Genomic DNA, 115,343 nt, shown 5'->3' with positions numbered 1-115,343 from the left:
ACCGAGCAGGTCGAGTCGCAGGGCACGGAGACGGTCGAGACGGTCGCGACCATCATGGTCGAGGTGCGCGATACGGCCGGGGCCGGCGCCTCGCGCGGTGAGGTCGAGGAGATGTTGCGCGAGCGACTGAAGCGGGCCGGTGTCGAGCTACCCGAGTCGGAGATCGCCGGGCTCATGGAGCAGCTCGTCGAGGGCGACGAGCCGGCCGAGGGGTAGTCCCCGGGGACTGAAACCGTTCGCGACCCGTGCTCACATGAACGCGTCCGCGGTGTCGAACGCGGTGTCGAGCGTGCTCCCGGCGCTCTTCAAGAGAGCGGACGATACGCTGGCAGGATGAAACAGAAGCCGGGCCGCGCGTCGCGAGCATCTCGGTCCGACGAGCCGCGCGAGAGCGCGATCGCGAGCGGGTGGAGGGTCGAGGGATCGGCGGATCCCGCCGCGAGTGACGCCGCTGCCGTCGATCCCACCCTCGTGTCAGATGCTCCCGCGGTTGCCGCGGACGCAGCCGACGGAATCGTCGATGGTACTGGCCGCGAGGCGGATGAAACCACCGACGACGCCGCGACCGATCCGGCGGTCGAGCGTCAGCAGCTGTCGAACGGCGCGCTCGTCGCACTTGGCGTGTTCGGCGGACTCTACCTGCTCTACACCTGGGGCTGGTTCATCGTCGCGCAGGCGTACTCCTCCGTGAACTCAGTGACCGCCGCGGGCAGCGGCGCGATCGGCGGCGTGCTCCAGCAGATCATCTTCTGGGCGGCGCCGCTGGCCGCTCCGCTGTGGTTCTTCACAGCGCTCGCGTTCAGCAAGGGCGGCCGCACGAAGCGCTTGACGATCCTGCTCGCGGTGGGAGCGATCCTGCTCGTTCCGCTCCCCATGCTGATCGCGAGAGGAGCCTGAGCGATGGCGAAACGAATTCTCGCGTGGGCCGCGGGCCTGATTCTGGTGCTGCTGTACCTCTACGCCGTGGTCGCGGGCATCGGCAACTTCGTGGGCGTTGTCGGTCTGAGCGAGGCGCTCAGCACCGGCCTGAGCGCGTCGGGGCGCGTCTGGTTGATCGTGGGCGTCGCGATGCCGGCGGTCGTGCTGGTCGCCGCGCTGCTGTTCGGCCGGCGCCGCTCCGCGGGGGTGCGGATCCTGCTGCTCGCGGCCGGGGTCGCCCTCGTTGCGGCGTGGCAGATCGACCTCATGCACGTGATTCCCGAGTCGTCATATTTCGCATAGGAACGGCGCGGTGCCCGAGCGTCGGTAGACTGGTGCTCTGCGCCACCCGCGCGCAGTTTCCTCGCCACTGATCCGAAGGAACCGCTTGATGTCTGCGCCGGTCGTGCTGATCGCTGAACAACTTTCGCCCGCAACCATCGCCGCTCTCGGCCCCGACTTCGAGGTGGTGAACGTCGACGGCACCGACCGTGACGCGCTCCGCTCGGCGCTCGCCACCGCAGACGCGGTGCTCGTGCGCTCGGCGACCCAGATCGACGCCGAAGCGCTCTCATGGGCGCCGCAGCTGAAGGTCATCGCCCGCGCGGGCGTGGGCCTCGACAACGTCGACATCAAGGCCGCGACCCAGGCCGGCGTGATGGTCGTCAATGCGCCGACCTCGAACATCATCAGCGCGGCGGAGCTCACCGTCGCGCACATCCTGGGCCTCGCGCGCCATCTGCCGCGTGCCCACGCGTCGCTCTCGGCGGGGGAGTGGAAGCGCTCCTCCTTCACCGGCATCGAACTGTACGAGAAGACGGTCGGCATCATCGGCCTCGGTCGCATCGGTGCGCTGATCGCCGAGCGCCTGCGCGGCTTCGGCGTCGAGCTCATCGCGTACGACCCCTACGTGACGCCGGCCCGCGCGCAGCAGCTCGGTGTGCAGCTCGTGACGCTCGAGGAGCTCATCAGCCGCGTCGACTTCCTCACTATCCACATGCCACGCACGCCCGAGACGCTCGGCATGATCGGCGCGGAGCAGCTTCGCGCGATGAAGCCGACCGCCTACGTCGTGAACGTGGCTCGCGGTGGCCTGATCGACGAGGAGGCCCTTGCAGAGGCGCTGCAGAACGGCGAGATCGCGGGCGCGGCACTCGATGTGTTCATGAGCGAGCCGCCGGCCGACACCCGGCTGACGGGTCTCCCGAACGTGAACGTCACCCCGCACCTCGGCGCTTCGACCGATGAGGCGCAGGAGAAAGCCGGCGTTTCCGTCGCGAAGTCGGTGCGCCTCGCCCTCGCGGGCGACCTGGTGCCGGACGCCGTGAACGTCGCGGGCGGCGCGATCGACGAGTACGTGCGGCCGGGGCTTCCGCTCACCGAGAAGCTCGGACAGGTCTTCGCGGGCCTCGCGGGCGGCGCCATCGCCTCGCTCGACATCGAGGTGCACGGCGAGCTCGCCGAGCACAAGGTTGAGGCGCTGCGCCTCGCCGCGCTCAAGGGCGTGTTCTCGAAGATCGTCAGCGAGCCGGTCTCGTACGTGAACGCTCCGCTCCTCGCCGAGCAGCGCGACATCGAGGTGCGCTTCAGCGTCGATTCGGTCTCCGAGAGCTACCGCAACGTCATCACACTGCGCGGCGCGCTCTCCGACGGGTCCCAGATCTCGGTCTCGGGCACGCTGACGGGCCCGAAGCAGATCGAGAAGATCGTCGAGATCAACGGCTACGAGGTCGAGCTCCCGATCCCTGAGCACCTCATCGTCTTCAGCTACGTCGACCGCCCGGGTATCGTCGCGACGTTCGGCGGCGTGCTCGGCGACGCGGGCGTGAACATCGCGGGGTTGCAGATCGCGCGCGACGAGAAGCAGGGCACGGCGCTGTCGGTGCTCTCTGTCGATTCGCCGGTCGCGGACACGGTGATCAACTCGCTGCGCGAGGCGATCGGGGCGGATCAGCTGCACACGATCGACATCGACGCGCTCTGAGCGGCGACGCGCTCTAAGCGCGGGGCACGGCGCCCCTGGGCTCGGCGCTCCGCCGGTGCTCGACGCCCAACGGCGCGCCCGTATGAGAACGGCCCCTCCTCGGAGGGGTCGTTCTCGTTTTCGAGCCTTGCGGCGCTCGGCGCGACGAGCGGGGACCGCTCGTCGGATCCTGCGCCTTACTCAGTGCAATGTCGGGGGCGAATGCTACTCTGAGTGAGCGGGTGCATGCCCGTGACAATGAAGAACCGAGCACGTCGGCAGGCGGGCTGGTCTTCGGTGGTGGATCCCTCTGGCCCGTGTCGGCGCAGGGTGGTCGTCTACTGAACATCAGCTCCCGCGGTCGCCGCAGCACTGGCTCGTCTCACCCCGGGACTGTCGGCCGCGTGCTCTCGTCAGTAAGGAGAGCCCGTGGAGGGTCCTGAAATCAAGTTCGCCGAGGCCGTTCTCGACAACGGCAAGTTCGGTAAGCGCACCATCCGTTTCGAGGCCGGTCGCCTCGCGCAGCAGGCGCAGGGCGCCGTCGCTGCGTACCTCGACGAGGAGACCATGCTCCTCTCGGCGACCAGCGCGTCGAAGCACCCGAAGGATCACTTCGACTTCTTCCCGCTCACGGTCGACGTCGAAGAGCGCTCGTACGCTGCGGGCAAGATCCCCGGCTCGTTCTTCCGCCGCGAGGGGCGCCCCTCGACGGAGGCGATCCTCGTCTGCCGTCTGATCGACCGTCCGCTGCGTCCGTCGTTCGTCGACGGCCTGCGTAACGAGGTCCAGATCGTCGTCACCGTGCTGTCGATCGCACCGGGCGAGTTCTACGACGCGCTCGCGATCAACGCCGCATCGATGTCGACCCAGATTTCGGGTCTGCCGTTCTCCGGCCCGATCGCCGGCGTGCGTCTCGCGCTCATCGGCGACCAGTGGGTCGCGTTCCCGAATGAGGAGCAGCTCAAAGACGCCGTCTTCGATCTGATGGTCGCCGGCCGCGTGGTCACCAAGGCCGACGGTTCCGAAGACGTCGCGATCATGATGGTCGAGGCCGAGGCCACCGAGGGTTCGTGGAACCTCATCAAGGCCGGCGCGACGAAGCCCGACGAGGCTGTCGTCGCGCAGGGCCTCGAGGCGGCGAAGCCGTTCCTCACGCAGCTCGTGAAAGCGCAGGAGGCGCTCGCAGCGCAGTCGGCGAAGGAGGTGCAGGAGTACCCCGTGTTCCTGCCCTACACCGACGAGACCTACGCCGCTGTCGCCGAGCTCGCCGAGAGCGAGCTCTCGAGCATTTACCAGATCGCCGACAAGCAGGAGCGCCAGGACGCCGACGACGCGCTGAAGTCGCGCGTCAAGGAGGCCATCGCGGCGAAGGTCGCGGCTGGCGAGCTGCCGGCTGAGGCCGAGGGCCAGGTCTCGGGTGCGTACAAGTCGGTCACGAAGAAGATCGTGCGCGGCCGCATCCTCAGCGAGGGCGCCCGCATCGACGGCCGTGGTCTGCGCGACATCCGTGCGCTCGACGCCGAGGTCCAGGTGATCCCGCGCGTGCACGGTTCGGCGATCTTCCAGCGCGGAGAGACCCAGATCCTGGGCGTGTCCACGCTGAACATGCTGAAGATGGAGCAGCAGATCGATTCGCTGTCGCCCACGACATCGAAGCGCTACATGCACCACTACAACTTCCCGCCGTACTCGACCGGTGAGACCGGCCGCGTGGGCAGCCCGAAGCGCCGAGAGATCGGCCACGGCTTCCTCGCCGAGCGTGCGCTCGTGCCGGTGCTTCCGGCGCGAGAGGAGTTCCCGTACGCGATCCGCCAGGTGTCCGAGGCTCTCGGTTCCAACGGCTCCACCTCGATGGGCTCGGTGTGCGCCTCGACGCTGTCGCTGCTCAACGCGGGCGTGCCGCTGCGCGCTCCCGTCGCGGGCATCGCGATGGGCCTCGTGTCCGACGAGGTTGACGGCGAGACGCGCTACGCGACCCTCACCGACATCCTGGGCGCCGAGGACGCGCTCGGCGATATGGACTTCAAGGTCGCCGGTACCTCGGAGTTCGTGACCGCGCTGCAGCTCGACACCAAGCTCGATGGCATCCCCTCGGATGTGCTCGCGGGCGCGCTGTCGCAGGCGAAGGAGGCTCGCACCACGATCCTCGACGTGCTGTCGCAGGCGATCGACACGCCGGACGAGATGGCGCCGACCGCGCCTCGCGTCATCAGCGTGCAGATCCCGGTCGACAAGATCGGCGAGCTGATCGGGCCCAAGGGCAAGACGATCAACGGCATCCAGGACGAGACCGGCGCCGACATCTCGATCGACGACGACGGCACCGTGTACATCGGTGCGGTCGACGGCCCCTCGGCCGAGGCCGCTCGCGCGCAGGTCAACGCGATCGCGAACCCGCAGAACCCCGAGGTGGGCGAGCAGTACCTGGGCACGGTCGTGAAGAACGCCGCGTTCGGTGCATTCGTCTCGCTGCTCCCGGGTAAGGACGGCCTGCTGCACATCTCCGAGGTGCGCAAGCTCGCCGGCGGCAAGCGCATCGAGAGCGTCGACGACGTGCTGTCGATCGGTCAGAAGATCCTCGTGAAGATTACGAAGGTCGACGATCGCGGCAAGCTCTCGCTCGAGCCCGTGATCGAGGAGCAGGCGGGCGAGGCTGAGGCCGCAGCTCCCGCCGACGCGGAGTAATCCTCCCGTCCCACTCCAGCGCCCGTCGCCCCGCATCTGCGGGTCGGCGGGCGCTGTTGCGTGCGCGCGCCTGGGAGCCGCCCCACCCCCTGCGATCCGGGTAACTTGCGACGCGTGTCGCTCGCGGCGGAGGCGCGACACGCGTCGCAACTTACCCCGTTCGCACGTGGGCAGCGCGCAGCCGCCAGGCCCTAGGCTGGAGCGTATGCTCGAACCCATTCAGCTGCCCCTCGACCAAGCCGAACTCACGGCCGACATGAGCGGCGGCCTCGTACGCCGTACCGTGCACCCGAGCGGGCTCCGCGTGCTCACGGAGCGAATGCCCGGCTCCCGCAGCGCGTCGATCGGTTTCTGGGTGGGCGTGGGCTCGCGAGACGAGCAGGCCGAGCGCGGGGACGCGCCGGGAAGCCTCGGGTCGACGCACTTCCTCGAGCACCTCCTCTTCAAGGGCACCCCGACGCGCGACGCGTTCACTATCGCGACGGAGTTCGATCGCATCGGCGCCGAGCACAACGCGCTGACCGCCAAGGAGTACACCTGCTACTACGCGAAGGTGCGCGACGCCGACCTCGACATCGCCGTGACGATGCTCTCCGATATGGTGGCGAACTCGGTGATCGACCCGGGCGAGTTCGAGACCGAGCGCGGCGTGATCCTCGAGGAGCTCGCGATGGCGGCCGACGATCTCGCCGACGTCGCGAACGAGCGCTTCTTCGAGGCGGTGCTCGGCGAGCAGCACCCGCTCGGGCGTCCGATCGGCGGCTGGCCCGAAACGATCCGCGAGGCCCGACGCGACGATGTGGATCGCCACTACCGCGACCGCTACGACCCCTCGACGCTCGTCGTCACGGCGGCGGGCGCGGTGGATCACGATCGCCTGGTCGAGCAGATCGTCAAGGCGCTGAACGCGTCTCCGGAGGAGCGCTGGCACACGGATCGTTCCGGCACGCCCGTTCGTCGCGCGCAGGCGGCGAGTGCGTCCGAAGGCGCGGCGGCGTCTGCGGGTTCGGCCGGCTCCGCCCAGGCAGAGATCGCGGGCACGGCACGCTCCGGCGATCCGCAGCTGCACGTCACCGAGCGTCCCTCGGAGCAGCTCAATCTCATGATCGGTACGCCCGGCTTCAGCGCGAACGATCCGCGCCGTTTCGCGTTCGGCATCATGAACTCGGTGCTCGGCGGCGGCATGTCGAGCCGGCTCTTCCAGGAGATCCGGGAGAAGCGCGGCCTCGCCTACACGGCCTACTCGTTCGGCGCGAGCTACTCGGACGCGGGGCTCTTCGCGATGTACGCGGGCTGCGCGCCCGAGAAAGCGGCGGAGGTCATCGAGCTCAGCAAGCTGGAGCTCGCACGCCTGGCCGACGATGCCATCGGCTCGGACGAGCACGAGCGCGCGCTCGGCCAGATCGCGGGTTCGACGGCGCTCGCGCTCGAGGACTCGGACACGCGCATGAGCCGCCTCGCCCGCGCCGAGCTCGGCAGCGGCGAACTCTACGACCTCGACACCTCGCTCGAGCGGTTCTCCGCGGTCACGGCGGAGGACATCCGCGAGGTGGCATCGCTCTTGGCCGCGCGCCCGCTCACGGTGGTGGCGGTGGGCGACGCCTCGCGATCCGCCCTCGCCGCGCGAGTCTGAAGCCGCGTCGCCGGTAGCCTAAACGTATGACGCATCGTGTAGCCGTTTCTGGTTCGACGGGTCGCCTGGGGCGGCTGGTCTGCGAGGTCGTGGAGGCGCATCCGCGGTTCGAACTGTCCGCGCGCCTCCGCAGCACCTCGCTCCCCGAGGAGGGCGCTGACGCCGACGTGCTGATCGACGTCAGCCGCCCCGACGCGTCGCCCGAGATCGTCGAGCGCGCGATTCTGCGCGGTCAGCAGGTGATCGTGGGAACCAGCGGCTGGTCCGCAGACCGGCTCGGGGAGCTCGAGCAGCGGCTCGCCGACGCACCTGACCGCGGGGTGATCGTTGTCCCGAACTTCTCTCTGGGCTCCGTGCTCGGCACGGCGCTCGCTCGCATCGCGGCGCCCTACTTCGACGCGGTCGAGGTGATCGAGGCGCATCACCCGGCAAAGGTCGATTCGCCGAGCGGCACCGCCGTGCGCACGGCCGAGCTGATGGCGGAGGCACGGGCCGGGCGCCCGGTCGACGCGCCCTTCGCCGAGCAGCCGGCGCGAGGGGAGCTCATCGCGGGAATCCCGGTGCACAGCCTGCGCCTCGCCGGCGTCGTCGCGAAGCAGGAGGTGCGCTTCGGCGGCCCGGGCGAGGTGCTGACGGTGACGCACGACACGCACTCGAATGAGGCATACCGAGCTGGCGTTCAAGCCGCGCTCGATGCGATCGTCGAGGCACGCGGACTCACGGTCGGTCTCGATGCGCTGCTTGGGATCGGCACGGCGCCCACCTCTCCCGCGGCGTCGGGCAGCGCAGCGTGAGCCCGCGCACCCGCGCCATTCTCGGCGTCACCATCATGAGCGCCGTGCTGGTGCTCTACTTCGTGCTGGCAGGCATTCGCGCCGTCGCGCTGCTGAGCTCGGGCGAAGCGGTCGCGATCGTCATGGGCGTCGCGATGCTCGTGCTGCCGATCATCGGTTTCTGGGCGCTGGTGCGCGAGCTCCTGTTCGGGAGTCGCGCGACGCAGCTGGCGGATCGCCTGGAGTCGGAGGGGCAGCTCCCCGATGAGCCCGTGGCGACGCACCCTTCCGGGCGGCCGGATCGGGCGGACGCCGACGCCGCTTTTCCGCGGTATCGCGACGAGGTCGAGGCCGATCCGGAGTCGTGGCGCGCGTGGATGCGTCTCGGCATTGTGTACGACGCGGCGGGGGATCGAAAGCGCGCGAGAGGCGCAATCCGACAAGCAATCGCCCTCGAACGGCAGGATCTTCGGCGATAACGCAAACCGATTCGTGCAACCGCGGTCGGCTGCATAGAATCGTTGCCCGGGCCGCCACGTCCGGAGACTTTCAGACGCGTGCATTGTTTGCCCCGCAGTCTGGAAAGGTGACATGTCGAAATACGATCTGCAGGCGCCGGAGCCCGCGACACGGACGCTCGATTCTCTGAGTGGTATCAGCAAGAAGGGGCTTCCCTCCGGCACGGTCGGCGTGCTCGGTGCGCTGGTCATCGGCATCTCCACGTGCGCGCCCGCGTACACGCTCACGGCCGCCGTCGGCCCCGCCGCGAGCGAGGTGGGTTACCAGACGCCCGCGATCTTCCTCATGGGCTTCATCCCGATGCTGCTGGTCGCGCTCGGGTACCGCGCCCTGAACTCCGCGATGCCGGACTCCGGCACGTCGTTCACCTGGGCGACGCGCGCGTTCGGGCCCTGGATCGGCTGGATGGCGGGCTGGGGGCTCGTCGCCGCTACCGTGCTCGTGCTCTCGAACCTGGCGGGCATCGCCGTCGAGTTCCTGTTCCAATCGATCAGCATTATGGTCGACAACCCGTCGATCGCGGACATCGCCGACAACAAGTTCATCAACATCCTCGTCTGCCTCGCCTTCATGGCGCTCGCGACGCTCATCTCGTACCGCGGCATGACCTCGACGAAGGTCTTCCAGTACATCACTGTGGTCTTCCAGATGCTCGTCATGGCGTGGTTCATCATCGCCATGTTCGTGGGAGCCGGTGACCCGACGAACGCCGAGGGCCGCACGCCCGAGCTGTCATGGTTCAACCCGTTCGAGGTGACCAGCTTCAGTGCTTTCGCAGCGGGCATCGCAGTCTCGATCTTCGTTTACTGGGGCTGGGACACCGTGCTCACCATGGGCGAGGAGACGAAGCCGTCGAAGGGGCGCCTGTCGACCGAGAGCAAGGCGGCGATGATCCTCGTCGCGATTCTCGTCGTGCTGTACGTGGGCACCGCGACCGCCACGGTCGCCTTCGCTGGCATCGGTGACGGCCCGACGGGCCTCGGCAACTCGGCCATCGTCGAGAACGTCTTCGCCGCCCTCGCGCATCCGGTCATGGGACCCGCCGCGATCCTGCTGTCGCTCGCCATTCTCGTGAGCGCCATGGCCTCGATCAACTCGACCGCGATCTCGCCCGCCCGCACGCTCCTCGCGATGTCGCACTACCGCGCGCTGCCCGCCGCCATCAAGCGCGTGCACCCGAAGTTCCAGTCGCCGCACGTGGCGCTCCTGCTGTCGTCGATCGTCGCCTCGGTGTTCTACGCAGTTATGCGCTTCATCAGTGAGGACGTGCTGTGGGACACGATCACCGCGCTCGGCATGATGGTGTGCTTCTACTACGGCATCACGGCGCTCGCGAGCCCGTGGTACTTCCGCAAGACCGCGGTGCGCGAGGGGCCCGGCTCCGTGATCTCGAAGATCGTGCTCCCGGGCATCGGCGGGCTGCTGCTGCTCATCGTCTTCGTGAAGACCACGATCGACGCGATGGACCCGGCGGCCGGTTCGGGAAGCAATATTGGGGGCGTTGGGCTCGTCGGCATCATCGGTGTCGCGGTGCTCGGGATCGGCGTGGTGCTGATGCTCGTGCAGGCCAAGGCCTCACCCGAGTTCTTCCGCGGTGAGGTGCTCGCACGAGTCGACGCCTCCTCCGACACCTCCGCGATGCCCGTCTTCAACGACGGTCTCGACGGCTAACGCGGGGGCGCCGTCGCACTGAGTGGTGACGGCGCCGGCGCGTCGATCCGCCGCACCTGCATGCGGGCGATATCTCCGCGCGCGTTTCTGTCGATCGCGAGGCGTATGATCGATCTCTGGTAGGCGGGGTGGAGAGAAGTATGCGCGTATGGGTGCGTGCGATTTGGACGCGGCAGAATGACCGGTCGATCGCGACTTTGGCGTACCTCGCGGCGGGCGCGCTGTTCGCGCTGCTGAACGGGACACTGTTTCTGCGGCACGGGAGTCATCGCCCAGACCTCTTCGCGATGGCCATCATCTGCATTCTGCTACTGGTGGTCGTTGCGATCGCAGGCCGGCGTTTCTCGACCTTTGCGGCCGGCGCGCTCATGATCGCCGCGTTTCTCCTCGTCGTGCCCGCGGTGCTGCTCGCACCCGATCGCCTCCGCGCTCTGAACACGGCGATGCTGTTCCCGCCGTTCTTCCTCTACCTCGTGTGGTTCTTCCCCATGTGGTTCGCGCGCCTGCTCGGGTATGCGTGGATCGGGCTGACCGATCTCTTCATCCTGCTGCAGTACGGATGGCAGATGTCGTCCGTGCTCATGACGCTCACCGTGACCGGGCTGCTGCTCGGCGAGGTGATTGGGCGGTTCCAACGGCGGCTGCACCGCGCGACGCTCACCGACCCGCTCTGCGACATCTGGAATGCGCGAGGATTCAGCCGCTTGCTCACCCGCGAGGTCGCAGCGTCGCAGCGCACCGGTCGACCGCTCACGATGCTGTTCATCGACCTCGACGATTTCAAACTCATCAACGACCGTCACGGTCACGCCGAGGGTGACCGGGCGCTTCAGCTGTTCGTGAAGAGCATGCAGGAGCAGTCGCGGCCGCAGGACGTGTTCGCGCGCTTCGGTGGCGACGAGTTCGCTCTGCTGCTGCTCGATGCCGACGCGGAGATCGCGCGTGGTATCGCCGAGCGACTGCACGACAAGATCCGGGTGCCCGGGTGGTCGTACGGCATCGCCGAGTGGCGGGCGGGGGAGACCGCTGAGGCCTTCATCGCGCGGGCCGATCTGGGGATGCTCGCGGCGAAGCGCGCACGCAAGGCGGATCGGCGCCAGCGCCTCGAAAGCCCCCGGTCTTCGGAGGCGGACTCACGGTAGACTCGTCGCCGTGAGTGCCAACGCGATCCCGACCCCGTACGAAGATCTGCTGCGCGACGTATTCGAGAACGGTGCGCCGAAATCGGATCGCACGGGGACCGGCACGCGGAGCCTGTTCGGTCGACAGATTCGCTTCGATCTCGCCGATTCGTTCCCGCTGATCACCACGAAGCGAGTGCACTTCAAGTCGGTCGCCGCCGAGCTGCTGTGGTTCTTGCGCGGCGAGGGCAACACGGCGTTTCTGAAGGAGCACGGCGTCACCATCTGGGATGAGTGGGCCGATGAGAATGGCGACCTGGGGCCCGTGTACGGCGTGCAGTGGCGCTCGTGGCCGACGCCCTCGGGCGAGCACATCGATCAGATCGCGAACGTCATCGAGCAGCTGCGGAGCAACCCGGACTCGCGCCGCATCATCGTCTCGGCCTGGAACGTCGCAGACCTCGACCAGATGGCGCTCGCGCCGTGCCACGCGTTCTTCCAGTTCTACGTCGCCGACGGCAAGCTGTCGTGCCAGCTCTACCAGCGCTCCGCCGACATGTTTCTCGGGGTGCCCTTCAACATCGCGTCGTACGCACTGCTCACCCTGATGGTGGCGCAGCAGACGGGACTCGAGCCCGGGGAGTTCATCTGGACCGGCGGTGACTGCCACATCTACGACAACCACGTCGAGCAGGTCGAGCGGCAGCTCGCTCGCGACCCGTACGCGTACCCGCAGATCGAGATCCGCAAGGCCGCCTCGATCTTCGACTACACGCTCGACGACTTCGAGGTCGTGGGCTACGAGCACCACCCGGGCATCAAGGCGCCCGTCGCGGTCTGAGCGAGTGATCGATGACGCGCGCTGAGGAGCTGCGACCGGAACTGGTGTCCGGTGTCGGCGAGGGGATCGGGATGATCTGGGCCGAGGCGCGGGGCGGCGCGATCGGTCGCGACGGCACGATGCCGTGGCGCCTCCCGGAGGATCTCGCGCACTTCAAGTCGACCACGTGGGGTGCGCCCGTGATCATGGGGCGGCGCACCTGGGAGTCGTTGCCTGAGCGGTTCCGTCCGTTGCCCGGCCGTGAGAACGTCGTTGTGACGGGGTCAGAGGGGTACGCGGCCGAGGGCGCGACTGTGGTGACGACGCTCGAGGAGGCGCTCGAGCGCACCCGCGGGAGCGTGCGCGAGGAGTACGAGGAGCACCTTGTTCGGTTAGCCGAGGACTCGGGGGCGACCTGCCAGGATCCCGGGGCGTGGCCTGCTCGGGCGGTCTGGATCATCGGCGGCGGACAGCTGTATCGGGCCGCGATGCCGATCGCTGACGAGCTCGTCGTGACGCGGATCGACCTCGACGTACCCGACGCCGACACCTTCGCGCCCGAGATCGGGCCGGAGTGGAATCTCGTCGGCCCGGGAGCCCCGCAGACCTCCGCGACCGGCCTCGGCTACCGCTTCGAGCGCTGGCTGCGTCGCTGAGTCGCGCGCCGCGTCCGCACGTGCGCGTCCGCGCTGCGTCCGCGCACGTGCGCGTCCGCGCTGCGTCCGCGCACATGCGGTCCGCGGTCGCTGCGAGCTGACCAGCGGCAAAGTCCTCTTTGTGCAGGCGAAGGATCCGGAACCCCTCATCGCGAGCGCGTTCGAGCCGCAGCTCGTCCCTCAGGTACTGCGCGCGATCCGTGCGATGTTGCTCGCCGTCGTACTCGACGATTCTGCGCTTACGACGATCGAGGCCGTCGAAACGTCCGATGAACGTTCCGTCCCGATCGAAGAGTTCTGCCTGCAACTCGAGAACGTCGATGCCCCTCCGGGCGAGCTCGAAGTGGGTGAGCGTCTCCATGCGGGACTCCGCGCCCACGCGCGCGACCCCGAGAGCGGCACGCAACTTTCGTACTCCGGGTCCGCTGGTGGTCGCGGCGAGTGCAACGAGATCAGAGTGGCTCACCAGCGGGGACTCGTTACGAGGGTCGCGCCACTTGATCAAGTGATCGGTGGCGACGACGAGTTCGCGGAATGGGAGCAATGGCGCGGATTGCAGCAGCGCGAGCTGCGGCGAGACGCAGGGGAGGGCGAAGCGCGGCGATTGCACGAGCGCGGGAGTGGGCGGCAGCGAAACGGTGTGGCCACGCACGCGGCTGGACCGCGCCCTCCCCTGGGGTCGTGGGATCGATACGTGGACGCTCGCTTCGCGTAACCGTATTGGTGCCCCGTGCAGCATGAGGGCCGTCGTGTGGCTGAAGAGTTCACCTCGCGCGGCGCGAAGGAGCGGCAGATAGTCACCGGCCGCGTGCTCCATCGCCGCGGAAAAGAACGCGTCGGGAGGTGGCTCAGCTCGAGCCCTGCGTACGCCCCGGTGCGGGCTCACGAGTGACCGGTGCCGCATGCGACGTCGGCTGACACCCGCAGCGGCGCCGTCGCTCACGGAGAACGGGAGGTGCTCGATGGTTGGCGGAAGCGGCCGAAGCGGCTGGGGCATGCAGTAAGTGTGCCCCGGCCGCGGGGCGGCACGGGCGTTATCCACAGGGGAACGCAGCGATGCGCCGTTGCGGGTGCCCGTGCGTTTCTGTGCACAAGTTATCGGCATGCGGCGGCAGCGTCGACGCGACGCGTGTGGCCGTTTCGCGCGACGGAAGCGGCCACAAGCGTCCCATGGGCGAAGGTGCGGTGTGGGCGAGCAGACGAGTAGCGTGCGAGCGGGTGCGAGGTCGCAGGGTCGGGGATCGGGCGCGGGGGAGGCGGGGATCGCGGGCGGGGGAGGCGGGGATCGCGGGCAGGGGAGGCGGGGATCGCGGGCAGGGGAGGCGGGGCGGATCAGCCGCACGGCGGCAGCCCGCGCGCTTTCCCCCGGGGAACGTCCGGTAGCCTAGTCTCGTGACGCACCCAGAGAATCCGTTCGGTCAGGTCCTTGTCGCGCTCATCACCCCTTTCCAGGCTGATGGCGAGGTCGATTGGGCCGCGACCGAGAAGCACATCGACGACTGCATCTCGAACGGCGCCGACGGCATCGTGGTCACCGGCACGACCGGTGAGACCAGCACGCTGACGGACCCCGAGAAGCTCAAGCTCGTCGAGGTCGCCAAGTCGGTCTCGGGCGGGCGCGCGAAGATCATCACCGGCGGCGGCTCGAACGAGACGGCGCACGCGATCGAGCTGTACCGCGCGAGCGAGAAGGCCGGAGCCGACGGCGTCATGATCGTCACGCCGTACTACAACAAGCCCACGCAGGCGGGGCTCCTCACGCACTTCCGCATGGTCGCCGACGCGACCGACCTGCCGGTGATCCTGTACGACATTCCCGGCCGCACGGGCGTGCCGATTAAGTACGAGACGATCCTGCGTCTCGCGAAGCACCCGAACATCCTCGCCGTGAAGGACGCCAAGGGCGACTTCAGCGAGGTGAGCCGCGTGCTCAACCAGACCGACCTCATGTACTTCTGCGGCGACGACGCGAATGTGCTCCCGCACCTTTCCATCGGGGCGACCGGGCTTATCGGCGTCACGGCGAACATCGCCGCGGCCCCGTATCGCACCATCATCGACGCGGTGAACGCGGGCGACTTGAACACGGCGAAGGCCGTGCATCAGCGGCTCGAACCGCTCGTCCGCGCCGTCATGACGCACGTGCCGGGCACGGTCGCCGCCAAGTACATTCTCCACGGCCTTGGCCGTATCAACAGCCCGCGCGTGCGGCTGCCCCTCGTCGGCCCGGAAGAGTGGGAGGCGGCGCTCATCGAAGACGAGCTCGCCCTCATCAAGGATTTCCCGGGCGTCGACCTCTCGAACTTCAGGCCGGACCGCAACGCGGCTGCCGGCGGTGCCCTGCCACAGATTGCAGGCACCACCCGTTAACAAACAGGAGGCCCAGTGCCCAACCCCGTAATCACCCCGCCCGCGCTCGAGCCGGGCACACTCCGCATCACGCCGCTCGGCGGGCTCGGAGAAGTAGGCCGCAATATGACGGTCTACGAGATCGACGGCAAGCTGCTCGTCGTGGACTGCGGCGTGCTCTTCCCCGAGGAGCACCAGCCCGGCGTGGATCTGATCCTGCCGGACATCTCGCAGATCGAGGATCGTCTCGGTGACATCGTCGCGGTCGTGCTCACGCACGGCCACGAGGACCACATCGGCGGCGTGCCCTACCTGCTCAAGCGTCGCGAAAACATTCCGCTGATCGGCTCCAAGCTGACCCTCGCCTTCGTCGAGGCGAAGTTGAAGGAGCACCGGATCCGCCCGGAGACCCGCGTGGTCGCCGAGGGCGATCGTCTCACTACCGGGCCCTTCGACCTCGAGTTCATCGCGGTGAACCACTCGATCCCCGACGCGCTGGCGGTCGCGATCCGCACCGACGCCGGCCTCGTGATCGGCACCGGCGACTTCAAGATGGACCAGCTGCCGCTCGACGGCCGCATCACCGACCTCCGCGCCTTCGCGCGACTCGGCGAGGAGGGCGTGGACCTCTTCATGACCGACTCGACGAACGCCGAGGTGCCGGGCTTCACCCCGCTCGAGAAGGACATCGGGCCCGTGCTCGAGCGCGTGATCGAGAAGGCGACCGGCAAGGTCGTGGTCGCCAGCTTCTCGAGCCACGTGCACCGCGTGCAGCAGGTGCTCGACGCCGCTCAGAAGAACGGCCGCCGCGTCGTGCTGCTCGGGCGCTCGATGGTCCGCAACATGAAGATCGCGTCGGACCTCGGCTACCTCGAGGTGCCGGAGGGCGTGCTCGTCGACCTCAAGAAGAGCGGCGACATCCCAGACCACCGCATCGTATACATGTCCACGGGATCGCAGGGCGAGCCCATGGCGGTGCTGAGCCGTATGGCGAACCAGGAGCACCAGGTCGAGATCGGCGAGGGCGACACCGTCATCCTCGCGTCGAGCCTGATTCCCGGCAACGAGAACTCGGTCTACCGCGTGATCAACGGCCTCATGAAGCTCGGCGCCAACGTTGTGCACAAGGGCAACGCGAAGGTGCACGTCTCCGGCCACGCCTCTGCGGGCGAGCTCATGTACTGCTACAACATCGTGCGCCCGAAGAACGTGATGCCGATCCACGGCGAGTACCGCCACCTGATCGCTAACGCCGGCGTCGCGATCGAGACGGGCGTGCCGCAGAACCGCACCATCATCGGTGAGAACGGTACCGTCGTGGATCTCGCCGATGGCGTCGCGCGCAAGGTGGGCCAGCTCGAGATCGACTTCATCTACGTCGACGGCAAGAGCGTCGGCCGCGTCACCGACGATGATCTGAGGGATCGCCGCACGCTCGCGGAAGAGGGCTTCATCTCGGTGATCACCGTGGTCGAAACCAGCCTCGGTCAGATCGTCTCGGGCCCCGAGGTGCACGCCAAGGGCGTCGCGGAGGACGATCGGGTGTTCGACACGATCACGCCGCAGATCGCCGACGCGCTCGAGAAGGCGATGCGCGAGGGCGTCACCGATCAGCACGCGCTGCAGCAGGTGACGCGACGCACGGTCGGCCGCTGGGTCGGCACGAAGCTGCGTCGCAAGTCGATGATCGTCCCCGTCGTGGTGGTGGTGTAGCCCCGTGGTTCACGCTACGGGCGACGCCGTCGCTCGGCTCGCCACCCCCGACGAGCGCACTGACTGGAACGCGCGCGTCGCGGCGAACCCCGGTGGGGGAGAGGTGTGGCAGGGCGCCGAGTACCTCGAGGTGAAGCGCATCCAGAACGGGTACCGCGATCTCGCGGTGATCGTCGAGCGCCCCGGCCGCGCTCCGCTCGCGGTCGGCGTGCTCGCCAAGCGCGTGCCCCTGCTCGGCAGCTGGTGGCACGTGCCCGCGGGGCCCGCGGGCGAGAGCGAGGCCGACGTGCTTGCGGCGTCCGCGGCGATCGCGGCGCTCGCGCGATCCCGAGGCGCGTTCCTCCTGAAGGTCGAGCCGCGACTCGCTCCGACCGCGATTCCCGCGTTCCATGCGGCGGGGTATCGCGACACGGTGCGGATCATCCCGAACCCGTCCACGATTCTCGTAGACGTTTCGGGCAGCGAGGACGAGGTGTTCGCGAGGCTCGGCAAGAAGGCGCGCAATGCGGTCAATCGCGCCGGCCGCGAAGGGATCGTGGTGACGCGCGTCGATCCGACTGACGAGAACTGCACCGCGCTGTACCGGCTGCTCGAAGAAACCGCGGAGGGTCGCTTCGTGCTGCGCTCCGAGGCGTACTATCGCGACTTCTGGCAGCGCTTCGCTGACGCAGGATCGGGCCAGATGTTCTTCGCGCACCGCGATGGGGCCCTCGTCGCCGGAGCCTACGCCATGGCGCTGGGCGAGAAGACGACGTACAAGGATGGCGCTTCGGTGCGCGCGAAGACCGCGTACGGCGCCTCGCACGCGCTGCAGTGGGAGGTGATCCGCTGGGCGAACGAGCGCGGCGCGCGCCTCCATGACCTCTGCGGCGCGCCGCCCGCCGACCGCGCGGACGACCGCGAGCACCCGCTCTTCGGCGTGGGCCAGTTCAAGCGTTCCTTCGCGCCCGAGATCACGGACTACGCGGGCGCGTTCGACCTCCCGCTCCGACCGCTCGCGTACCGCGTGTGGACCGCGATCGGCGATCGCCTCGCCCGCCGCGCCTCGCTCGCGATCCGGAAGGACCCGTACTACTAATGGCTGCCGGTCTCATCCGCGCGAGCGCGATCATGGCGTCCGGCACGATGGTGTCGCGCGTGCTCGGGCTCGCCAAGGCGGTGCTGCTCGCATACGCGATCGGTTCGGTCGGTGCGCGATCCGCCGATGCGTTTGCGAATGGCAACCTCCTGCCGAACACGGTCTATATGATCCTGCTCGGCGGCGTGCTGAACGCGGTGCTCGTGCCGCAGATCGTGAAGGCCGCGCACGGCAGCGATGGCGGCGCCGGGTACATCAACAAGATCCTGACCCTCGTGACGACCGCGCTCGTCGCGATCACCGCGCTCGCGATGGCGGCCGCCCCGTGGATCGTGCGCGTCACGGTGCAGGACTGGGGCGAGTCGCAGCTCGCGCTCGCCACGGCGTTCGCCTACTGGTGCATGCCGCAGGTGATCTTCTACGGCATCTACACCGTGATGGGCGAGGTGCTCAACGCGCGCAACCACTTCGGGCCCTTCACCTGGGCGCCCGTGCTCAACAACGTGATCGCGATCGCGGGCATTCTCATCTTCATGGGCGTGTTCGGCGCGGATCCGGAGGGGCGCCTCTCAGTGACCGGCTGGTCGCCCGGCATGATCGCGCTCCTCGGGGGCAGTGCGACGCTCGGGATCGCGGCGCAGGCCCTGATCCTCTTCGTATCGTGGCGGAAAGCCGGGATCCGCTTCCGCCCCGATTTCGCGTGGCGCGGCGTCGGCCTCGGCCACACGGCGCGGCTCGCGCTGTGGACGCTCGCGATGGTGATCGTGATGCAGCTCGGTGGCATCGTCACGAACCGCGTCGTCGCGATCGGCTCGGGCGAGGGGCCGTCGACGAGCGCGATGCAGAACGTGTGGCTGATCTTCATGATGCCGCACTCCGTGATCGCAGTGTCGCTCGCGACGGCCTATTTCACGCGCCTCTCGGAGTGGGGGCAGAGCGGCCGCATGGCGGAGTTCCGCACCGATCTCTCGGCATCGCTCCGGCAGATCGCGCTCGTGATGGTCTACGCGGCGGTGGTGCTCGTTCCGACGGCTCCCTTCATCGCGCGCGTCATTAACTTCGGCGCCACGATCGAGCAGGTCGACATGTTCGCCGAGGCGCTCGTCGCATACGCGGTCAGCCTCGCGGCCTACAGCTTCCTGTTCGTGGTGCAGCGCGCCTTCTACGCGCTCTCCGACACCCGCACGCCGTTCATCTTCACGACGATTCAGATGGTCCTCGTGGTCGCGCTCTCCCTCGTGCTTCAGTTCACCGTCGAGCCCCGCTACATCGGCTTCGGTTTCGCCGTCATATGGTCGTTCGCGACCGTCGTCGAGGCGATCATCGCGACCTGGCTGCTGCGGCGCCGACTCGGGTCCATCGACGGGCGCAGGATCGGGGGAAGCCTCGCCAAGTATCTCGTCGCGGCCCTGCCCGCGCTCATCATCGGGGTGCTCGCGACGCTCGGCGTGCGCGCGCTGCTGCCGGACTTCTCGGCCTGGCAGGCGGTGCCCCTGGCCGCGGTCGAGGCGGTCCTCGTCGGTATTGTCTATGTCGTCGTGCTGCGCCTGCTCCGTTCCGCCGAAATCACCGAGGTGCTCGGCACCCTCACCCGCAGATTCGGAAGGACCTCCTCGTGACCTCCCTCACCGTAACCCCGTGCACTGATCGTGCCGTCTGGGACTCGACCGTCCGCGGAATGGGCGGCCACCCGCTGCAGCTCTGGGGCTGGGGCGAGCTGAAGGCGGCGCACCGCTGGAGCGCCGAGCGGGTGCTGGTGCGTGATGGTGTCGGGCCCGATGCTCCGGTCGTCGGTGCGGCGCAGTTGCTGACGCGTGCGCTGCCGCGCCCGCTCGGCGGCTTCGTCTACGTGCCCCGCGGCCCGGTGCTCGCGCGGCGTGCGGGCGATGCGGCGTCGCCGGCGGCGGATCCCGCGCCCGGTGCCGTGGCTGACGCCGTGGCGGACTACGTGCAGCGCACCCGCCGCGCCGTGGCCGTCTCGATCGAGCCTGATGAAGACGCAGGGGAGTTTCCCCTGGCTGCCCGGTGGCGCGAGGCTGAGACGCCGGTGCTGCCCGCGCGCACGCTCATTCTCGACCTGCGGAAGTCGGAAGACGAGCTGCTCGGCGACATGGCGAAGAAGCACCGTCAGTACATTCGCAAGTCGGGCCGCGAGGAGTCGCTGCAGATCCGCCCCGTTGAGACGATCGAGCAGCTCGACGTGTGCCTCGAGGTGTACCGGGAGACGAGCGAGCGCGCCGATTTCGGACTGCACGAGGATTCGTACTACCACGACGCCTTCACGATGCTCGGCGACGATTCGCCCGTCTGGGCGGCGTACGTCGATGAGCGGCCCGTCGCGTTTCTGTTCATGGCGAAGTCGGATCGCACGGCCTTCGAGCTCTACGGCGGCATGGACGAGACAGGGCAGCGGCTCCGCGCGAACTACGCGCTGAAGTGGCACGTGATCCGCCACATGAAGTCGCTCGGGATCGAGCGCTACGACTTCGGCGGGCTCATCAACGACGGCGTGACCACGTTCAAGACCGGCTTCGCTTCGCACGAGAACCTGCTGGCGGGAAGCTGGGACCGGCCGGGGGCGGGGTACGCGCTGTGGACCAAGGGGCTGCCGCTCGCGAAGCGGGTCGTGCGGGCGCTGCGGCGGCGCTGAGCGGAGCGCGGCGGCGGCGCCGTTGCGGTCGTTGCAGTGACCTGGACGCGGCCGGCCGGTGGTGCCGGTGGCGCGCCGGAATCCCGCGGCATCGGAGCGTCAGCTCGCCAATGTCGGTGGTCGAACGTACCCTCTAATCATGGCCAGTAAAGCTTCGTCGCGCCAGAATTCGGGCAAGACCTCGACCCGCGCTTCCCGCGGTTCGGGCACCCGGGCGACGGCGAAAACGAAGGTGCTCGCGGAGCCGGTGCCGACCGAGGGCCTCCTCGTGCGGGCTTGGAACGGGCTCGGGCACGCGGTGGGAGCGGCAGCGCGCGCGTTCCGCGTGGAGCCGCTCGCTCCTGAAGACCGTCGCGATGGGGTGCCGTTGCTGCTCGTGCTGCTGGCGGTCGTGGGCGCGGTCATCGAGTGGTTTTTCATCGGGCAGCCTTTCGCTGTCGCGATGGACGCATGGTCGTTCGGCGGTCTCTTCGGCCGGGTCGCGTTCGGCATGCCGATCCTCATGGTCGGTTTCGCGCTCTGGTTGTTCAACCACCCTTCGAGCGTGCATGACAACCGGAGGATTGCGACGGGGCTCACTCTCGCGGTGCTCGCCTCGGCGGGTCTGTGCCACATCTACGGTGGCGCACCGAACCCCTGGGAGAACCCCGAGCAGCTGAGCGCCGCGGGCGGCGTGTTCGGCTGGCTCGTCGGCGGTGCGCTCGCGTACCTGACGCTCTGGGTTGCGGTTCCCGTGCTCTCCATCGTGATCCTGCTGTCTGTGCTCATCGTCACGAAGACACCGCCGTCGCGCATCGCGCGGCGGCTACGGGAGGCCTACGGGTTCCTGTTCGGCGTGAGCGCCGAGATGGAGCAACGCGAGGGCGCCGAGGCAGACACGCCGAAGCGGGGGCGGAAGCGCCGCGACGAGCAGGCCGACGGCGGGGGCGAAGCGCAGACCCTGTTCGACCTGGAGGAGCAGGAGGGTGACCCCGACTCGATGCCGTGGTGGCGGCGCAACTCCTCGGGGCGCGAGGAAGACCCCGCGTACGCAGGGGATCGCGATGGCCTGGACGACGTGCTCGGCGGCGCCCGGGAGGCCGCGGACCACGACGGCGCGTTCGAGAAGGCCCTCGAGCCGGACCCCGCGACCGATGTGTTCCCCTCCGACCTCTTCGGAGAGTTGGAGCAGGCCGAGGCGGCGGTGCAGGCCGCGGCCGCCGCACCTGCTTCGGGCCTCGGTGACGACTCGTGGGATGACTTCGCGGCATCGCCGGCGACGGCCACGGCGGCTGCGGAAGCCGCACCCGAAGCGGGTGACGCCGCGACTGCGCAGTTCGTCGTGGCTCCGCCGCACGAGCCGGGGCAGCAGGCGGCCTACCAGCTGCCCGACCAGCACGCGCTCGCGGCCGGCGACGCTCCGAAGACGCACACCGAGGCGAACGACCAGATCATGGCGGCGCTTGCCCGCGTGTTCGAGGAGTTCAAGGTCGACGCGCGCGTTACGGGCTTCTCGCGCGGCCCGACAGTGACGCAGTACGAGGTCGAGCTCGGCCCGGGCGTCAAGGTGGAAAAGGTCACCGCGCTCTCGAAGAACCTCTCCTACGCCGTCGCGTCGAACGAGGTGCGCATCCTCTCGCCGATCCCGGGCAAGAGCGCGATCGGCATCGAGATCCCGAACCAGGATCGGGAGAACGTCGCGCTCGGCGACGTGCTGCGCTCGAACAAGGCGCAGCGCAGCACGCACCCGATGACCATCGGCGTGGGCAAGGACGTCAAGGGCGGCTTCGTCGTCGCGAACCTCGCGAAGATGCCGCACCTCCTCGTGGCCGGCGCCACCGGCTCCGGTAAGTCGAGCTTCATCAATTCGATGATCACGAGCCTGCTGATGCGAGCGACACCCGCAGAGGTGCGCATGGTGCTCGTCGACCCGAAGCGAGTCGAGCTCACGGTGTACCAGGGTGTGCCGCACCTCATCACGCCCATCATCACGAACCCGAAGAAGGCTGCCGAAGCGCTGCAGTGGGTCGTGAAAGAGATGGACATGCGGTACGACGATCTCGCGAGCTTCGGTTTCCGTCACATCGATGACTTCAACGAAGCCGTGCGCTCGGGCGGAATCGTGCTCCCCGAGGGTAGCCAGCGCGTGCTGAAGCCCTACCCGTACCTGCTGGTGGTCGTGGACGAGCTCGCCGACCTCATGCTCGTCGCCCCGCGCGACGTCGAGGACTCGATCCAGCGCATCACGCAGCTCGCCCGTGCGGCCGGCATCCACCTCGTGCTCGCGACGCAGCGCCCCTCGGTCAACGTCGTCACCGGCGTCATCAAATCGAACGTGCCGAGCCGCTACGCCTTCGCCGTCGCGTCAGGCACCGACTCCCGAGTCATCCTCGACGAGGTCGGCGCCGAGCGCCTCATCGGCCAGGGCGACGGCCTGCTGCTGCTGAACGGCGAATCCACCCCGATGCGCGTGCAGGGCGCTTGGGTGGGGGAGGCCGAGATCGCGCAGGTCGTGGCTCACGTCAAGGCTCAGGCCCAGCCCGAATACCGAGCCGATGTCGCCCAGGTCGCTGAGAAGAAGGAGATCGACGAAGACATCGGTGACGATCTCGAGGTGCTGCTCGCGGCCATCGAGCTGGTGGTCTCGTCGCAATTCGGCTCGACCTCGATGCTGCAGCGCAAGCTCCGCGTGGGCTTCGCCAAGGCCGGTCGGCTCATGGACCTGATGGAGTCCCGCGACATCGTCGGCCCCTCCGAGGGTTCGAAGGCGCGAGACGTGCTCGTGAGCCCCGAGCAGCTCGGCGAGGTGATCGCTCGCATCAAGGGCGGCGGGTCGCAGACGCCCGCCTTTGAGGCGCCGCGGCAAGCTGCACCCGAGGGGAGCGCTCCGGTCGGTGGCGGCGCCGCAGTTGGCGCTGCAGCGATGGGCGCGGTCACTGGCGGTGGCGCTCCCGCACCGAGCGGGCACGGCGGCGGCTTTGAGGCCGAAGCCGAGACCGACGTGATCGATCCGCTCTCTGCAGACCTCGGTTACGGAGATTCTCGCTATGACGACCCTATTGCCCAGCACCAGGCCTCACTCGAAGAGGTCGAGGGCGATACTGACGAAGACGCCTGGCAACTCACCGGGCGAGACTAGGGAGCGCGCGGCCGTCTCCACGGCCCTCGTCTCCCCACAGACCGCCGAGGAGGCACTATGACTGACACGACCCAGGGCCGCGACCGCGGCTTGTCTCCCCGGTGGATGTGGAGCGTCACGGGTCTTATCGCGGTCCTCGTGCTCGGTGGTGCCGCGGCGGTAGTCGCCGTCGATGCGAACGTCAACGATCGCGGCGCGGTGCGGGACGTTGCGAAGCAGTACATCGCCGCCGTCGCCGAGGGCGACGCGGAAGCCGCGGAATTGCACTTCGCCGGCGCGAGCTCACTCGGTGAGGAGGGCGAGTCGATGCCCGGCGGTGGCGCGACCACGAAATTCACGGCTGACGCGCTCGCATCTGCCTCTCGAATCGAGGATGCGGAGTTCCGTTCGCTCGACATTGATTTCGAGGGTGGTCGTGCCGCCGGCGAAGTGAGTTACGAGCTGAACGGCGAGCGCTACTGGGAAGAGCTCAAGCTGCGCCAGGACGCGAACGAGCAGTGGAAGGTTGTCTCGGGGCTGCGGTACGCGGTGCCGCTCGTCGAAAGCGCGAACGGCGGGCTCGGGCTGCGAGGCATGGATGGTCCGTTCCCCGATGAATCCACAAGCATCGTGTTGTACACCGGCGCCTATACCTTCGTTTCGCACAACGAACTCTTCAGGACGGTCGACGACGCTGAATTTGTGCTCACAACGCCGTACGACTCGATCATCGCCTCAGACTGGTTGCTGCCGGGTCCGGGCTTCGCAGAGGCGGTGCAAGACCAAATTGCCCGGTCGTTTTCATCCTGCGCGGAAGAGCGGCTCGTGGCCGAGCTGTGGGAGTGCGGCATCGACGCGCCCCCACCGAGCGATCGATTCGCGACGTCGGCGGTCGTCGCCGCAGATGTGGAGATGATCCGCGCGCCCGAAGCGTATCTGGATGAGTACAGCCCGACTTGGGCCCCCCTCGATGAACTCGGCGAGTTCGTCATCACCTACACGGGCAAGGACTCCACAGGGAAGAAAGTCCAGGAAGTGCAGCGAGCGACAGCCCGCGCGGGAGACATCGCGATCCGCGCGACCGATGACGGCATCGAGGTGGAGATCACGAACTACTAGGCTGCTCGTATGACCGGCACCGAGCCGCCCGCTGTGGCGCCCAGCAATTGGAACGCTCCCAACATCATCACCGCGGCGCGAATCATCGCGACGCCGTTCTTTCTCTGGATGCTGCTCGCCGACGGCGGCGCGGATGGCCCATGGCGCTGGGCCTCCGCCGCGTTCTTCGTGCTCGCGATCGCGACCGACGCGTGGGACGGCTACCTCGCGCGATCCCGCGGCCTGATCACCGATCTCGGCAAGTTGCTCGATCCGATCGCCGACAAGTTCCTGACCGGCGCAGCGCTCATCGGTCTGTCGATTCTGCTCGAGCTGCCCTGGTGGGTCACGGTGCTCATTCTGGTGCGAGAGGTCGGGATCACGATCCACCGCCTCGTCGTTGTGAACAACGTGGTGCTCGCTGCCGCCTGGACGGGCAAGCTCAAGACGGTGGCGCAGTCCGTCGCGATCACGCTTGCGCTGCTGCCGCTCGCGCATGCGTTTCCCGCGGCCGCTCCCGTGTTCGAGTGGATCAACATCATCACGATGTCGATCGCGTTCGTGCTGACGATGGTCAGCGGGATCGACTACGTGGTCGCCTACATGCGCTCGCAGCGTCCGCGGAGCACGCCTGGAGTGCGTTCATGACGGCTGATGTCGTTGCTGCCGCCGTGATCGAGCGGGCGGCGCGGCTCGGGGTGCGGATCGCTGCCGCGGAATCGCTGACCGGCGGGCTCGTGGCGGATGCTCTGGTCTCGGTTCCGGGAGCATCGCGTGTCTTCTCGGGCGGTGTCGTCGCGTACGACACGGCGCTGAAACACTCGGTGCTCGGCGTGGACGCCGAGCTGCTGCAGGCAAAGGGGCCGGTCGACGCGCAGGTCGCCGAGCAGATGGCTGCCGGTGTGCGGGCCGTGTGCGCGGTGCCGCGCGGCGACCGCGATCCTGCCCCCGCTGAAATAGGCATTGCGACGACGGGCGTCGCCGGCCCGGACCCCGATCCGCAGACGGGGCAGCCCGCCGGAACCGTATGGATCGCCGCGAGCTGGCCGGGAGGGTCGCGGAGCGAGCGCCTGGCGTTGGTGGGGGATCGCGCTGCCATTCGTGAGGGCACGGTGGCTGCCCTGCTTGCGTTGCTCTCTGAGGTGCTCGATGTCATGGAGCGCGGCGGACCGGTGTAGGGCGGGCCGACACGGGGTGCCATAGGGCTTCTGTACGCACCCGGGCTGTTCCGTCTGTGTATTTGCTGAACCTGAGCCGGACCGACTCAGGTTTTGGAAGTTTCCAGGAATACGGCCGCTATGCTCGTGGTTGTTCACAGTACGCCGATGAATTCAGACGGCGTTCTCGCAGCGACAAGCCCGTCGTGCAGCGGGTATGGTGGAGGCACGACTCGGGTTGTGCACGTGAAGGAGGGTTCACATGGTGCTGATGCGTCAAGAGATCGGCGATGTGCTGCGTGACTTCCGTCAGCAAAAGGGTCGCACGCTTCGGCAGGTCGCGGGGGAGGCGAGCGTTGCGCTCGGGTACCTCAGCGAGGTCGAGCGGGGCCAGAAGGAAGCTTCGAGCGAGATTCTTGCGGCGGTGGCGGACGCACTCGATACGCCGCTGTCGGTGATTATGGGTGAGGTCAGCGAACGGCTCGCCGTCGTCGAGGGGCTCGCGCTCCCGATGGGCAACCGGGTTCCCGATACGGTTCCCGCGGAACTGGTCTCCGGTTACTCGCCGCAGCTCGTTTCCTAAGACGTCACTCGCTGCGATGTCGCGCGCTCGCGGTGTATCGTTCAGAACGCCCGCTCCGGGTTCGGGGTGGGCGTTCTGCTGTGCTCAGCGTGTTTATGGCGTCGCGGCCAATCGGGCCGTATTGCCTGAGTGTTGTTGACTGAAGAGGAGGCGTGTCGTGAAGATGAGCGAGTTCCGGCGCGCGTGCGTCGCTGAGTTCGGGGCGGATTACGCACCCGTGCTGCTGCGGGACCACTGGTTGTCGGTGCTGGATGGCACGCCGAATGAGGCGATCGAGCGTGGAACTCCGCCGCGCGAGGTGTGGGACGCACTCTGCGCCGACCTCAATGTTCCGGTGGAGCGCCGCCACGGCCGCGGCCTCCCCGATCCGCGCCGCTAGCGCCGCGCGACTGCCGCATGGCTCGATAGGAGTCTGCAACTGCGGGGACCTCTTGCACAGCGTCACGCGCGAGCAGTGGAGGTGTGCTACTCAATCCGCGCTTTCTTTGTGCTGCAATTTTTCGCGTGGGCAGCGTAAGGCGCGATCACCCACGCTGACCCGGCCTGAGTTTCTCTGACTCTATATAGCGGAAGAGTGCCGTCCTTCTCGAGGGCGCACCGCGTGTATTTGAGTATTCAAGAGGTGAGTCATGGCGTTGACCAATCGTGTCTGGTCGAAGCGTGCGCGACGAAATTCAGCTGTGCTGACTGCGGCGTCTGGTGACCATTCTCGGGGGGGGGGGGGGGCTTAACTGCTCCTCTAGTTCGCCGTACTGCTCAACGAACTGAAGCTGCCCGACGCGCTCTCGCGGGTGCGCTCGCTGTCATTGTCGCCAGCGGGACGCTGCTGCTCGCGAACCCTGCGCCGGAAGCTTCGTTTGCAGCACCGATCGAAACGCCGACGACTGAAACTTCGGACTCCGTGGCGATGGATTCCGACTTGCCTGAGGAGCTTCCCGGGGTGGACGGTGAGGCGAGCCTAGAACTAGCCCAGGGTGGAGCCGAAGAAAAAGCAGCAGGTTCTGGGGGTGAACGTGCTGAGGAACCGCAATCGCTGGGGAGCTTGTCTTCGGGATCGCGGCCGAGTGTTGCAAAAGCACCTCCGGCCGGGGGTCTGGGTGGCGGTTATGCCACGTCGGGCACGGGAGCATACGCGGACACCATCTTTTGGTTGGATATGACTGAATATGATGATGAGCAGGCCAGATCACTCTCGGGTCAGGACATGTCTGCCAGACTTCCCGGTGGATACACACTGACGTTCAACATCACAAACAGGCCAGAGGGTGAGAGTCCGCAGGCGGCGGTCTTTGCTCAAAGCATGCCGGTATCGCCTAGTAGCGGCAGACCGGGAATCGTCGGAGAGTCTGTCTACCTCGACATTCCTGGGAAACCTGCGCTGGTCTTACAAGCTACCGCTACTACGAACTTGTTAACCTTGAGAGATCTCGTGGTGCGAGACGGATCTGATCGCCTCGTAAGCGGTTTCGCCATCGTCGGGCTTGATGCTGAAACTACTCATTCGAGCAGCGGAGAGACAATCGGTTGGGCGTCCGACGTCCCGCTAGACGTCCTTGATCGCGGTCTTCACTCTCCAGCGGACGATTTGTTCGGATGTGCTGATCCGTTACCGGGAGAGGGCGGGACCGCCGTGACGTGCGATGGCGTGCCGGGTGAGAACGGGCTCACGGTCGCCACAATAATCAGCGCGAAGAATCCGACGCACTTTACGCAGAGAGTGACTTTGAGTCGGAAGGGTGCCTCAAAGCAAGGAATGGCGTTCGGAGTTTTGACCTCGAAAGTGCGGCTGAGTAAGCAAGTCGATTCGCGCGCGAATCCCGATGACTCTTTTCTCGTGCGTGCAATGAGTGACTCATATGAAATTTCTTCCGCGTCGACGGGTAGCGCCAATAGTGCGTCGACGGATGAGGTCGTTGTTCTCTCGAATAGCCGTGTCGCACTCGCGGAGATAGGGGAGGGCGCGACGGACCTTCGTCGATACCGGAAGACATGGGGGTGCGCCGTGAATGGTGATCCCGCTCCTGAGCTAGTGCCCGAGGACGATGCGACATCGCTTGTGATCGAACCTGGAACGCTGGCTCCCGGCAGCTTCATCGATTGCACTGTTACGAACACGCCCGTTTTGCCAGCAAATCTCGACGTATCAAAGACTTCGACGTACGACCAGAAGACCGGGGTCATTAATTACACAATCAATCTCCGTAACAGCGGCCCGGGAAACCTGTACAGCGAGAATGCCATGATGGCGCTCGACACGGTTAAGGGCGTGCTGGACGATGCCACTTACCAGGGCGACTTTGCGCTTCAGACGAGCAACTCGGCGGTCGCCTGGGCGGAGGTTGGTGCGGCACCGAACCTCGCATTCCGACTGCTATTGAAAGACAACGGAGTGTTCGGGCCCGGCGAGACCGTGACCGCGACGTACTCAGTCAAGGTCAACAATCCAGCGACGGGTGACGGGTCCCTTCTCAATCACGTGACCGCCGCGCGTCCCGATCCGAACTACCCCTCGGGTAAAACGTTCCTCACGGGGTGTGACGGTAAAGAACTGCTGATGAGCGCAACCTTGAACTCGCCGGACTGGGATGCGTGTTCCTGGACGACCGATCTCGTTCCGGTGCTCTCGATCGAGAAGTCCGTCGACAAGACGGAGCTCTTCGGCCTGAACGATGTCGCGACGTACAAGGTGAAGGTCACTAACCACGGCCCCGGCGTGCTGAACGGCTTCAACTTCGGTGGCACGAACGGCGTCAACCCGGTCATGATGGACAATCTGTCGAAGGTGATCGATGACGCGCAGCTCGTATGGACGGACACCACGGGGACCATCCCGGGGAATCGCTTTTACGAGGATGCGGGCAAGCTCTACTGGCACGGCACACTCGCCGTCGGGGAGACCCGCACCCTGAGCTATCAGGCGAAAGTCGTGAAGGACAAGGTCAAGGACTACGAGCTGAACAACACGGCCTGTCTCGCGGACAACATCGTGCTCGCGAAAGATGCCGACCGGTGTTCGTCGGTGGATATCACCCGCGCGGGCCTCGCGATGTCGAAGACCGTCGATCCGGCATCGCGGCTCGAGGTTACGTGGGATCAAGTCGTGACATACACGCTGAGTTTCCATAACCCGGGTAAGGCTCCCGCGAAGGTCGACACGATCGACATCCTTGACGGCGTGTTGGATGATGCGGTCGTGAACTACGACTGGGTGGTGAAGGACGGCACCATCACCGTCACCCCCGACATCACCGGCGAAACCGGAAAGCTGACCCTGACGGGCACCGTCCCCGCAGGAAACACCGCAACAGTCACCTACACCGCGACGGTGAAGTCGATGAACGAGCCCAAGGGTGACTTCGAGATGGTGAACGTGCTCCTTGCATCCCCTGACGTAGAACCGACGTGCGGTGAGCCGGGCGTGTTCTGTGTGCTGAACCCGCTCCCGCACCCGGTATTCATTCCGCACCTCCCGTTCACGGGAACGGACGGCCTGATGCGGCTCCTCGTGCTCGGTGGTGGAGTCGTGGTGGTGCTCCTCGTTGTTGCCCGCCGCCTGACCAAGCGCGCCGGGTAGTCCCCGGCCGGTAAGTTCCTCGGGGCTCTCGACACGCTAGGAGAGACCCCGAGGATCCACTCCGAAGTCGTGATGCCTCGAATAGAGGCAGTGCGAGTACGGCGTGGCGGTACAGCAGGGCCACCGGACATGGTGCGCTGCTGTGAGGGTGCGAGTACTCGCTCCCGGAATATGGTGCCCTGGGGTTTTCGACACGCTGAAGAGAGCCCCGGGGCACCTCATTTTCTCCCTAGAGGCGCTAATGAGTGTCGCGCCGGTCGGTTTGCCGTAGTCGTGGGCGGCGCTCTCAGTGGGTCCGAGAGGCGGCTCTGCCACAAGCCTGAGCATTTGCGCAGCTGAGGCGGCGTAGGTGTAGGCGCGGTACCAGCGTCACAGGTGTGCGGGATTCTGGGACCCGCCCAGGACACGCCGCGCCGATATTCGAATGTGTGTTCGAACGGTGTTAGATTGCTGCACAGGTGATCCGATTGCACTCTTATCCCCAGGTGCGGCCTCCACGATCATGAATGTCGGTGGTCGAATCTAGTGTGAAGAGCACACGGCACCTACGCCTTGTCTGCCCCACCCCGGGGTCGAGACAGAATGCAGGCACCCACACCCAGCGGCTCGCCGCGCAGACGAACAGGAGCAGCTCATGGCAGCAGCGAAAGACCGCGAAAAGGCGCTCGAAGCCGCCCTCGCACAGATCGACAAGAACTTCGGCAAAGGTGCAATCATGCGCATGGGCAGCCAGGAGCGAGCCCCGGTCGAGGTGATTCCTACGGGCTCGGTCGCGCTCGATGTTGCGCTGGGTATCGGAGGGTTGCCTCGGGGGCGAATCGTCGAGATTTACGGGCCGGAGTCTTCGGGTAAGACGACGCTCACGCTGCACGCCATCGCGAACGCGCAGCGCGCGGGTGGCATCGCCGCGTTCATCGACGCGGAGCACGCGCTCGACCCGGAGTACGCGCAGAAGCTCGGTGTCGACATCGATGCCCTCCTCGTCGCACAGCCAGACACGGGCGAGCAGGCGCTCGAGATCGCCGACATGCTGATCCGCTCGGGCTCTGTCGACCTGGTAGTCATCGACTCGGTCGCCGCCCTGGTGCCGAAGGCCGAGATCGACGGCGAGATGGGCGATAGCCACGTGGGTCTGCAGGCGCGACTCATGTCGCAGGCTCTGCGAAAGATCACCGGCAGCCTCAATGCAACGAAGACCACGGCGATCTTCATTAACCAGCTCCGTGAAAAGGTCGGCGTGTTCTTCGGTAGCCCGGAGACGACGTCGGGTGGCAAGGCGCTGAAGTTCTACGCGTCGGTTCGACTCGACATCCGTCGCATTCAGACTCTGAAGGACGGCACGGATGCGGTGGGCAACCGCACCCGCGTGAAGGTCGTCAAGAACAAGATGGCGCCGCCGTTCAAGCAGGCCGAGTTCGACATCCTCTACGGCATCGGCATTTCGCGCGAGGGTTCGCTCATCGACTACGGCGTGGAACAAGGGCTCATCAAGAAGAGCGGCGCTTGGTTCACCTACGAGGGCGATCAGCTCGGCCAGGGCATGGAGAACGCCCGTCGCTTCCTCATCAACCATCCCGATGTCGCGCTCGAGATTGAGGAGAAGATCCTCACCAAGCTTGGCGTGAACGGCCGCAAGGAGGAGGAAGCTCCTGCTGCCGCCGACGTGAGTAAGACGGCTCCGGCGAAGGAAGCTCCGAGCAAGGCGACGTCGGCCAAGGCGGCGCCGAGCGCGTCGGGCATTGAAGCGCCGCAGCGGGCGAGCGCCTAAGCATGGCGGTTCGGTTCGGGCCCCCACGCGACGACGAGCCTCGTTCGCGCGGGGAGTCACGAGCTGATCTCGCTGAGGTCATCGAGTTCCGCAGTCGGCTGCACCGGCAAGAAGTGGAGCCGGAAGGGGCGGAGAAAGCCCCCGAAGATCCCGCGCGGTCGGCGTCCGTGAACGACCGCGCTGCTGGTGAAGACGGGCGGGTTCGGGAGGCCGACGTCCCTGAGGAAACAGGTGCACGATCGACGGTCGTCGCTCCCGCACCTTTCGGGCGGCCGGTCGTGCTCGCTGATTTTGCTGCTGAGCGCGGGGCGCCCGAAGCTGCGCAAGTCGTCGAACCGGACGACCTCGACGCATCGGAGAATCCCGGTGATCGAGATTCAGTGGTCGAGCTCGGCGAGCCCGAGGAGAGCGACCTGCCTACGCTGCGAGTACCGAGCGCGAACACATCGCATTGGCTCGGGACTTCTCAAGAGCCTCAGGAGGTCGGCAGAAGCGATGTAGGTGCAGAGACAGTCATGCACGTCGATACGGAGGCAGAATCCGAGGAAGCTGAGACCGGCCGTACGGCGCAAGAAGACGGTGTGCGCATGCTCGGTCGGAGAGCGCGATCGAGCGGTGAATTACGCGATGAACTCTCGCAGCTCGGGCACGGCATCGACGCGGTCGAGACGGTCATCGACGAATTCACGCGGAGTCTCTACCTCGACGACCTCGGGCTCGCGCGGGCGCTGACGGAAAAACTTCGTGATGCGAAGGGCGCCAGTCGGTCGCAGATTCGCGTGAAGCTACGTGGGCGAAAGCTTCCGGATGACGTGATCGAGACCGCTCTTGGTGAGCTCGACACCGACGAGGAATTCGAGCTCATGTGGCAGACCGCCCAGCAGCGCGCGGCCAAGCTCGGCGGACTTGATCGTCAGGTTGCCGAGCGGCGGCTGCTCGGCTTCCTCGCGCGGCGCGGCTGGTCGGGAGAACCCGCTGTCCGGGCCGCACGAGAGGCCCTCGACGGCGGCGGTCGCGGCGGTCGGGGCGGTTCATCGAGTGTGCGATTTCAATAGAACGCGGTTCGGTGTAAACGTGGCCGCTGCGGCCACGAGGCGGCCTCACTGCCGCCGCAGCCGCGTCCCGGCCGACGGTTCGCCGCGGGTAGAATTGCACCCATGAGTCTCACCGCTGTTGCACCTCCCGAGATCGCTCCATCACCCGCCGCGCTGCGTCAGGACGGCTCTCCTCGGAGCTTCACGGTGCGCACGCTCGGCTGCCAGATGAACGTGCACGACTCAGAGCGTCTTTCCGGTTCGCTCGAAGCCGCGGGCTACGTCGCCGCCGATGACGCCGACGCCGCTGACGTGGTCGTCATTAACACCTGCGCGGTTCGGGAGAATGCCGCGAACAAGCTCTACGGCAACCTCGGCCAACTCGCGAACGTCAAGCGCGAACGAGAGGGCATGCAGATCGCGGTGGGTGGCTGCCTCGCGCAGAAGGACCAGGGCGTGATCGTCGAGAAGGCGCCCTGGGTTGACGTCGTCTTCGGCACGCACAACATGGGCTCGCTCCCAGCGCTGCTCGAGCGTGCCCGTCACAACTCCGAAGCGCAGGTCGAAATCCTTGAAGCGCTCGAGGTGTTCCCCTCCACCCTGCCGACGAAGCGCGATTCCGCGTCGAGTGGCTGGGTGTCGATCTCCGTCGGCTGCAACAACACCTGCACCTTCTGCATTGTGCCGTCGCTCCGCGGCAAAGAGAAGGACCGGCGCCCCGGCGACATCCTCGCTGAGGTGCAGGCGCTCGTCGACGACGGCGCCATCGAGGTCACCCTGCTCGGGCAGAACGTCAACACCTATGGTGTCGAGTTCGGCGACCGCCAGGCATTCGGCAAACTGCTTCGCGCGATGGGCGACATCGAGGGACTCGAGCGCGTCCGCTTCACCAGCCCCCACCCGGCTGCGTTCACGCAGGACGTCATCGATGCGATGGCGGAAACGCACAACGTCATGCCCGTGCTGCACATGCCGCTGCAGTCCGGCTCCGACACCGTGCTCAAGGCCATGCGCCGCTCGTACCGCTCCAAGAAGTTCCTCGGCATCCTCGACGCGGTGCGGGAGAGCATCCCGAACGCCGCGATCACGACCGACATTATCGTGGGCTTCCCGGGTGAGACCGACGCCGATTTCGAAGACACGATGCGCGTCGTCGAGCAGTCACGCTTCTCGAGCGCCTTCACGTTCCAGTACTCGATCCGCCCGGGTACGCCCGCCGCGGAAATGGAGGGGCAACTGCCGAAGGCGGTCGTGCAGGAGCGCTACGAGCGCCTCCTCGCGCTGCAAGAGCGGATCTCTCTCGAAGAGAACCAGGCGCAGATTGGGCGCACCGTCGAGGTGCTCGTCTCGGCCGGCGAGGGCAAGAAGGACGCCGCGACGCGACGCTTCTCCGGCCGCGCCGCAGACAACCGTCTCGTGCACTTCGCGCTCCCGGAGGGCGCGGACGAGCCCCGTCCCGGAGACATGGTCACCGTCGACGTCACTGCGGCCGCACCCCACTTCCTCATCGCCGATTCTGCAGTCGCTGTCGGCGATCGTGCACCCGGCACCTTCGCGATCCGCCGCACCCGGGCGGGTGACGCGTGGGACCGCCGCCAGGCCGACAGCTGCGGCGTTCCGGCGCCGGCCGCATCAGGCGACACGGCGCCTCGAGCGGTGAGCCTGGGGCTTCCCGCGATCCGCACCCGGTAATGGCGGATCGCGAGGCGCCCGCCGCCCCAGCGCTCTGGGCGGTGGTGGGAGCCACTGGCACGGGCAAGTCGGCGCTGTCACTCGACCTCGCCGAGCGGCTTGAAGCTGCGGGCCGCCGAGCGGAGATCGTGAATGCCGACGCCATGCAGCTCTATCGAGGCATGGACATCGGCACGGCGAAGCTGCCACCCGGTGAGCGTCGCGGGATTCCGCACCACCTCTTCGACGCGCTCGAACCCGACGAGGAGGGCAGCGTCGCCTGGTACCAGCCGATCGCGCGGCAGGTGATCGCGGAGATCCACGCACGAGGGGCCGACGCCATTCTCGTGGGCGGATCCGGTCTCTACGTGTCGAGCGTCATCTTCGACTTCCAGTTTCCGCCGAGGGACGACGCGTTGCGCGCTGAGCTCGAGGTTGAGGCAGATCGCGAGGGCGTCGCCCCGCTGCTCGAGCGGTTGCGCGAGCTCGCGCCCGACGTTGCAGACGCGGTCGATGATCGGAACCCCCGCCGGGTCGTGCGGGCGCTCGAGGTGGCGCTGCTCGGCGGAGACGCTCGGGTGACGCTCCCGGACGCGCCGACGCTCTGGCACGGAGTGGACCAGGGCGGTACGCGGATCGTCGGTGTGCGGTGCGAGCGTCCCGTGCTGGTCGAGCGACTCGACCGGCGCGTCGAGCAGATGTGGCGCGACGGTATCGTCGACGAGGTGCGCGCGTTGCTTCCGCGGGGAATCGAGCGGGGGAAAACGGCGAGCCGCGCGATCGGGTACGCGCAGGCCCTGGCGGAGCTTCGGGGCGACATGAGCGCCGATGAGGCGATCGCGGAGACGCAGGCCCTGACGCGACGGTACGCCCGTCGTCAGGTGAGCTGGTTCAAACGCTATCCGGGCGTGCAATGGCTTGATGCGCTGGAAGTCGACGCCGTCGCACTCTGAGCCCGAGCCTGCGGTCGCCGGCGATCCGCCACCGCGGCCCACCCGCCGCATCTCGCGGCAGCCTACTCGGGCCACCACCGCATCCCGCCGCAACCCGTAGATCCTCACCGCCCGCCCGCATAGGCTGACCATATGACGCACATCGAAGTTCGCACTGTAGCGCTCGACGGCACTTCGGCGGAGCGGCTCGCAGCCGGTGGTCTCGAGTACCGCCAGGTCGACGCCGCTGACGACGCGGCCCTCGACGGATTCATCAGGGCCGCGGCACGCGGCTTCCTCGAGGCCGAGCCGAGCAGTGAGGCCCTGGTGCCGGCGCGCGCCGCGTTGGAGGGGCGCCGCCTCGTCGGAGTGTACGACGACGCGAGCCCGCAGCGAGATCTTCCGGTCGCGACGGTCTGCGGCTGGGCTACGCCGCTCACCGTTCCCGGGGGTGAAGTGCCGATGTGGGCGATCAGCGACGTGACGGTCGCTCCGACCCATCGTCGACGGGGCGTCGCGCGCGCAATGCTCGAGGGTGAGCTTCGGGCGGCGGCCGACGCGGGCCTCGCGATTGCCGGGCTGACGGTGTCGGAAGCGACCATCTACTCGCGCTACGGCTTCGGCCCGGCGACGTGGCAGACGCGCTGGAAGATCGACACGCGCCGCGCCGGATGGGTCGGGCCCGAAGCCGAGGGCTCACTGCAATTTCTCGATCAGGAGGGCACCGCCGCGGCGCTCGGCGAGTTGCACGAGCGCACGCGCCGCAGCCGCATCGGCGACATCGCAGCTTGGCCCGAGCGCTGGCGCCAAATCGCGGGAGCAAGCCCGGGAGAACCGCATGCATCGCGCGTCCGTGGCGTGCGGTTCGTCGACGGCTCCGGTGCTGTGCGGGGCGCAATGGCGTATCGCATCGTCGAGTCCGATGCCGACTGGGCGCGCTCGACCCTCGACATTCGCCACCTCATCGGCGAGACGGCGCCTGCGCGCGCGGCGCTCTGGCGCTTCGCGATCCAGCACGATCTCATTGGCTCGGTGAGCGCGGATCTGCGCTCCGTCGACGAGCCGCTTCCGTGGATGCTCGCCGATTCTCGTGCGGCCGAGCGGAAGGTTGCGGATCACGGCTGGCTGCGAATTCTCGACGTTCCGGCCGCGCTCTCGACCCGCACTCTCGCTGCGCCGCTCGCCATCACGATGCGCGTCACCGACCCGCTCGGATTTGCTGACGGCGTGTGGCTGCTCGAGGCCGACGGGGCAGGATCGTGCCGCGTCAGAGCCATCGGCAGCGACGAATCCGATATCACCCTCGGCGTGGCCGAGCTATCGTCGCTCTACCTGGGCGGTGCCTCTGCACGCGCGCTTGCGGAGGCGGGCAAGGTGAGCGGTGATGCGGACGCGCTCGGGGCGCTCGATGCGGCGTTGCGCGCGGACAGCGAACCGTTCTTGAGCATCTCGTACTGAGCGCCGGTTGCGCGCAGAGGCCGCCGAAGAATGTCGGTGGTCGCCCCTAGACTGAATGCATGACGACCCTCGCATTCACCAAGGGCCACGGCACCGGCAATGACTTCGTGCTGTTCAGCGATCCTGAGGGGGAGCGCCCGCTCACGCCCGAGCAGATCCGCTTCCTTTGCGATCGCCGCTTCGGAGTGGGCGCCGACGGGGTGATTCGCGCGGTTCGCTCGCGCGCGATTCCGGAGGGTGCTGCGAGTCTCGCGGAGGAGCCCGACGCGGAGTGGTTCATGGACTACTGGAACGCCGACGGAACACCCGCCGAGATGTGCGGCAACGGCGTGCGGGTGTACGCGCACTACCTCATCACCGAGGGGCTCGTCGCGCCCGAGCGCCGGGACACGCTGCCCATCGGCACGCGCGCGGGAGTGAAGGACGTGCTCGCCGGCGTCTCGGGGTACACGGTCGATCTCGGCCGCTGGCGGCTCGCCGAGGAGCGGCTCGTGGCGGCGCAGGGGCTCGAGGTGGCGCGGCCCGGGCTCGGCATCGATCTCGGCAACCCGCACGTAGTCACGGCGCTGGCGGATCCCGAGGAACTCGAAGGGCTCGACCTGCATCGGGCGCCCGCGCTGGACCCGGCGCCTGAGGCCGGTGCCAACGTCGAGTTCGTGGTTCCCGAGGAGCCGCTGATTAAGGACGGGGTCGCGCGGATCCGCATGCGCGTGCACGAGCGCGGCGTCGGAGAGACCTTCTCGTGCGGCACGGGAACCGTGGCGGCGGCACTGGCCTTCCGGCACTGGGGCGGCCCCGAGATGCCGAACCACTGGCGTGTCGACGTTCCCGGCGGGCGGCTCGCGGTGCGCATGTTCCCCACCGAGGAGGGGGAGCATGTGTCGCTGAATGGGCCCGCCGAGCTGGTCTACCGCGGGGAGATCGAACTGCCGTAGTCGGCGGACCGCGCTGATTCGCCGCCGTGGGCGGCGCCTTCACCCGACTTCGAAATGCGGTGCATTTCTGCTGGTCGGGTGCCCGCCGAGCTCGTGTATCGCGGGGAGATCGAACTGCCGTAGTCGGCGGACAGCGCTGATTCGCCGCCGTGGGCGGCGCCTTCACCCGACTTCGAAATGCGGTGCATTTCTGCTGGGCGGGTGCCGCTCACCGCTCGATGCGGATGATGTGGAAACCCTTGTCGCGGGCAGCGCGTTCGACGTGGAGGTCGGTGAACTCTGTCGCGATCCACCGCTGCAGTGAATCTGCACCCAGGTGCTTCGCGACGACGAGGTGCGCGATGCCGCCATCGGCGAGCCGGGGCAGCCAGAGGCGCAGGATCCCGTGGAGCGCCTCCTTGCCAACGCGAATGGGGGGATTCGACCTGATTTCCCCGAAACGCACGTCCTCCGGCACCTCCTCCGGGGCTGCGACGCGCACGTTCCGGGTGCTGAGACGCTCGGCGTTCAGGCGCGTGAGCTCGCGCGAGCGCTCATTCACATCCACTGCCCAGATCTCGCGTTCGGGCTGCTGCAGTGCGGCGCCGAGCGCGATCGGCCCCCACCCGCAGCCGATGTCGAGGAGCGGGCCGGTCCCAGCGCTTCCGAGGCTGCTCGCCTCCGGAATCTCGCGCAGCAGAATCGCGGTGCCCCGGTCCAGCTGTTCGGGGCTGAACACTCCGCCCGCGGTGACAACGCTGCGAGGCGCGCCCGCCAGCTCCACCTCGATCTCGCGGGGACGGAGTTCGCCTTCGGGGGAAGCGGAGAAGTAGTGCTGCGTCACGTATCCAGTATCCCAGTCGCAGCAGCCTGCGCCGCGCGCCTCTGCAAAGCGCCGGTGCCCTCGGGAAGCATCACACTGGGCGTCTTCAGGCGCCCAGTGCGTCCAAGTGCGCCTCGGGCGAACGCACGACGCGCCCGGGTGTCCGCGGCGTACACTGGGACCCAGATGACGAAACGTACTGCAGATGACACGGGCCTCGCAGTTGAGGACGCCCCGATGAACCCAGACTCTGAGGCCGAGACCCCGAGTCCGCTCGATCCGCTGGACCGGGTGCTTTCTCGCGCCGCGACGGCGGGGTCAGCCACGGTGATCCGCGACCTGACGAGCGGCGCGCAGGCCCTCGGCGATGAAGAGCACGATCAGCTCGCTGAGAATCTCGATGCGATCCGCATGGAGCGCGAGGATCGCGCCTCGCTGAAGCGCGTCGTGGGACTCTCGACCGAGCTCGAAGACGTGACCGAGGTCGAGTACCGGCAGCTGCGCCTCGAGAATGTCGTGCTCATCGGGGTCTACTCGCAGCGCACCACGGACGACGCGGAGAACTCGCTCCGTGAGCTCTCTGCGCTCGCGGAGACCGCGGGCGCTCGCGTGCTCGACGGCCTGCTGCAGCGGCGCGCGCACCCCGACCCGGCGACCTACCTCGGTAAGGGCAAGGCGCAGGAGCTCGCTGAGCTCGTTGCTGCGGTCGGCGCCGACACCGTGATCGCCGATACCGAACTCGCGCCCAGCCAGCGGCGCGCCCTCGAGGACGTCGTGAAGGTCAAGGTCATCGACCGCACGGCCGTGATTCTCGACATTTTCAGTCAGCACGCGAAGAGCCGCGAGGGCAAGGCCCAGGTCGAACTCGCGCAACTCGAGTACCTGCTCCCGCGCCTGCGCGGTTGGGGCGAGTCGATGTCTCGGCAGGCCGGCGGACAGGTCGGCTCGGGCGGTGCGGGAATGGGGTCGCGCGGTCCCGGTGAGACGAAGATGGAGCTCGACCGCCGGAAGATCCACACCCGCATGGCGAAGCTGCGCAAGCAGATCGCCGGCTTCGGACCGGCTCGTGAGGCGAAGCGCGCGAATCGCAAGCGCGGCGAGGTGCCATCGGTCGCGATCGCCGGCTACACGAACGCGGGGAAGTCGAGCCTGCTCAACCGGCTGACCGGGACCCAGGAGCTCGTGCAGAACCAGCTCTTCGCGACGCTCGACACCGCTGTGCGGCACGCCGAAACCGACGATGGGCGCCGGTTCACATACGCCGACACCGTGGGTTTCGTGCGGAATCTGCCTCACCAGCTCGTCGAGGCGTTCCGCTCGACGTTCGAGGAGGTGGCAGACGCCTCTGTGATCCTGCACGTCGTCGACGGTTCGCACCCTGACCCCGAGGCTCAGCTCCGCACCGTGCGGGACGTGATCGCCGAGGTCGATGCAAACGACATTCCTGAACTCGTAGCGTTCAACAAGGCGGATCTGATCGATGAGTCGCAGCGGCTCGTGCTGCACGGGCTCGCGCCCGACGCGGTGTTCGTGTCGGCGCGCACGGGTGAGGGTATTGAGGAGCTGCGGCGTCGCATTGATGCGGCGCTTCCGGTGCCGGATCGCGAGGTCGTCGTCGTGGTTCCTTACGACCGCGGAGATCTCGTTGCCGAGTTGCACGAGCGCAACCGCGTGCTCGAGACGGAGTACGTCGAGACGGGTACGCGCGTGCGCGCCTACGTGACCGCGGAGATGGCGGCGAAGCTCGAGCCCTTCCTGGGCTAGGGCGAGGGCTGGGGCACTCGCAGTTCGCGCTTGGGCCGGGCCCGTGCTGTCGCGCGCTCCCGTGAAAGTCTGGGGCGCTATCGCACCGCGTGCTGCACCAAACGGTCACCGGAACGCTGCGGGGTGCCTCTACACGGAGCGGAAGACCGCGACGACCCGGCCGAGCACTTCGGCGTGATCGCCGAGGATCGGCTCGAATGCGCTGTTTCGCGGCAGCAGCCAGGTGTGGCCATCGCGGCGCCGGAAGACTTTGACCGTCGCCTCGCCGTCGAGCATCGCCGCAACGATGTCGCCGTTCTCCGCATCGCGCTGCTGGCGGATCACGACGAAGTCGCCGTCGCAGATCGCTGCGTCGATCATCGAGTCGCCGACGACGCGGAGCATGAAGAGCTGTCCGTCGCCGACGAGCTGGCGGGGGAGCGGAACGATCTCTTCGACCTGCTGCTCGGCGGTAATGGGAACGCCGGCGGCGATCTGGCCGACCAGCGGCACGTAGGCCGCCTCTTCCGGCTGCTGGGCGGGAGCTTCTTCGAGCGCGCTCGTCGTTGACGCGAGCTCGATGAGGATCTCGAGCGCGCGCGGCCGGTTCGGGTCGCGCCGAATGTACCCACCGAGCTCGAGGCGGCTGAGCTGGTGGGTGACGCTCGAGAGCGAGGACAGGCCCACCGCGTCGCCGATCTCGCGCATGCTCGGCGGGTACCCGCGGCTCTCGACCGAGCGCGAAATGCACTCGAGGATCGCCTGCTGCTTCTCGGTGAGTGGCTTCATGGATCGGGGCTGGGCGGCGTCGCTCATCGCTGTCCTTTCTCGCCCCGCGGGGCTGCCTGGCTGGCGTGATCCATGAATGTCGGTGGTCCCTGGTTCAGTGATCCCGTTGGACGAAACCCTACCGGCGGCATTCGAACACCAGCAAACACATGTTCGAGTGTCGCTCGAGAAAATCGAAACTGATGTTCGATAGATCGCTTGTGGATCCGTTCATTCGAAGATATATTCGAAACAGATGTTCGTACGGGTTGCTCGGGCGAACTCGAAGACGAAGGGAAGCCATCATGAGTGCAGCTGTTATGAGCCCCACCATTATGAGCGCCGTCAACGTGAATGGCGCAGAGGTGCGGGAGACCGCGACGAAGACCGGGTCGCTGCGTTTGACGCGTCGCGGACGCGTGGTGTTCGGGGCGCTTGCGACCGTGCTCGTGGCGGGATTGCTCGCGGTTGTTGCCGCTTTCGCGGCGCCGGAGGCGATGGCGAGCGGCGAGGCACCTCGGGGTGATCAGTTCGAGTACGTCGTGGTGCAGCCGGGCAGCTCTCTGTGGTCGCTCGCCTCGCACCTTGACCCCGCTGCAGATCCGCGCGATCTCGTCTCAGAAATCGTGCGTTTGAATCAGCTTCCCGGTTCTTCAGTGCAGGCCGGGGATGCGATTGCGGTGCCGCTGCGCTACTCGGAGAACCCGCTCGTGGTGTCAGCGGAGGAGCTCGGCGCCTAAGGGGTGCTGCATGCGGGGCTGTGCTTCGCGGGGCAGCGGATCGGCCCTGCGTACGCGGCGGCGGGCGGTCCGTGTTCTCCGGCGTCGCCCCGTGATCGTGGGGCCTGCGTTCGGACGCGGGCACTGCTTAGTCGGCCTGGCGCGCGCTCTACACTATTGAGGTGACTAGTCTGAGCGATCTTCCTCTCCGTGAGAACCTCGTCGGCTTGCGGCCCTACGGGGCGCCGCAGGACCCAGTGCCGGTGAGCCTGAACGTCAACGAGAACACGCATCCGATCCCGGAGCACGTCGCCATTGACATCGTTCAGTCGCTTGCACGGGCCGTGACCGGGGTGAATCGCTACCCCGATCGCGAGTTCATGGAGCTCCGGGAAGCTCTCGCCGGCTACCTCGGCCACGGGCTCGAGGCGAACCAGATCTGGGCAGCAAATGGATCGAACGAGGTGCTCCAGCAGGTGCTGCAGGCGTTCGGCGGGCCGGGACGCTCGCTCCTGAGCTTCACCCCGACGTACTCCATGTATCCGCTGCTCGCTTCGGGCACCGATACGTCATGGATCGCGGTCGAGAGGCCCGCAGATTACGCGTTGACGCCGGAGGCAGTCGTCGAGGCGCTCAAGGAATACCGCCCCGACATCGTGATCCTGTGCGGGCCGAACAACCCCACCGGCACGCCGCTCGAGCGAGATGTGATCGAAGCGGCATACGACGCGTTCGATGGCATCCTCATCGTGGACGAGGCGTACCACGAGTTCGACGCCGAGCGCGAAAGCGCGGTCACGCTGCTCCCGGGGCGCCCCCGGTTGCTCGTATCGCGCACGATGAGCAAGGCGTTTGCTTTCGCCGGGGTCCGCCTCGGCTACCTCGCCGCGGACCCCGCAGTCATCGACGCGCTGCGGCTCGTGCGTCTGCCGTACCACGTGTCGGCGCTGACCCAGGCGGCTGCGACGGCGGCGGTGCGGCACGCCGACTCCATGCTCGCGACTGTCGCGGACATTCGTGCGCAGCGCGACCGCCTGGCAGCGGCGCTCGCGGAGCTCGGGTACGTCGTACACCCCTCCGGATCGAACTTCTTGTTGGTGGGCGGCTTCGCTGATCCGGACGCGACCTTCGAGGCCCTTCGCGCGCAGGGCATCCTGATCCGCAATCTCAGCATCCCCGGTCACTTGCGGATCACGGCGGGCACCGAGTCGGAGACGTCGACGGTGATCGAGGCGATCCGCGCGCTCGGGCCGGGCGGCGCACGTAGCTGAGCGCGGCTGAGCATACGGGCCGCAACGAACATCGGTCGACCAGATCAACCCGGATAGACTGGCAGTCATGAACGCAGCATCGCGCACGGCCGCGCTCGAGCGAGCCACGAGTGAGTCGCAGATCACCCTGAGCGTCAACCTCGACGGAACAGGTGCCTCGGATATCGACACGGGCGTGCCGTTCTTCGACCACATGCTGACCGCGTTCGCGCGCCACTCGCTGACCGACCTCACGGTGCGCGCGAAGGGCGACATCCACATCGACGTGCACCACACGGTCGAAGACACGGGCATCCTGCTCGGCCAGGCGCTGCTCGAAGCGCTCGGCGACAAGTCGGGCATCTCGCGCTACGGCGATGCGCTCGTCCCGCTCGACGAGGCCCTCGCGCAGGCGGTCGTCGACATCTCCGGTCGGCCGTACCTCGTGCACTCCGGCGAGCCCGCGGGCTACGAGTTCCACTTGATCGGCGGTCACTTCACCGGCTCTATGGTGCGGCACTTCTTCGAGGCGCTGACGCTCAACGCGCGTCTCACCGTGCACCTCAAGCTCATCGAGGGACGCGATCCGCACCACATCGCTGAGGCCGAGTTCAAGGCCTTCGCGCGCGCATTCCGGCAGGCGAAGGCCCTCGATCCACTGGTGACGGGGGTCCCGTCGACCAAGGGCGCACTGTGACCGCAGGCGACACCCCTCGCAAGACCGTGGTCGTCCTCGACTACGGCTCCGGCAACGTGCACTCGGCCGTGAAGGCCCTCGCGCACGCCGGCGCCGAGGTAGAGCTGACCCGCGACGCGCAGGCGGTGATGGAGGCGGACGGTCTGCTCGTTCCCGGCGTGGGCGCGTTCGACGCCGTGATGCGGCAGCTGCGCGAAGTGCGCGGCGACGAACTGATCGACCGGCGCCTCGCGGGCGGGCGTCCCGTACTCGGAATCTGCGTCGGCGAACAGGTGATGTTCGAGCGCGGCATCGAGCGCGGCGTCGAGACGGAGGGCCTCGGGCAATGGCCGGGTACCGTCCGCGAGCTCAGCGCGCCCGTGCTGCCGCACATGGGGTGGAACACCGTCGAAGCGCCTGAGGGCACGCGACTGTTCGCGGGCCTGGAAGACGAGCGCTTCTACTTCGTGCACAGCAACGCGGCGGTCGATTGGACGCTCGAGGGCCGCACCGAGGCCACTCGGCCCCTCGTTACCTGGGCGGAGCACGGCGAGCGCTTCGTCGCGGCGGTGGAGAACGGACCGCTGAGCGCGACGCAGTTTCATCCCGAGAAGTCGGGCGAGGCGGGGATCCGCCTCCTGCGCAACTGGATCGAAACGCTGTAGCGAGTCTACCGAGTCCACCGAGTCCACCGAGTCGGCAGGAACCGCGAGAGCGGACGCAAGCGAACGAATGCGCACGCAAGCACTGAACACGAAGTCGAGGAGAATCACCGGATGACTGAACTGACCGAGGGCCCGAAGCTGCAGCTGCTTCCGGCGATCGACATGGTCGACGGGAAGGCTGTGCGGCTCACGCAGGGCGAGGCCGGCACGGAGACGAACTACGGCAGCCCGGTCGACGCGGCGCTCGACTGGATCGATCAGGGTGCCGAGTGGATCCACCTCGTCGATCTCGACGCGGCGTTCGGCCGGGGCAGCAACGTGTCGGTCGCTCGTAAGATCATCAAGCGTTCCGGCTCGGTGAAGATCGAGTTCTCCGGCGGCATTCGCGACGACGCTTCGCTCGAGGCCGCACTCGACATGGGCGCGACGCGCGTGAACCTGGGCACCGCGGCGCTGGAGAACCCGGAGTGGACACAGGCGGTGATCGCGCGCTTCGGCGAGCAGATCGCGGTCGGGCTCGACGTGCGCGGTGAGACTCTCGCCGCCCGCGGCTGGACCGAAGAGGGCGGCAACCTCTGGGACGTGTTCGCGCGCCTCGAGGAGGCCGAGTGCCCCCGCTACGTGGTCACCGACGTGACGAAGGACGGGACCATGCGCGGCCCGAACGTCGACCTCCTCGCGAAGGTCTGCGCGCGCACCGACCGTCCCGTCATCGCATCGGGCGGGGTGTCGAGCCTCGACGACCTCGCGGCGCTGAGGCAGCTCGTCCCGCTCGGCCTGGAGGGTGCGATCGTGGGCAAGGCGCTCTACGACGGCGCGTTCACGCTGCCCGCGGCCCTCGACGTCGCCGGCCGGTAACCGAGTGAGCGCCTGAGGCGAACCGGCATGGCGATCAAGAAGCTTCCCTCCACTGGCGACGCCCCGCGTACGACCGGCGTGCCCGAGAGCCTCGTCGCGGGCGGCGAGAGCGATTCCGCGGGCTTCCCCTGGGCGGGCCGCACCTTCGACCACCACGACACGGCATTCGCCGGCGACGACGGATCGACCCCGCCCGCGGTCGCGGCGCTCATCGAGTCGGTTCGGGCGGCGGTCGCCGATGCGCGCGGCGTCGCGACGGCAGGTGACTACTGGGACGCGGTACGCCGCACTGCTGACGCCCACGCCGATGCGATCGCGGGGCTGGGGAGCGAGCGCTTCCTCGTGCCGATGCTGGCGGAGGCCGGCGAGCTCGGCACGACGCCTGACGGCCGCACGGTCGAGAAGTCGCAGGAGCTCGCGATCGTGACGGTGGCCGGGCCCGACGGACGACGGGTGCTTCCGATCTTCTCGTCCGTCGAGACGCTTCGACACTGGAACGCCGAGGCGCGCCCCATTCCGGTTCCCGGGTCGCAGGCCGCGCTCGCTGCGGCGCAGGACGGCACGGAACTCATCATCATCGACCCGGGCACCCCCGAGCGCGAGTACGGTGTACGCCGACCCGCGCTCGAGGCTCTCGCGCTCGCGCAGCGAATCGTTCCGGCCTGGGCCGACGCCGAGGTGCAGCGGGAGTTCGCGGGCTTCGGCACCGCGGACGCCCGCATCGAGGCGCTGTGGATCGCGCCGGGGGAGCTCGAGAACCGGCTGCTCGAGCCCGAGATCACGGTGCTCCTGCGTCTGGCGCCAGGGGCCGAGCAGGAGCGGGCTGAGGTGCTCGCCGAGCTGCAGCAGCGCATTGCTGCCTCCGAGCTCGTGGCGGATCGCGTGGACTCCCTCGCGCTGCGCCTCCTCCAGGCCTGACCGGCCGCTGCGCCCGCGCCAAACCTCAGTAGCGCATCACAGGTTCACGAGCACGATGTAGCAGGCGGTACCGGCGATGATGCTGAGGAGCGCGCGACGCTTACTGAGCAGGTGCACGGCAACGGTGACGGCGGTCGCGGCGAGCACCGCCCACCACCTGCCCGGATCCGCCGCGACCTGATCGCGAAGCACGACGACGGCGAGGATGAGCAGAATCCCCGCGGGCATCCACCTGCCGAGCGCCGCGACGAATCGGGAGCGTCGCAGCGGCTTCAGAATGGCGAAGGGCAGTGCTCGCAACCCGAGAGTGATGAGCCCGGCGATGACCACCGCTGCGATGAGATACGTCACGGACGTCGCGTCAGGCATCGCGGTCCTCCTCGACGACGGACGGAGAGGCGGCCTCGTCGGGCGAAACCGCAGCAGCGCGGGATCGCGTGAGCGCGTAACGCCCCGCCAACAGGGCGGTGAAGACGATGAGCGCTGCGAGGAGCGCCTGGTCGGGTGCGGCGAGGAATGCGACCCCGACCGAGAGCAGAGCGAGGAGCGCCGAAGGGACCTCGCGCTTACCGCGCACGGCGTCGAGCGTCATCACCACGAAGAGCGCGACGAGCGCGAACTCGAAGCCCCTGATCGGGTGAGGGAGCGCGCGGGCGATGAGCACTCCGACGAGCCCGCCACCCACCCAGTACGCCTGCATCGCGAGCTGGCCGGTCACCATGCGCGCGGAGGAGAGTCGGGACTCGGGGAGCAGGACGTAGGTGGCGTACGCCTCGTCGATCATCGCGTACACGGAGTAGGCGCGGGGGAGCCCCGGCCGCACGCGCGAGATCGGGAAGGAGAACGCGTAGAAGACGTGCCGGAAGTTCACCGCGAATACCGTCACGGCGATCGTGAGGAGCGGGGTCGCGGCTGCGAGCATGCTCACCAGGAGCAGTTCGACGGACCCGGCGAAGATGCCGACCGAGAGCGCGGGTGCGAGCCACCAGGGCAGCCCGGACTGCACGACGAGTACGCCGAGGGCGACGCCGAGCGGTGCGATCCCGATCCCGACACCGAGTGAGTCACTGAGGCCCGCGCCGATCTCGCGCCGGGTGCCGCGCCGGGCGCTCTCCTGCTGCGCCATTTCTGTCTCCATCACCCCAGTTCGGCGAATCGCGTGCGGTGGGCGGCGGATCCGCTGCGAGCGGGCAGTGCCCGCCGTGTGCCGCAGCCTCCGGGTGCCACCGCCCGGTCAGGCGAACACACGACCCGCGACTGCGTTACCGGCCGCCACCCGCGTGCGACGCGCGTTAGTTGACCGGGCCGGTGTACTTCTCGCCCGGGCCCTTGCCCGGCTCGTCGGGGATCGCGGAGGCCTCGCGGAAGGCGAGCTGCACCGAGCGGAGGCCGTCGCGCAGCGGGCGCGCGTGCGAGTCGCTGATCTCGGGCGCACCCGCGGTGATGAGCCCCGCGAGAGCGTTGATGAGCTTGCGCGCCTCGTCGAGGTCGGTCTGCGACTCGGGATCGTCAGCGAGTCCGCACTTCACCGCGGCCGCGCTCAGCAGGTTCACGGCGGCGGCGGTGATCACCTCCACAGCGGGAACGTCGGCGATGTCGCGCGTCGCCTGGGCGATACCGTCGGCGTCAGCCGCCATCTCGGGGGCTGCGTCCTGGGAGGAGTCGACGGAGTGCTCGCTCATGTCGTCCTGTTCTGTCGAGGTAGGTGTGCTACCATTGGTTCGGTTCTCGGCGTTTTGCCGGGATACGGAAGAGGAGATTCTCCCACCCGGCACCGTTCCAGGTTACCGGGTCGTTGACACCCCGTCGGTTCACCGACAGCTTGATAAAGGGTGTAGGGCAGCGCGTGCGCGGCCCTGGTCTCAATTTCCGTGGCTCCGCGAAGGAGCGCCCACCCATGAGATCAGAGGAGCCGGCGATCAGCGATCCCCGTACGAATGACAAAATCCGCGTCACCGAGGTGCGACTGGTAGGACCCAGTGGCGAGCAGGTCGGTGTCGTGCCGATCGAGACTGCGCTGCGCCTCGCGGCGGACGCCGATCTCGATCTCGTTGAGGTATCCCCGAACTCGAAGCCCCCGGTTGCCAAGATCATGGACTTCGGGAAGTACAAGTACGAGGCTGCCCAGAAGCAGAAGGAAGCTCGTCGCAACCAGGCGAACACGGTGCTCAAAGAGGTCCGTTTCCGTCTGAAGATCGACAAGCATGACTACGAGACCAAGACGAAGCGTGCGGTGGGATTCCTTTCGCAGGGCGACAAGGTCAAGGCAATGATCCTGTTCCGCGGCCGCGAGCAGTCGCGCCCCGAGATGGGTGTCCGTCTGCTGCAGCAGTTCGCAGAGGATATCGCGGAGTTCGGTGTCGTGGAGTCGAACCCGCGCATCGACGGTCGCAACATGGTGATGGTGATCGCCCCGATCAAGAACAAGTCCGAGGCCAAGGCCGAGCTTAACGCTCGCCGCGCCGAGGAGAAGGCCACTCGTCGTGCCGATAAGGCCACCGGAGCCTCGGACGGCGAATGAACTGCGGCGCGCGGCTGATCCGCTGCGCGCACTCGCAACCCGCGGCCGTGAGGCTCGCACACAACAAGGAGAAATCGATGCCCAAGCAGAAGACCCACTCGGGGGCCAAGAAGCGCTTCAAGCTCACCGGCTCCGGCAAGCTGATGAAGCAGCAGGCCGGCATGCGCCACAACCTCGAGGTCAAGGCCTCGAAGCGCAAGCGCCGCCTGAACGCTGAGCAGGTGCTCGCCAAGGGTGACGCCAAGCAGGCGATGAAGCTCCTCGGCCACTGAGCCGACGCGAGCGCACAGCTTTCATCTGAGAATTTTCGTAAGGAAGAACTGAAATGGCTAGAGTCAAGCGGGCGGTAAATGCCCACAAGAAGCGTCGCGTTATCCTCGAACGCGCCGAGGGCTACCGCGGTCAGCGTTCGCGCCTGTACCGCAAGGCAAAAGAGCAGGTTATCCACTCGCTCGTTTACTCGTACAACGACCGTCGCAAGAAGAAGGGCGACTTCCGTCGCCTGTGGATCCAGCGCATCAACGCTGGTGCTCGCGCGAACGGCCTGACCTACAACCGCTTCATCCAGGGCCTCGGCCTCGCGGGTGTTGAGGTTGACCGCCGCATGCTCTCCGAGCTGGCCACCAACGAGCCCGCCGCCTTCGCCGCGCTCGTCGAGGTCGCGAAGAACGCCCTCCCCGAGGACACCTCGGCTCCGAAGGCTGCGTAAGCAGTAGCTTCCTTCGTCGAAGACCCCCGCCTCCGTTCGGAGCGGGGGTTTTCGCGTATCGCCGCCGCGCACGGCCCCGCGAGCGCGCCAGTAGGCTGAGGGGATGAACGACGAGATCCTGAGCAATCCGAAGTCCGAGCGCGTCCGCAGAATCTCGTCGCTCGCGCGGAAGAAGGATCGCCAGGCGCACGGTCGCTTTCTCGTCGAGGGACCGCAGTCGGTGCGGGAGCTGCTCGCGTATCGGGCGGAGCTCGTCGAGACTGTCTACACGACGCTCGGCACGGAGCCGTGGCAGCGCGAGATCGACCGACTGGCCTCCGACGCGGGGGTGCGGATCGAGCGGGCCACGCCCGAAGTGATCGCCGCTATGGCCGAGACCGTGCACCCGCAGGGCGTCATCGCCGTCGCGCGGATGTGGGAGGCGGACGTCGCCGAGGTACTCGCGGGGGCACGACTCGTCGCGATCCTGCACGAGATTCGCGACCCGGGTAACGCCGGCACGGTGCTCCGCGCGGCGGATGCGGCGGGAGCGGACGCGGTGATCTTCGCGGGTGCGAGCATCGATCCCTTCCACCCGAAGGTTGTGCGCTCGACCACGGGCTCGCTCTTCCATCTGCCGGTCGCCGTGGCGGAATCCCTGGAGACCGCGGTCGACGCGGCGCAGCGGGCTGGGCTCGTGACGCTCGCCGCCGACGTGCGCGGCGCCGACCTGCTCGAGGCGCGCGCGGAGGGGACGCTCGCGGGCCCCGTCGCCTGGGTGTTCGGCAACGAGGCCCGCGGCCTCACCGAGGAGGATCGCGCGCTCGTCGGGCGCTCGATCAAGCTCCCCATCTACGGCGCCGCCGAGTCTTTGAACCTCGCGACCGCCGCGAGCGTGCTGCTCTACGAGACGGCGTTCGCCCAGCGCGCCTGACTCAGCGGAACAGCGCCGCACCGAGCGCGTCACCCGGCGCGAAGCCCGGGAGGATCGCGTAGACGGCGGAGCCCGTGTGCTCGATCCACTCGTTGAGGAGGTCGAGTTCGTCGAGGCGGCGCTGGATCGGCACGAACTGCGTCAGCGGGTCGCGTTGGAAGCACGCGAACAGCAGGCCCGACTCGGTGCCGTCATCGAAGTTCGCCGACCGCCTCACGATGCGCTCGGCAGGGTCGCTCGAGTGCGCTCGCCGCGCGTGCGCGAACGCGGGGATCACCGGGAGGCCTGCCGCATTCTTCGCGTCGAAGTCGATCGGCGTGTGCTCGCTTCCGCCCGTGAGCGGGGCGCCGTCCGAGAGACGTCGGCCGATCGAGAGTTCGCGCCCGGGTCGGTCAACCCGGTCCCAGGTCTCGAGACGCATGCGGATGCGGCGCAGCACGAGCGCGGTGCCGCCCGCGAGCCAGGCGGTGTCGGGTTCCGTTTCGGGCCGCGTGTCGGGGTCCGCCTCGGGCGCCGACTGTGAGGCGCCGCCCGCGATCCATACCAGCCCATCGAAGTCCTCGTCCTCGGGCCGCGGATTCACCGTCTCATCGACCTGCCCCATGAGGTTCCGCATCGTCGCCCCGGCGGCATCGGCGCCGCGCGCCTGCCGAAAGCCCTGCTGCGTCCACAGCGGATCGGCGAAGCCGCGAATGTCGCGATCGAGCATGCGCGCGGCGTGCGCGATGGGCAGTGGATCGTCCGCCTGCATCAGCATGAGCAGATCGCCGCCGTCGTGCCTCCCGTCGAGGGCGTCGCGGTCGAACGCGGGAAGCGCGCCGAGCCATGGGGGACGCCGCGCCGGATCCACTCGCTCCACGAGCTCGCGCCCGACGCCGATCGTCACTGTGAGTCGTGCCGGCCGCGCGGCGAGCTCCGGCTCGGGGTCGGCGAGCGGCGCGGTGCCCGCGGTGAGCCCCTCCACATCGTCGGTGAGCACGCGGAAGAGCCGCTCGAGCGCCGCGCGATCCGTCTCGGGCCGCAGCGCATAGGCGACGTAGCGCAGGTGCGCCGCCGGCACCGTCGCGATCCCCGCCTGGTGCGGCCCGTGGCAGGAGAGAGCCTCCCCGCCGAAGCCGGGCAGATCGCCGCCCGCGCCCGCCGAGGTCTCGACGGTGTCGTCGATACCGGTAAGCCGCGGCGCGTCCGGCTCACTGTGGCGGCGGATCGCCACGGCGCCGAGCGTGCCGCCCACCCCCAGGGCAGCCCCGAGACCGAGCGCCGCACCCACGCTTACTGCGCCCCCGGTGAGCAGGGCGCGGCGCCCGATCTTGGCCGGGGGTGGCTGCTCAGCGGTCACTGCCCGTGCTCCGAGTCGTGCTCCGTGGAGCCGTCGCCCGAGTGACCCGAACTGAGTTCCTCGTTCTGCGACTTCGGGGCGCCGGATTGCGGTTCCCCGTCCTCGTAATGCTCCTCGGCCCCGGCATAGTCCTTCGCGAGCACCGTGGCGGTCGCCTCGGTGTCGTCGTCGAAGGTGAGCGTGACGGTGACCTCGTCGCCCGCGAGCAGCGCATCGTGCAGGTCCATGAGCATGATGTGCGTGCCGCCCGGTTCGAGCGTGAGGATCTCGCCTGCTGGGATGGTGAGCCCTCCCTCGACCTCCCGCATCTCGGGCGTCGCCCCGCTCATCACGGTCTCGTGAAGTTCGGTGCGACCGGCAACGTCGGTCTCAGCGCCCACGAGCGTGAGGTCGTGCGCGTACGGATTCGAGATCGACCCGAAAACGGCTGACATGCCGTCGCCCGCCTTCGCCCAGCCGTCCGAGAGCGTGACCCTCGGTTCGGCGAGTTCAGCGCTCGAAGCCGGCACCTCGGTGACTGCGGGCATGGCGCCCGCGCCGCCGGCGCATCCCGCGAGCAGGAGCGACGCGGCGAGGAGCAGCGGAGCGGTCGCGAGGCGCGTCGCGCGTCGCGCTCCCCGAGAATCGTGGGCGGCGCCGTGAGCGCGAACTGGGGAGACAACGGGCGAGTCATCGGCGGCGGCGATGGTGTGGGAACGGAAGCTGAGCATGATCATGCCTTTCGGGCAGGGGTGCGACGGATGAGTACGAGGGTGATGACGGCGGCCGCGGCGAGCGCTGCGGCCCCGAGCGATACGCCGAGGAGGAGCCGGCTGCCGGGCGCGTGGTCGGCTTCGCTCGCGGCGGGGTCGGGTGAGTCGGCGGATCCCGTGGCGTCGAGACTGGCACCGATCTGCAGAGTGGTCGCCTCGAGCGCGGTAGCCTCGACGATCGTCGAGGTGCCGTCGCCGCTGGTCACGAGCCCGAACGCCCCCTCGATGGGGTGCCCGTCGCTCGAGACGACCCGCCAGGAGGCGAGGGCCTCACCCTCGGGCAGTGGAAGACTGAGCGGCTGCTCGACGTCGCGGCCATGCACCGCGGGGTCGCCGTCGGTGAGGGTCGCGCCGTCCTCACCCCGCACGGTGATCTCGGTGCCGACGGCGATCAGATCCGCGCTGAACGTGAGGCGAACTGTTTCCGTCGATCCGCTCTCCGGGTCCGACACGATCGTCGTGTCGACGAGCTGATCGTGGGCGTGTGCGGGGGTCGGTGCGAGGATCGGCGCCGAGCCCAGAGCGAGCGCGACTGCGATGGCGAGTCCAACGCGAGAGGCGCGGGCGCCGCTGGCGCGCCCGACCGCGCTGGCCCGACCGACCGCGCTGACGCTGGGAGGGGGTGAAGCGAGGTGTGCGCGCGCACGGGCGCGCCGCATGGTGGGGGAATGCATGAGGGTCTCCGAAATTCTCCGGCTCGGCCGGAAGCGCTCGCGGGCGGTGCGCACGGCAGTGCGTGCGAAGGTGCGTCGGGCTGTGCGTACGGCGGCGCTCGGCGCTGCACTCAAGGCAGTGCACGGCGCAGAATGCAGGGCATCGACTGCCAGCGCCGAGTGAACAGCGCTGAACGCACAGCGCTGAACGCACAGCGCCGAATGCACGGCACCGAGTGCCCTGCGCCGGAAGCAGGCTCAGGGCAGGCCGAACAGCCGCGCCCCTACCCGCCCGCGAGCTGGTGGATGCTGAGTGGTGGGTCAGGCAGCAGCCGGAGGGCCCCGGTGCGTGATCGCCGACGCGACCCAGAGTCGAAGACGGGGGAGCGGGAAGTCGGTGAGCGGGAGCGCGGAGCGGGGCGCGGTCGGAACGGACAGCGCGCGTGGGCGCTCGAGCGGAAGCGCGCGCAGCATGAGGCGCAGGAGGCCGAGCACGGCGCGCTCGCCGCGGTGCAGGAGCGTGATCGTCAGCGTCGCCGCCACGAGGTGCGCGATCCACATGGAAGCATTTGCCGTGCCCGCCGAGGCGAGCTGCGGTGCGAACGAGGTGACGGCCCGAAGGTGCTCGGCGTGGGCGGGCTCGGGACTGCCGGAAGCTCCGCCTCCAGCGATCCTGCCCCCGAGCCCCGCGAACGACCAGTGATAGAGGAACTGCGCGAGCAGAACGGCCGCCGAGAGTCGCCAGAGCGAGCCGAGCCGCCCGGCGAGCGCGGTGCAGATGGGGAGCGCGAGCACCATCGTCGCGACGACCGCGATACAGGTGACAGTGCCCCCGACGAGCGCGTGCGATGCGGCGGCGAGGAGCGTCGCGGCACCCGCAGCCGCGGCCCCGCGTAGCGTGCGTGCGGCTCGGGAGACGCCGCGCGAAGCCGCGAGCACATCGCTCCCGCCACGGCGTGCTGGCCGAAGCTGGGGTCGCCGCGCAGGCCGCCCCACGGAGCGCCGCCGAGAGTGCATGGGCTCATTGTAGCTAGCGGATCCGCCGCCGAGTCGACACGGGGAACACCTGCGGTAGCGTGCGCTCGACTCCAGCACGACGGCGGGGTGCGAGCGGACCGGATCGACGCGCCTCCGGCCCGGTAGGATGAATGCTCGTGGCAGAGACGAATCCCATCACCCAGGAAGCGGCCGATGCAGCGGTCGATGCGGCGCTCGCCGCATTCGCTGCGGCAGGCTCAGTCGCCGAGCTGAAGGCCGCGCGCACCGCGCACGCGGGCGAGGGCTCGGCCATCGCGCAGCTCAACGCGCAGATGCGCGCGGTGCCGAAGGACGAGAAGGCCGCGACCGGCAAGCTCATGGGTCAGGCGCGCGGACGCATCGAGGGTGCGTACCGGTCGCGCGAGACCGAGCTCGCCGCCGCCGAGGCCGCCGAGCGCCTCGTCGCCGAGACCGTCGACGTGACCGCGGCGCCCGTGCGCCGCACGGCCGGGAGCCGTCACCCGCTGACGCAGCTCCAGGACGAGGTCTCCGACGTCTTCATCGGCATGGGCTGGGAGATCGCGGAGGGCCCCGAGATCGAGCACGAGTGGTTCAACTTCGACGCGCTCGGCTTCGATCCCGACCACCCCGCCCGCGCGATGCAGGACACCTTCTTCGTGGAGCCGGCCGACCGCCACCTCGTGCTGCGCACGCACACCTCGCCCGTGCAGATCCGCTCGCTGCTCGGCCGCGAGCTGCCCGTGTATGTCGTCGCCCCGGGACGCACGTACCGCACCGACGAGCTCGACGCGACGCACACCCCGGTCTTCAGCCAGATCGAGGGCATCGCGATCGACCGCGGCCTGACCATGGCCCACCTGCGCGGCACGCTCGAGCACTTCGCCCGCCAGATGTTCGGCGCCGAGGCCGAGATCCGCCTGCGTCCCAACTTCTTCCCCTTCACCGAGCCGTCGGCCGAAATGGACGTGTGGCAGCCGCACGCGAAGGGCGGCGCGCGGTGGGTCGAGTGGGGTGGCTGCGGCATGGTCGATCCCAACGTGCTCGCCGCCGCGGGCATCGATCCCGACGAGTACCAGGGCTTCGCGTTCGGCATGGGCATCGAGCGCACCCTGCAGTTCCGCCACGACATCAACGACATGCGCGACATGGTCGAGGGCGATGTCCGTTTCAACCGTCAGTTCGGAGGACTGGTCTAATGCGCGTTCCGCTCAGTTGGCTCGGCGAGTTCGTCTCGCTTCCCGAGGGCACCACGCCCGAGCAGGTGCACGCCGATCTCGTGCGCGTCGGCTTCGAAGAGGAGTCGATCCGCCGCTTCGACGTGACCGGCCCCGTGGTCGTGGGAGAGGTGCTCTCGCGCGAACCCGAGGAGCACTCGAACGGCAAGACCGTGAACTGGTGCCAGGTGCGCGTGGCTCCCGAGGGGCAGCGCGCAGCGGACGGTGGCGAGGACGTGCGCGGGATCGTCTGCGGTGCCCACAACTTCGACGCCGGTGACAAGGTCGTCGTGTCGCTCCCCGGCGCGGTGCTGCCCGGCGGCTTCGCCATTTCGGCGCGCAAGACCTACGGGCACGTCTCGGACGGCATGATCGCCTCGGCGCGCGAGCTGTCGCTGGGCGAGGATCACGACGGCATCATCGTGCTGTCGCGTCTGGGACTCGATCCCGAGGTCGGGGAAGACGCCAAGGCGCTGCTCGGACTCTCTGACACAGCCGTCGAGATTAACGTCACCCCGGACCGCGGGTACGCCTTCTCGATCCGCGGAGTGGCGCGCGAGTACGCGCACGCGACCGACGCGGAGTTCCGGGATCCCGCGGCTGCGGTGACCCCCACGGCCGCGAGCGGCTTCTCCGTGCGGATCGACGACGCGGCGCCGATCCGCGGTCGCGTCGGTGCCTCCGGTCTCGTGACCCGGGTGGTGCGCGGGATCGACCAGTCCCGGCCGACGCCCGCGTGGATGATCTCGCGCCTGCAGCTCGCGGGGATCCGCTCGCTCTCGCTCGAGGTCGACATCTCGAACTACGTCATGCTCGAGCTCGGTCAGCCGCTGCACGCCTACGACCTCGCGAAGCTGACCGGCGGCATCACCGTGCGCCGAGCCGCTGCGGGGGAGACGCTCGTCACGCTCGACGGGCAGGAGCGCACGCTGCACCCGGAAGATCTCGTGATCGCCGACGAGTCTGGCGCGATCGGCCTCGCGGGCGTCATGGGCGGCAACTCGACCAAGGCCGATGACGGCACTCGCGACGTGCTCATCGAGGCGGCCACGTTCGACCCGATCTCGATCGCGCGCACCGCTCGTCGGCACAAGCTGCCGAGCGAGGCCTCGAAGCGCTTCGAGCGCGGTGTCGACCCGCTCGTCGCGCGCGCCGCGGCGCAGCGCATGGTCGACCTCCTGGTCGAACTCGCGGGTGGAACGGCCGACGATCTCGGCTCCGAGACTGTCGCCGATTGGAGCCCCGTCGAGGTGCGCCTGCCGCTCGCGCGAGTGAACGGTCTGCTCGGCACGGATTACACCGACGAGGAAGCCCGTCGGGCCATCGAAACGATCGGCTGCACGATCGCCGAGGGAGCTGCGGGCGAGCTCGTGGTGACCGCACCCAGCTGGCGCTCGGACCTCAGCCGACCGGCGGATCTGATCGAGGAGGTCGCGCGGATCGTCGGGTACGACCGCATCCCCTCGGTGCTGCCCGTGGCACCCGCTGGCCGCGGCTTGACGCGTGAGCAGCGCCTGCGCCGTCGCGCGGCCAACATCGTGACCGCCGCGGGGCTCGACGAGGTGCAGAGCTACCCGTTCGTGTCGCAGGCGCAGCTCGATGCGTTCGGCGCGGGTGCCGAGTCGACCTCGGCGGCCGAGGCTGGTGGTGCGGCGAATAGCACCGCCGCGGACGCGCCCGTGAACGGGATCAAGCTCGCGAACGCGCTCGACGCGCAGGTGCCGTTCCTCCGCCGCTCCCTGCTCCCCGGCCTCGTGGTCGCCGCGCAGCGCAACGTTTCCCGTGGCCTCACGGACCTCGCGCTCGTCGAGCTCGGCCTGGTCTTCGAGCCCAATGAGGGCGGCAGCGAGATCGGCACGGAGCAGGTGCCACCGCTCGCGGAGCGGCCCTCGGACGTGGTGCTCGCGGAGCTGAACGCCTCGATCCCGAACCAGCCGCGCCGCGCCGCGGGCCTGCTGCTCGGTGACGCCGTGCCGAAGCAGCCCGGCGAGGCCCCGCACAGTTACGACTGGTCCGACGCTCTCGACGCCGCGCGCACGCTCGCGGGCGCTGTGGCGGCTGAGCTCGTCGTCACCCAGGGGGCGCACCGCGCCTTCCACCCCGGCCGTACGGCCGAGCTCGCGATCCGCGTGACCGACGGCTCGGACGTCGACGGCGACGAGGGCGGCCTCGTGGTTGTCGGCGTCGCCGGCGAGCTGCTGCCGGAGCTCGTCGCCGAGCACCACCTGCCCGGTCGCGTCGCAGCCTTCGAGCTCGACCTCGACCGCCTCATCGAGTTGGCTCCGCGCCAGCCCGAGACGGCGCAGCTCTCGACGTATCCCGCGGCGACGCAGGACCTCACGCTGGTCGTCGCCGACGACGTCGCCGCGGGCGATGTGCTCGCGGTCGTTGTCGCCGGCGCGGGCGACCTGCTCGAGGACGCGCGCATCGTGGACGACTACCGCGGCACCGGCATCGAACCGGGGACCAAGGCGCTGACGTTCGCGCTGCGCTTCCGCGCGGAGGATCGCACGCTCAAGTCCGAGGAGGCGAGCGAGGCGAAACTGGCGGGTGTGGCAGCGGCCGAGCTGGCCTTCGACGCGAAGCTCCGCGACTAGGCGCGAGGCAGACGTGCGGATTGCGGTAGCCGGCGGCACCGGCACGGTCGGGCGCTTGACGGTCGACGTGGCTCGAGAGCTCGGTCACGAGGTGCGGGTGCTCTCGCGGGCGACGGGGGTCGACCTCGTGTCGGGATCGGGACTCGATCTCTCGGGTGTCGCCGCCGTGATCGACGCGTCCGGCACGACAACGACCTCCGCGCCGCGCGCGCGCGCATTCTTCTCCGCGACGAGCCGCCACTTGCTCGACGCGGGAGGGCGCGCGGGCGTGGGCCATCACGTGGTGCTCTCGATCGTCGGCTCAGATCGCGCGCCGCACGGCATGTACGCGGGGAAGGCGGAGCAGGAGGCCGTGGTTCGGGCGAGCAGCGTGCCTTGGACGGTGCTGCGGACCACGCAGTTCCACGAGTTCGCCGAGCAGATGATCGACCGCATGAGAATCGGACCGTTCGTCGGTGTCCCGAACATGCGGTCTCAGCCCGTCGCGGCGCGCACCGTTGCCGAGCGGCTCGTGTCGCTCGCGGTGGGGGAGCCGGCCGGAGTCGCCCCGGCGCTCGCGGGGCCGCGCGAGGAGCGCATGGTGGACCTGGTGCGTCGTGTGCTCTCGCACCGCGGAGATCGCGCGCGGGCGCTCGAGGTTCCGCTGCCCGGGGGCTTCGGGCGCGCACTGCGCGATGGCACGATCCTGCCCCGCGATCCCGATCACCCGGAAATCGCGGGCCCGTCGTTCGCGGACTGGCTCTCCAGGCGCTGAGTCCAATCGGACACCCGCGGAGCCGCGTGCTCGCGCTCTGAGCGCTGCGCTACTCAGCCTGGCGCGGCGCGAGGCTGAACATCCAGGGAACGCCGAAGCGGTCCGCGAGCATGCCGAAGGTGTCGCCCCACGGTGCCTGCTCGAACGGCTCGCGAATGTGCGCGCCCTGCGACATGCCCTCCCACAGCGCCTGAATCCGCTCGGCGTCGTCGCCCGACACGCACACTGAGCTGCCGAGCGATGCGGCGTCGGGGGAGTCTGCCATCGAGGCCGGATAGTCGGCGGCCATGATGACGAGCCCGTCCTCGGTGTTGATCTGCCCGTGCATGATCTTGTCGGCTTCGCTCGGGTCGCCCATCATTCCGGGGATCGAGTCGTAGGTCATGAGGCGAATCTCGCCGCCGAGCACCGAGTGGTAGAACTCGAGCGCCTCGCGCGCGTTGCCGTGGAAGTTGAGGTAGGGGTTCAGATTGATGGTCACGGGACGCTCCTCGCCGTTCGGGGAGCCCGCCGCTGGACTCCTGCGGATATTGTGCCTCCGGTGCGCCGAAATGTCACCGCTCGGCTCGCGACTCGCCCTTGCCGAGCCCAGGGAGGCGGCGGATACTGGGACCAGCGTGCTGCGGGCCTGAGTGTGCAAGGCGGCTTGGCAGCGCGCCCATCTGGCAGTGCAGCCGAAGGAGACGGATCATGCCTCACCAGTACATCGTGCCGAATATCTGGTGCCAGGGGAACGCGGAGGAGGTCGGCCGGTTCTATAGCGAGGTGCTGCCCGATACGACCTCGGAGGTCGCCGCGCGCTATCCCGAGACCGGACTGCTCGACTTTCAGCAGGATTTCGCCGGGCTCCCGCTCATGGTGACGGTGACGGTCCGCGACTTCAGACTCTCGCTGATCAATGCCGGTCAGGAGTTCGCGCCGAACCCCGCGATTTCGTTCTTCCTCATGTTCGGCCCAGTCGGCTTCGGCGGACCGGAGGGCGCTCGGGAGGCGCTCGACCGCGTCTGGGCTGGCCTCGCTGATGGCGGCGAGGTGCTGATGCCGCTGCAACAATACCCGTTCAGCGAGCGCTACGGGTGGGTGCAGGATCGCTTCGGCGTGAGCTGGCAGCTCGGTCTTTTCGATGAAGACGGTGCGGATCCGCCCTTCGTGATGCCCGCACTCCTCTTCGGCGGTCCCGCGCAGAATCGGGCGGTCGAAGCGCGCGCGAAGTATGCGGCGGTCTTCGGCGACGACTTCGAAGCGGGCGACGCCTTTCCGTACGGCGAGCAGACGGGACCTGCGACCCCGGACGCGCTCATGTACAGCGAGTTCCGCATCAAGGGGGTGCCTTTCACCGCGATGGACTCCGGCGTCGAGCAGGATTTCAGCTTCACGAGCGGCGTCTCGCTCGAGGTGCACTGCGCGGACCAGGCCGAGATCGACCGGCTGTGGGAGGGGCTCTCGGCGGCGCCTGAGGCCGAGCAGTGCGGTTGGCTCGCCGATGAGTTCGGCGTGAGCTGGCAGATCGTGCCCGCGAACATGGGCGAGCTCATGGAGCACCCGGGCGCGTTCGAGCGCATGCTGCAGATGAAGAAGATCGTGATCGATGAGCTGTGATCGTTCGGCAGTGCTGACGAGCTGTGATCGCGGTGGTGCTGATGCGCTGTGACCATGGCAGTGCTGACGCGCTCTGATCGGGCCCCTGCGCGCGCCGCTCCCGAAGTCCGTACTCCCGCGCGCCTGCGCTCTTCGCCGGCCGCCGCGACTCTGTGACGAGCGGCGCTTTTGCCCAGAATCGAGGACTACACTCGCAGGGTTGAGGATCGAACGGGGTGGGGACGAGCGAATGCGAGTGCGGGCGACGGCGGTCAGCAAGGGACCGGGCGGGCGGGCACTCCCGCCGAGTGACGTGTCCATGACGTCGGGCCGGGCGGTCTTCGTCGAGGCCGAGACCGCGCAGAGACCGACCGTGCTCGGCCTCATCGTCAGCGGACGCATGAAGCCCGACAGCGGCGAGGTGTCGATCGATGACGCGCCGGACGCGAAAGCGCTTCGGCGGCGGATCGCGCTCGTCGATGCGCCCGACGTCAGTGAGCCTCACAGCGACGTGCTCCTCGCCGACGTCGTCGCGGAGGAGCTCATGTTCGCCGGGAAATTCGGCGGGCCGCCCGCAGTGCGCCGCGAACTGGAACGCCTCGGGATCCGCCAGCACGCTCGCGTGCCCATCGGCGATCTCGCCCCGGGCGATCGTGTGCGTGCGCTCTGCGAGCTGGCGCTGCAGCGTCCGGGTGTCGAGGGGATCGTGCTCGTCTCGCCCGATCGGCACGGCGGCGACCCGGAGGAGTGGTGGCGCACGGCGTGCGAGCTGGCCGATGCCGGTGCCGCGGTGCTCGTCATCGCGGGTCGCGCCGCGCGTGCGGCGATCGCAGCGCATCCCGACGGCTGGGGCACGGGTGAGGTGATGCCGCTCCGCGAGGCGATTGCGGCGATCGAGGCAGAAGATTTTTCGGGGAGTGACGAGGCGTGAAGATTCCGCAGATGATCCGGGCGGAGTTCGCCCGGCTCTGGGCGACGAAGATGGCGCGGCTCGCGTTCGTGGCGCTGATGTGCGTGCCGCTCCTGTACGGCGGGCTCTACCTCTGGGCCAACCAGGATCCGTACGCGAAACTCGATCAGGTGCCGGTCGCGCTCGTGGTCGACGACGAGGGCGTGCAGCAGGGCGATGACACGCGGCGAATCGGCGAGGAGGTCGCCGAGAGCCTCGTCGAGGACGGCAGCTTCGACTGGCACGAGGTGAGCGCCGAAGACGCTGAGCGCGGAGTGAGCAACGGGGTGTACGACTTCGTCGTGACGCTGCCCGCGGACTTCTCGGAGTCACTGCAGTCCTCGCAGACCGACGATCCGCACCGCGCCCAGGTCGTGTTGACGACCAACGACGCGAACAGTTACCTCGCGACGACGATCGGCGAGCAGGCCGTGCAGCGTATTCAGAAGCAGATCGTGCAGTCGGTGAACCAGGAGGCGGCGCGCTCGCTGCTCGATGGAATCGCGAAGATCCGCGGTTCGCTCGTCGAGGCGAAGGACGGAGCCGGCGAGCTCACCGACGGCGCCGCGAGTGCGGAGGACGGCGCGGCGCGGCTGCACACGGGTACCGAGCAGGCGAAGGATGGGTCTTCGCAGCTGAGCTCGGGGCTCCGCCAGCTTCGCGACGCGACGGCGGCTCTGCCGGAGAACGCGGAAGCGCTCGCCGGCGGTGCGGCGCAGGTCGCGGCCGGCAACGCGACGGTCGCCCAGTACGGGCGGGACGCCGCGGGCCTGAGCCAACAGGCCCTGGACGCGCTCGCGAGCGATCGCGCCGCGATCCTGCAGGATCTTCGCGACGCCGGTGCGGACGAAGCCGTTATCTCCCGAGTGACCCAGGCGATGGATCGCGTGGGAGGCGACCTCACGAACGTCAACGCGCAGGTGCAGGGCGCCAGCGCGCAGCTCGACACGCTCGCCGCGGGCTCGCAGCAGGTCGCTGACGGATCGCGGCAGCTCGCCGACGCGACGCCGCAGCTCACGGCCGGGATCGCCTCGGCGGCCGACGGTTCGATCGCGCTCGACGACGGGCTGGCGCAACTGGTGTCGGGATCCGGTGAGCTCGAGACGGGACTCGGCAAGCTGACGGACGGGGCGGGTGAGCTGCGCGACGGACTCGCCGACGGAGTCAAGCAGCTGCCGAAGAGCACGGCCGACCTTCGCGCCGATCAGGCCGCGAACATTGCGCACCCGGTCGATGTGGAGACGAGCCGCGTCACCTCGGCGGGCAGCTACGGAGCGGGGCTCGCACCGTTCTTCATGAGCCTTGCGGCGTGGATCGGTATCTACGCGCTGTTCCTCATCTTGAAGCCGGTCTCGAACCGCGCCGTTACCGCGCTGCACACTCCGCTGCGCGTGACGCTCGCCGGATGGGCGACGCCGGCGCTGCTCGGCGCGACCCAGATGCTGGGGCTGTTCGCGATCGTCGCGTTCGCTCTGCACTTCGACTTCTCGCACCCGGTCGCCGCGTACGGCACGATCGCGCTCGCGTCGGCGGCGTTCGCCGCGATCATTCTCGCGCTGAACGTGTGGCTCGGGAGCGTGGGGCAGTTCCTCGGCCTTGTCCTCATGGTGATTCAGCTCGTGACGGCTGGCGGCACCTTCCCGTGGCAGACGCTGCCGAGTCCGCTCGCGACCCTGCACCACTATCTGCCGATGTCGTTCGCGGTCGACGGGCTGCGGCAGCTGATGTACGGCGGCGACCTCGCGGATGCGGGAAACCAGGCGCTGAAGCTCGGACTCGTGCTCGTGATCGCGGTGCTCGTTGCGGCTCTCGGCGTCGCGAAGACGATGCGATCCCGCACCCTTCGAGACTTGCAGCCGAGCCTCATCGGATAGCCGCTCGGGGCCCGGCCGCGGGCCTCGAGCGGTGATGCCGTGCCAAACTGGGTCGCATGAGCGAGTACACGACGATCATCACCGAGACGCAGGGACGCGTCGCGACCATCACCCTCAATCGACCCGAGGCGCTCAACGCGCTGAACGGCACGCTCGTGCGCGAGCTCATCGAGGCCGCCCTCGGCTTCGATGCGGACCCCGGGATTGGCGCGATCGTGCTGACGGGCTCGGCTAAGGCGTTCGCCGCGGGAGCCGATATCAAGGAGATGGCGGATCTCGGCTACGCCGACATGTACTTCGGCGGCCCGTTCCCCGGGTGGGGCGGCTTCGAGCGGATGCGCACGCCCCTGATTGCGGCGGTGGCCGGGTTCGCGCTCGGCGGTGGCTGCGAGCTCGCGATGATGTGCGACATCATTCTGGCCGCCGACACCGCGAAGTTCGGTCAGCCCGAGATCAACCTCGGAATCCTGCCCGGCTTCGGTGGATCTCAGCGCCTGCCGCGTGCGATCGGCAAGTACAAGGCCGCCGAGATGGTGCTCACGGGCCGCATGATGGGGGCCGAGGAGGCGGAGCGCTCGGGACTCGTGTCGCGAGTCGTACCCGCCGACGAGCTGCTCGCGGAGGCCGCGAAGGTCGCGGAGACGATCGCGTCGAAGTCGCTGCCCGCCGTGTACGCGGCGAAGGACGCGCTGCAGGCGGCGCAGGAGATGCCGCTCGCCGAGGGGCTGCGCTTCGAGCGGCAGGCCTTCGCAGCGGCGTTCGCGACCGAGGATCAGCAGGAGGGCATGCGGGCGTTCTCCGAGAAGCGGGCCCCCGACTTCCGCCACCGGTAGAGCACGCGCGTTCGGGGCGGGGGGATCCCGCTCGCGCTCCGAACCCCGCGAGAGCTCAATTTGCGCGCTCTCCACCCCGGTTTTCTCGCCAAAAGTGCACTTTTGGCGGTGTTGCAGGGGGACGTGAGCGGGGTGCCGGTTCCGGGCGGGCGCGCGGGGGCGCGAGCTCAGGGCGGGCGAGCGCGCGGGGCGCTAAGCATGCGAGTGCGAAGCGGAGCCTTCGCGAGTGGTTGAATAGGAGCACGCGTGCGTGCCGCCCGCGGGAGAGGGAGTCGATGACCATCAGCGTCGCTGTGGCGGGAGCCAGCGGGTACGCGGGAGGCGAGCTGCTGCGCTTGCTCGCGGCCCACCCCGAGTTCGAGATTCGCACGGTCACCGGGCACTCCTCCGCGGGCCGACCGCTCATCGAGTCGCAGCCGCACCTGCGATCCCTCGCGCACCTGACGCTCGGGGAGACGACCCCCGAGGTGCTCGACGGGCACGACGTCGTCTTCTTCGCGCTGCCGCACGGCGCCTCGGGCGCGCTCACCGAGCAGCTGACGCAGGTGGGCCTCGCGGTCGACTGCGGCGCCGACCACCGGCTCACGAGCGCCGAGGACTGGGCCGCGTTCTACGGCGGCGAGCACCACGGCGCGTGGAGCTACGGCGTCCCCGAGCTCGTCATCGCGAACGGCGACGGTACGTTCGGTCGGCAGCGCGAGGCGCTGATCGGGGCGACGAGGATCGCGGCGCCCGGTTGCAACGCCTCCACGGTGGCGCTGTCGCTCGCTCCCGGGGTCGCCGCGGGCGTCATCGAGCCGCGCGACATCGTGTCGGTGCTCGCCGTCGGTCCCTCGGGCGCGGGCAAGGCCGCGAAGACGCACCTGCTCGGCGCGGAGCTCATGGGAACGGCGAATCCGTACGCGGTCGGCGGCACCCACCGCCATATCCCGGAGATCCAGCAGTCGCTCCGCCGTGCGGGCGCGCGCGAGGAACCGACGATCAGCTTCACCCCCGTGCTCGTACCGATGAGCCGGGGGATCCTCGCCACGACGACCGCCCGGGTCGTGCCCGGCGTGAGCGCGGCAGAGGTGCGCGTGGCCTGGGAGCGCGCCTACGCCGACGAGACGTTCGTCCAGCTGCTTCCCGAGGGCGTGCAACCCCGCACCGCCGACACTCTGGGCGCGAACACGTGTCTCATGAGCGTCACCGTCGACGAGGCCGCGGGGCGCGCGGTGATCGTCGCAGCCCTCGATAATTTGGCGAAGGGCACCGCTGGTGCGGCGATCCAGTCCGCCAACATCGCCCTCGGCCTTCCCGAAGACACCGGACTTTCCGTGAATGGAGTTGCACCGTGACCGTGACCGAGCCCCAGGGCTTCCGATCCGCAGGCATCGCCGTGGGACTCAAGAGCACCGGCAAGCCCGATCTCGCCCTCGTCGTGAACGACGGCCCCGAACGCGCGAGCGCCGTCGTCTTCACGACGAACCGAGCGCAGGCCAATCCGATCCTGTGGAGCCGCATGTCGGCGCAGGGGGGCGCCGCGAGCGCGATCGTGCTGAACTCGGGCGGCGCGAACTGCTTCACCGGAGACTTCGGCTACGAGACGACGAGGCTCACCGCGGAGGCAGTCGCCGCCGCGACCGGGGAGGCTGACGCGGAGCGCGTGCTCGTCTGCTCGACGGGGCTCATCGGCACGGGGGATCAGGCGTTCCGAGACAAGATCGTCGAGAACATCCCCGCACTCGCAGCGGCCCTCGACGCCGACGACACGAGCGCCGCCGCCGCGATCCTCACCACCGACTCCGTCGAGAAGACCGCGGTGCACCGCGGCGCGGGATGGACGATCGGCGCCATGGCGAAGGGCGCCGGCATGCTCGCGCCCGGGCTCGCGACCATGCTCGTCGTCATCACGACCGACGCGCTGCTCGATGACGATGCCCTCGACCGCGCGCTGCGCGGCGCGACCTCGCGGAGCTTCGACCGCCTCGATTCCGACGGCTGCATGTCGACGAACGACCAGGTGACGCTCCTCGCGAGCGGCGCATCGGGAGTGATCCCCGACGAGGCTGAGTTCGCGGAGGCGCTCGCCGCCGTGTGCGACAGCCTCGCGGCGCAGCTCCAGGCCGACGCCGAGGGCTCGAGCCACGACATCGACATCGAGGTGCGCGGAGCGGCGTCGGAGGCGGACGCGGTCGAGGTGGGGCGATCCGTTGCCCGAAACAACCTCTTCAAGGCGGCGATCTTCGGCAACGACCCTAACTGGGGCCGCGTGCTGGCCGCGATCGGCACCACCGAGGCCGCGTTCGATCCGTACCAGGTCGACGTCTCGTTCAACGGCGTGCGCCTCTGCCACGCCGGCGCCCCCGACCGCCCGGTCGAGGAGTGCGACCTCACACCCCGACGCACGCGGGTCGAGATCGATCTCTTCGCCGGCGAGCACGCCGCGACCATCCGCACGAACGACCTCACGCACGACTACGTGCACGAGAACAGCGCGTACTCGAGCTAGGAGCTGCATGTCCACGACGACGAAGACCCTCGACCATGCCCAGGCCTCGGCGAAGGCGGAGGTGCTGATCGAGTCCCTGCCCTGGCTGAAGAAGTTCCGCGACACGATCATGGTGATCAAGTTCGGCGGGAACGCGATGGTCGACGAGCAGTTGCTGCACGACTTCGCGGAGGACGTCGTCTACCTGCGGCATACCGGCATCCACCCGGTGATCGTGCACGGCGGCGGCCCGCAGATCAACGCGATGCTCGCGCGCCTCGGCATCGAGAGCGAATTCCGGGGCGGCTACCGCGTCACGACGCCCGAGACGATGGACGTCGTGCGCATGGTGCTCACGGGCAAGGTGAACCCCGAGCTCGTCGATGCGATCAACGCGCACGGCCCGATCGCGACGGGCACGACGGGGGAGGACGCGGGGCTCTTCGTGGGTCGCCGCCGCCCGCCGGTCGAGACTGCCGACGGCCACGCCGACCTCGGTCTGGTGGGGGACATCGTCGAGGTGCGGCCGGAGCCGGTGCTCGCGATGCTCGAGGCGGGGTTGATACCGGTGGTCTCCTCGATCGCACCCGACGCGGATCACCCCGGGGTGTCCCTCAACGTGAACGCCGATGCTGCTGCTGGCGCACTCGCTGGCGCGCTCGGGGCCGAGAAGCTCGTCATCTTGACGGACGTTGCGGGGCTCTACGCCGACTGGCCGAATCGCGACTCGCTCGTCTCGTCGATCACGACGGGCGAGCTCGAGGAGCTGCTGCCGAGCCTCGAGACCGGCATGATTCCGAAGATGCACGCGTGCCTCGACGCGGTGCACAGCGGGGTGTCGAAGGCCGCGATCATCGACGGCCGCGAGCCGCACTCGGTGCTGCTGGAGATCTTCACCGAGCACGGGATCGGCACCGAGGTCACCCCTTAGACCCGAGGGCCTCGGGAGGTGGCATGGACTGGGCGGGCGCCGAAGCTCTGCTCGAAATCGCGGGCCTGTGCGCGTTCGGCGTCTGGTCGGTCGCGCTCTCGATCGTCGATGTGCGGACGCGACGGCTGCCGAACAGGCTGCTGCTCCTCGCGACCGTCACAACGCTGCCGCTGCTCCTCGCGAGCGCCGGGTGCGCGTGGGCGACTGATGCTGATGCCGCCCACGCGGGCGGAGGCGCCGGAAGCCCCGGCCGCCTCCTCGACATGTTCGCCGTGTCCGTGGGGCTGAGTGCGCTCTTCTTCGCGCTGTGGCGCTGGGCGCCCGCGGGCATCGGCGGCGGGGACGTGAAACTCGCCCCGCTCTTCGGCGCGGTGGTCGGCTTCGCGGGTGGCTGGCAGGCCGCGTTCGCGGGCGTGCTGCTGGCCTTCGCCGGCGCGGCGGTGTGGGGCCTCGCGATCCGCCGCTTGCCGGGCCGAGGAGTGCGGCCGCCAGCCTTCGCTCCGTGCGCGTGCGCGGCGGCGTGGCTCGTGATCTGGGTTTTCTGAACTCCCCATGGCTCCCGTATGTGCCGATCATTCCTGATTCGAGGTGCGCGCGCAAGGGTCTGCCGCAGTGTCGGCGGTCTCCGTTAGCGTGAGCCGCGGAGGCGAAGTCACCTCCGCGAGTCCCCCCTGGGGCGACTTGCTCCGTGATTTCGTCCACCGGCGCGGAGCCCCCGCGCTGGCTAGGCATCGGTCGGATGGAGTTCTTATGCACACCACACGATTCGCGCGCTCCCGAGTGTTGCGCGCCACCACAGGAATAGCCGCGGCAGCGCTCTTGCTCACGGCGTGCTCCGGCGGCGACTCGGGAGGCGGCGACGCGGGCGGCAGCGACGCCCCCGCGGGCGACGAGTTCAAGGGCACCTCGCTCAGCGTTGCGGCGGCGTGGTCCGGAGCGGAGCAGGAGAACTTCGAGAAAGTGCTCGACGAGTTCAGCCGCCAAACCGGGGCGGACGTCTCGTACACGAGCTTCGGCGACAACGGCCCGACCTACATCAGCGGGCAGCTCGAGGGCGGCACACCCCCGAACGTCGCGGTGATCGGCCAGCCCGCGCTCATGCAGTCGCTCGCAGCCGACGGTGACATCAAGCCCGTCGGGGACGACGCGAAGCAGGCCGTCGAGGAGAACTACTCGGAGGACTGGGTAGACCTCGGCTCGGTCGACGACGAGCTCTACGGCGTGTGGTTCAAGGCGGCGAACAAGTCGACCGTCTGGTACAACGCCGACATCTACGATGAGGCCGGCGCTGAAGCTCCCGAGGACTGGGATGGCTTCATGGATCAGCTCGGTCTGGTCTCCGACTCGGGTTATGCCGGCATCTCGATCGGCGCGGACGTGGGGTGGCCGCTCACCGACTGGTTCGAGAACGTGTACCTGCGCACGGCGGGCCCCGAGAAGTACGACCAGCTCACGAAACACGAGATTCCTTGGACCGACGACTCCGTCAAGGAAGCGCTGAAGGTGCTCGGCGAGCTGTGGGGGAGCGACCTCGTGCAGCCCGGCGGCGACCAGCGCGACTTCCCGACGAGCGTGACCGAGGTCTTCGGGGCTGACCCGCAGGCCGGCACGGTGTTCGAGGGCGACTTCGTGGCGGGCAACATCGCCGCGGACGGCAACTCGACGGTCGGCGAGAACGCACTGTTCTACGATTTCCCGTCGATCAACGATTCGGCCCCGGCCGTGGTCGGCGGCGGCGACGTCGCGGTGCAGTTCGACGACGATGAGGCGACGAACGCGCTCATGGCCTTCCTCGCTTCTCCAGAGGCCGCGGAGATCTGGGTGCCGAACGGTGGCTTGACCTCTCCGAACACGGCGGTCGACACCTCGCTGTACCCGGACGACACCTCGCGCCAGATCGCCGAGGCGCTGACCGGCGCTGAGGACTTCCGCTTCGATATGTCGGACCTGGCACCGAGCGCCTTCGGCGGCACCCCGGGTCAGGGCTTCTGGCAGGAGATGATCTCCTTCTACCAGAACCCCGATGACGTCGACGGTGCGGCGAAGCGTCTCGAAGACGCGGCCGCTTCCGCCTACGACGGATAACCGGCAATGTCTCGTACGCAGACGGTTCCGATTGCGCTTCGCGGAGAGAGCGTGCGCAATCGGAGCCGGCTGCGCCAGTGGCTCCTCGTCGGGTCGTTCCTCGGCCCGGCGCTGCTGGCGCTCGGCGCGCTCGTCGTGTATCCCATCGTCTACACGGTGATCCGCTCCTTCTTCGACCGCTCGGGTTCGGCGTTCGTGGGGTGGGAGAACTACGTCACGATGTTCACGAACGACACGACGTTCACGGCCATCCGGAACAACCTCATCTGGGTGGTTGTCGCCCCGGTAACGGTGACCATCATCGGCCTGATCCTCGCCGTGCTCGTCGATAAGATCGGCTGGAAGACGGCGTTCCGCCTCATCGTGTTCATGCCGATGGCGATCTCGATGCTCGCGGCTGGCGTGATCTTCCGCGGCATGTTCCAGGAGAGCCCGCAGCTCGGCGTCGTGAACGCGGCGATCACGAGCGTGCAGAGCATCTTCACGGATCAGGCGAGCTACCCCGGCGCGAAGCCGCGCGATGGCCTTGGGATCGAAGCTGACAAGGGGATCATCGCGTCCTCGCAGGAGGTCGCCAGCGGCGAGAGCCAGAACTTCCCGCTCATCGGGATCAAGCGCAGCGCGCTCCCCGAGGGCTCAGCGGAGGCGAAGGAGGCGCCTGCCGCCAGTGACACGCAGATCTCGGGAACGGTCTTCCTCGACGTCATCCGCGGCGGTGGCGGCACCGATGGAAAGCTCGAGCCCGGAAAGACCGGCCTCGAGGGGGTGCGCGTCGACGCCGTCGACGCCGACGGGTCGATCCGCGGCTACGCGACGACCGGGGCCGGCGGTACCTTCACGATCGACGGTCTCGAAGCGGGGTCTTCGTATCGGGTCGCGCTGCCATCATCGAACTTCGACGAGGGCGCTGCGGGCGTCTCGTGGCTCAGCGCTTCGTGGATCAACGTCGTGGTGATCCTGTCGTACGTCTGGATCTGGGCGGGCTTCGCGATGGTCATGATCGCATCGGGCCTGTCAGCGATCGACCGCTCACTGCAGGAGGCCGCGCGCACGGACGGTGCGAACGAGTGGCAGGTGTTCACACGCATTACGGCGCCGCTTCTCGCGCCCGTGCTCCTCGTGGTGTTCGTCACCCTGATCATCAACGTGCTCAAGATCTTCGACCTCGTGTATGTGATTCCGCCGGGCGCTTCGAAGCCCGCGGCGAACGTGATCGCGGTGGAGATGTGGACCGTGTCGTTCGGCGGCGGGAGTAACCAGGGTCTCGGTTCGGCGCTCGCGATTCTGCTCTTGATCCTCGTGCTGCCGTCGATGATTCTCAACGTACGTCGATTCCGATCGGAGCGTGGACGATGACGACTCAAGTTGAACACCCGGTCACGGGAGACGCGGAGGTCGCGGGGCGCGCGGCGCATGGAGCGGCGGCTTCGGCCGCGAAGCCCCGCCTCGAGTCCGCCGGTTCGGGAACCCGCCCTCCCGGCCCGGCGGGGCGCCGCCGCACGGAGAGTTGGGGTGCCCGCATCGCGCGCGTGGCGAGCAGCGGTCTCGTGCACCTGCTGCTCGTGATCGTCGCCATATTCTGGCTCGTGCCGACGGTGGGCTTGCTCCTGACCTCATTCCGCTCGGCCGGGGATAACGCGTCCAGCGGGTGGTGGACCGTGCTCACGAAACCGGCGGAACTCACGCTCCAGAACTACGTCAATCTGCTGAGCAACTCGACGATCACGGGCTCGCTCTGGAACACCATCGTGATTACGGTGCCCACCACGATCCTGGTCGTGATCATCGGCGCGCTCGCGGCGTACGCGTTCGCCTGGCTCCGATTCCCGGGACGCGACTGGCTCTTCATCGCCGTGATCGTGCTGCTCGCGGTGCCGCTGCAGGTAGCGCTGATTCCGCTCGCCCGGCTATTCGGGTCGATGGGAATCTTCGGGAGCGTGGTCGGCGTCATTCTGTTCCACACGGCATTCGGCCTTCCGTTCGCGATCTTCCTCCTGCGGAATTTTTTCGCGCAGGTTCCCGAGGAACTGCTCGAGGCAGCGCGGATCGACGGTGCGCGCGACTGGTTGATCTTCTTCAGGATCATGCTGCCGCTGGGGCTCCCCGCGATCGCATCGCTCGCGATCTTCCAGTTCCTCTGGACCTGGAACGACATGCTCATCGCTCTCATCTTCACCAACCAGAGTTCCCAGCCCCTGACGGTCGCGATCCAATCGCAACTCAGGCAATTCGGAGCGAACATCGACGTACTCTCGGCCGGGGCCTTCCTGTCGATGATCGTTCCGCTGATAGTGTTTTTCGCGTTCCAGCGGTATTTCGTGCAGGCGCTCCTCGCGGGCTCGCAAAAGTAGAATCTGGAAGGGGAGTACCGGGTGATCGATCGGTACGACGCGTACCTGTTCGACCTGGACGGCGTGATCACGCCGACGGTCGAGTTGCACCGGCGAGCGTGGCAGGAGACGTTCGATGCGTTCTTCGCGGCACGCGGAGAGACGCCCTACGAGGACCGCGAGTATTTCGCGTCCCTCGACGGGCGTCCTCGCTTCGCTGGCGTAAGCGCATTGCTCGCCATGCGCGGGATCGAGTTCCCGCTCGGCGAGGAATCGGACGACGGTTTCACCTCGGTGCGGGGCATCGGCAATCGCAAGAACGGCGCCTTCGTCGAGGTGCTCGAGCGGGATGGCATCGCAGCGTATCCTGGGTCACTGCGTCTCCTCGATCAGCTCGCGCGGGAGGGCGCCCCGCTTGCGGTGGTGTCGAGCTCCCGCAATGCGGAGCCCGTGCTTCGCGCCGCTGGCCTCCGCGATCGCTTCCTCGCCGTCGTCGACGGAATCGTCGCCGCGCGCGAGGGGCTGGCCGGGAAGCCGGCGCCCGACACGTTCCTGCGCGGGGCCGAACTGCTGGGGGTGAGACCCGAGCGCACGGCCGTGTTCGAGGATGCCGAGTCGGGTGTCGCGGCCGGCCGCGCGGGCGGGTTCGGACTGGTTGTTGGAGTTGATCGCGGCGCTGGGCGAGAGGCGCTCATGGCCGCGGGCGCAGATATCGTCGTTGCAGATTTGGAGGAGTTACTGGCATGAGCCACGAGTCGTTCGACGGACCGGTCACGGAACTGCGAAGGGACTTTGGCGACGACCCCTGGCGTCTCGTGTCTCGCGGCATCGACCCGGCGCTCGCGGGGCAAGACGAGTCGATCTTCGCGCTCGCCAACGGGTACCTCGGGATGCGAGGCAACTACGAGGAGGGCCTCCCTCTCGGGAGCCACGGCACGTTCCTCAATGGCCTCCACGAGACCTGGCGCATTCAGCACGCCGAGAATGCCTACGGGTTCGCCGAGCACGGGCAGACCATCGTCAACGTGCCGGACACGAAGACCATCCGCATCTACGTCGATGACGAGCGTCTGAACCTCCAGTCCTCCGAGATCCTCGACATCCACCGTGTGCTCGATCTGCGCGAGGGAACGCTCACGCGAACCCTGCTGTGGCTCACGCCGACCGGCAAACGGGTGCGCGTCGAAACCCGACGCATGGTGTCGTTTGCCTCCAGGCATCTCGCGACGATTGAGATGCGGGTCACGGTGCTCGACGCCGACGCGGAGGTCACCGTTAGCAGCCTCATCGTGAACCGGCAGGATCTCGGTCGGGTGCACACCGAGGGCCCCGCCGACACTTTCGACCCGCGCCAGACGAACCAGTTCACCGAGCGAATCCTCGACCCGGGGCCCGCCGTGCACAGCGGCGACCGCTCAGTGCTCAGCTTCCGCGTGCGCGATTCGCGAATGACGCTCGGCGTGGGAGTCGACCACCACTTCGACAGCGGCACTGACGACGAGTGGCGTCACCGCATCGACAAGTCGCACGACCGCGTCCGTCACGTCTACCAGGGCACGGCTCGGGCGGGGCGCACGGTGCAGATCGTGAAGACCTCCGCGTATCATCACTCGGCGACCGCGGCGCTCTCAGAGATGCTCGATCGCTGCATTCACTCCCTCAACAGCGCGGCGGCGGAGCCCCGCGACGTTCGATGGGAGCGGCAGCGCGAATACCTCGCGGCCTTCTGGGATCGCAGCGACGTGCGAGTCGATGCCGAGCCTGGAGTGCAGCAGGCGATCCGCTGGAATCTGTTCCAAGTGGCGCAAGCTTCCGCCCGCGCCGACGGCCGAGGGATCCCGGCGAAAGGACTGACCGGCTCAGGCTACAGCGGTCATTATTTCTGGGACACTGAGATCTACGTGCTCCCATTCCTCACTTACACCTCGCCGTTTTGGGCGCGCAACGCGCTTCGAGCGCGCCAGCGGATGCTGCCGCAGGCGCGCGTGCGCGCTGCCATGCTGAACGAGAACGGTGCACTCTTCCCGTGGCGCACGATCAACGGCGAGGAAGCGAGCGCCTATTACGCGGCGGGCACCGCGGGCTACCACATCAACGCCGACATCACCTACGCGCTCGCGCGCTACGTCGCGGCGACGGGCGACCTCGAGTACGTGCTCTCGGGTGCGTCGGATGTCGCGATCGAGACCGCGCGCCTCTGGGCGAGCCTCGGGTTCTGGCGGCGCGGGGCCGACGGGGTGGAGTGCTTCCACATTCACGGCGTCACCGGGCCCGACGAGTACACGACCGTCGTGAATGACAATCTTTTCACGAACGTCATGGCCCGTTTCAACCTGCGCTTCGCGGTGGAGGTCGCGCGTCGCATCGCGGCTGAGGCGCCGGAGGAGTACGGCGTGCTCGCCGATCGCCTCAATCTCACGCCGGAAGAGATCGACGCGTGGGAGCGGGCGGCCGACGGAATGGCGGTGCCGTACTCCGAAGATCACGGTATCCATCCTCAGGACGCGCACTTCTTGGAGCGCGAGGTGTGGGATCTCGCAGCAACTCCGCCTGAGCAGAAACCGTTGCTGCTGCACTTCCACCCGCTCGTCATCTACCGTTTCCAGGTGCTCAAGCAGGCTGACGTCGTGCTCGCGATGCTGCTCGCGAGCGACGAGTTCGACGAGGAGCAGAAGCGCCGAAACTTCGACTACTACGACGCCCTGACCACCGGCGACTCGACGCTCTCGGCCGTCGTGCAGTCGATCGTGGCCGCAGAGGTCGGCTACCGCGACCTCGCCTATCGCTACTTCGAGCACGCGCTTCGGGTCGATCTCGACGACCTGCATCACAACGCTGCGGACGGGCTGCACATCGCCTCGACGGGCGGCGTGTGGATGGCGCTCGTACAGGGGTTCGCCGGGATGCGCGACGCCGGTCGGCAGCTCAGCTTCGATCCCCGGTTGCCCGACCATTGGGGATCCCTCGAGTTCCGCCTCGAGTGGCGCGGTCAGCGCTTCGAGGTGCGCCTCGAGCGAGAGCGGATGATCTTTACGTTGCTCGAGGGAGAAAAGCCGGTGGTCGTGCGCGTGCGCGACAGCGATGTGCGGATCGCGCCCGGCGCGCCAGTCGAGGTCGTAATGGCGGATCAGGGGCCGAACCTCGGGGCGTTCGCGGGGCTGTCGGCGGGCATCCTGCCTCGCGACGGGGACGAGGACCCGATGGCGAATCTCACGGTGGAGGTGCCGGTCGTCACGACGGCGATTCCGACCCGCCCGGTCACAGGCTGACCTTCGAGCGAAGAGTAGACTGGATCGCGCCGATGCCTCGGCGTCTCTCGAGTGAAAGGCAGGCCCCGTGACCTACGTGATCGCTCTTCCGTGCGTGGATGTCAAAGACCGCGCGTGCGTGGACGAGTGCCCGGTCGACTGCATCTACGAGGGCGAGCGCTCGCTCTACATTCACCCGGACGAGTGCGTGGATTGCGGCGCATGCGAGCCCGTGTGCCCGGTCGAGGCGATCTACTACGAGGACGACCTGCCCGAGGAATGGTCCGACTACTACAAGGCCAACGTCGAGTTCTTCGATGAGATCGGGTCGCCCGGCGGAGCCGCCAAGGTCGGGGTCTACGACTTCGACCATCCGATCATCGCCGCCCTCCCGCCTCAGGGCGAGTAGGTCATGCGCGATCCGCTACCCGAGTACCCCTGGGATGCGATGGAGCCGTACGCGGCCCTCGCGGCGCAGCACCCCGAGGGTGCGCTGAACCTCTCGGTGGGCTCTCCGGTCGATCCCACGCCGGCGGCGGTGCGCGAAGCGCTCGCACACGCCACGGAAGCTCATGGGTACCCCGCGACCGCGGGCACCGTGCCGCTGCGCGAGGCGATCGCGGAGTGGTTCGAGCGCCGACGGGGCGTCACGGTGGAGCCGGGGGCCGTGCTGCCGACGATCGGCTCCAAAGAACTTGTCGCGCTGTTGCCATTTCTGCTCGGCATCGGCGCGGGCGAAGCGGTCGTGTTCCCCCGGATCGCGTATCCGAGCTACGCCATGGGTGCGGCGCTGGTCGGCGCAGACGCGGTGGCCGCGGATGACCCCGCGGAGTGGCCGGAGCACACGAAGCTCGTGTGGATCAACTCGCCGTCGAACCCGGACGGGCGAGTTTTCGACGTCGCGGCCCTGCGGACAGCGGTAGAGCGCGCGCGCGAGCTCGGCGCGGTGATCGTGGGGGACGAGTGCTACGCGGAGTTCGGCTGGGACGCTCCCTGGGACAGCGAGCGGATCCCGTCGATTCTCGACCCGCGCGTGGTCGGCGACGATCATCGTGGAGTTCTGAGCGCCTACTCGCTCAGTAAGCAGTCGAACCTCGCAGGCTATCGCGCGGCATTCGTGGCCGGGGACGCCGACTTGATCGCGCAGCTCCTCACCGTTCGGAAGCACGCCGGACTCATGCAGCCGGCGCCGGTGCAGGCCGCGATGGTAGCGGCGCTCCGTGACGAGCAGCACGTTGCCGAGCAGCGAGAGCGCTATCGTGTACGCCGCGAAACACTGCGCTCGGCGCTCGAGTACGCGGGGTTCCGGGTCGAGGGCAGCTCTGCGGGGCTGTACCTCTGGGTGACGCGCGGCGTCGACGCGTGGGAGGCGGTCGAGGAGTTAGCGAGGTTGGGCATCGTCGTCGGTCCCGGGCATTTCTACGGAGACCATTCGCCGAATCACGTGCGGCTCGCGCTGACCGCAGCGGACGCCCATATTGCCGCCGCAGCCGAGCGCATTCGCGCCGCGGCCACGCTTGCTGCATGACGAACCTCGAATCGACTTTTTGCTTCGCATCAAGATATTCTGTGCCGAGGGCGACACTCATGCGCCCCTCCCTGACTGCTCCTAGGAGCCGATAGGGTGATAGGAATGGCCGAGTCTGATCCGACGCAGCGCCAGCATTGAGACCTCACGAGGAGACAACGTGACCGAATCGACGCAGGGCCCGGCTACCGCCAAGTTGAACTTCCCCGGCGGCACCGCGGAGCTTCCGATTGTGGAGGCCGTGGATGGGCACTCGGCGATCGACGTCAGTTCGCTGACGAAGCAGAGCGGGTACACGGCGCTCGACTACGGCTTCGTGAACACCGCGTCGACGAAGTCCCGCATCACCTACATCGACGGCGACGAAGGCATTCTCCGCTATCGCGGTTACCCGATCGAGGAGCTGGCCCGCCAGTCGACCTTTCTCGAGGTCGCGTACCTGCTGATCTACGGTGAGCTGCCGACGTCCGATGAGCTCGGTGCGTTCGACGAGGAGATTCGTCGTCACACGCTGCTGCATGAGGACATGCGCTATTACTTCGAGGGCGTGCCCCACACGGCCCACCCCATGGCGGTGCTCTCGGGCGGACTGCAGACCATGTCGACGTACTACGAGTCCTCGCTCGACACCGCGGTTCCCGAGTTCGTCGAGGTCAACACCATTCGCCTGCTCGCGAAGCTCCCGGTGCTCGCGGCCTACGCGCATAAGAAGTCCATCGGTCAGGCCTTCCTGTACCCCGACAACAATCTGAACTTCGTCGAGAACTTCCTGCGACTGAACTTCGGCAACAAGGCCGAGAAGTACGAGATGAACCCCGTGCTCGTCGACGCGCTCGACAAGCTCCTGATTCTTCACGCGGACCACGAGCAGAACGCGTCGACCTCGACCGTGCGTCTCGTCGGGTCCACCGGCGCGAATATGTTCTCCTCGGTCTCCGCGGGCATCAACGCGCTCTCCGGTCCGCTGCACGGCGGTGCGAACGAGGCCGTGCTCGACATGCTGGCGCGCATCCGTGACTCCGGCCAGAGCGTGCAGACGTTCGTCGAGAAGGTCAAGAACAAGGAAGACGGCGTGAAGCTCATGGGCTTCGGGCACCGCGTCTACAAGAACTACGATCCGCGCGCTCGCATCGTCAAAGAGAGCGCTGCCAAGGTGCTCGAGGAGCTCGGCGTCAACGATCCGCTGCTGGGCCTCGCGCAGGAGCTCGAGCAGATCGCGCTCGAGGACGACTACTTCAAGGAGCGCAAGCTCTACCCGAACGTCGACTTCTACACGGGCGTCATCTACAAGGCCATGGGTTTCCCCACGCGGATGTTTACCGTGCTCTTCGCCATCGGTCGTCTCCCGGGCTGGATCGCGCAGTGGCGCGAGGCTCGTGAAGACGGCCAGACGAAGATCGGGCGCCCGCAGCAGCTCTACATCGGCTCTGAAGAGCGCCACCTGAACCGCTAAACGGTTTCGCACAGCAGCTTCGAACAGCGACCCCGACGCACTGCGCGTTGGGGTCGCTGTTCAGTTCACGGGCCTTCCTCGAGCCGAGCGACACGGGCGGCTAGGGTTGAAGTTATGGACTCAGTGCAGCATCCGCCCGCCCTTGAAATCCGGGGTCTCACAAAACGCTTCGGCGATCATGTCGCGGTGGACGGGATCTCGCTCGTCATCCCGACCGGCTCGTGCTTCGGACTCGTCGGCCCGAACGGAGCGGGGAAAACGACGACACTGTCAATGGCGACCGGCCTGCTTCGACCAGATGCGGGCCAGGCGCTCATCGGTGGGGTGGACGTCTGGGCGCAGCCACTCGAGGCGAAGCAGCTCGTGGGTGTGCTGGCTGATGGCGCGAAGCTCTTCGACCGCCTCACAGGCGAGCAACTCATCACCTACACGGGCCTCCTCGCGGGCCTCGACCGCGAGACAGTCGCACGGCGATGTGCGGATCTGCTGAACCTGCTCGATCTCGCGGGCGCCGGCCGCACGCTCGTCGTCGACTACTCGGCCGGCATGACGAAGAAGATCGCGCTCGCGTGCGCGCTTGTCCACGCGCCGAGGGTGCTCGTGCTCGACGAGCCGTTCGAGTCGGTCGACCCGGTTTCAGCCGCGAACATCCGTGACATTCTGCAGAGCTTCGTGCGGGGCGGTGGAACAGTGATCGTGTCCAGCCACTCGATGGACCTCGTCGAGCGGATGTGCGACCGCGTCGCCGTCATCGCCGCGGGCCGCGTGCTCGCCGCCGGCACCGTCGAGGAGGTGCGGGGGAGCGCGACCCTCGAGGAGCGCTTCGTCGAGCTGGTCGGTGGGCGCTCAGTGACGGAGGGCCCGGCGTGGCTGAGTCAGTCCTGACTCCGGGGCCGGCGCCGCGGACGGCACCGGCTGAGCAGGGTGTAGGCGTCCCGCGCTCCGGGGCGTGGGCGCGCATCTGGACGCTCGTGCGCCTGCGCTTCCTCGTCATGGGAAACACGCTGCGGCGACACACCTGGCAGCTCGTCGGCGCGATCCTGGGTGGGCTGTACGGCCTCAGCGTGCTCAGCCTTGTCGTGGTCGGCCTCGGCGCACTCGCCTTCAGCGATCCGGCGCTGGCCCGCACGGTGCTCGTGCTCGGCGGGTCGGCACTGGTGCTCGGCTGGGGCATCGCGCCGATCCTCTCGACCGGCATGGACCGCACGCTCGATCCGAGTCGGCTCGTGCTCACCCCGATGCGCGCATCGGTGCAGCGCGCAGGTATCGCGGTGGCGAGCCTGCTCGGCGTTCCCGGCATCGTCACGCTGCTGCTCGCGGTGGCGACCGGGATTGTGTGGATCCGCCACCCTGGAGCCCTGATCGCTGCGATCGTGCTCGCGCCCGTTGCAGCGATGACGTGCGTGCTCGCGTGCCAGGTCGTCGTGACCGCGATGACCCGGGCCGCGGGTCACCGACGCTTCCGCGAAATGATCGGCGGGCTCGTGCTGCTGGCGCTGGTGCTCGTCGGGCCGATCCTCAGTGGATTGCGGGAGGGTGTCACCGCATTCGCGGATCACTTGCCGGGGATCGCCGAGGGCTTCGGCTGGTCGCCGCTCGGTGCGGTGTGGGCCGCGCCCGCGGCGCTCGCCGAGGGCCACGTTCTCGAGGCGCTCGCGAAAGTGCTCATCGCACTCGCGACGGTCGCCGCGCTGTGGCTGATATGGGCGCGTCTCTACGGCGTCAGCCTCGCCGGTGCTTCGGAGGGGTCTCGCGCGACGGCCCGCGAGGGGACCGGATGGTTCGGGCGTTTTCCGGCGACACCCCGCGGCGCGATCGCGGCGCGCGCGTTCACCTACTGGTTGCGCGACCCCCGCTACCTGCAGAGCCTCATCGTCGTGCTCGTGCTGCCGGTCGTGTTCGGTTTTCTCGCGGGCTCCACGGAGGCGCCGATCATGCTGCCCGGTTCGACGGTGGTCGTCGCCGCGCTCCTCGCGCTCGGTACGTTCACGGACGTGTCGTACGACGGCACCGCCTTCTCGCTCCACGTGCTCCGCGGTGTGCGGGGCCGGGATGATCGCGCGGGCCGCGTGTGGGCGAACGCGCTGATCGCGGTGCCGCTGATCCTGCTCGTCGCGATCGTCACGACGGCGATCGTCGGGCGCTTCGACCAGTTCCCAACCCTGCTCGGGCTGGTCGCGGTGGTGACCCTCGGCGGCTTCGGCGTCGCGAGCGTCTGCTCCGCGATCTTCGTGATGCCGGTTCCGCAGGCCGGCGACAACCCGTTCGCCTCCAAGCCCGGCGCGGGCATGCTGAGCCTCGTGGGAATGGCGGGCTCGTACGGCGCGCTGACGGTCATCTCGCTCCCGACGGTCGCGTTCACGATCGTTGCGGGCATTACGGGAGACGCCTTGTGGATCTGGACGACTCTCGCGGTCGGGCTCATCACGGGTGCCGCAGCGTGCTGGGGCGGGATCCGCTGGGGAGCCGCGATCTTCGACCGCCGCGCCCCCGATCTCCTTGCGCGGGTGACGGCGCAGGCGTAGCCGTTCGCTCGCCCGCGCCGTCGTCCACAGGAGGAAATTAAGCGTGCAGCGCCGCGTTCAGCTCGATGCCGGCGCCCTCGCGCGGGAGCGCCTCGACCGCGCCCGTGCGCGAGTTGCGACGGAACAGCAGCTTTGCGACGCCCGAGAGCTCCGCGGCCTTCACCTCGACGGCAACGTCGGGGGCGGCGGCGGTGCCGTGAGGCAGCTGCACCTTCGTTCCGGCGGTGACGTACAGACCGGCCTCGACCACGCAGTCGTCGCCGATCGAGATGCCGATGCCGGAGTTCGCGCCGAGCAGGGCGCGCTCGCCGACCGCGATCCGCTGCGTGTTGCCGCCCGAGAGCGTTCCCATGATCGAGGCACCGCCGCCGATATCGGAGCCGTTGCCGACCACGACGCCCTGCGAGATGCGACCCTCGACCATCGAAGCGCCGAGCGTGCCCGCGTTGAAGTTGACGAAGCCCTCGTGCATCACCGTAGTGCCGGGGGCGAGGTGAGCGCCGAGCCGCACGCGGGATGCGTCAGCGATTCGCACGCCCTCCGGCACGACGTAGTCGGTGAGGCGCGGGAACTTGTCGACGCCGACCGAGGTGATGCCAGCGCGCTTGAGCTGGGGGAGTCGCTCCGCGTAGATCTCCGGCTGCATCGGGCCCGCGTTGGTCCAGGCGTTGTTCGGGAGGCGGCCGAAGATGCCGTCGAGATTCAGCTCGTTCGGGCGCACGAGGCAGTGCGAGAGGAGGTGCAGGCGCAGGTACGCGTCTTCGGTCGAGGCGGGCGCCGCGTCGAGGTCGATCTCGACGTTCACGAAGCTGAGCTCGACCCCTCGCGCCTCATCGGTGCCGACGAGATCGCCGAGGTCGGCGGGGGCGATGTGCGGATCGCGATCCTCGGGGCGCGCACCGAGCGCGGGATGGGGGAACCAAGCGTCGAGAACAGTGCCGTCGGCCGCGATCGTGGCGATGCCGCAGGCCCAGGCGAGTCGGGAATCAGTCATGGCTCCCATCGTATCGCCGCGCTGCACGCTCGCGTCGCGGCACGGTCTCTTCGCGGCACCGACTCGCAGCGCATAGGCTGGAGCGGTGAGCAGCAGAGCGAATTCGGAGTCCGTGTCAGCCCTCGATCCGCGGGTCGGGCCCGTCGAGCTCACGCGGCAACTGTGCGATATCCCGTCGGTCTCCGGCGATGAGCAGCGGATCGCGGACGTCGTCGAGGTCAGCCTCCGTGAGTACGCTCCCCATCTGACCGTGACCCGAGACGGCGACACCCTCATCGCGCGCACGGAGCTCGGTAGGGAGCGACGCGTCGCCATCGCGGGACACCTCGACACCGTGCCGATCAACGACAATCTCCCCGTGCGCGACACGACCGAGCAGGGGACGCACGAGCTGATGATCTGGGGTCGCGGCACCGTCGACATGAAGGCCGGCGTCGCGGTGCAGCTGGCGCTCGCCGTCGAGCTCGCGGAGCCCGCCGTCGACCTGACCTGGATCTGGTACGACCACGAGGAGGTGGCGTCGAGCCTGAGCGGGCTTGGTCGCGCGATGCGCAACCACCCGCAGCTCTTCGTCGCGGACTTCGCGATCCTCGGTGAGCCCTCGAACGGCACGATCGAGGGCGGCTGCAACGGCACGCTGCGGGCGCGCGTGATCTTGCGGGGCAAGCGTGCGCACTCGGCGCGGAGCTGGATGGGCGTGAACGCGATCCACCGCGCCGGAGCCCTGCTCGCGCGTCTCGCCGCCTTCGAACCCGAGCGCGTCGTGGTCGACGGTCTCGAGTACCGCGAGGGGCTCAATGCCGTGCGCGTCGATGGGGGAGTCGCGGGCAACGTGATCCCGGATCTGTGCGCCATCGAGGTGAACTACCGCTTCGCCCCGAGCCGGAGCGTGGACGACGCCGCGGCCTTCGTGCGCGAGTTTTTCGCGGATGCCGACGAGATCGAGATCGTCGACGGCGCCCCGGGCGCACGCCCAGGCCTCGACGCGCCGCTTGCACGCCGCTTCGTTGACGCGGTGGGGGAGGAACCGAAGGCGAAGTTCGGGTGGACCGACGTCTCCCGCTTCTCGGCGCTCGGCATCCCGGCGGTGAACTTCGGCCCCGGCGACCCGCTACTCGCGCACGCCGACGATGAGCGCGTCCCGATCGCCCAGATCGAGTCGAGCGCGGCGGCCCTGCGAGCGTGGTTGACGAACGGAATCGACGCCTGAACACCTCAGGTTGCGCGTCATGACGCCGCGTCGTTGGCTTTGACGTTGCCGAAACCGATAAAATGGTACTCATCCATCAAACCTGCAAGGAGGCGTCATGGCTGCAATGAAACCGAGGACCGGGGACGGGCCCATGGAAGCGGTGCGTGAGAGTCGCTTGATCGTGGTTCGTGTACCGCTCGAGGGCGGCGGACGTCTGGTGGTGTCGGTCAATGACCAGGAGGCCGCTGAGCTCCGCGACGTACTCGCGGGCGTGCTCGACGGTTAACCACCCAAGCGGAGAATGCGGGACGGCTCACTGAGTCGCCCCGCATTTTTGTGTTCAGACCTGGGATCGCGCAATTCGAGACCCGAGGTTCGAGACCCGCGATTCGAGGTGCCCGGCCGGGGCGGCGGATCGAGCGGCGCCCGCAGCGCCGCTCCCCGGCGTCTTAGCCGTCGAGCCTCATGACCGTGAGCACGCCGTCGCCCGCGGGGGAGAGCACGGGCGCGATCGCCGGCGATTCGGACACGAGCGCGAGCAGGTCGCGCAGCGCCTGCGTGTTCTCGTCGCGCGCCGCCGGGTCGGGGACGCGACCGTGCGAGAACGCACCCGGCACGACGATGCAGCCGCCCTGGCGCACGACGCCGAGCGCGTACTCGAAGTGCTCGAGCAGCTGCGACGGCTGGGCGTCGAGCACGACGACGTCGTAGGCGGCGAGGTTCAACCGCGGCATGACGTGGCGCGCGTCGCCCTCGATGAGGCGGAGGCGTGACGCGGCAACCCCGGCATCGGCGAATACCGAGCGCGCCTCGCGCAGGTGCTCGGGCTCCACCTCGATCGAGGTGAGCGTGGCGTCGGAGAGGTAGCGCAGCAGCGCGAGACCGCTCACGCCGACACCGGTGCCGACCTCGCAGATCGCCTGCGCGCGGGCGAGCACGGCGATGCCGGAGAGCTGCGCGGCGACCGACCGGCTCACCGGTTCGATGCCGAGTTCGAGCGAGAGGCGGCGGGCGCGCACGAGGGCTTCGGTTTCGACCGGGTACTGCTCGGCGTACTGCCAATTGCGTTCGAGCTTGCTCACGTTTTCCTCCGGTGCTGCGTCGCCCCGGGGTCCGCGGTGGCCGACCCGCCGAAGGCGATCCTGCCCCACAGCGTAGGGCCGTCGGGGCCGAAGTCGGGGATCACACGCGGGCCTCTGACAAAGTGCCATTCGCACAGTCGATTCGTGTCCGCCGGGGTGCGCAGAGCGCTACGATAGCCCTGATGGGCCTGACGATAGAAAAGTTCATGGTGATCCTCGTGATCGCCATGTTCGTGCTGGGTCCAGACAGACTGCCGATGTACGCGCGCAAGCTCGGTGAGCTGGTGCGTAACGTCAAGCACATGGCCGACGGCGCGAAGGATCGACTCAAGGACGAGATGGGCCCGGACTTCGACGACGTCGACTGGCGTCAACTCGATCCGCGGCAGTACGACCCGCGCCGCATCATTCGCGACGCGCTGCTCGAGGACGAGCGCGAGGCGCGTAACGCGGCACGGCGTGCCCGCATGAGCGAGGCTGAAGAGCGCCGGGGCATCCGAGCCGAAACGTCGACGCGCGAGGCCGGTGCGAAACTTCTCTTTGACGAGGAAGCCACCTAGTGACTCCGGCGGATGAGGCGCGCGCTCGCCTCGCCGAAGAGGAGGTACGCCGTCTGGCGTACGTCGACAGCGTCACCGGTCTCGGGAACCGCGTGGCCATGCTGCAGGAGATCGATGAACTCGGCGCGCCGCCGCGCGAGGGGCGAGCATTCGCTGCGTTTCTCACCGCGAGCGTGGATGAGCTCTCCACCGTGAACGATGCGTTCGGTTTCGAGGCGGGGGATCGGCTGCTGCTCGAATCCTCGAAGCGTCTCCGCCAGCTGGAGGGCGACGGGGTCAGCATCGCTCGCATCGGATCGAACACCTTTGGCGTTCTGCTCTGCGATCTCGGCCCTGATCTGGCGGAGGCCCAGCGGCAGGTCCGGTCGGTCATCGACCGCGTGCTCGACCTGCTGGTCGACATCGTCGACCTCGGATCCGGGGTCACTGTGGGCACCGGCGCCTGCCTCGGCTATGTCATCTGGGCTCCGGAAGATGCCGATCTCGGGTCGTGGCTCGACGCGCGCGACTACATCGTCACCAACGACGCGAACGAGATCGTCAAGTGCTCGGAGATCGCGCGCAAGCGCTCACGCCGTATGAACGGCCAGCGACGCGTGCAGCAGTTCGAGCAGCGCATGCTCGACGCCGTGCACGAGCGCATGATGCTCGTCTCCGAGCTGCGATCCGCAATCGGCGAGAGCGATCTGCAGCTGTTCGCGCAGCCGATCGTCGATCGCGACCGCCGCGTCATCGGTTATGAGGGTCTGATTCGCTGGCAGCACGGCTGCCACGGCCTGGTGCCGCCGGATACCTTCATCCCGCTCGCGGAACAGACCGGACTCATCGTCGAGATCGGCGACTTCGTGCTCGAGGAAGCCTGCCGGGTGCTCGCGGGGTGGGCGCAACGGGAAGCCACACGCGATTGGACGTTCTCGATCAACCTGAGTGAGCGCGAGCTCCGCGTTCCCGATTTCGTCGAGCGCGTGCTCGGCACCGCCGAGAAGCACGGCGTTCCCGAGGGCCGTCTCAAGCTCGAACTCACCGAGAGCGTGCTCCACCGAGACATCGATCGCACGGTGCGGGTGCTGCAGACGCTGCGAGAGGCCGGCGTGATGTCGTCGCTCGACGACTTCGGCACCGGCTACTCGTCGCTCAGCTATCTGCGACAGCTTCCGGTGCAGCAGTTGAAGATCGATCGCTCGTTCGTATCGTCGATCGTCGACGACGCGCAGGCCGCTGCCGTGACGGAGACCATTGTGCAGCTCGGTCGCATCTTCGATCTGCAGGTCGTCGGCGAGGGCGTCGAGTCCGAGGCGCAGTTCCAGAAACTGTGCGAGCTCGGCGTCGATGCCTTCCAGGGCTACCTGTTCGGACGGCCCGAGCGCGTCACCGCGGGCTGAGACCGAGCGGACGCCCCGCGAGTCCGCGCCCGTCGGCGAGGATTGCGCGCGCGATGCGGAGAACCTCGGCAGCCGCGGCGTCGTTCGGCTCGGTGAGCACCGTCGGCACGCCCGTATCGCCGCCCGCGCGGAACGTCGGGCTGAGGGGGACACTGCCGAGGAGCGGCACGGGCCCGTGCTCGTCGTCGCTCAGCCGATCCGCCACCAACGCACCCCCGCCCGCGCCGAACAGCTCGAGCACCGTACCGTCGGGCTGCGGCAACCCCGCCATATTCTCGACAACGCCGAGCACCCGCTGACCGGTCTGGCGAGCGACGAGCGCGCTGCGCACCGCAACATCAGCGGCAGCCTCCTGGGGAGTCGTGACGACGAGCACCTCGGCCTGGGGGAGCAACTGCCCGACGCTGATGGCGATGTCGCCCGTGCCCGGCGGGAGGTCGAGGAGGAGCACGTCGAGGTCGCCGAACCAGACGTCGCGGAGGAACTGCTCGATCGTGCGGTGCAGCATCGGCCCGCGCCACGAGACGGCGGTTGTGCGGGGGTCGGCCTCGCCGAGGAACATGCCGATCGAGATGACCTTCACCCCGTGCGCCACGGGAGGCAGCATCATGTCGTCGACGCGCGTGGGCTGTTCGGTGCGGCCCTCTCGGCTGAGCCCCATGAGGCCCGGGATCGAGAAGCCGAAAATATCGGCGTCGACGATGCCCACGGTGAGCCCCTGGGCGGCCCAGGCGACCGCGAGGCCGGTGGTGATCGACGACTTGCCGACACCGCCCTTGCCGCTCGTCACGGCGATCACTCGCGTGAGCGAGTCGGGGCCGAACTGCTGCTGACGCGCACCGCGGTCACCGCGCACGCGCTCGGTGAAGGCTCGGCGCTCATCCGGAGTCATCACGCCCACGGCGACCTCGGCGCTCTGCACACCGGCGGCGGATCGCGTGGCCTCGAGCGTATCCGCCTCGATGCGGCGCGCGGCGGGGCATCCCGCGATGGTGAGGCGGATCGCCACGCGCGCGTGCCCCGCAGCGTCCACGGTGACGTCCTGCACCATGCCGAGCTCGGTGATGGGCCGACGGATCTCGGGATCACGGACGCGGGCGAGTTCGCTCCAGACCGCGTTCTCGGCCTGACTCACCTGCCCGGTGCGGTCCGAGTGCTCCGAGTGCTCTGTGTGCTCAGTGCGCTCCGAGTGCTCTGCGTTCTCCGAGTGGTCGGGCATCAGTTGCGCTCAGTCGGCTGCGCGGACGACCTGGTCGTGCTCGCGCGACCCGGTGACTCCCGCGATGCCTCGGCGTTCGCCGGCTCTTCCTCGGAGTCGTCCTCCGCGAGTTCCGCGAGCAGCGACTTCAGCTCGGCCCGCACGAAGTCGCGGTCCGGGAGCTCCTTGAGCGCGAGGCGCAGCGCGACGACCTCTCGAGCGAGGAACTCCGTGTCGGCGAGGTTGCGCTCGGCGCGCTGCCGATCCTGCTCGATCTGCACTCGGTCTCGGTCGTCCTGCCGATTCTGCGCGAGCAGCAGCAGCGGGGCCGCGTAGGAGGCCTGGAGCGACAGGATGAGCGTGAGCGCAGTGAAGCCCAGCGCGGCCGAGTCGAAGCGGTACGCCTCGGGGCCGTACGTGTTCCACGTGAGCCACGCGACGCAGACGATGGTCAGCGCGAAGAGGAACCACGGGGTACCCATGCCGCGAGCGATGCTCTCGGTCCAGCGGCCGAAGCGTTCGCTCTGGCCGGAGCGGTGCTCATCGCTCACGGGTGTCGCGCGGGAGCCCAGGCCGAGCGGCGCGTCGAGGCTGTCGTTGCGCTTGAACAGGCTCATCGCCGTGCCTCCGCGCTGCGACCGCTCATCGGAGCCTCGGGCTCATCGTCGGCGTGACGCCAGTCGTCAGGAAGCAGGTGGTCGAGCACGTCGTCGACCGTCACGGCTCCTACGAGGCGGTTCTGGTCGTCGACGACGGGGAGCGATACGAGGTTGTAGCTCGCGAGCCGTCGTGACACTTCGGCGGCGCTCGCGTGCACGGTCACCGGTTCGATCTCGGCGTCGATGAGCGAGGCCATCCGCTCGTGCGGGGGGAAGCGCAGCATGCGCTGGAAGTGCGCGAGCCCGATGTACTCGCCCGTCGGGGTCTCGTAGGGGGGATGCGTCACGTAGACCGCGGAGGCCATCGCGGGGGAGATCTCGGCGCGGCGGATCATCGCGAGCCCCTCGGCGACGCTCGACTCCGCCGCGAGCACGATCGGCGCCGGGCTCATGAGGCCACCCGCCGTGTCGGCGTCGTACACGAGGAGACGACGCACGTCCTCCGCCTCTTCCGGCTCCATCAGGTCGAGGAGTTCCGCGCCCTGCGCCGCGGGGAGCGCCGAAATGAGGTCGGCGGCGTCGTCGGCCTCCATGCGGTCGAGCACGTCTGCGGTGCGCCCGGCCGGCAACTGCGCGAGCAGGGCGAGCTGATCCTGCTCGCTCATCTCCTCGAGCGCGTCGGCCACGCGGTCGTCCGCGAGCTCACCGATGACCTCGATCATGCGCGCCTCGGGAAGCTCGAGCAGTGCTTCCGCGAGGTCGGTCGGCTTCAGGTCGATGAGGGTCTGAATGAGCAGCTCGGCGGAGCTCGTGCCCTCGGTCGTGTTGGGCAGCTGGAGCTCCGACCACTTCACGATGCGAGCGTCACCCCGGCTGAACGGCGCGGCGGGCCGCGGGAGCCGCACGAAGACTTCGGAGACGAGCCACTCGCCGGTTCGAGTGCGCTCGATGGCGGCGTCCTCGATGCGCGCGGCCTGAGGGGTGCCGCTCGGGCTCGAAGGCGCGAGTCGCACGTCACGGCCGATGAGCTCCGCGATCATGCGGGTCTCGCCGCCGCGCTGCTCGAAACGCCGCACATTGATGAGTCCCGTGGTGATCACCTGGCCGGAACCGATCGACGTCACGCGCCCGATCGGCACGAAGACGCGGCGTTTGCCCGGAATTTCGACGATGAGACCGACCACGCGCGGAGCGCTCGACGCCCGGAACACCACCAGTACGTCTCGCACCTTGCCGATGCGATCGCCCGCCGGGTCGAAGACACCCCGCCCCGCAAGGCGGCCGACAAAGACCCTCGAAGTACTCACACCCCTACGGTACCGCTCTGAGCTGGAACGCCGCGCGACTTCTGAAGCAGGGGTGAGATATTTACGTTCTCGATCTGTGCTGAAGCTGGTGTGCCTCGCGGCTATGGTGCCCCGGCTTTCCTGCTCGGGGCGGGATGAGCGAGCCCGGCCTTCGCAGGTGCTTGCTTGCGTGCATACCTGCTACATCGCTGCTTCAGAGAGCGCAAGCGCCGAGGCGCCAGTGAGTGAGGTTGCCGTCGTCAGCGTGATGCGGAGCGCTTCTGCGGAGTCGAGCCGACCGACGACTACAGGTATGGCGATGCCGTCTTCGATAGCGAGAAGTGCACGTGCAATATCGCGCGCGTGCGCGGTCAACTGCATAGTGCCGGACCGAGCGCCCGCCTCGAGGACCTCCTCGAATAGGTCGAGCTGTTCCGCCTCGAATCTTCGACCTGACGCAGCGATCCGATCATGCCGGATCGCCAGCGCGGAAAGCTCCATGAGCAGCACGGTCGCCTGGCGTGAACTCGAGCCCGGCTGCGGCACGCCGAGCGAGAGGAAGGCGCGCAGCTGATCAACCGGGTCAGTGATGCCGCGCACGTGCTCACGACGACGAGTCAGGTATTGATCCACGGCGGTGGCGTAAGTGTCCGCGTAGAGGTCGGAGAGATCGGGGTAGTAGTAGCTGACCGCAGCCGGTGTGAGGCCGGCTGCGTCAGCGATGTCAACGAGTCTCGCGCCCGACTGTCCGTGCTCGACGAGCAACTTCGAGGTGACCGAAACGAGTTCGCGCTTACGCGTTTCTTGATTGCGCGGTCGAGCCATTTCCTCATTCTCCCAGAACGTGGAACAAATCTCTTTTGACGCGAAGGAATTAATTATTTAATCTTTCATTAACAAATGAAAGGATGGCTATGAGCCGATCACTCGGTGTTGCGCTGGTGCAGCACCACTCCACCTCCCTGCCCGAATTCGAGCATCGCTTGCGTGCGATGGTTGCCGCGCATCCGCAGATGCAACTGTGGGTGTTCCCAGAACTGCACCTCGATTCGCCAGAGGGACAGGTCGACATTGAGCAACTCGCCCGCCCGCTCGGGGACGAGCGTTTTGCGCAGCTCGCGACGCTTGCGGCCGAGCTCGGCATCTGGCTGGTGCCCGGCACGTTCTATGAGCGAGCCGACGACGGACGCGTGCACAATACGGCGCTCGTGTTCAGCCCGGAGGGCACCGTGCAGGCGAGCTATCGTAAGATCTTCCCCTGGCGCCCCACCGAAAAGAGCGCGCCGGGTGACTCCTTCGCAGTCTTCGATCTTCCGGGCTACGGTCGCGTGGGGCTCTCGATCTGTTACGACATCTGGTTCCCCGAGCATGCACGGCACTTGGCCTGGTCAGGCGCCGATCTCATTCTCAACCTAGTGCAGACGAACACCAGCGATCGTGAGCAGGAGCAGGTCATCGTGCGCGGCAACGCGATTATGAATCAGGTTTGGATCGCCTCAGTGAACGCGGCTGCGCCGACGGGCCGCGGGCGGTCGCTCGTTGTTGACCCGGACGGTGTCGTCCGCATGTCAGCAAGCGCCGCGGGAGAGGAGATTTTGACGGCGACGATCGATTTCGCGCAGGTCAAAGACGTGCGGCGTTTCGGTACTGCCGGTGTCTCGCGCCCCTGGGCGCAATTCCGCCCCGATGACCGACCGATCGATCTACCGCTCTATTCGGGCCAGATCACCCCGGGTCAGTGGGCCGCTCGCGCTGCGGAGCTCCCAGCATGAGCGTCGTCATGGAAGCGACTGGTGCTTCTACACGGAAGCTTTTGCCTCGTCTCGGGCTGCTCGGTGTCGTCTTTTTCGGCCTCGCCTATATGTCTCCGAGTATCGTAACGTCCACCTTCGGCGTCGTCTCCGAGGCGAGCCATGGCGCAGCGCCAACGGCATATCTTGTCGCAACCGCGGCCATGCTGCTGACGGCAATCGCCTATGCAGTGCTGGCTCGTGAATATCCCACAGCGGGATCGGCGTATACGTACGTTGGCCGCACCCTCGGCCGAGTGGTGGGCTTCTTCGCGGGTTGGGTGATCCTGCTCGACTATCTCTTCCTGCCGATGGTGGCGTGGCTCATCCAGTCGACGTACCTGCACGCGCAATTTCCCGGTATCCCGTTGTGGGTGTGGCTGCTTATCAATGTCGGCACGACCACCATCATCAATCTGCTTGGTATCGCCCTCGCCGACCGGGTCAATATCGTGCTCACGGTCGTTGCGATGGCCTCGGTCGCGGCGCTCGTCGTCGTGCTGTTGCTGTTCCTCGGCCGCGAGGGCGGCGGCTCGGCGACAGATGCAATGTGGAACCCTGAGACGAACGTGGTGGCGGTGAGCTCGGCAGCAGCGGTGGCCGCGTACTCGTTCCTCGGCTTCGACGCGATCAGCACTCTCAGTGAAGAAACGAAGGTGCCTCAGCGTGACATCCCACGGGGTATCGTGCTCGCCGTGCTGCTCGGCGGGTGCATCTTCGTCGGTGTTTCCTTCCTGATGCAGCTCGTGCACCCGGGTGGAGCCTTCGAAAACCCGGATACCGCGGGGTACACGATCTCAATCTTCGCGGGCGGCGAAGCGTTCACGAACGTCAACAACCTGGTGAGCGTGATCGCCGGTTTCGGTTCGGGGCTTGCTATTCAGGCGACATCGAGCCGATTGCTCTATGTCATGGGACGCGACGGCGTACTGCCGCGAGCGATCTTCGGTCGGCTCAGCTCAGTATTCCGGGTTCCGTGGATCAACATTCTGCTGATTGGACTGATCGGCCTGCTCGGCATGCTGCTCGACATCGGGAAGGCGACAGCGTATATCAACTTCGGCGCGTTCCTCGCGTTCGCACTCGTGAACCTGGCGTTGCTCGTGTGGATCTGGAAGACATTCCGTCCGCGCAGCTCGACCGCACGGGCTGCACTTCTCAGCGTGTTGCCGATCGCCGGATTTGCGGTCGACCTGTATCTGTTCTCAAAGCTGCACCCTGAGGCATATGCGATCGGCGGCGCCTGGCTGGTGCTCGGCATCGTGATGCTCGGTATTGCCACTCGGGGATTTAGACGCCCCGTGCCAGTGCTTTCCGAGCATGAGTAACTGACCCGACAACTCGGCATTGGTCACCTTGGGTGTCGCGAAGCACCGACGGGCGCCTGCAGAGTCATCGATCTGAGGCGAATATTCGAGCCCGGCACCGCATAGATCCGCGCGGCGCCGGGCTCGCTTATTCGCTGACGGTCGCGAGGTCCAGGTGTTCGTCGTCGCTGCAGCGATCGAGAGTACCTGGGGCCCGCGTTGCACGTAACTCGCTGTCGTAGTGAAAAGGACGCCTTTTAGCGGCGCACCGCTCGGAACTCCGATGCGCAACTATTCACCGGCCGCGCACGAAGTGGGAGAATCGGGGTATGAGCAATCCAGGCGGCCCCATTCGATCCACGCGTCTCCCGCTGGTCCCCGAGATCCCGAAGGGCGACATCGTATCGACCTACGATCGGTACGAGGATGCGAAGCGAGCGGTCGACGTGCTCGCGCGCGCGAGTTTCCCGGTGCAGCAGATCAGCATCGTGGGCAACGACGTGCGGAGCGTCGAGCGGGTCACGGGGCGCCTCACCTACGGTCGCGTCGCGCTGATGGGCGCGCTGTCGGGCGCGTATCTCGGGCTCTTCCTAGGTCTTCTCCTCTTCATCTTCCAGCCCGATAACGGCGCGATCCTCGGGGTGTTCGTGGCCGCCGTCGTCATCGGCGCCGGCTTCGGCATGCTCTTCGGCGTGCTGTCCTACGCCATGAACCGCAACCGGCGAGACTTCTCGTCGGTGATGCAGATGGTGGCGACGCGCTACGACCTGATCACCGCGCCGGAGCTCGTGCACGAGGCGCGGCGGGTACTCACGGCGTCGGTCGGCGAGTAGGCGGACGGGGCGCCGGGCACCCAGCGAGCGGCCAGCCGCCCCCGCACAGCCGTCGTCTAGCTCTCCCGAAGCGCCTTCTGGATGCGCTGCAGCGACACGGGCTCGGCGGTGCGCAGCTGCTGCGCGAACAGGCTCACACGCAGCTCCTCGATGAGCCAGCGAGCTCGCTCGAGTCGCGCGGGTGCGTCCGCGGGGAGCGGGATCGCGCCGCCGGCCTCCTCGAAGAGCGCGAGCGCCCGATCCACCTCGTTCTGCCACGCGCGGTCGCGCCCCGCGTTCTGCGCGAGCGCCTCCATGCGCAGCCGCACCGCCTCGAGATACACCGGCACGCGCTCGAGCCGGGCGAGGCCGGTGAGCGACACGAAGCGATCGAAGACGAGGCCGTCGACCTGCCGCGCGGCGTCGGCGACCTGCCCGAGCACCTGCAGCGACTTTGCCCCGTCGATCGCCTTCCGAGCGAGACGCGCGCCGTCGAGCACGCGCGCGGTGAGCGCGATCGCCCCGTAGATTTCGTCGATGAGGGATCGCGCGTAGTCGTCTGCGAGCGCCTCGAAGGCGGACTGGGTCCACACGAGCCCATCGGGAGCGTGTCGGCGGATCACTCGATCCGCAACCGCGAGTGACACGTCGGCGATCGCGAGGTCGAGGGAGCGATACGGACCCGCACCCAGGAGGAGCTTCTCCTGATTCGAGAGGTGATCCCGGACGTAGGACGCAGGCGACGGCGAACTCAGCACGAGCAGGCGGCGGATCCCACGCCTCGAAAGCCGCGCCTGCTCCGCTTCGTCCGCGACGAGCGCGAGGTCGACCGAGGTCCGCCGATCCACGAGCGCGGGATAGGCCCGCACCACACCGGCACCCGCGCCTCCGCGGCCCTTCGCGTAGCTCGAATCGACGTGGCGCGGCACGTCGCCGAACACCCAGGTGGTCGCACCGGTGCGCTCGAGATCGCTCTTCGGCAGCGCGGCCGCAGCGACCTTAGCGACGCCCTGGGTCGCGCGCTCGCGGTGCTTCGCCTGCAGTTCGGCGAGGTCCTTGCCCGTGCCGACCGTGCGACCGCGCCCGTCGACGACCCGGAAGGTCGGCGTGAGGTGCGCGGGGAGACGCTCGGCGTCGAAGTCCTCGGCCGAGACCGGCACGCTCGTGCGCTGACGGATTTCGGTCGCGAGGAGCTGCGTCAACGAGGGCGCTGGGCCGCCCGGCGCGACCGGCGCGTCGAGCTGCGGCTCCACGGTCGCGAGCAGCGTGCGCGCCCAGTCCGACGCCGGCACGACGTGCTTGCGGATCGCCTTCGGCAGCGTCTTGATGAGCGCCGTGACGAGCTCGTGGCGGAGCCCGGGCACGAGCTTCTCGAAATCGGAGCCCTCGAGCCGGGGGAGAAGCGGCAGCGGCACGTTGACCGTGACGCCGTCATCCTCAGCCGTCGGGTCGAAGCGGTAGCGCAGTCGCAGCGTCTGATCGCCGTGGCTCCACTGCTTCGGGAACCCTTGCTCGTCGACCGCGTCGGCCTCGTCCTCCATGAGGTCCTCGCGCCGGAGGTGCAGGAACTGCGGCTCGCTCGCGCGCTTCTGCTTCCACCAGCCCTCGAAGCTGCGGGTCGACACGACATCGGCGGGGATCCGCGCGTCGTAGAACTCGAAGATCGCCTCGTCGTCGCCCACGATGTCGCGGCGGCGCGTGCGCTCCTCGAGCTGCTCGAGCTCACGGCGGAGCTGGCGGTTCGCGCGGTCGAAGGCCTGCGGCGAATCCCACTCGCCGTCGACGAGCGCGTGGCGGATGAAGAGCTCGCGCGCGTGCTCCCGGTCGTAGCGCGCGAGCTGAACGCGGCGCCGGTCGACGATCGGCACGCCGTAGAGCGTGACCCGCTCGTAGGCGACGGCCGCACCTTGGCTCTTCTCCCAGTGCGGCTCGGAGACCTGGCGCTTCGCGAGCGGGCCCGCGATCTCCTCGGCCCACGCCGGGTCGACCACGGCGTTCGACCGCGCGAAGAGCCGCGAGGTCTCGACGAGCTCGACGCTCATCACAACCTCGGGCGGCTTCTTCGCGAGTACGGAGCCGGGGTAGAGCACGAACCGCGTGCCGCGGGACCCCAGGTACTCCTGCGCGGCCTTGCGACGCGGGCTGCTCGCGGCGCGACCGCGGGCGGGCGCCGAGCGATCCTGCCGGTCGTCACGCACGCCGAGCTGCGAGAGCAAACCCGCGAGAACGGAGCGGTGGATCGCGTCGCCGGATCCGCCCGTCGCTTCAGAGCGGGCTTCGCCCGAAACCACCGCCGCACCTGAGTCCACTGCTGCGCCGGGGGTGCGCGACCCGCCCGAACGCTTCGGTGCCTTCGCGATGCGAGCGAGCTGACGGTACAGATCCATCCACTCGCGCACGCGCAAGAAGTTGATGTACTCGGCCTTGCAGAGCCGCCGGAATGCGCTCGACGAGAGCTCGCGCTGCTGCTTCTGCAGGTAGTTCCAGAGGTTCAGGAGCGTCATAAGGTCGCCCTGCGGGTCAGCGAAGCGCCCGTGCAACTCGTCGGCGCGGCCGCGCTCGGCCTGGGGGCGCTCGCGCACGTCCTGGATCGTGAGGCCGGCGACGATCGCGAGGACCTCGGGCACGACCTCGTGGCGGCGCGCCTCGATGACCATGCGCGCGAACCGCGGCTCGATCGGGAGCCGCGAGAGCTCGCGACCGACCTTCGTGATGCGGGGACGCTTCACCGCGTCGATCGCGCCGAGCTCGGCGAGCAGCCCGAGCCCGTCGGAGATGCCGCGCGCGTCAGGCGGCGTGAGGAACGGGAAGCGGGCGATGTCGCCGAGACCGAGCGCGAGCATCTGCAGGATGACCGAGGCGAGCCCCGTCCGGCGGATCTCGGGCTCTGTGAACTCGGGGCGCGACGCGAAGTCCTCCTTCGAGTAGAGGCGGATCGCGATGCCGGGGCTCGTGCGGCCGGAGCGGCCCGAGCGCTGGTTCGCGCTCGCCTGGGAGACGGCCTCGATAGGAAGGCGCTGCACTTTGCTGCGCGCACTGTAGCGGGAGATGCGCGCGGTGCCGGCGTCGATCACGTAGCGGATCCCCGGAACGGTGAGCGACGTCTCCGCGACGTTGGTTGCGAGCACGATTCGGCGCGCCCTGCCGGGCTTCTGCTCGAACACCCGGTGCTGCTCGGCCGCGCTCAGCCGCCCGTAAAGGGGGAGGATCTCGGTGCGGGCGCCGCGGGGCGTCGAACGCAGCCGCCCCCGGAGCGCGTCGGCGGCGTCGCGGATCTCCGCCTCGCCCGACAGGAACACCAGCACGTCGCCGGGAGCCTCCTTCGCGAGCTCATCGACTCCGTCGCCGATCGCGTCGAAGAGGTCGCGCTCGATTGTGGTGACCTTCACGTCGCCGGACTTCGGGTCGGGCCGCTCGATGCGCTCGACGAGCGGCCGGTAGCGCAGCTCGACCGGGTAGGTACGGCCCGACACCTCGATGACGGGGGCGGGCTCGTGCGTCGTGGGATCCGCGAAGTGCTTTGCGAAGGACTCGGGGTCGATCGTCGCGGACGTGATGATGACCTTGAGGTCGGGGCGGCGCGGGAGCAGGGTGCGCAAGTACCCGAGGAGGAAGTCGATGTTCAGGCTGCGCTCGTGGGCCTCATCGATGATGATCGTGTCGTAGGCGCGAAGCTCGCGGTCGCGGTGGATCGCGTTGAGCAGAATTCCGTCGGTCATGAGCCGCACACGCGTCTCAGCAGAAACCTGATCCGTGAAGCGCACTTGGTAACCGACGAGGCCGCCGAGCTCCGACCCGAGCTCCTCCGCGACCCGCTCCGCGATCGTGCGGGCGGCGATGCGGCGGGGCTGCGTGTGGGCGATGCGCTCGCGGCCGAGCGCGAGCGCGATCTTCGGGAGCTGGGTCGTCTTGCCCGATCCCGTTTCGCCCGCGACGATGACGACCTGGTGCGAACGGATGGCCTCCGAGATCTCGTCGCGCATCTGCGAGACGGGAAGCTCCTCGGGGAACGAGATGGTGAGCGGGGGGAGCGGCATGATCCCTCTATTATCCCGCCCTCTGCACCGTTTCCCGGAGCGACCTCGGGCGTACACTGGCGGCGGCCGCACCGGTCGCTTCGTCGACCGGCTGCCACTCCGGTTCGTCGACGAAAGGGCATCATGACCGCACTCCCGATTCCGAACATCGAGCTGCAGCACGGCACGCAGATCCCGCAACTGGGCGTCGGTGTCTTCCTGGTGGAGCCGAGCGAGACCGAGTCGGTCGTCTCGACCGCGCTCGAGGTGGGCTACCGCCACATCGACACCGCCGCCGCGTATGGGAACGAGGCCGAGGTGGGCCGGGCCATCGCGTCGAGCGGTCTCGCCCGCGAGGACGTCTTCGTCACGACGAAGCTGTGGAACGCCGACCAGGCGCGCGCTGCTGATGCGTTCCAGGTGAGCCTCGACAAGCTGCAGCTCGACCGCGTCGACCTGTACCTCATCCACTGGCCGCAGCCGATGTTCGGCGAGGCGCTCGGGGCGTGGAAGGCGCTCGTCGACATCGCTGCGTCGGGTCGTGCCGCCGCGATCGGCGTATCCAACTTCGAAATCGATCACCTCCAGCAGCTGATCGACGAGACCGGCGTGGTGCCGGCGGTCAATCAGATCGAACTGCACCCGCTGCACCAGCGCCGCGAGCTGGCCGAGTTCTGCCGGGAGCACGGCATCGCGATCGAGGCGTGGGGGCCGCTCGCGCAGGGCAAGTCGGACCTCTTCGAGCGCCCCGAGCTGCTCGAGATCGCGCGCGCTCACGGCAAAACCCCCGCGCAGATCGTGCTGCGGTGGCACGTGCAGCAGGAGCGCATCATCTTCCCGAAGACGACGCGTCGCGAGCGCCTGTTCGAGAACGCGGACCTCTTCGACTTCGCGCTAAGCGACGCAGAGATGTCGGTGATCGACGGATACGAGGCAGGCACGAACTTCGGGCCTGACCCGCGCACCTTCGACGCGCGCTGATCCGCCGCCTCACTGCTCCGGTGACAGTTTGGTGCGTTATTCGCGCTGAAAACGCAGCAAACTGTCACCGGAAGCGCTGGTCTGGGCGCGCGCGCCCGTGAAAAGCAGAGCCCGCGCGGAGCCCTAGGATAGAGAGCATGTCCAAGGTTCTTTCTTCCCTCCCCGTGGGCGAGCGCGTCGGCATCGCCTTCTCCGGAGGTCTCGACACCTCCTGTGCCGTCGCCTGGATGCGCGAGAAGGGCGCGGTGCCCTGCACGTACACGGCCGACATCGGCCAGTACGACGAGCCCGATATCGACGGTGTCGCGGGCCGCGCCAAGGAATACGGCGCTGAGATCGCCCGCCACGTCGACGCGAAGCGTCCGCTCGTCGAAGAGGGGCTCGTCGCGCTGCAGACCGGCGCCTTCAACGTGCGCTCCGGCGGCAAGACGTACTTCAACACCACGCCGCTCGGCCGCGCCGTCACCGGCACGCTGCTCGTGCGCGCGATGAAGCAGGACGGCGTCGACATCTGGGGCGACGGCTCCACCTACAAGGGCAACGACATCGAGCGGTTCTACCGCTACGGCCTGATGGCGAACCCCGCACTGCGCATCTATAAGCCCTGGCTCGACAAAGACTTCGTCGAGGAGCTGGGCGGCCGCCACGAGATGAGTGAGTGGCTCGTCGCCAACGGCTACCCCTACCGTGACGCCACGGAGAAGGCGTACTCGACCGACGCGAACATCTGGGGCGCGACGCACGAGGCGAAGAAGCTCGAGTTCCTCGACGCCGGCCTCGACATCGTCGATCCGATCATGGGCGTCGCGGCTTGGCGCGAAGACGTCGAGGTCGCGACCGAAGAGGTCTCGGTGCGCTTCGAGGCGGGCCGCCCCGTTGCGATCAACGGCGTAGAGTTCGACGATCCGGTGGCGCTCGTGTACGAGGCGAACGCGATCGGCGGCCGTCACGGTCTCGGGGTCTCCGACCAGATCGAGAACCGCATCATCGAGGCGAAGTCGCGCGGCATCTACGAGGCGCCGGGCATGGCCCTCCTGCACATCACGTACGAGCGTCTCGTCAACGCGATCCACAACGAGAACACGCTCGCGAGCTACCACACCGACGGGCGCAAGCTCGGTCGCCTCATGTACGAGGGCCGCTGGCTCGACCCCGAGTCGCTCATGCTGCGCGAGGCGCTGCAGCGCTGGGTCGGCTCGGCCGTCACGGGCGAGGTTACGCTGCGCCTGCGCCGCGGCGACGACTACACCATCTTGAACACCGAGGGCCCGAACCTGAGCTACCACCCCGAGAAGCTCTCCATGGAGCGCACGGTGGGCGCGGCATTCGGCCCCGAGGATCGCATCGGGCAGCTCACGATGCGCAACCTCGACATCGCCGATTCGCGCCAGCGCCTTGAGCAGTACGCTCAGCTCGGACTCGTGGGCGGCGCGACCGCTGAGCTCGTGGGCGAGCTCGAGCAGGGCGGCGCGGCCGAGATCGCGAACGCGGTGGGCGGGATCGACGAGGACGCCGACGAGCTCGGCCTCAGCGCCGCATTCGACGCCGGTACTGACTGACCTGAGCGCCGCCTGACGGCAGCGCTGACTGATGCGCGAGAGCCCCCGCCGGATCTGGCGGGGGCTCTCGCGTTATTGGAGCTCACTCAGGAACGCGAACGGCCCGACTCCTCCGAAGAGGAACCGGGCCGTCGGCGGGATAGCGTTAGGACGCGCGGCGGGCGCGAGCAGCGCGGCGCTTCAGGGCGCGGCGCTCGTCCTCGCTCAGTCCGCCCCACACGCCCGAGTCCTGGCCGGTGTCCATCGCGTACTGCAGGCACATCTCGGTGACGGTGCACCGCGCGCACACGGACTTCGCACGCTCAATCTGCTCGACCGCCGGGCCGGTGTTACCGACCGGGAAGAACAGCTCCGGGTCTACGGTGAGACATGCAGCCTGTTCACGCCAATCCATGGGGTCCTCCTCTGTAACGCACGCACGCGAACAATCCGAAGACCGGATAGCCTAGAATTCGCGCCGTAACAACCTGATACGTGGCTTGAGAATGCTCACGTCGGTGTGCGCGAAACTCGACGGGTTATATAGTTCCACGGATGTAGAAGCAAATCAATAGGTTCAGTGCAATTTCAGTGAAAGCGAGTCGCAATGCCCTCGACACCTTCCGTTCATCGGCGCTCCATCATCGCGTGGGCCGTGCTGCGGGTGCTTCTGGTGCTCGAATCGCTCCTGCTCGCGGGAGTGACGATCTTCTCGGTAGTGGGCGCGATCGGCTCGCGCGGACCCGTCGCGCAGAGCGTGAGCATCGTGCTCATGGCCGTGCTCGCGCTGATCTGGGTCGTGGTGACCGCGGTCGCGGCGATGCGGGGCAACGCGAGCTGGGTTCGCGGTTCTGCGCTCACGATCCACGTGCTGATCTTCGCAGCGGGAACGGGCTGCCTGCAGCTCGGGATCGGCTCGTGGCAGTTCGGGTTCGCGCTCGTCGCGGTCTCGCTGTTGGGCTTCGCAGCCGCGGTGCTGGCGCGGCCTGAGGCGCGGCCAGAGGTCTGAGCTGGCGCGGCTGAGCGCGCGGCTAGGCTTAGCCGGTCAGTACGGGGGGGCGGGATCTGCGGCGGCGGTGCCGCCGCAGATCCCGCCCGTCGTGCAGTGGATAGCTCGTCGTGCGGGCCGTTTTCCGGCGTGTCGCCCCGTTTGAGCGGTGATCCACTGCACGACGGGCGCGGCGCTACACCTCGAGGAGCTTGCGCACTCGCGCGACGTGCCCGGTGGCCTTCACGTTGGTGAGGGCGTGCATGATCCTGCCCTCGCCGTCGATCACGAACGTCGAGCGGATCACTCCCTCGACGATCCGCCCGTAGTTGTTCTTCTCACCGAAGGCTCCGTAGGCCCGGTGCACATGCGCGTCGGGGTCGCTCAGCAGCGGGTACTCGAGGCCGTCGCGGTCGGCGAAGCGGCGGAGCTTCTCGACCGAGTCGCGTGAAACGCCGAGCACCCGGTACCCGGCGGCCTCGAGCGGCGCGGTCGAGTCGCGGAAGTCGCAGGCCTCAGTGGTGCAGCCGGGGGTCATCGCCTCGGGGTAGAAGAAGAGGATCACCCGCTGTCCCGCGTACTGCGCGAGGGCGTGGGTGTTGCCGTCCTGGTCGAGGAGGGTGAAGTCGGGGGCCTGCTGGCCGGGCTCGAGCACTACGCGATCAGTCATGAATCCAGCCTAGCGGCGGAGGGCGGGGTGCTTCGTCTCGCTGGAGGTGGCACAGCCGAGACGCGCATACGGGCCCGTGCTCCGCCCCACGGGGAGCGCGCCCCGCCGCACTCCTACTTCAGCAGGCGCCGCAGCGACTCCACGCGCCGCGCGCCCGCGGCGTCGAGGCGCCCGTCGCGCATGGCTTCGTCGAGCTCGCAGTCGGGGGCGTCGTCCTGGTGCGTGCACCCGCGCGGGCAGTTGTCGATGATCGTGGCGAGATCGGTGAAGCCTCGCAGGATGCCCTCCGTGGTGACGTGTCCGAGCCCGAACGAGCGCACGCCCGGGGTGTCGATCACCCAGCCGATGTCGCCGTGCGCGGCCCCGGGGGTGCTCGCGCGGAGCGCCACCGAAGAGGATGAGGTGTGCCGCCCACGGCCGGTGACCTCGTTCACGTGACCGGTCGCGCGATCAGCCTCCGGTACGAGCGCATTGATCAGCGTGGACTTACCGACGCCGGAGTGCCCGACGAACACCGTCGTGCGACCGGCGAGCGACTCGCGGATCTCTGCGAGGGGCCACGCATCGGGCGACGAGCGGAACACCGGCACTTCGAGTGCCGAGAAGTGCGCGAGGAAGGGCTCGGGGTCCGCGAGATCCACCTTCGTGATGCAGATGAGCGGTGAGATGCCCGCGTCATAGGCCGCGACGAGATACCGGTCGACGAGACGCACTCGCGGTTCGGGGTTCGCGGCGGCCACGACGATGAGCATCTGGTCGGCGTTCGCGACCATCACCCGCTCGACGCGGTCGCTGTCATCGGCGCTGCGCCTAAGAAGGGTGCGCCGCTCCTCGACCGACACGATGCGCGAGAGCGTGCCTTCGGCGCCGCTCGTGTCGCCCACGAGCTGCACGCGGTCGCCGATGACGATGGAGGTGTTGCGCAGTTCGCGCGCGCGGGAGGCGAGCACGCTGCGTTCAGCGGGGGACTCGGGGTCGGCGCCAGCCGCGATGAGCGCGGTGTACCGCCCGCGGTCCACGGCGGTGACCATTCCCGATACGGCGTCCGCGTGCTCCGGCCGCCGCTTCGTGCGCGGTCGATTGCCCTTCGGGTTCGGGCGCAGGCGCACCTGGTGGTCGGCGTACGACTCGTAGGGGTCATCGCCGTCGTCGTCGGGGGAGAGCCAGCTCACGCTCCGAATCCCTCGGTGAGTCCCGCGATGAACCCGGTGAAGCTGAGGGTGCCGTTCGCGGGCAGCTCGGCCCCGTTCGTGCTGGACGCTCTCGGAGCGAGCATGCGCTCCCACATCTCGGTGAACCGCGGCAGAGTCTTCGTCGTCGACGACACGCCCTCGATCTCGACGCCCGGTACCCGCAGCCCGATGAGCGCGCCCGTCGTTGCCATGCGATGATCGGCATACGAGTGCCACGTTCCGCCCGAGAGCGCGGCGGGGCGGATCGCGATGCCGTCCTTAAGCTCATGCGCACTGCCGCCGAGCGCGTTGATCTCGTTCACGAGCGCCGCGATCCGGTCGGTTTCATGGTGGCGGATATGCCCGATGCCGGTGATCTCGCTCGCTTCACCGTCGGTGCCGTCAGTTCCATGCGCGGCGAGGGCGGCGAGGCCCACGAGCGTGGGGGCGAGCTCGCCCGCCTCTGGAACGTGCAGATTCACGCCGCGCGGCGCACCGCTCCCGCGAACGGTCAGTTCGCCCAAGTCGTCGCGCTCGACCGTCGCGCCGAATTCCGGAAGCAGCGAGCGCAGCACATCTCCGACCTGCGTTGTCCGCTCCGGCCAGTGCGGAATGGTGACCTCGCCTCCGACCGCGACGGCGGCCGCGAGGAACGGTGCAGCGTTCGAGAGATCAGGCTCAATGGTGACGTCGACCGCGCGCACCGGCCCGGGCGCCACGCGCCACTCGCCCTGAGCGGGGGAGTCGACCTGGACCCCGCGCGCCCGCAGCACGTCGAGGGTCATCTCGATGTGGGGCAGGCTGGGCAGGCGCTCGCCGGTGTGCACCACGTGCACGCCCTCGTCGAAGCGCGCCCCCGCGAGCAGGAGTGCGGAGACGAACTGGCTCGAGAGCGAGGCATCGAGCTCCACTCGGCCGCCGCGCAGCCCGCCCCGCCCGTGCACCGTGAAGGGGAGCGCCCCGCGCCCCTCGTCCGCGATGTCTGCGCCGAGGGCGCGCAGCGCATCGAGCACCGGTCGCATCGGCCGCTTCCGGGCGTAGGGGTCGCCGTCGAAGGCGACCGGACCGAGCGCGAGTGCGGCGAGCGGCGGCACGAAACGCATGACGGTGCCCGCGAGACCGCACTCGATCGACGTGGAGCCCGTGAGCTCCGCCGCAGGCGTGATCCGCAAATCGGGGTCTGCCCCCGAAGCGCCCGTGCTCGCGATCTCCTCGATCTCCGTGCCGAGGTCACGAAGGGCCCCGATCATGAGAGCCGAATCGCGCGAGCGCAGGGGAGCGTGGAGCACGCTCGGCCCGTCGGCAATGGCAGCGAGCACGAGCTCGCGGCCGGTGAGTGACTTCGAGCCGGGAAGCGGCACCGTGGCGCGCAACGCGCCGGTGGCCGAGGGGGCCGGCCACAGTGCCTCGGCGCCCTCGAGATCTGCGGCGGTGCCCGTCTCCTCGCCGTCTTTGCCCGGGTTCATCTTCGAGATCAGCATCGTGGCCGATTCTACCCGCAGCCTCCGACACTAGGATCGAGTGCGTGAGTGATACCGCAGCGCAGGCGAGGCTGGAACAGCGCTTCAAGTCGGAGGCGCTTCCGATGCTCGATCAGTTGTACGGCGCTGCCATGAAGATGACGCGAAATCCGCAGGACGCGCAGGATCTCGTGCAGGAGACCTACCTCAAGGCGTTCTCGGCATTCAAGTCGTTCCAGGAGGGCACGAACCTCAAGGCGTGGCTGTATCGCATCATGACGAACAGCTACATCAACACGTATCGCAAGCGCCAGCGGGAGCCCTACCTCGGTGCGGTCGATGAGCTCGAGGACTGGCAGCTCGGCGGTGCGGAGTCGACCACCGCGATGTCGTCGCGCTCCGCCGAGGCCGAGGCGATCGATCGCACGCCTGATTCCGTCGTCACCGACGCACTCAATGCCCTGCCCGAGGACTTCCGCATCGCGGTGTATCTCGCCGACGTAGAGGGCTTCAGCTATCAGGAGATCGCCGACATCGCCGAGGTGCCGATCGGCACGGTGATGAGCCGCCTGCACCGCGGTCGGGCGCGCCTGCGCAAGGCGCTCGGGGAATACGCGAACGAGCAGGGCGTTGGACTGGGTGCGGGTGCAACGCCGAAGAAGAAGGGAAAGGCGTGATGACGAACGATTGCGAGCAGGCGAAGGCCAATCTGTATGAGCTGCTTCGCGGTGAGTTGTGCGCCGAGGAGTCGGCGCCGATCCGCCAGCACATCGCAGAGTGCCCCTCGTGCCAGAACGAGCAGCACGTGTGCGAGCAGCTGACGAACGTCGTCAAGCGGGCGTGCGAGGAGGAGCGAGGAAGCAACTGCCCTCCGGGCGAACTGCGCGACGCGATCCTCCGGAGCCTGCACGCAGAAGGACCCGCCGCCGTCTGAGCGGTCGCTTCCGCGCGGCATCGGAGCCGCAATTCGGGCATTCCGAGTCGGCCTTCGCGTCCTCGCGCTGAGCGTTCGCGACAGCGGGGATCGCTTCGCCCTCTCCGTGAGGCCCGAAACCACCCTCGCTCGCGCACACGCCTCGGGGACGAGAGCTAAGCAGGAGCTCCGGTTAGGTTCCTCGTCCGCTGGGGGCGGCCGTTGCCCTCGTAGGCGAGGTAGCCGCGCTGCATCTCGATCTGATCCGCAATATACGAGGCGTCGTGCCAGACGCCCCAGATGAAGCTCGACCCGCGCCGCGCCTGCCAAGGCAACCCCAGAAAGTACACGCCGGGTTCAGCCGAGACGCCGCGCTCGTGCTTCGGGCGACCCAGCTCGTCGGTGGCACCGCCGGGGAGCCAACGGTAGTCGGACCGGAACCCCGTCGCCCAGATCACGTTCGTGACCCCGGCCTCTTCGAGATGGAGTTCTCGGAGCGGGTGCGTCACCGATTCCGGCAGTGGACCGAGGTCCCGCGCCTCGGGCTCCTCCGGCAGGTCGATCCCCGTCCGAGCCACGTACGCGTCGGCGGCATCGAGTACTGAGAGATAGTTCGTGTCGCCCGCGCGAATGTCTCGCTCAAGTCCGTCCTCGAACCTGAGCACGCCATCCTTGAATGACGCGGCGCGGCCGACGAGAGTGACACCATCGCGGGCGAGATCGCGGAAGTCGATCGTGCGTCCGCCGTTAGCACCGCTGACCGCGATCGTCGTGTGCTCGGCGCCCTCGGGCGGCGTCGACTTCTCCCAGAGCCCGAGAGTGCCGAGCCACCACACGAAGCTGCGGTCGCGGTAACGCTGCGGAGGACGGTCGTGGGCGCCGACCGCGAGGTAGGTGTCCCGACCACTCGCGCGGAGTTCGTCCGCGATCTGCACCCCTGATGATCCGGCTCCTACGACCACGACCCCGCCCTCGCGCAGCTGATCGGGATTGCGGTACTGGCTCGAATGAATCTGGTCGATGCCCGCGCCCTCGGGAATGATTCGGGGAAAAGCGGGCTGCTGGAAAGCGCCCGTCGCTGCGACGACGAACCTCGCCGCGACGTCTCCGGCGCTGGTCTCCGCGACGAAGCCGCCATGGCTGGTATCTCTTCGGACGCCGAAGACCTCGACACCGGTGCGCACGGGCAGGTCGAACTTCGCGACATAGTCCTCGAAGTATCGAGCGACGCGCTCCTTCGAGGCGAATTCGTCGGGATCGACGTCATCGAACTCGAGGTTCGGGAAGCGGTCATGCCACGCCGGCCCGTTCGCGACCAGTGAGTCCCAGCGCATCGTGCGCCAGTTCTCGGCAATGCGGTTCTTCTCCAACACGATGTGCGCGATCCCTCGCTTCGTCAGGTGCTCGCTGAGTGCGATCCCCGCCTGGCCTCCACCGACGACGAGGACTTCCGTGGCCTCCGCCTGCTGGCTCGTCATAGTTGATCTCCGCTCGCTTCATTCCGTCATCGCGACGTGCTCGCTCGCCTTCGAATGAGACGCTTCTGCGTGTGCTCGAGCCGTCGATACTGATAGCAAATCTCGCGGGGAGCCGCGAACGCCAATAGACGTTCGCGGTCATCTGCATCAATTCAAATGATTGACGCCTCTTTCAGCATCGCAAATGATGAATCTTGCGACGCGGCGACTGCCCTCCCTAGCGGGAACCTTGCTCAGCGGCGGACTCGGCGAGCACCTCTCGCGCTGCTGCCGCCACGGCGTTTGCCCGCGCCGAGCGCTGCACCTGCTTGGGCGAGGAGACCATGATGCGCAGCGCAGGCACGTCATCCGAGATCTCGAGCGTGACCGTACGCGCGCCCGAATAAGTTTCGGCGATTCGCGGGCGCTGGTGCAGGAGCGAGAAGCCGAGCTTCATCGCAACCATGGAGCGAACGGTCTCATAGCTCGGAGTGCGGAACTTTAGACGCGGAGTCACCCCGGCGTGCCGGAGCAGGCTCATGAAATGACTACTCGAATCCGGCAGGTCGAGGAGAACGAAGGGGTCTTCCGCGAGCTCGGCAAGTGCCACGGTTTTTCGCGATGCCAGGGGGTGCTCGGCGTCCACGAGGACGTGCGGGCGCACCTCGCCAACGACCTCGCTCGCGACGTCGTCAGCCTCCGTGAGGGAGTATCCGAGCCCGATCTCCGCTCGTCCGCCCCGAAGCGCCGCGAGGTATTCTTCGTGGTCGCCCTCGATGGTGGTGAGCTGCAGGCCGGGATGGCGATCCTGCAGTTTCGCGAGCAGAGGTGGCAGGTAGAACGGCGCGAGCGTGTTGAAACACGCGATGGTGATGCTGCCTCGTACCTCATCGCGGTCGGAACGGAGGCGGTCGACAGTGTCTCCCAAGAGACCGAAAAGCTGTTGCGAGTCGCGGAGGAGCATCTCTCCCGCGGGTGTGAGCACGAGACCCTTGGAGTGCTGACGCACGAACAGAGTGGTTTCGAGCGAGCGCTCGAGGTGGGAGATCGCGGTGGACACGGCCGACTGCGCCACGTGAAGCTCTTGGCTCGCGAGGGTCATGTTGAGCGTGCGAGCGCACTCCGCGAAGTAGCTCAGTTGGGTGAGGGTGATTCCGAAGCGTTGGACCATGTTCGCCTCCATGCGAGCCGACCGAATCGCGAAGTCATCGCGCTCGGCCCCGAGGAATCGGGCGCGGCGCCAGCGTATCTCGAAAATCGATACGCTAGCTAACTTTAAACTATTTTACAGATGCTTCGACAGCTTCAACAATTGCGGTAGCCAGTCTTTCCCGCACTCGATGAGGAGGAATCCGTGAGCGAGCCGACGCACCAGCGCCTCAGGATGTTCAATACGAAGGACACGTACCCGGAGCAGAACCTCGACAACGACCTGTGTCAGGCGGTCGTGGCGAACGGTGTGGTCTACCTCCGCGGTCAGATCGGTCAGGATCTCGAGACGAGAGAGTCCGTCGGCGTAGGCGACGTGGTTGCGCAGACCGAGCAGGCGATGAGCAACATCAAGATGTTGCTCGAGGAAGCCGGCAGCAGGATGGAGGACATCGTCAAGGTGACGGTGTACATCATCGATCCGCGCTATCGCGAGGACGTGTATCGAACGATGGGAAAGTGGCTCAAGGGCGTCTTCCCCGTTTCCACGGGCATCGTCGTGCAGGCGCTGGCGCGACCTGAGTGGCTCGTCGAGATCGACGCGACCGCCGTTATCAGCGAGCAATAGCGATGACGTTCTCGCTGATCCTCAGAGATCCCGAAACCGGCGAGTTCGGCGCGGCTATCTCGTCCTCCTCTCCTGCGGTCTCGGCCCGTTGTCTGAACCTCGCGGACGGCGTCGGCGGTGCCAACTCTCAGAACGTGACGGATCCGCGCCTGGGTCCGCAGCTCATCGAGCACCTGCGCGCCGGCCACACCGCGCAGCGGGCTCTCGATGCTGTGGTCGCCGCCGCGGATGCACAGTCAATCAATTACCGTCAGCTGCTCGTCCTCGACAGCAAGGGCCAGAGCGCAGTCTTCTCGGGGGAGCGGGCACTCGGGACATTCGGGGCGGCTCAGCGAGAGAATGCGGTCGCTGGAGGCAACATGCTCGCGAGCCTCGAGGTGCTCGACGCGCTGGTCGATACGGCGCTGAGCGCGCCCGGCAGAATCGAGGAGCGGCTGTACGCGGCTCTTCGCGCTGCTGTCGATGCGGGCGGCGAGGAAGGTCCGGTCCACTCGGCCGGCCTCGCCGTGGTGAGCGACGCAGGTTGGCGCGTGACCGACCTGCGCGTCGATTGGGTTGATGAAGATCCGATCGCTGAGCTCGGGCGCGTGCTCGAACACTGGCTTCCGCAGCGCGACGACTACACGAACCGCGGGATCGACCCGACGGCGGCGCCGTCGTACGGAGTGCCCGGCGATGAATGACCTGGGCGCACTCAAGCGGCGGATCGCGAGTCGTGTGACCGCGACAGGCGATGAGCTGATCGGCCTCTCGAATCGGCTGCACGACGACCCGGAAGTGGGGTGGCAGGAGCACCGCTCGTCTGCTGCGGTCGCAGAACTGCTGGGTGACCACGGCTTCGTCATCGAGAAACCGTACCTCGGGCTGGAGACCGCCTTCCGGGCTGTGCGCGCAACGGAGCACTCGAGATTCAACGTCGGGTTCCTCGCGGAGTACGACGCACTCCCCGGGCTCGGTCACGCCTGCGGGCACAACTTGATCTCGGCGATGTCGGTCGGCGGGGCCATCGCTCTGTCCGAGATCGCGGACGAGTTCGGCATCACGATCACGGTCATCGGAACACCCGCGGAAGAGGGAGGCGGCGGAAAGATCGAGCTGCTGGAGCGCGGGGCATTCACCGAACTCGACTTCGCGCTCATGGCGCACCCGGCGCCCGTCGACGTAGCCGAGGCTGAGCCCTTCGCGGTGACCCACTGGCATGTCCAGTACGACGGCAGGGCCGCCCACGCCGCGGCCTACCCCGAGCGCGGCATCAATGCGAATGACGCCTTCGTCATCGCGCAACTCGCGATCGCGCTCCTGCGCCAGCAGCTGCCGAGCACGGTGCGCGTGCACGGCATGCAGACGCGAGGAGGAGAAGCGCCGAACGCGATTCCCGAGCGTACGGAAGGTCGCTGGTACGTCCGAGCGGAAACGACCGAACAGCTTCTCGATCTCGAGGACCGCGTGACGAAGTGCTTCGAAGCGGGTGCGTTGGCCACGGGTGCGAAGCTCACCATCACGCCCGAGAGCAAGCGCTACTCGGAGATGCGGACCGATAGCGCCGCTCTAGCCGCGTACCGAGCCAATGCGCTCGCGCTCGGACGAAGCTTCGACGTCGATCCGATCGCTGCGACGATGAACCGCGCGTCCACAGATATGGGGAATGTCTCCCAAGTCGTTGATGCGATCCACCCCTACATCGGCGTGGGCGGTGACGCGAGTAACCATCAGCCGGCATTTGCGGACGCTTGCGTCGGCGAGGCCGCGGAGCAGACCTTGCGCGATGGGGCGACCGCTCTCGCGTGGACTGCGCTCGACGTCGCCCACGTCCGAACCAGCTGATCCCCTCCCGAAACGAGTCCCTCCCCGCGAGCGGACCGCAACACCGTAACAATCCATCGGCGCTTCACGCGCCTCTCAGAGCAGCGAGGAGCACATTGCCGTGACTACCCCACAACACCGACCGGAACTCAGCGAACTCGTCGACAAGAAGAGCCTGCGCAAGAGCGTCGTTGCTGGATCGATCGGCGTGCTCGTGCACTGGTTCGACTGGGCCGTCTACGCCTACCTCGCGAGCACGCTCGCGGAGGTGTTCTTTCCGCAGGAGAACGCGACCGCCGGGCTGCTATCCACCTTCGCGGTGTTCGCGGTTTCCTTCCTCGTGCGCCCGCTCGGAGCTGTGATCTTCGGCAATCTCGGCGACCGCCTCGGACGGAAGCAAACACTCTCGATCGTCATCCTCGCCATGGCGATTGCGACCCTCGTGCTCGGTCTGCTGCCCGGCTACGATTCGATCGGAGTGTTCGCACCGATCCTGCTCGTAGTCACCCGCATCGTCCAGGGGCTCGCCGCCGGTGGTGAGTTCGGAAGCGCGGCAGCGTTCCTCGGCGAGTTCTCACCCGCGAAGCGACGGGGCTTCGGCGTCAGCTGGCTCGAGTTCGGCAGCTTGCTCGGGTTCCTGCTGGCGTCCTTCGTCGTCTACCTGCTGAACGTCGCGTTCGATGAGTCGGAGATCATCGAATGGGCGTGGCGCATCCCGTTCCTCATCACGGTGCCGCTCGGATTCATCGGCCTGTACATCCGTCGCAAGATCGAGGACACGCCGGAGTTCGAGCAGCTCCAAGAGCTTGAAACGGTGTCGCATGCTCCGGTCAAGGAGGTGTTCCAGCGAAACTGGAAGCAGTTCCTGCAGACCTGCGGCATGGAAACGTTCATGAACGTGACGTTCTACGTCGTGCTCGTCTACTTGCTTACCTACCAGGAGGTCTACATCGGCTTCGACGCCGGGCGGGCAGCGCTCCTGTCATCGCTGGCGTCGGGTCTCGGGCTCATCATTGTGCCGCTTGCGGGGATACTCTCGGACAAGATCGGCCGCAAGCCGGTGCTGATGACTGCCGCGATCGCGTTGACGGTGCTTTCCGTGCCCCTCTTCATGCTGATGGGCAGGGGCGACAGCGTCTCGGTGTTCCTGTCGACTCTCGGCCTTGCGCTGATTCTTTCGATCATTCTCGGCACTCACGCGGTGACGGTCGTTGAGATCTTCCCGACGCGTACCCGTCAGACCGGGCTCTCCATCGCGTACGCCGTAACGGCGGCGCTGTTCGCGGGAACCGCGCCCTACGTCCTGACATGGCTTCTCGACACGACGGGCAATCTCGTCTCGCCGGGGATCTTCCTCGGAGTCGTCGGAGTGATCGGCATCGTGACCGTGCTGACGCTCCCGGAAACTCGAGGTGTGGCGCTGCTCAAGCCCCAGGATCTGGAAACGGCGACGGTGGAGATTCCCGACGCCCTGAAGTAACCCCGAATGGCGTAGCCGCCAGCGGGCGAACTGCGCTCACATCAAAGGAACATGCGCGATGAGCAACATGACATATGCTGAGTGGCAGGCAGCCGCAACCGCTCTCACCTTCGACGGCCGACCCTTCATCGACGGTCGTCGGGTCAGCGCCCGCTCCGGGGAAACCATAGCGAAGACGAACCCTGCTTCCGGGAAGACGATCTCCCACATCCACGCCTGCGGCAGCTCCGATGTGGACGCGGCCGTGGGTGCCGCCCGCGCATCGTTCGACTCGGGGGTATGGTCGCGTGCGGGAGCCGGCTTCCGGCGTGAGCGTCTCATTGAATTCGCCCGCCTCATCGAATCGCGCGCTCAGGATCTCGCGCTGTACGACTCGCTGGATATGGGTAAGCCCGTCAGAGAGGCAGCCGCGATCGACGCTCCCGGATCCGCCGCCCTGTATCGCTTCTACGGAGAAGCGATCGAAAAGCAAGAGGATCTGATCCCGGTCACGCCGCCTGGTTCAACTGCTCTTGTCACCCGTGAACCTCTCGGTGTGGTCGCGGTGATCGTCGCGTGGAATTATCCCCTCGAGATCGCATCGTGGAAGCTCGCACCGGCTCTCGCTGCCGGGAATTCCGTCGTCGTAAAGCCGCCGGTGGAGGCCTCGCACTCGACCCTCCTGCTCGCGGAACTCGCGATCGAAGCAGGCATCCCTGCGGGAGTGCTCAACGTCGTGACGGGTCGCGGCTCGGTCGTCGGCCGGGCGCTCGGTATGCATGACGACGTCGACATGCTGGCGTTCACCGGGTCCACGGAGGTCGCGAAGCAGCTCCAGCAATACGCGGGGCTCTCCAACATGAAGCGTTTGGCGCTCGAGGCCGGCGGAAAGAGCTCGAACCTGATCTTCGCGGACTGCGAGGACCTTGCCGTTGCAGCCGAGAAGGCGGCCTTCGGAAGCTTCTACAACCAGGGAGAAGTCTGTTCGGCGAACTCCCGGATCTTCGTCGAACGCTCGGTCTACGAGGAATTTCTGCGCTTGTACGCGCGTGCGGCCGAAGCCTACGCTCCCGGAGATCCCCTCGACCCCGCTTCAGGGATCGGCTCGCTCGTATCGGAGCAGCACGCGGATGCGGTCTGGTCGACGATCGAGAATGCTCGCCGCGATGGCACCATCGTCGCAGGGGGAACCCGACCCGAGATCGGCGGATCACGAGCGTTTATCGAACCGACGATTGTCACTGATGTTCCCGCTGATCACGAGGTGCATACGCGAGAGATTTTCGGCCCCGTGGCTGTGGTGACGCCTTTCGATACCGAGGACGAGGCGATCGCCCGAGCGAATGAAACGCCCTTCGGGCTCGCTGCCTCTCTGTGGACCGGATCTCTCGCGCGGGCGCACCGCGTTTCTGAACGACTCGTTGCGGGCACGGTTTCGGTGAACACAGTGGACGCTCTCGGGTTCACGACGCCGTTCGGCGGTTTCAAGCAGTCCGGTTTCGGTCGCGACCTCTCCGTGCACGCGCTCGAGAACTACACCGATTACAAGACGACATGGATGCAGTGGGGATAAGCCGCTCGGCCCGAGGCGCCTGCACCGCCGCACGGAGTGAATAAGACGGGAGTCGCCTGCCGGCGCCACGCGTTCAGTGCAGCTGCATTGTCGCGAGCATGAGGGCCATTCCCGCCGACTCGAGCACCAACATCGAGCGTCGGCGCAGCAGCGCAGCAATACCCACTGTCGCCAGGAGAACGACGAGAACTGCGACGCTGATCGCGAAGGCAATGCCGAACGCCGAGGCATCAAACTGGTGGCCGGCGTGCGAAGAGTGCGTCGCAACCGGCGCGTCAGGGGCATGCTTCGCGCCGCTCATCAGAACCTGCAGTGCCATGAAGGGAAACGCGAGCGCCGACAGGATCGCCAATGACCGGCCGAGAGGAACGTTGAGCCCGGCGATCGTAGTGTTTGACTTCGCGCCGGGGGAGTGGAGTGCGCGTGTCCGCCGCGCGGCGCGAAGCTCGGGCGCCGAGAGCCGGAGGTTCACTGCGCAGCAGAGACTGAGCACGAGAAAGAGCGCTGCCCAGATGAGGGGGTGGGCGATCCCGAGGAAGCGCAGGTCCAGCATCGACAGCAGCATCGCGCCGGAGGATACGAGAGCCAACGCGCTTCGAGAGATGACTGCGCCGGAGAGGCACAGCGCACCAGCGCTCATCATGATGAGTGAATTCAGCAGGACCACGCGAGGGACCTCCTCTCTGGGTGCCTGCGAATGAACCGGTCCGCCGGTCGCGCGCGGAGAGGCGCGTGCGACCGGCGGACCGAATGACCAGCGCGTATGCTCAGTGGCACCTTTCCGTGCTGTTCCCCGAGCCGCAGCATCCGGCTTCCGTAGCAGTGCTGCAGTGCCCGGACTTCGGCCGAGGCACGTCGAGTGCCGGATTCTGATCGAAGAACCCGTAGGGCTTCATCGAGAAGCCGAGCCGGTCCACGGGCATGATCGGCCAATCCTCGGGCCGCGGAAAGTGCGTCATCGCGAAAGACGCCCACACGACGATGTCGTCGCCATCGATGGGACGACGCTGTTCCACCCACTGGGTGATCGTGCCGTTGCCCGGATTCTGATTCGGGTACGTTCCCGTGGGGAAGCGTTCGTCGGCGTCGAAGTGGGTGACCCAGACGTGCTTGGATCCGAAACCGGCGCGCTTCGAAATCGACGATCCCTCGGCGGCCATCATGGTCGGAAGGTCGGGTACGCGTAGCTCGTAGCCGACGGGTAAGCCGTGCTTGTTCTTCCTCGTCGGGTTCACGACGTGCCACACGCGTCCGGTCTTGCCGTCGGCGAGGCGGCCTCCCTCCTCCGTCAGCCTCGTGACCTTGCGGGTGAACGCGTTGCCCCAGGGATTCTCGTCGCTGAATGGAAGGCGCATCGCCTCGTGCTCGTCGACCGCGTTCTCGATGCCGTCGACGAGCATGTCGAGGCGTGCGCAGAACATGTGCTGGTGAAACGGCATGCCGAGGCCCTCGTCGCCGAGCGGGGAAGACCACCGCTGGCGCTGCGCCTCGTCACCATACGCCGCGGTGTAGACGATGCCCGTAGCCTTGCACTCGAGTTCGATCGTGCCGTCGAGGTAGAGATACCAGTAGAAGCCGTAGTCGTAGTTGCCGACCGTGATGAAGAACGAGATGACGAGACGGCGGTTGCGGCGCACGTCGGAAGCGAGCGTGAACTCGTCAGTGTGCTTGAACAGAATCCCCGCGTCTTCCTCGTGGATGCAGATCGCGTTCTTGATCGTGCGCGGGCGCCCCTGGTCATCCGCGAGCACAGCGTCGGAGTAGACGATCTCGCCCAGACAGTCGCACCCGAGTTCGAGAGAATTCGCGCTCTTCCCCATGGAGTACTCACCGGCATCGAAGTAGTTCTGCCAGTAGCGCACCGGACTCGGATCTCCATAAGGCACGACCATCTCAGCGACAGAGGCGCGATAGACGATCGGCCGGAGCTCACCCTGATCGTCGAAACCGATCTGGTGCAGCACGAGACCCTCCACGGGGTCGAAACCCAGTCTCACGTGCCACTTTTCCCACGTCAGTACGTCGTCCGCGAGCGTGAAGCTCGCGCCCTCGGGCTGAATGATCTCGATGGGCTTTTGCGTCGCGCGAGGTTCCGGCAACCAGGAATCGAGATGGTAGTCGAACCGTTCCGTCGGCACGGGCACGACGTCGGTGTCGATGAGCTGCACCACCTCGCCGGAGTTGAGATCGAGGTAGGCGACGAGCCCCTCGAGGGGGTGGGCCCATGCGTTGTCCTGCGGATCATTCTGAATGAACGCGGATCCGCGCACGAGGCGACGTCCAGCCTCTCCCGGAATGTCGAAGCATCCCGCGGAGAGGGCGCAAATGCGCACGGTATCGAAGTCCGAGATCCCTCGTGCTTCGACGGCTGCACGCCACGCGGGATCGGCGCGGATCATTCGTTCCGCGTCCTCATACTCCGTTATCGTGATCGGCGCCTGGCCCTCGTTCGCGATATCGAGAACGCGAGCGAGGAGCACCTTGCGCTCGACGAGTGACACGAGAATCTCGGTCTGCTCACCGCTGTCGCGTTGAACGAGAAGGGTCCGCACGCGTCGGTCGAGGCCCGGGACGGCGCCCAGGACATCGCGCTTGTCGGGTTCGACCAGGCTCACGAGGGCGAAGATGGTGCTCTCGGTGACGTGGCCGGCCTGCACGAGGATCGCGCGGTTGAGCTCGATCTCGTCACCGGTCAGGCGCGTGAGGGGGTGTGGTTCGGTCGTGGTCATGAAGAATCATGCCCTTTCTGTATCGAGGTTCTCGTCGATGCTCACCATGAGTGCGTGGGTTTCGAGGTTGGGCTTCGCCTCTCGGATCCGCCGAC

At 67.9% G+C, this 115,343-nt stretch carries 106 protein-coding genes (2 of these 106 cut by a window edge); 80 read left to right on the top strand and 26 right to left on the bottom strand.

What is annotated here, in order from left to right; genetic code table 11:
- From WFH00_RS00755 to dapF, 31 genes are all read left to right on the top strand, one after another.
- Nucleotides 1-216: the 3' portion of a hypothetical protein gene (locus tag WFH00_RS00755; protein ID WP_336658630.1), read on the top strand. The gene continues 36 nt to the left of window position 1, outside the view; the window shows 216 of its 252 coding nt (coding positions 37-252); the start codon falls outside the window, past its left edge; its stop codon occupies nt 214-216.
- Nucleotides 217-333: 117 nt separating this feature from the next.
- Nucleotides 334-897 (top strand): hypothetical protein, encoded by a 564-nt coding sequence (locus WFH00_RS00750; RefSeq protein WP_336658629.1) that lies wholly within the window; start codon nt 334-336, stop codon nt 895-897.
- Nucleotides 898-900: 3 nt separating this feature from the next.
- Nucleotides 901-1,221: a hypothetical protein gene (locus tag WFH00_RS00745; protein ID WP_336658628.1), complete on the top strand. Its 321-nt coding sequence runs from the start codon at nt 901-903 to the stop codon at nt 1,219-1,221.
- Between the two features lie 88 nt (nt 1,222-1,309).
- Entirely contained in the window at nt 1,310-2,902 is a 1,593-nt protein-coding gene (gene serA, locus WFH00_RS00740; protein ID WP_336658627.1) for a phosphoglycerate dehydrogenase, read from the top strand.
- A gap of 408 nt (nt 2,903-3,310) precedes the next feature.
- A complete protein-coding gene (locus tag WFH00_RS00735) occupies nt 3,311-5,566 on the top strand; it encodes a polyribonucleotide nucleotidyltransferase (RefSeq protein ID WP_336658626.1) in 2,256 nt (751 codons plus the stop codon).
- Between the two features lie 205 nt (nt 5,567-5,771).
- On the top strand, nt 5,772-7,199 hold the full coding sequence (locus WFH00_RS00730; RefSeq protein WP_336658625.1) for a M16 family metallopeptidase: 1,428 nt from the start codon (nt 5,772-5,774) through the stop codon (nt 7,197-7,199).
- A 26-nt stretch (nt 7,200-7,225) separates the two neighbouring features.
- On the top strand, nt 7,226-7,993 hold the full coding sequence (gene dapB, locus WFH00_RS00725; RefSeq protein WP_336658624.1) for a 4-hydroxy-tetrahydrodipicolinate reductase: 768 nt from the start codon (nt 7,226-7,228) through the stop codon (nt 7,991-7,993).
- Nucleotides 7,990-8,451, top strand: a complete 462-nt coding sequence (locus tag WFH00_RS00720) for a hypothetical protein (RefSeq protein ID WP_336658623.1) — start codon at nt 7,990-7,992, stop codon at nt 8,449-8,451. The genes dapB and WFH00_RS00720 overlap by 4 nt, the downstream gene beginning before the upstream one ends.
- Nucleotides 8,452-8,563: 112 nt before the next feature.
- The gene (locus WFH00_RS00715) at nt 8,564-10,162 is read left to right on the top strand and encodes an APC family permease (RefSeq protein ID WP_336658622.1); all 1,599 of its coding nucleotides are present in this window, start codon (nt 8,564-8,566) and stop codon (nt 10,160-10,162) included.
- 140 nt (nt 10,163-10,302) lie between these two features.
- A complete protein-coding gene (locus WFH00_RS00710) occupies nt 10,303-11,304 on the top strand; it encodes a GGDEF domain-containing protein (protein WP_336658621.1) in 1,002 nt (333 codons plus the stop codon).
- Nucleotides 11,305-11,314: 10 nt separating this feature from the next.
- Entirely contained in the window at nt 11,315-12,124 is an 810-nt protein-coding gene (locus WFH00_RS00705; protein WP_336658620.1) for a thymidylate synthase, read from the top strand.
- Between the two features lie 11 nt (nt 12,125-12,135).
- Nucleotides 12,136-12,759 carry a dihydrofolate reductase gene (locus WFH00_RS00700; RefSeq protein WP_336658619.1) on the top strand — a complete coding sequence of 208 codons (624 nt, stop codon included), beginning with the start codon at nt 12,136-12,138 and terminating at the stop codon, nt 12,757-12,759.
- Nucleotides 12,760-12,880: 121 nt separating this feature from the next.
- A complete protein-coding gene (locus WFH00_RS00695) occupies nt 12,881-13,474 on the top strand; it encodes a hypothetical protein (RefSeq protein ID WP_336658618.1) in 594 nt (197 codons plus the stop codon).
- Between the two features lie 677 nt (nt 13,475-14,151).
- The gene (gene dapA, locus WFH00_RS00690; protein ID WP_336658616.1) at nt 14,152-15,129 is read left to right on the top strand and encodes a 4-hydroxy-tetrahydrodipicolinate synthase; all 978 of its coding nucleotides are present in this window, start codon (nt 14,152-14,154) and stop codon (nt 15,127-15,129) included.
- Between the two features lie 15 nt (nt 15,130-15,144).
- Entirely contained in the window at nt 15,145-16,821 is a 1,677-nt protein-coding gene (locus WFH00_RS00685) for a ribonuclease J (RefSeq protein WP_336658615.1), read from the top strand.
- Nucleotides 16,822-16,825: 4 nt separating this feature from the next.
- On the top strand, nt 16,826-17,899 hold the full coding sequence (locus WFH00_RS00680; RefSeq protein WP_336658613.1) for a lipid II:glycine glycyltransferase FemX: 1,074 nt from the start codon (nt 16,826-16,828) through the stop codon (nt 17,897-17,899).
- Nucleotides 17,899-19,518: a murein biosynthesis integral membrane protein MurJ gene (gene murJ, locus WFH00_RS00675; RefSeq protein ID WP_336658612.1), complete on the top strand. Its 1,620-nt coding sequence runs from the start codon at nt 17,899-17,901 to the stop codon at nt 19,516-19,518. Before WFH00_RS00680 ends, murJ begins: the two co-directional genes overlap by 1 nt.
- Complete coding sequence (locus tag WFH00_RS00670) at nt 19,515-20,549, top strand: lipid II:glycine glycyltransferase FemX (protein ID WP_336658611.1); 1,035 nt, start codon at nt 19,515-19,517, stop codon at nt 20,547-20,549. The genes murJ and WFH00_RS00670 overlap by 4 nt, the downstream gene beginning before the upstream one ends.
- Before the next feature lie 139 nt (nt 20,550-20,688).
- The gene (locus WFH00_RS00665) at nt 20,689-23,667 is read left to right on the top strand and encodes an FtsK/SpoIIIE family DNA translocase (RefSeq protein ID WP_336658610.1); all 2,979 of its coding nucleotides are present in this window, start codon (nt 20,689-20,691) and stop codon (nt 23,665-23,667) included.
- A gap of 57 nt (nt 23,668-23,724) precedes the next feature.
- Complete coding sequence (locus WFH00_RS00660) at nt 23,725-24,765, top strand: nuclear transport factor 2 family protein (RefSeq protein ID WP_336658608.1); 1,041 nt, start codon at nt 23,725-23,727, stop codon at nt 24,763-24,765.
- A gap of 9 nt (nt 24,766-24,774) precedes the next feature.
- Complete coding sequence (gene pgsA, locus WFH00_RS00655; RefSeq protein ID WP_336658606.1) at nt 24,775-25,392, top strand: CDP-diacylglycerol--glycerol-3-phosphate 3-phosphatidyltransferase; 618 nt, start codon at nt 24,775-24,777, stop codon at nt 25,390-25,392.
- Nucleotides 25,389-25,922 (top strand): CinA family protein, encoded by a 534-nt coding sequence (locus WFH00_RS00650; RefSeq protein WP_336658604.1) that lies wholly within the window; start codon nt 25,389-25,391, stop codon nt 25,920-25,922. The genes pgsA and WFH00_RS00650 overlap by 4 nt, the downstream gene beginning before the upstream one ends.
- Before the next feature lie 241 nt (nt 25,923-26,163).
- Nucleotides 26,164-26,484, top strand: coding sequence for a helix-turn-helix domain-containing protein (locus tag WFH00_RS00645; RefSeq protein ID WP_336658603.1), 321 nt, complete (start codon nt 26,164-26,166; stop codon nt 26,482-26,484).
- A 163-nt stretch (nt 26,485-26,647) separates the two neighbouring features.
- Complete coding sequence (locus WFH00_RS00640) at nt 26,648-26,863, top strand: DUF3046 domain-containing protein (protein WP_442918770.1); 216 nt, start codon at nt 26,648-26,650, stop codon at nt 26,861-26,863.
- 528 nt (nt 26,864-27,391) lie between these two features.
- On the top strand, nt 27,392-30,058 hold the full coding sequence (locus tag WFH00_RS11890) for a DUF7927 domain-containing protein (RefSeq protein ID WP_442918759.1): 2,667 nt from the start codon (nt 27,392-27,394) through the stop codon (nt 30,056-30,058).
- Nucleotides 30,059-30,692: 634 nt separating this feature from the next.
- Nucleotides 30,693-31,826, top strand: coding sequence for a recombinase RecA (gene recA, locus WFH00_RS00630; protein ID WP_336658599.1), 1,134 nt, complete (start codon nt 30,693-30,695; stop codon nt 31,824-31,826).
- A 515-nt stretch (nt 31,827-32,341) separates the two neighbouring features.
- Nucleotides 32,342-32,881 carry a regulatory protein RecX gene (locus WFH00_RS00625; RefSeq protein ID WP_336658598.1) on the top strand — a complete coding sequence of 180 codons (540 nt, stop codon included), beginning with the start codon at nt 32,342-32,344 and terminating at the stop codon, nt 32,879-32,881.
- A gap of 102 nt (nt 32,882-32,983) precedes the next feature.
- On the top strand, nt 32,984-34,552 hold the full coding sequence (gene miaB, locus WFH00_RS00620; protein ID WP_336658597.1) for a tRNA (N6-isopentenyl adenosine(37)-C2)-methylthiotransferase MiaB: 1,569 nt from the start codon (nt 32,984-32,986) through the stop codon (nt 34,550-34,552).
- Nucleotides 34,552-35,484 (top strand): tRNA (adenosine(37)-N6)-dimethylallyltransferase MiaA, encoded by a 933-nt coding sequence (miaA, locus tag WFH00_RS00615; RefSeq protein WP_336658596.1) that lies wholly within the window; start codon nt 34,552-34,554, stop codon nt 35,482-35,484. Before miaB ends, miaA begins: the two co-directional genes overlap by 1 nt.
- A gap of 132 nt (nt 35,485-35,616) precedes the next feature.
- Nucleotides 35,617-36,921 carry a GNAT family N-acetyltransferase gene (locus tag WFH00_RS00610; RefSeq protein WP_336658594.1) on the top strand — a complete coding sequence of 435 codons (1,305 nt, stop codon included), beginning with the start codon at nt 35,617-35,619 and terminating at the stop codon, nt 36,919-36,921.
- 59 nt (nt 36,922-36,980) lie between these two features.
- On the top strand, nt 36,981-37,856 hold the full coding sequence (gene dapF / locus WFH00_RS00605) for a diaminopimelate epimerase (RefSeq protein ID WP_336658593.1): 876 nt from the start codon (nt 36,981-36,983) through the stop codon (nt 37,854-37,856).
- A 208-nt stretch (nt 37,857-38,064) separates the two neighbouring features.
- Here the strand turns inward: dapF and WFH00_RS00600 are convergent, their stop codons facing one another.
- Nucleotides 38,065-38,679 carry a class I SAM-dependent methyltransferase gene (locus WFH00_RS00600; RefSeq protein WP_336658592.1) on the bottom strand — a complete coding sequence of 205 codons (615 nt, stop codon included), beginning with the start codon at nt 38,677-38,679 and terminating at the stop codon, nt 38,065-38,067.
- A 216-nt stretch (nt 38,680-38,895) separates the two neighbouring features.
- Between WFH00_RS00600 and hflX the strand changes: the two genes are divergently transcribed.
- A complete protein-coding gene (gene hflX / locus WFH00_RS00595; RefSeq protein ID WP_336659160.1) occupies nt 38,896-40,422 on the top strand; it encodes a GTPase HflX in 1,527 nt (508 codons plus the stop codon).
- A 129-nt stretch (nt 40,423-40,551) separates the two neighbouring features.
- On the opposite strand, the gene lexA is transcribed toward hflX, so the two are convergent.
- Nucleotides 40,552-41,217 (bottom strand): transcriptional repressor LexA, encoded by a 666-nt coding sequence (gene lexA / locus WFH00_RS00590; RefSeq protein ID WP_336658591.1) that lies wholly within the window; start codon nt 41,215-41,217, stop codon nt 40,552-40,554.
- A 257-nt stretch (nt 41,218-41,474) separates the two neighbouring features.
- Here lexA and WFH00_RS00585 point away from each other — a divergent pair, with 257 nt between their 5' ends.
- From WFH00_RS00585 to WFH00_RS00560, 6 genes are all read left to right on the top strand, one after another.
- Complete coding sequence (locus tag WFH00_RS00585) at nt 41,475-41,909, top strand: LysM peptidoglycan-binding domain-containing protein (protein WP_336658590.1); 435 nt, start codon at nt 41,475-41,477, stop codon at nt 41,907-41,909.
- Between the two features lie 161 nt (nt 41,910-42,070).
- Nucleotides 42,071-43,159: a histidinol-phosphate transaminase gene (locus WFH00_RS00580; RefSeq protein WP_336658589.1), complete on the top strand. Its 1,089-nt coding sequence runs from the start codon at nt 42,071-42,073 to the stop codon at nt 43,157-43,159.
- 67 nt (nt 43,160-43,226) lie between these two features.
- Complete coding sequence (gene hisB / locus WFH00_RS00575; RefSeq protein ID WP_336658588.1) at nt 43,227-43,835, top strand: imidazoleglycerol-phosphate dehydratase HisB; 609 nt, start codon at nt 43,227-43,229, stop codon at nt 43,833-43,835.
- On the top strand, nt 43,832-44,479 hold the full coding sequence (gene hisH, locus WFH00_RS00570; protein WP_336658587.1) for an imidazole glycerol phosphate synthase subunit HisH: 648 nt from the start codon (nt 43,832-43,834) through the stop codon (nt 44,477-44,479). The genes hisB and hisH overlap by 4 nt, the downstream gene beginning before the upstream one ends.
- Nucleotides 44,480-44,590: 111 nt before the next feature.
- Nucleotides 44,591-45,337: a bifunctional 1-(5-phosphoribosyl)-5-((5-phosphoribosylamino)methylideneamino)imidazole-4-carboxamide isomerase/phosphoribosylanthranilate isomerase PriA gene (gene priA, locus WFH00_RS00565; RefSeq protein WP_336658585.1), complete on the top strand. Its 747-nt coding sequence runs from the start codon at nt 44,591-44,593 to the stop codon at nt 45,335-45,337.
- Between the two features lie 27 nt (nt 45,338-45,364).
- Complete coding sequence (locus tag WFH00_RS00560; protein WP_336658584.1) at nt 45,365-46,255, top strand: SseB family protein; 891 nt, start codon at nt 45,365-45,367, stop codon at nt 46,253-46,255.
- A 36-nt stretch (nt 46,256-46,291) separates the two neighbouring features.
- On the opposite strand, the gene WFH00_RS00555 is transcribed toward WFH00_RS00560, so the two are convergent.
- The 3 genes from WFH00_RS00555 to WFH00_RS00545 all read right to left on the bottom strand — a co-directional run bounded on the left by WFH00_RS00555 (nt 46,292) and on the right by WFH00_RS00545 (nt 47,892).
- A complete protein-coding gene (locus WFH00_RS00555) occupies nt 46,292-46,624 on the bottom strand; it encodes a branched-chain amino acid transporter permease (protein ID WP_336658583.1) in 333 nt (110 codons plus the stop codon).
- Complete coding sequence (locus tag WFH00_RS00550) at nt 46,617-47,381, bottom strand: AzlC family ABC transporter permease (RefSeq protein ID WP_336658582.1); 765 nt, start codon at nt 47,379-47,381, stop codon at nt 46,617-46,619. The genes WFH00_RS00555 and WFH00_RS00550 overlap by 8 nt, the downstream gene beginning before the upstream one ends.
- 166 nt (nt 47,382-47,547) lie before the next feature.
- Complete coding sequence (locus WFH00_RS00545) at nt 47,548-47,892, bottom strand: DUF1844 domain-containing protein (RefSeq protein ID WP_336659159.1); 345 nt, start codon at nt 47,890-47,892, stop codon at nt 47,548-47,550.
- Between the two features lie 260 nt (nt 47,893-48,152).
- On the opposite strand from WFH00_RS00545, the gene infC reads away from it, so the two are divergent.
- From infC to WFH00_RS00525, 4 genes are all read left to right on the top strand, one after another.
- Nucleotides 48,153-48,776 carry a translation initiation factor IF-3 gene (gene infC, locus WFH00_RS00540; protein WP_336658581.1) on the top strand — a complete coding sequence of 208 codons (624 nt, stop codon included), beginning with the start codon at nt 48,153-48,155 and terminating at the stop codon, nt 48,774-48,776.
- A gap of 77 nt (nt 48,777-48,853) precedes the next feature.
- A complete protein-coding gene (rpmI, locus tag WFH00_RS00535) occupies nt 48,854-49,048 on the top strand; it encodes a 50S ribosomal protein L35 (protein WP_010156662.1) in 195 nt (64 codons plus the stop codon).
- A 53-nt stretch (nt 49,049-49,101) separates the two neighbouring features.
- Nucleotides 49,102-49,485: a 50S ribosomal protein L20 gene (rplT, locus tag WFH00_RS00530; protein ID WP_200115437.1), complete on the top strand. Its 384-nt coding sequence runs from the start codon at nt 49,102-49,104 to the stop codon at nt 49,483-49,485.
- A 103-nt stretch (nt 49,486-49,588) separates the two neighbouring features.
- Complete coding sequence (locus tag WFH00_RS00525; RefSeq protein ID WP_336658579.1) at nt 49,589-50,398, top strand: TrmH family RNA methyltransferase; 810 nt, start codon at nt 49,589-49,591, stop codon at nt 50,396-50,398.
- Between the two features lies 1 nt (nt 50,399).
- Here WFH00_RS00525 and WFH00_RS00520 read toward each other — a convergent pair whose 3' ends face one another.
- The 4 genes from WFH00_RS00520 to WFH00_RS00505 all read right to left on the bottom strand — a co-directional run bounded on the left by WFH00_RS00520 (nt 50,400) and on the right by WFH00_RS00505 (nt 54,159).
- On the bottom strand, nt 50,400-51,737 hold the full coding sequence (locus tag WFH00_RS00520; RefSeq protein ID WP_336658578.1) for a Dyp-type peroxidase: 1,338 nt from the start codon (nt 51,735-51,737) through the stop codon (nt 50,400-50,402).
- Complete coding sequence (locus WFH00_RS00515) at nt 51,734-52,447, bottom strand: copper chaperone PCu(A)C (RefSeq protein ID WP_336658577.1); 714 nt, start codon at nt 52,445-52,447, stop codon at nt 51,734-51,736. Before WFH00_RS00515 ends, WFH00_RS00520 begins: the two co-directional genes overlap by 4 nt.
- 2 nt (nt 52,448-52,449) lie before the next feature.
- Nucleotides 52,450-53,163, bottom strand: coding sequence for a copper resistance CopC family protein (locus WFH00_RS00510; RefSeq protein ID WP_336658576.1), 714 nt, complete (start codon nt 53,161-53,163; stop codon nt 52,450-52,452).
- A gap of 300 nt (nt 53,164-53,463) precedes the next feature.
- A complete protein-coding gene (locus tag WFH00_RS00505; protein ID WP_336658574.1) occupies nt 53,464-54,159 on the bottom strand; it encodes a hypothetical protein in 696 nt (231 codons plus the stop codon).
- Nucleotides 54,160-54,296: 137 nt separating this feature from the next.
- On the opposite strand from WFH00_RS00505, the gene pheS reads away from it, so the two are divergent.
- From pheS to WFH00_RS00490, 3 genes are read left to right on the top strand one after another with little or no spacing between them, the layout of a single operon-like run.
- The gene (gene pheS / locus WFH00_RS00500) at nt 54,297-55,337 is read left to right on the top strand and encodes a phenylalanine--tRNA ligase subunit alpha (protein WP_442918758.1); all 1,041 of its coding nucleotides are present in this window, start codon (nt 54,297-54,299) and stop codon (nt 55,335-55,337) included.
- A complete protein-coding gene (pheT, locus tag WFH00_RS00495; RefSeq protein ID WP_336658571.1) occupies nt 55,337-57,952 on the top strand; it encodes a phenylalanine--tRNA ligase subunit beta in 2,616 nt (871 codons plus the stop codon). Before pheS ends, pheT begins: the two co-directional genes overlap by 1 nt.
- A 13-nt stretch (nt 57,953-57,965) precedes the next feature.
- Nucleotides 57,966-58,706: an SDR family oxidoreductase gene (locus tag WFH00_RS00490; protein ID WP_336658570.1), complete on the top strand. Its 741-nt coding sequence runs from the start codon at nt 57,966-57,968 to the stop codon at nt 58,704-58,706.
- Between the two features lie 49 nt (nt 58,707-58,755).
- Here the strand turns inward: WFH00_RS00490 and WFH00_RS00485 are convergent, their stop codons facing one another.
- Nucleotides 58,756-59,187: a VOC family protein gene (locus tag WFH00_RS00485; RefSeq protein ID WP_336658568.1), complete on the bottom strand. Its 432-nt coding sequence runs from the start codon at nt 59,185-59,187 to the stop codon at nt 58,756-58,758.
- A 209-nt stretch (nt 59,188-59,396) separates the two neighbouring features.
- Between WFH00_RS00485 and WFH00_RS00480 the strand changes: the two genes are divergently transcribed.
- The 18 genes from WFH00_RS00480 (at nt 59,397) to WFH00_RS00395 (ending at nt 80,510) form a co-directional block, all read left to right on the top strand.
- Nucleotides 59,397-60,305 (top strand): VOC family protein, encoded by a 909-nt coding sequence (locus WFH00_RS00480; protein ID WP_336658567.1) that lies wholly within the window; start codon nt 59,397-59,399, stop codon nt 60,303-60,305.
- 199 nt (nt 60,306-60,504) lie between these two features.
- Nucleotides 60,505-61,215, top strand: a complete 711-nt coding sequence (locus WFH00_RS00475; RefSeq protein ID WP_336658565.1) for a hypothetical protein — start codon at nt 60,505-60,507, stop codon at nt 61,213-61,215.
- Nucleotides 61,212-63,107, top strand: coding sequence for a YhgE/Pip domain-containing protein (locus WFH00_RS00470; protein WP_336658563.1), 1,896 nt, complete (start codon nt 61,212-61,214; stop codon nt 63,105-63,107). Before WFH00_RS00475 ends, WFH00_RS00470 begins: the two co-directional genes overlap by 4 nt.
- Nucleotides 63,108-63,163: 56 nt before the next feature.
- A complete protein-coding gene (locus WFH00_RS00465) occupies nt 63,164-63,940 on the top strand; it encodes an enoyl-CoA hydratase (protein WP_336658562.1) in 777 nt (258 codons plus the stop codon).
- Nucleotides 63,941-64,215: 275 nt separating this feature from the next.
- Nucleotides 64,216-65,277 (top strand): N-acetyl-gamma-glutamyl-phosphate reductase, encoded by a 1,062-nt coding sequence (gene argC / locus WFH00_RS00460; RefSeq protein WP_336658561.1) that lies wholly within the window; start codon nt 64,216-64,218, stop codon nt 65,275-65,277.
- Nucleotides 65,274-66,431 carry a bifunctional glutamate N-acetyltransferase/amino-acid acetyltransferase ArgJ gene (argJ, locus tag WFH00_RS00455; RefSeq protein WP_336658559.1) on the top strand — a complete coding sequence of 386 codons (1,158 nt, stop codon included), beginning with the start codon at nt 65,274-65,276 and terminating at the stop codon, nt 66,429-66,431. Before argC ends, argJ begins: the two co-directional genes overlap by 4 nt.
- 7 nt (nt 66,432-66,438) lie before the next feature.
- Complete coding sequence (gene argB / locus WFH00_RS00450; protein WP_336658558.1) at nt 66,439-67,341, top strand: acetylglutamate kinase; 903 nt, start codon at nt 66,439-66,441, stop codon at nt 67,339-67,341.
- Nucleotides 67,342-67,364: 23 nt separating this feature from the next.
- Nucleotides 67,365-67,886 (top strand): prepilin peptidase, encoded by a 522-nt coding sequence (locus tag WFH00_RS00445; RefSeq protein ID WP_336658557.1) that lies wholly within the window; start codon nt 67,365-67,367, stop codon nt 67,884-67,886.
- Nucleotides 67,887-68,091: 205 nt separating this feature from the next.
- A complete protein-coding gene (locus WFH00_RS00440) occupies nt 68,092-69,426 on the top strand; it encodes an ABC transporter substrate-binding protein (protein ID WP_336658556.1) in 1,335 nt (444 codons plus the stop codon).
- Between the two features lie 6 nt (nt 69,427-69,432).
- Nucleotides 69,433-70,782, top strand: a complete 1,350-nt coding sequence (locus WFH00_RS00435; protein WP_336658555.1) for an ABC transporter permease — start codon at nt 69,433-69,435, stop codon at nt 70,780-70,782.
- A complete protein-coding gene (locus tag WFH00_RS00430) occupies nt 70,779-71,777 on the top strand; it encodes a carbohydrate ABC transporter permease (protein WP_336658554.1) in 999 nt (332 codons plus the stop codon). Before WFH00_RS00435 ends, WFH00_RS00430 begins: the two co-directional genes overlap by 4 nt.
- Before the next feature lie 21 nt (nt 71,778-71,798).
- The gene (locus WFH00_RS00425) at nt 71,799-72,503 is read left to right on the top strand and encodes an HAD family hydrolase (protein WP_336658553.1); all 705 of its coding nucleotides are present in this window, start codon (nt 71,799-71,801) and stop codon (nt 72,501-72,503) included.
- Entirely contained in the window at nt 72,500-75,025 is a 2,526-nt protein-coding gene (locus WFH00_RS00420; protein ID WP_336658552.1) for a glycoside hydrolase family 65 protein, read from the top strand. The genes WFH00_RS00425 and WFH00_RS00420 overlap by 4 nt, the downstream gene beginning before the upstream one ends.
- Nucleotides 75,026-75,092: 67 nt before the next feature.
- Nucleotides 75,093-75,413 carry a ferredoxin gene (fdxA, locus tag WFH00_RS00415; protein WP_336658550.1) on the top strand — a complete coding sequence of 107 codons (321 nt, stop codon included), beginning with the start codon at nt 75,093-75,095 and terminating at the stop codon, nt 75,411-75,413.
- 3 nt (nt 75,414-75,416) lie between these two features.
- Nucleotides 75,417-76,532, top strand: a complete 1,116-nt coding sequence (gene dapC, locus WFH00_RS00410) for a succinyldiaminopimelate transaminase (RefSeq protein WP_336658549.1) — start codon at nt 75,417-75,419, stop codon at nt 76,530-76,532.
- A gap of 160 nt (nt 76,533-76,692) precedes the next feature.
- Nucleotides 76,693-77,985, top strand: coding sequence for a citrate synthase (locus tag WFH00_RS00405; protein WP_336658548.1), 1,293 nt, complete (start codon nt 76,693-76,695; stop codon nt 77,983-77,985).
- A gap of 114 nt (nt 77,986-78,099) precedes the next feature.
- Nucleotides 78,100-78,870, top strand: coding sequence for an ABC transporter ATP-binding protein (locus WFH00_RS00400; RefSeq protein ID WP_336658547.1), 771 nt, complete (start codon nt 78,100-78,102; stop codon nt 78,868-78,870).
- On the top strand, nt 78,852-80,510 hold the full coding sequence (locus WFH00_RS00395) for a transporter (RefSeq protein WP_336658546.1): 1,659 nt from the start codon (nt 78,852-78,854) through the stop codon (nt 80,508-80,510). The genes WFH00_RS00400 and WFH00_RS00395 overlap by 19 nt, the downstream gene beginning before the upstream one ends.
- A gap of 37 nt (nt 80,511-80,547) precedes the next feature.
- Here WFH00_RS00395 and dapD read toward each other — a convergent pair whose 3' ends face one another.
- Nucleotides 80,548-81,504, bottom strand: coding sequence for a 2,3,4,5-tetrahydropyridine-2,6-dicarboxylate N-succinyltransferase (gene dapD, locus WFH00_RS00390; protein ID WP_336658545.1), 957 nt, complete (start codon nt 81,502-81,504; stop codon nt 80,548-80,550).
- Between the two features lie 112 nt (nt 81,505-81,616).
- Between dapD and dapE the strand changes: the two genes are divergently transcribed.
- On the top strand, nt 81,617-82,714 hold the full coding sequence (gene dapE, locus WFH00_RS00385; RefSeq protein ID WP_442918769.1) for a succinyl-diaminopimelate desuccinylase: 1,098 nt from the start codon (nt 81,617-81,619) through the stop codon (nt 82,712-82,714).
- A 97-nt stretch (nt 82,715-82,811) separates the two neighbouring features.
- Complete coding sequence (locus tag WFH00_RS00380; RefSeq protein ID WP_075201434.1) at nt 82,812-82,982, top strand: DUF3117 domain-containing protein; 171 nt, start codon at nt 82,812-82,814, stop codon at nt 82,980-82,982.
- Between the two features lie 163 nt (nt 82,983-83,145).
- Here WFH00_RS00380 and WFH00_RS00375 read toward each other — a convergent pair whose 3' ends face one another.
- Complete coding sequence (locus WFH00_RS00375; RefSeq protein WP_336658541.1) at nt 83,146-83,778, bottom strand: O-methyltransferase; 633 nt, start codon at nt 83,776-83,778, stop codon at nt 83,146-83,148.
- 182 nt (nt 83,779-83,960) lie between these two features.
- Between WFH00_RS00375 and WFH00_RS00370 the strand changes: the two genes are divergently transcribed.
- Both WFH00_RS00370 and WFH00_RS00365 read left to right on the top strand, forming a co-directional pair.
- The gene (locus WFH00_RS00370) at nt 83,961-84,338 is read left to right on the top strand and encodes a twin-arginine translocase TatA/TatE family subunit (protein ID WP_336658540.1); all 378 of its coding nucleotides are present in this window, start codon (nt 83,961-83,963) and stop codon (nt 84,336-84,338) included.
- Complete coding sequence (locus tag WFH00_RS00365; protein ID WP_336658539.1) at nt 84,338-85,720, top strand: putative bifunctional diguanylate cyclase/phosphodiesterase; 1,383 nt, start codon at nt 84,338-84,340, stop codon at nt 85,718-85,720. Before WFH00_RS00370 ends, WFH00_RS00365 begins: the two co-directional genes overlap by 1 nt.
- Here WFH00_RS00365 and WFH00_RS00360 read toward each other — a convergent pair.
- The 4 genes from WFH00_RS00360 to WFH00_RS00345 form a co-directional block, all read right to left on the bottom strand.
- On the bottom strand, nt 85,707-86,939 hold the full coding sequence (locus WFH00_RS00360) for an Mrp/NBP35 family ATP-binding protein (protein WP_336658538.1): 1,233 nt from the start codon (nt 86,937-86,939) through the stop codon (nt 85,707-85,709). The two genes, WFH00_RS00365 and WFH00_RS00360, sit on opposite strands and share 14 nt — an antisense overlap.
- Nucleotides 86,939-87,535 (bottom strand): DUF1003 domain-containing protein, encoded by a 597-nt coding sequence (locus tag WFH00_RS00355; protein WP_336658537.1) that lies wholly within the window; start codon nt 87,533-87,535, stop codon nt 86,939-86,941. Before WFH00_RS00355 ends, WFH00_RS00360 begins: the two co-directional genes overlap by 1 nt.
- Entirely contained in the window at nt 87,532-88,824 is a 1,293-nt protein-coding gene (locus WFH00_RS00350; protein ID WP_336658536.1) for a magnesium transporter MgtE N-terminal domain-containing protein, read from the bottom strand. The genes WFH00_RS00355 and WFH00_RS00350 overlap by 4 nt, the downstream gene beginning before the upstream one ends.
- 180 nt (nt 88,825-89,004) lie before the next feature.
- A complete protein-coding gene (locus WFH00_RS00345) occupies nt 89,005-89,628 on the bottom strand; it encodes a TetR/AcrR family transcriptional regulator (protein WP_336658535.1) in 624 nt (207 codons plus the stop codon).
- Between the two features lie 89 nt (nt 89,629-89,717).
- Between WFH00_RS00345 and WFH00_RS00340 the strand changes: the two genes are divergently transcribed.
- The 3 genes from WFH00_RS00340 to WFH00_RS00330 all read left to right on the top strand — a co-directional run bounded on the left by WFH00_RS00340 (nt 89,718) and on the right by WFH00_RS00330 (nt 92,733).
- A complete protein-coding gene (locus tag WFH00_RS00340; RefSeq protein WP_336658534.1) occupies nt 89,718-90,575 on the top strand; it encodes a carbon-nitrogen hydrolase family protein in 858 nt (285 codons plus the stop codon).
- Nucleotides 90,572-91,921: an APC family permease gene (locus WFH00_RS00335; protein WP_336658533.1), complete on the top strand. Its 1,350-nt coding sequence runs from the start codon at nt 90,572-90,574 to the stop codon at nt 91,919-91,921. Before WFH00_RS00340 ends, WFH00_RS00335 begins: the two co-directional genes overlap by 4 nt.
- Before the next feature lie 308 nt (nt 91,922-92,229).
- Nucleotides 92,230-92,733 (top strand): general stress protein, encoded by a 504-nt coding sequence (locus WFH00_RS00330; RefSeq protein WP_336658532.1) that lies wholly within the window; start codon nt 92,230-92,232, stop codon nt 92,731-92,733.
- 56 nt (nt 92,734-92,789) lie between these two features.
- Here WFH00_RS00330 and hrpA read toward each other — a convergent pair whose 3' ends face one another.
- Nucleotides 92,790-96,749: an ATP-dependent RNA helicase HrpA gene (gene hrpA, locus WFH00_RS00325; RefSeq protein ID WP_336658530.1), complete on the bottom strand. Its 3,960-nt coding sequence runs from the start codon at nt 96,747-96,749 to the stop codon at nt 92,790-92,792.
- Between the two features lie 123 nt (nt 96,750-96,872).
- Between hrpA and WFH00_RS00320 the strand changes: the two genes are divergently transcribed.
- Nucleotides 96,873-97,709 carry an aldo/keto reductase gene (locus WFH00_RS00320; protein ID WP_336658528.1) on the top strand — a complete coding sequence of 279 codons (837 nt, stop codon included), beginning with the start codon at nt 96,873-96,875 and terminating at the stop codon, nt 97,707-97,709.
- Between the two features lie 137 nt (nt 97,710-97,846).
- Nucleotides 97,847-99,268 carry an argininosuccinate synthase gene (gene argG / locus WFH00_RS00315; RefSeq protein WP_336658527.1) on the top strand — a complete coding sequence of 474 codons (1,422 nt, stop codon included), beginning with the start codon at nt 97,847-97,849 and terminating at the stop codon, nt 99,266-99,268.
- A gap of 145 nt (nt 99,269-99,413) precedes the next feature.
- Here the strand turns inward: argG and WFH00_RS00310 are convergent, their stop codons facing one another.
- Nucleotides 99,414-99,662 (bottom strand): WhiB family transcriptional regulator, encoded by a 249-nt coding sequence (locus tag WFH00_RS00310; RefSeq protein WP_010156721.1) that lies wholly within the window; start codon nt 99,660-99,662, stop codon nt 99,414-99,416.
- A gap of 192 nt (nt 99,663-99,854) precedes the next feature.
- On the opposite strand from WFH00_RS00310, the gene WFH00_RS00305 reads away from it, so the two are divergent.
- Nucleotides 99,855-100,256, top strand: a complete 402-nt coding sequence (locus tag WFH00_RS00305) for a hypothetical protein (RefSeq protein WP_336658525.1) — start codon at nt 99,855-99,857, stop codon at nt 100,254-100,256.
- A gap of 175 nt (nt 100,257-100,431) precedes the next feature.
- Here the strand turns inward: WFH00_RS00305 and bcp are convergent, their stop codons facing one another.
- The 3 genes from bcp to aroA form a co-directional block, all read right to left on the bottom strand.
- Nucleotides 100,432-100,905, bottom strand: coding sequence for a thioredoxin-dependent thiol peroxidase (gene bcp, locus WFH00_RS00300; RefSeq protein WP_336658524.1), 474 nt, complete (start codon nt 100,903-100,905; stop codon nt 100,432-100,434).
- Nucleotides 100,906-101,018: 113 nt separating this feature from the next.
- Nucleotides 101,019-102,077 carry a ribosome small subunit-dependent GTPase A gene (gene rsgA / locus WFH00_RS00295; protein ID WP_336658523.1) on the bottom strand — a complete coding sequence of 353 codons (1,059 nt, stop codon included), beginning with the start codon at nt 102,075-102,077 and terminating at the stop codon, nt 101,019-101,021.
- The gene (gene aroA, locus WFH00_RS00290) at nt 102,074-103,558 is read right to left on the bottom strand and encodes a 3-phosphoshikimate 1-carboxyvinyltransferase (protein WP_336658521.1); all 1,485 of its coding nucleotides are present in this window, start codon (nt 103,556-103,558) and stop codon (nt 102,074-102,076) included. The genes rsgA and aroA overlap by 4 nt, the downstream gene beginning before the upstream one ends.
- 44 nt (nt 103,559-103,602) lie before the next feature.
- Here aroA and WFH00_RS00285 point away from each other — a divergent pair, with 44 nt between their 5' ends.
- Entirely contained in the window at nt 103,603-104,214 is a 612-nt protein-coding gene (locus WFH00_RS00285) for a sigma-70 family RNA polymerase sigma factor (protein WP_336658520.1), read from the top strand.
- Complete coding sequence (locus tag WFH00_RS00280; RefSeq protein ID WP_336658519.1) at nt 104,214-104,471, top strand: zf-HC2 domain-containing protein; 258 nt, start codon at nt 104,214-104,216, stop codon at nt 104,469-104,471. Before WFH00_RS00285 ends, WFH00_RS00280 begins: the two co-directional genes overlap by 1 nt.
- A 155-nt stretch (nt 104,472-104,626) precedes the next feature.
- On the opposite strand, the gene WFH00_RS00275 is transcribed toward WFH00_RS00280, so the two are convergent.
- Together WFH00_RS00275 and WFH00_RS00270 are read right to left on the bottom strand one after the other, a co-directional pair.
- Nucleotides 104,627-105,928 carry a flavin-containing monooxygenase gene (locus WFH00_RS00275; protein WP_336658518.1) on the bottom strand — a complete coding sequence of 434 codons (1,302 nt, stop codon included), beginning with the start codon at nt 105,926-105,928 and terminating at the stop codon, nt 104,627-104,629.
- A gap of 217 nt (nt 105,929-106,145) precedes the next feature.
- Nucleotides 106,146-107,078, bottom strand: coding sequence for a LysR family transcriptional regulator (locus tag WFH00_RS00270; RefSeq protein ID WP_336658517.1), 933 nt, complete (start codon nt 107,076-107,078; stop codon nt 106,146-106,148).
- 183 nt (nt 107,079-107,261) lie between these two features.
- Here WFH00_RS00270 and WFH00_RS00265 point away from each other — a divergent pair, with 183 nt between their 5' ends.
- The 5 genes from WFH00_RS00265 (at nt 107,262) to WFH00_RS00245 (ending at nt 112,519) form a co-directional block, all read left to right on the top strand.
- Nucleotides 107,262-107,684, top strand: a complete 423-nt coding sequence (locus tag WFH00_RS00265; RefSeq protein ID WP_442918757.1) for a RidA family protein — start codon at nt 107,262-107,264, stop codon at nt 107,682-107,684.
- A 2-nt stretch (nt 107,685-107,686) separates the two neighbouring features.
- Entirely contained in the window at nt 107,687-108,367 is a 681-nt protein-coding gene (locus WFH00_RS00260) for a DUF1028 domain-containing protein (RefSeq protein ID WP_336658515.1), read from the top strand.
- Complete coding sequence (locus WFH00_RS00255; RefSeq protein WP_336658514.1) at nt 108,360-109,508, top strand: M20 family metallopeptidase; 1,149 nt, start codon at nt 108,360-108,362, stop codon at nt 109,506-109,508. Before WFH00_RS00260 ends, WFH00_RS00255 begins: the two co-directional genes overlap by 8 nt.
- A 100-nt stretch (nt 109,509-109,608) precedes the next feature.
- On the top strand, nt 109,609-110,967 hold the full coding sequence (locus WFH00_RS00250; protein ID WP_336658512.1) for an MFS transporter: 1,359 nt from the start codon (nt 109,609-109,611) through the stop codon (nt 110,965-110,967).
- A gap of 58 nt (nt 110,968-111,025) precedes the next feature.
- Nucleotides 111,026-112,519: an aldehyde dehydrogenase family protein gene (locus WFH00_RS00245; protein WP_336658511.1), complete on the top strand. Its 1,494-nt coding sequence runs from the start codon at nt 111,026-111,028 to the stop codon at nt 112,517-112,519.
- A 73-nt stretch (nt 112,520-112,592) separates the two neighbouring features.
- Here the strand turns inward: WFH00_RS00245 and WFH00_RS00240 are convergent, their stop codons facing one another.
- The 3 genes from WFH00_RS00240 to WFH00_RS00230 all read right to left on the bottom strand — a co-directional run.
- Nucleotides 112,593-113,186 carry a hypothetical protein gene (locus WFH00_RS00240; RefSeq protein ID WP_336658510.1) on the bottom strand — a complete coding sequence of 198 codons (594 nt, stop codon included), beginning with the start codon at nt 113,184-113,186 and terminating at the stop codon, nt 112,593-112,595.
- 100 nt (nt 113,187-113,286) lie between these two features.
- Nucleotides 113,287-115,248, bottom strand: a complete 1,962-nt coding sequence (locus WFH00_RS00235; RefSeq protein ID WP_336658509.1) for a primary-amine oxidase — start codon at nt 115,246-115,248, stop codon at nt 113,287-113,289.
- Between the two features lie 6 nt (nt 115,249-115,254).
- A protein-coding gene (locus WFH00_RS00230; protein ID WP_336658508.1) for an APC family permease crosses the window boundary here: on the bottom strand, nt 115,255-115,343 show its end. It continues 1,447 nt past the right edge of the window; only the last 89 of its 1,536 coding nucleotides appear in the window; its start codon lies beyond the right edge, outside the window; the stop codon is at nt 115,255-115,257.

The organism is Leucobacter sp. USHLN153, assembly GCF_037145615.1.
In the GTDB taxonomy this organism is placed as follows: domain Bacteria; phylum Actinomycetota; class Actinomycetes; order Actinomycetales; family Microbacteriaceae; genus Leucobacter.
This window is presented reverse-complemented; position numbering and strand designations above follow the sequence as displayed.

Bases quoted from the DNA above. Each gene is read 5' to 3' on its own strand.
- WFH00_RS00750 (WP_336658629.1), top strand. From the start codon at position 334: ATGAAACAGAAGCCGGGCCGCGCGTCGCGAGCATCTCGGTCCGACGAG.
- WFH00_RS00745 (WP_336658628.1), top strand. From the start codon at position 901: ATGGCGAAACGAATTCTCGCGTGGGCCGCGGGCCTGATTCTGGTGCTG.
- serA (WP_336658627.1), top strand. From the start codon at position 1,310: ATGTCTGCGCCGGTCGTGCTGATCGCTGAACAACTTTCGCCCGCAACC.
- WFH00_RS00730 (WP_336658625.1), top strand. From the start codon at position 5,772: ATGCTCGAACCCATTCAGCTGCCCCTCGACCAAGCCGAACTCACGGCC.
- dapB (WP_336658624.1), top strand. From the start codon at position 7,226: ATGACGCATCGTGTAGCCGTTTCTGGTTCGACGGGTCGCCTGGGGCGG.
- WFH00_RS00715 (WP_336658622.1), top strand. From the start codon at position 8,564: ATGTCGAAATACGATCTGCAGGCGCCGGAGCCCGCGACACGGACGCTC.
- WFH00_RS00710 (WP_336658621.1), top strand. From the start codon at position 10,303: ATGCGCGTATGGGTGCGTGCGATTTGGACGCGGCAGAATGACCGGTCG.
- WFH00_RS00700 (WP_336658619.1), top strand. From the start codon at position 12,136: ATGACGCGCGCTGAGGAGCTGCGACCGGAACTGGTGTCCGGTGTCGGC.
- murJ (WP_336658612.1), top strand. From the start codon at position 17,899: ATGGCTGCCGGTCTCATCCGCGCGAGCGCGATCATGGCGTCCGGCACG.
- WFH00_RS00665 (WP_336658610.1), top strand. From the start codon at position 20,689: ATGGCCAGTAAAGCTTCGTCGCGCCAGAATTCGGGCAAGACCTCGACC.
- WFH00_RS00660 (WP_336658608.1), top strand. From the start codon at position 23,725: ATGACTGACACGACCCAGGGCCGCGACCGCGGCTTGTCTCCCCGGTGG.
- pgsA (WP_336658606.1), top strand. From the start codon at position 24,775: ATGACCGGCACCGAGCCGCCCGCTGTGGCGCCCAGCAATTGGAACGCT.
- WFH00_RS00650 (WP_336658604.1), top strand. From the start codon at position 25,389: ATGACGGCTGATGTCGTTGCTGCCGCCGTGATCGAGCGGGCGGCGCGG.
- WFH00_RS00645 (WP_336658603.1), top strand. From the start codon at position 26,164: ATGGTGCTGATGCGTCAAGAGATCGGCGATGTGCTGCGTGACTTCCGT.
- WFH00_RS00640 (WP_442918770.1), top strand. From the start codon at position 26,648: ATGAGCGAGTTCCGGCGCGCGTGCGTCGCTGAGTTCGGGGCGGATTAC.
- WFH00_RS11890 (WP_442918759.1), top strand. From the start codon at position 27,392: ATGGATTCCGACTTGCCTGAGGAGCTTCCCGGGGTGGACGGTGAGGCG.
- recA (WP_336658599.1), top strand. From the start codon at position 30,693: ATGGCAGCAGCGAAAGACCGCGAAAAGGCGCTCGAAGCCGCCCTCGCA.
- WFH00_RS00625 (WP_336658598.1), top strand. From the start codon at position 32,342: ATGCACGTCGATACGGAGGCAGAATCCGAGGAAGCTGAGACCGGCCGT.
- miaB (WP_336658597.1), top strand. From the start codon at position 32,984: ATGAGTCTCACCGCTGTTGCACCTCCCGAGATCGCTCCATCACCCGCC.
- miaA (WP_336658596.1), top strand. From the start codon at position 34,552: ATGGCGGATCGCGAGGCGCCCGCCGCCCCAGCGCTCTGGGCGGTGGTG.
- WFH00_RS00610 (WP_336658594.1), top strand. From the start codon at position 35,617: ATGACGCACATCGAAGTTCGCACTGTAGCGCTCGACGGCACTTCGGCG.
- dapF (WP_336658593.1), top strand. From the start codon at position 36,981: ATGACGACCCTCGCATTCACCAAGGGCCACGGCACCGGCAATGACTTC.
- hflX (WP_336659160.1), top strand. From the start codon at position 38,896: ATGAACCCAGACTCTGAGGCCGAGACCCCGAGTCCGCTCGATCCGCTG.
- lexA (WP_336658591.1), bottom strand. From the start codon at position 41,217: ATGAGCGACGCCGCCCAGCCCCGATCCATGAAGCCACTCACCGAGAAG.
- WFH00_RS00585 (WP_336658590.1), top strand. From the start codon at position 41,475: ATGAGTGCAGCTGTTATGAGCCCCACCATTATGAGCGCCGTCAACGTG.
- hisB (WP_336658588.1), top strand. From the start codon at position 43,227: ATGAACGCAGCATCGCGCACGGCCGCGCTCGAGCGAGCCACGAGTGAG.
- priA (WP_336658585.1), top strand. From the start codon at position 44,591: ATGACTGAACTGACCGAGGGCCCGAAGCTGCAGCTGCTTCCGGCGATC.
- WFH00_RS00560 (WP_336658584.1), top strand. From the start codon at position 45,365: ATGGCGATCAAGAAGCTTCCCTCCACTGGCGACGCCCCGCGTACGACC.
- WFH00_RS00555 (WP_336658583.1), bottom strand. From the start codon at position 46,624: ATGCCTGACGCGACGTCCGTGACGTATCTCATCGCAGCGGTGGTCATC.
- WFH00_RS00550 (WP_336658582.1), bottom strand. From the start codon at position 47,381: ATGGCGCAGCAGGAGAGCGCCCGGCGCGGCACCCGGCGCGAGATCGGC.
- WFH00_RS00545 (WP_336659159.1), bottom strand. From the start codon at position 47,892: ATGGCGGCTGACGCCGACGGTATCGCCCAGGCGACGCGCGACATCGCC.
- infC (WP_336658581.1), top strand. From the start codon at position 48,153: ATGAGATCAGAGGAGCCGGCGATCAGCGATCCCCGTACGAATGACAAA.
- rpmI (WP_010156662.1), top strand. From the start codon at position 48,854: ATGCCCAAGCAGAAGACCCACTCGGGGGCCAAGAAGCGCTTCAAGCTC.
- rplT (WP_200115437.1), top strand. From the start codon at position 49,102: ATGGCTAGAGTCAAGCGGGCGGTAAATGCCCACAAGAAGCGTCGCGTT.
- WFH00_RS00525 (WP_336658579.1), top strand. From the start codon at position 49,589: ATGAACGACGAGATCCTGAGCAATCCGAAGTCCGAGCGCGTCCGCAGA.
- WFH00_RS00515 (WP_336658577.1), bottom strand. From the start codon at position 52,447: ATGCTCAGCTTCCGTTCCCACACCATCGCCGCCGCCGATGACTCGCCC.
- WFH00_RS00510 (WP_336658576.1), bottom strand. From the start codon at position 53,163: ATGCATTCCCCCACCATGCGGCGCGCCCGTGCGCGCGCACACCTCGCT.
- WFH00_RS00505 (WP_336658574.1), bottom strand. From the start codon at position 54,159: ATGCACTCTCGGCGGCGCTCCGTGGGGCGGCCTGCGCGGCGACCCCAG.
- pheT (WP_336658571.1), top strand. From the start codon at position 55,337: ATGCGCGTTCCGCTCAGTTGGCTCGGCGAGTTCGTCTCGCTTCCCGAG.
- WFH00_RS00480 (WP_336658567.1), top strand. From the start codon at position 59,397: ATGCCTCACCAGTACATCGTGCCGAATATCTGGTGCCAGGGGAACGCG.
- WFH00_RS00465 (WP_336658562.1), top strand. From the start codon at position 63,164: ATGAGCGAGTACACGACGATCATCACCGAGACGCAGGGACGCGTCGCG.
- argC (WP_336658561.1), top strand. From the start codon at position 64,216: ATGACCATCAGCGTCGCTGTGGCGGGAGCCAGCGGGTACGCGGGAGGC.
- argB (WP_336658558.1), top strand. From the start codon at position 66,439: ATGTCCACGACGACGAAGACCCTCGACCATGCCCAGGCCTCGGCGAAG.
- WFH00_RS00445 (WP_336658557.1), top strand. From the start codon at position 67,365: ATGGACTGGGCGGGCGCCGAAGCTCTGCTCGAAATCGCGGGCCTGTGC.
- WFH00_RS00440 (WP_336658556.1), top strand. From the start codon at position 68,092: ATGCACACCACACGATTCGCGCGCTCCCGAGTGTTGCGCGCCACCACA.
- WFH00_RS00435 (WP_336658555.1), top strand. From the start codon at position 69,433: ATGTCTCGTACGCAGACGGTTCCGATTGCGCTTCGCGGAGAGAGCGTG.
- WFH00_RS00430 (WP_336658554.1), top strand. From the start codon at position 70,779: ATGACGACTCAAGTTGAACACCCGGTCACGGGAGACGCGGAGGTCGCG.
- WFH00_RS00420 (WP_336658552.1), top strand. From the start codon at position 72,500: ATGAGCCACGAGTCGTTCGACGGACCGGTCACGGAACTGCGAAGGGAC.
- dapC (WP_336658549.1), top strand. From the start codon at position 75,417: ATGCGCGATCCGCTACCCGAGTACCCCTGGGATGCGATGGAGCCGTAC.
- WFH00_RS00400 (WP_336658547.1), top strand. From the start codon at position 78,100: ATGGACTCAGTGCAGCATCCGCCCGCCCTTGAAATCCGGGGTCTCACA.
- dapD (WP_336658545.1), bottom strand. From the start codon at position 81,504: ATGACTGATTCCCGACTCGCCTGGGCCTGCGGCATCGCCACGATCGCG.
- WFH00_RS00380 (WP_075201434.1), top strand. From the start codon at position 82,812: ATGGCTGCAATGAAACCGAGGACCGGGGACGGGCCCATGGAAGCGGTG.
- WFH00_RS00370 (WP_336658540.1), top strand. From the start codon at position 83,961: ATGGGCCTGACGATAGAAAAGTTCATGGTGATCCTCGTGATCGCCATG.
- WFH00_RS00360 (WP_336658538.1), bottom strand. From the start codon at position 86,939: ATGCCCGACCACTCGGAGAACGCAGAGCACTCGGAGCGCACTGAGCAC.
- WFH00_RS00355 (WP_336658537.1), bottom strand. From the start codon at position 87,535: ATGAGCCTGTTCAAGCGCAACGACAGCCTCGACGCGCCGCTCGGCCTG.
- WFH00_RS00345 (WP_336658535.1), bottom strand. From the start codon at position 89,628: ATGGCTCGACCGCGCAATCAAGAAACGCGTAAGCGCGAACTCGTTTCG.
- WFH00_RS00340 (WP_336658534.1), top strand. From the start codon at position 89,718: ATGAGCCGATCACTCGGTGTTGCGCTGGTGCAGCACCACTCCACCTCC.
- WFH00_RS00335 (WP_336658533.1), top strand. From the start codon at position 90,572: ATGAGCGTCGTCATGGAAGCGACTGGTGCTTCTACACGGAAGCTTTTG.
- WFH00_RS00330 (WP_336658532.1), top strand. From the start codon at position 92,230: ATGAGCAATCCAGGCGGCCCCATTCGATCCACGCGTCTCCCGCTGGTC.
- hrpA (WP_336658530.1), bottom strand. From the start codon at position 96,749: ATGCCGCTCCCCCCGCTCACCATCTCGTTCCCCGAGGAGCTTCCCGTC.
- WFH00_RS00320 (WP_336658528.1), top strand. From the start codon at position 96,873: ATGACCGCACTCCCGATTCCGAACATCGAGCTGCAGCACGGCACGCAG.
- argG (WP_336658527.1), top strand. From the start codon at position 97,847: ATGTCCAAGGTTCTTTCTTCCCTCCCCGTGGGCGAGCGCGTCGGCATC.
- WFH00_RS00310 (WP_010156721.1), bottom strand. From the start codon at position 99,662: ATGGATTGGCGTGAACAGGCTGCATGTCTCACCGTAGACCCGGAGCTG.
- WFH00_RS00305 (WP_336658525.1), top strand. From the start codon at position 99,855: ATGCCCTCGACACCTTCCGTTCATCGGCGCTCCATCATCGCGTGGGCC.
- bcp (WP_336658524.1), bottom strand. From the start codon at position 100,905: ATGACTGATCGCGTAGTGCTCGAGCCCGGCCAGCAGGCCCCCGACTTC.
- aroA (WP_336658521.1), bottom strand. From the start codon at position 103,558: ATGCTGATCTCGAAGATGAACCCGGGCAAAGACGGCGAGGAGACGGGC.
- WFH00_RS00280 (WP_336658519.1), top strand. From the start codon at position 104,214: ATGACGAACGATTGCGAGCAGGCGAAGGCCAATCTGTATGAGCTGCTT.
- WFH00_RS00275 (WP_336658518.1), bottom strand. From the start codon at position 105,928: ATGACGAGCCAGCAGGCGGAGGCCACGGAAGTCCTCGTCGTCGGTGGA.
- WFH00_RS00270 (WP_336658517.1), bottom strand. From the start codon at position 107,078: ATGGTCCAACGCTTCGGAATCACCCTCACCCAACTGAGCTACTTCGCG.
- WFH00_RS00260 (WP_336658515.1), top strand. From the start codon at position 107,687: ATGACGTTCTCGCTGATCCTCAGAGATCCCGAAACCGGCGAGTTCGGC.
- WFH00_RS00255 (WP_336658514.1), top strand. From the start codon at position 108,360: ATGAATGACCTGGGCGCACTCAAGCGGCGGATCGCGAGTCGTGTGACC.
- WFH00_RS00245 (WP_336658511.1), top strand. From the start codon at position 111,026: ATGAGCAACATGACATATGCTGAGTGGCAGGCAGCCGCAACCGCTCTC.
- WFH00_RS00235 (WP_336658509.1), bottom strand. From the start codon at position 115,248: ATGACCACGACCGAACCACACCCCCTCACGCGCCTGACCGGTGACGAG.